This is a genomic window from Streptomyces sp. NPDC005423, from assembly GCF_040606415.1.
Lineage (GTDB): Bacteria > Actinomycetota > Actinomycetes > Streptomycetales > Streptomycetaceae > Streptomyces.
In genome coordinates this window covers 1-82248 of the sequence record NZ_JBEXET010000036.1, presented here as the reverse complement: position 1 = coordinate 82248, position 82248 = coordinate 1, and the positions used below count along the sequence as shown (strand labels likewise).

At 69.2% G+C, this 82248-nt stretch carries 70 protein-coding genes and 10 pseudogenes; 37 read left to right on the top strand and 43 right to left on the bottom strand.

Annotated elements, in window-relative coordinates:
* The 4 genes from ABZT12_RS29635 to ABZT12_RS29620 all read left to right on the top strand — a co-directional run.
* Nucleotides 1-315 (top strand): hypothetical protein (locus ABZT12_RS29635; protein WP_356390149.1); only part of this gene is annotated, 315 nt, incomplete at its 5' end.
* Nucleotides 316-716: 401 nt separating this feature from the next.
* A complete protein-coding gene (locus ABZT12_RS29630; RefSeq protein ID WP_356390147.1) occupies nt 717-1904 on the top strand; it encodes a cytochrome P450 in 1188 nt (395 codons plus the stop codon).
* A gap of 103 nt (nt 1905-2007) precedes the next feature.
* Nucleotides 2008-2154: a hypothetical protein gene (locus ABZT12_RS29625; protein ID WP_356049532.1), complete on the top strand. Its 147-nt coding sequence runs from the start codon at nt 2008-2010 to the stop codon at nt 2152-2154.
* The gene (locus ABZT12_RS29620) at nt 2148-3215 is read left to right on the top strand and encodes a polyprenyl synthetase family protein (protein WP_356390145.1); all 1068 of its coding nucleotides are present in this window, start codon (nt 2148-2150) and stop codon (nt 3213-3215) included. Before ABZT12_RS29625 ends, ABZT12_RS29620 begins: the two co-directional genes overlap by 7 nt.
* Nucleotides 3216-3769: 554 nt before the next feature.
* Here the strand turns inward: ABZT12_RS29620 and ABZT12_RS29615 are convergent.
* Both ABZT12_RS29615 and ABZT12_RS29610 read right to left on the bottom strand, forming a co-directional pair.
* A complete protein-coding gene (locus ABZT12_RS29615) occupies nt 3770-4462 on the bottom strand; it encodes a response regulator transcription factor (protein WP_356390143.1) in 693 nt (230 codons plus the stop codon).
* A 13-nt stretch (nt 4463-4475) separates the two neighbouring features.
* Entirely contained in the window at nt 4476-5708 is a 1233-nt protein-coding gene (locus ABZT12_RS29610) for a histidine kinase (protein ID WP_356390141.1), read from the bottom strand.
* Nucleotides 5709-5827: 119 nt separating this feature from the next.
* Here ABZT12_RS29610 and ABZT12_RS29605 point away from each other — a divergent pair, with 119 nt between their 5' ends.
* From ABZT12_RS29605 to ABZT12_RS29585, 5 genes are all read left to right on the top strand, one after another.
* Nucleotides 5828-6589 (top strand): ABC transporter ATP-binding protein, encoded by a 762-nt coding sequence (locus ABZT12_RS29605; protein ID WP_356390139.1) that lies wholly within the window; start codon nt 5828-5830, stop codon nt 6587-6589.
* Complete coding sequence (locus tag ABZT12_RS29600; RefSeq protein WP_356390137.1) at nt 6586-8589, top strand: ABC transporter permease; 2004 nt, start codon at nt 6586-6588, stop codon at nt 8587-8589. The genes ABZT12_RS29605 and ABZT12_RS29600 overlap by 4 nt, the downstream gene beginning before the upstream one ends.
* Before the next feature lie 87 nt (nt 8590-8676).
* Nucleotides 8677-10125 carry a DMT family transporter gene (locus ABZT12_RS29595; protein WP_356390135.1) on the top strand — a complete coding sequence of 483 codons (1449 nt, stop codon included), beginning with the start codon at nt 8677-8679 and terminating at the stop codon, nt 10123-10125.
* Nucleotides 10126-10411: 286 nt separating this feature from the next.
* Nucleotides 10412-11068: an NlpC/P60 family protein gene (locus ABZT12_RS29590; protein WP_356390133.1), complete on the top strand. Its 657-nt coding sequence runs from the start codon at nt 10412-10414 to the stop codon at nt 11066-11068.
* A complete protein-coding gene (locus ABZT12_RS29585; protein ID WP_356390129.1) occupies nt 10981-11376 on the top strand; it encodes a DUF4913 domain-containing protein in 396 nt (131 codons plus the stop codon). The genes ABZT12_RS29590 and ABZT12_RS29585 overlap by 88 nt, the downstream gene beginning before the upstream one ends.
* Before the next feature lie 335 nt (nt 11377-11711).
* Here the strand turns inward: ABZT12_RS29585 and ABZT12_RS29580 are convergent, their stop codons facing one another.
* The 4 genes from ABZT12_RS29580 to ABZT12_RS29565 form a co-directional block, all read right to left on the bottom strand.
* Nucleotides 11712-13742 (bottom strand): S8 family serine peptidase, encoded by a 2031-nt coding sequence (locus ABZT12_RS29580; protein WP_356390127.1) that lies wholly within the window; start codon nt 13740-13742, stop codon nt 11712-11714.
* Nucleotides 13743-14457: 715 nt separating this feature from the next.
* The gene (locus ABZT12_RS29575; RefSeq protein ID WP_356390125.1) at nt 14458-15471 is read right to left on the bottom strand and encodes an ABC transporter; all 1014 of its coding nucleotides are present in this window, start codon (nt 15469-15471) and stop codon (nt 14458-14460) included.
* Nucleotides 15468-16409 carry an ABC transporter ATP-binding protein gene (locus tag ABZT12_RS29570; protein ID WP_356390123.1) on the bottom strand — a complete coding sequence of 314 codons (942 nt, stop codon included), beginning with the start codon at nt 16407-16409 and terminating at the stop codon, nt 15468-15470. Before ABZT12_RS29570 ends, ABZT12_RS29575 begins: the two co-directional genes overlap by 4 nt.
* A complete protein-coding gene (locus ABZT12_RS29565; protein WP_356390121.1) occupies nt 16409-16822 on the bottom strand; it encodes a GntR family transcriptional regulator in 414 nt (137 codons plus the stop codon). The genes ABZT12_RS29570 and ABZT12_RS29565 overlap by 1 nt, the downstream gene beginning before the upstream one ends.
* A 502-nt stretch (nt 16823-17324) precedes the next feature.
* Between ABZT12_RS29565 and ABZT12_RS29560 the strand changes: the two are divergent.
* Nucleotides 17325-17456 (top strand): annotated as a pseudogene (locus ABZT12_RS29560) (IS256 family transposase); the annotation flags it as partial.
* 60 nt (nt 17457-17516) lie between these two features.
* On the opposite strand, the pseudogene ABZT12_RS29555 reads toward ABZT12_RS29560, so the two are convergent.
* Nucleotides 17517-18329, bottom strand: a pseudogene (locus tag ABZT12_RS29555) (IS701 family transposase); the annotation flags it as partial.
* 798 nt (nt 18330-19127) lie between these two features.
* Here ABZT12_RS29555 and ABZT12_RS29550 point away from each other — a divergent pair.
* The 6 genes and pseudogenes from ABZT12_RS29550 (at nt 19128) to ABZT12_RS29525 (ending at nt 23745) form a co-directional block, all read left to right on the top strand.
* Nucleotides 19128-19700 (top strand): SigE family RNA polymerase sigma factor, encoded by a 573-nt coding sequence (locus tag ABZT12_RS29550; protein WP_356390119.1) that lies wholly within the window; start codon nt 19128-19130, stop codon nt 19698-19700.
* Nucleotides 19701-19704: 4 nt separating this feature from the next.
* A complete protein-coding gene (locus ABZT12_RS29545; RefSeq protein ID WP_356390117.1) occupies nt 19705-20142 on the top strand; it encodes a PASTA domain-containing protein in 438 nt (145 codons plus the stop codon).
* A 126-nt stretch (nt 20143-20268) separates the two neighbouring features.
* Nucleotides 20269-20454, top strand: a complete 186-nt coding sequence (locus ABZT12_RS29540; RefSeq protein WP_356390115.1) for a hypothetical protein — start codon at nt 20269-20271, stop codon at nt 20452-20454.
* Between the two features lie 123 nt (nt 20455-20577).
* Nucleotides 20578-21111 (top strand): annotated as a pseudogene (locus ABZT12_RS29535) (transposase family protein); the annotation flags it as partial.
* A 600-nt stretch (nt 21112-21711) separates the two neighbouring features.
* Nucleotides 21712-22944 carry a low temperature requirement protein A gene (locus ABZT12_RS29530; protein ID WP_356390113.1) on the top strand — a complete coding sequence of 411 codons (1233 nt, stop codon included), beginning with the start codon at nt 21712-21714 and terminating at the stop codon, nt 22942-22944.
* 462 nt (nt 22945-23406) lie between these two features.
* On the top strand, nt 23407-23745 hold the full coding sequence (locus ABZT12_RS29525) for a DUF4333 domain-containing protein (protein WP_356390111.1): 339 nt from the start codon (nt 23407-23409) through the stop codon (nt 23743-23745).
* A gap of 79 nt (nt 23746-23824) precedes the next feature.
* On the opposite strand, the pseudogene ABZT12_RS29520 reads toward ABZT12_RS29525, so the two are convergent.
* Both ABZT12_RS29520 and ABZT12_RS29515 read right to left on the bottom strand, forming a co-directional pair.
* Nucleotides 23825-23989: pseudogene (locus ABZT12_RS29520) on the bottom strand (integrase core domain-containing protein); the annotation flags it as partial.
* Nucleotides 23983-24165, bottom strand: a pseudogene (locus ABZT12_RS29515) (transposase); the annotation flags it as partial. The pseudogenes ABZT12_RS29520 and ABZT12_RS29515, both read right to left, overlap by 7 nt.
* Before the next feature lie 81 nt (nt 24166-24246).
* On the opposite strand from ABZT12_RS29515, the gene ABZT12_RS29510 reads away from it, so the two are divergent.
* The 5 genes and pseudogenes from ABZT12_RS29510 (at nt 24247) to ABZT12_RS29490 (ending at nt 30354) form a co-directional block, all read left to right on the top strand.
* A protein-coding gene (locus ABZT12_RS29510; RefSeq protein ID WP_356390157.1) for an IS5 family transposase occupies nt 24247-25073 on the top strand; the annotation gives its coding sequence in 2 pieces (ribosomal slippage) (nt 24247-24589 and nt 24589-25073; 828 coding nt in all).
* Nucleotides 25070-25624 (top strand): annotated as a pseudogene (locus ABZT12_RS29505) (SDR family oxidoreductase); the annotation flags it as partial. The gene ABZT12_RS29510 and the pseudogene ABZT12_RS29505, both read left to right, overlap by 4 nt.
* Nucleotides 25625-25934: 310 nt before the next feature.
* Nucleotides 25935-27380: a PQQ-binding-like beta-propeller repeat protein gene (locus ABZT12_RS29500; RefSeq protein ID WP_356390155.1), complete on the top strand. Its 1446-nt coding sequence runs from the start codon at nt 25935-25937 to the stop codon at nt 27378-27380.
* 143 nt (nt 27381-27523) lie between these two features.
* Complete coding sequence (locus ABZT12_RS29495; RefSeq protein WP_356390109.1) at nt 27524-28027, top strand: macro domain-containing protein; 504 nt, start codon at nt 27524-27526, stop codon at nt 28025-28027.
* A 167-nt stretch (nt 28028-28194) separates the two neighbouring features.
* The gene (locus ABZT12_RS29490; protein WP_356390107.1) at nt 28195-30354 is read left to right on the top strand and encodes a tetratricopeptide repeat protein; all 2160 of its coding nucleotides are present in this window, start codon (nt 28195-28197) and stop codon (nt 30352-30354) included.
* A 10-nt stretch (nt 30355-30364) separates the two neighbouring features.
* On the opposite strand, the gene ABZT12_RS29485 is transcribed toward ABZT12_RS29490, so the two are convergent.
* From ABZT12_RS29485 to ABZT12_RS29455, 7 genes are all read right to left on the bottom strand, one after another.
* Nucleotides 30365-33460, bottom strand: coding sequence for a TIR domain-containing protein (locus tag ABZT12_RS29485; RefSeq protein WP_356390105.1), 3096 nt, complete (start codon nt 33458-33460; stop codon nt 30365-30367).
* Entirely contained in the window at nt 33457-34005 is a 549-nt protein-coding gene (locus ABZT12_RS29480; RefSeq protein WP_356390103.1) for a hypothetical protein, read from the bottom strand. Before ABZT12_RS29480 ends, ABZT12_RS29485 begins: the two co-directional genes overlap by 4 nt.
* Nucleotides 33998-35680: a hypothetical protein gene (locus tag ABZT12_RS29475; RefSeq protein WP_356390101.1), complete on the bottom strand. Its 1683-nt coding sequence runs from the start codon at nt 35678-35680 to the stop codon at nt 33998-34000. Before ABZT12_RS29475 ends, ABZT12_RS29480 begins: the two co-directional genes overlap by 8 nt.
* Nucleotides 35673-38240: a hypothetical protein gene (locus ABZT12_RS29470; RefSeq protein WP_356390099.1), complete on the bottom strand. Its 2568-nt coding sequence runs from the start codon at nt 38238-38240 to the stop codon at nt 35673-35675. Before ABZT12_RS29470 ends, ABZT12_RS29475 begins: the two co-directional genes overlap by 8 nt.
* Nucleotides 38241-38247: 7 nt before the next feature.
* Nucleotides 38248-39201: a hypothetical protein gene (locus ABZT12_RS29465; protein ID WP_356390097.1), complete on the bottom strand. Its 954-nt coding sequence runs from the start codon at nt 39199-39201 to the stop codon at nt 38248-38250.
* 6 nt (nt 39202-39207) lie between these two features.
* Nucleotides 39208-39753, bottom strand: coding sequence for a hypothetical protein (locus ABZT12_RS29460; protein ID WP_356390095.1), 546 nt, complete (start codon nt 39751-39753; stop codon nt 39208-39210).
* 249 nt (nt 39754-40002) lie between these two features.
* The gene (locus ABZT12_RS29455) at nt 40003-40410 is read right to left on the bottom strand and encodes a hypothetical protein (protein ID WP_356390093.1); all 408 of its coding nucleotides are present in this window, start codon (nt 40408-40410) and stop codon (nt 40003-40005) included.
* A gap of 612 nt (nt 40411-41022) precedes the next feature.
* On the opposite strand from ABZT12_RS29455, the gene ABZT12_RS29450 reads away from it, so the two are divergent.
* Both ABZT12_RS29450 and ABZT12_RS29445 read left to right on the top strand, forming a co-directional pair.
* Nucleotides 41023-42681, top strand: coding sequence for a catalase (locus tag ABZT12_RS29450; RefSeq protein WP_356390091.1), 1659 nt, complete (start codon nt 41023-41025; stop codon nt 42679-42681).
* Between the two features lie 1080 nt (nt 42682-43761).
* On the top strand, nt 43762-44325 hold the full coding sequence (locus tag ABZT12_RS29445; protein ID WP_356390089.1) for a GrpB family protein: 564 nt from the start codon (nt 43762-43764) through the stop codon (nt 44323-44325).
* A 168-nt stretch (nt 44326-44493) separates the two neighbouring features.
* Here the strand turns inward: ABZT12_RS29445 and ABZT12_RS29440 are convergent, their stop codons facing one another.
* Entirely contained in the window at nt 44494-45396 is a 903-nt protein-coding gene (locus ABZT12_RS29440; protein WP_356390087.1) for a helix-turn-helix transcriptional regulator, read from the bottom strand.
* 299 nt (nt 45397-45695) lie between these two features.
* Here ABZT12_RS29440 and ABZT12_RS29435 point away from each other — a divergent pair, with 299 nt between their 5' ends.
* Nucleotides 45696-46067, top strand: coding sequence for a DUF2255 family protein (locus tag ABZT12_RS29435; RefSeq protein WP_356390085.1), 372 nt, complete (start codon nt 45696-45698; stop codon nt 46065-46067).
* A gap of 479 nt (nt 46068-46546) precedes the next feature.
* On the opposite strand, the gene ABZT12_RS29430 is transcribed toward ABZT12_RS29435, so the two are convergent.
* The 5 genes from ABZT12_RS29430 to ABZT12_RS29410 all read right to left on the bottom strand — a co-directional run bounded on the left by ABZT12_RS29430 (nt 46547) and on the right by ABZT12_RS29410 (nt 50666).
* Entirely contained in the window at nt 46547-47167 is a 621-nt protein-coding gene (locus tag ABZT12_RS29430) for a peptidase inhibitor family I36 protein (protein ID WP_356390083.1), read from the bottom strand.
* 253 nt (nt 47168-47420) lie between these two features.
* Complete coding sequence (locus ABZT12_RS29425) at nt 47421-47813, bottom strand: hypothetical protein (RefSeq protein ID WP_356390081.1); 393 nt, start codon at nt 47811-47813, stop codon at nt 47421-47423.
* 149 nt (nt 47814-47962) lie between these two features.
* Nucleotides 47963-48793, bottom strand: a complete 831-nt coding sequence (locus ABZT12_RS29420; RefSeq protein ID WP_356390079.1) for a transposase — start codon at nt 48791-48793, stop codon at nt 47963-47965.
* 390 nt (nt 48794-49183) lie between these two features.
* Nucleotides 49184-50044 carry an SGNH/GDSL hydrolase family protein gene (locus tag ABZT12_RS29415; RefSeq protein ID WP_356390077.1) on the bottom strand — a complete coding sequence of 287 codons (861 nt, stop codon included), beginning with the start codon at nt 50042-50044 and terminating at the stop codon, nt 49184-49186.
* 43 nt (nt 50045-50087) lie between these two features.
* On the bottom strand, nt 50088-50666 hold the full coding sequence (locus ABZT12_RS29410) for a PadR family transcriptional regulator (RefSeq protein WP_356390075.1): 579 nt from the start codon (nt 50664-50666) through the stop codon (nt 50088-50090).
* A 127-nt stretch (nt 50667-50793) separates the two neighbouring features.
* On the opposite strand from ABZT12_RS29410, the gene ABZT12_RS29405 reads away from it, so the two are divergent.
* The gene (locus ABZT12_RS29405) at nt 50794-51186 is read left to right on the top strand and encodes a nuclear transport factor 2 family protein (protein WP_356390073.1); all 393 of its coding nucleotides are present in this window, start codon (nt 50794-50796) and stop codon (nt 51184-51186) included.
* Between the two features lie 330 nt (nt 51187-51516).
* On the opposite strand, the gene ABZT12_RS29400 is transcribed toward ABZT12_RS29405, so the two are convergent.
* The gene (locus tag ABZT12_RS29400; protein ID WP_356390071.1) at nt 51517-51765 is read right to left on the bottom strand and encodes a hypothetical protein; all 249 of its coding nucleotides are present in this window, start codon (nt 51763-51765) and stop codon (nt 51517-51519) included.
* A 759-nt stretch (nt 51766-52524) separates the two neighbouring features.
* Entirely contained in the window at nt 52525-53124 is a 600-nt protein-coding gene (locus ABZT12_RS29395; RefSeq protein WP_356390069.1) for a TetR/AcrR family transcriptional regulator, read from the bottom strand.
* A gap of 423 nt (nt 53125-53547) precedes the next feature.
* Between ABZT12_RS29395 and ABZT12_RS29390 the strand changes: the two genes are divergently transcribed.
* Nucleotides 53548-54993, top strand: a complete 1446-nt coding sequence (locus ABZT12_RS29390; protein WP_356390067.1) for an aminotransferase class V-fold PLP-dependent enzyme — start codon at nt 53548-53550, stop codon at nt 54991-54993.
* 17 nt (nt 54994-55010) lie between these two features.
* On the opposite strand, the pseudogene ABZT12_RS29385 reads toward ABZT12_RS29390, so the two are convergent.
* Nucleotides 55011-55190 (bottom strand): annotated as a pseudogene (locus tag ABZT12_RS29385) (DDE endonuclease); the annotation flags it as partial.
* 7 nt (nt 55191-55197) lie between these two features.
* Nucleotides 55198-55356, bottom strand: a pseudogene (locus ABZT12_RS29380) (ATP-binding protein); the annotation flags it as partial.
* A 280-nt stretch (nt 55357-55636) separates the two neighbouring features.
* Between ABZT12_RS29380 and ABZT12_RS29375 the strand changes: the two are divergent.
* From ABZT12_RS29375 to ABZT12_RS29365, 3 genes are all read left to right on the top strand, one after another.
* The gene (locus tag ABZT12_RS29375) at nt 55637-56566 is read left to right on the top strand and encodes a site-specific integrase (RefSeq protein WP_356390065.1); all 930 of its coding nucleotides are present in this window, start codon (nt 55637-55639) and stop codon (nt 56564-56566) included.
* Entirely contained in the window at nt 56563-56877 is a 315-nt protein-coding gene (locus tag ABZT12_RS29370; RefSeq protein ID WP_356390063.1) for a helix-turn-helix transcriptional regulator, read from the top strand. The genes ABZT12_RS29375 and ABZT12_RS29370 overlap by 4 nt, the downstream gene beginning before the upstream one ends.
* Before the next feature lie 101 nt (nt 56878-56978).
* Nucleotides 56979-58529 carry a site-specific integrase gene (locus ABZT12_RS29365; RefSeq protein WP_356390061.1) on the top strand — a complete coding sequence of 517 codons (1551 nt, stop codon included), beginning with the start codon at nt 56979-56981 and terminating at the stop codon, nt 58527-58529.
* A 467-nt stretch (nt 58530-58996) separates the two neighbouring features.
* On the opposite strand, the pseudogene ABZT12_RS29360 reads toward ABZT12_RS29365, so the two are convergent.
* The 8 genes and pseudogenes from ABZT12_RS29360 to ABZT12_RS29325 form a co-directional block, all read right to left on the bottom strand.
* Nucleotides 58997-59643 (bottom strand): annotated as a pseudogene (locus ABZT12_RS29360) (ATP-binding protein); the annotation flags it as partial.
* On the bottom strand, nt 59640-60287 hold the full coding sequence (locus ABZT12_RS29355) for a hypothetical protein (protein WP_356390059.1): 648 nt from the start codon (nt 60285-60287) through the stop codon (nt 59640-59642). The gene ABZT12_RS29355 and the pseudogene ABZT12_RS29360, both read right to left, overlap by 4 nt.
* Before the next feature lie 42 nt (nt 60288-60329).
* The gene (locus tag ABZT12_RS29350; RefSeq protein ID WP_356390057.1) at nt 60330-60917 is read right to left on the bottom strand and encodes a DUF4240 domain-containing protein; all 588 of its coding nucleotides are present in this window, start codon (nt 60915-60917) and stop codon (nt 60330-60332) included.
* Complete coding sequence (locus tag ABZT12_RS29345) at nt 60914-63358, bottom strand: site-specific integrase (RefSeq protein ID WP_356390055.1); 2445 nt, start codon at nt 63356-63358, stop codon at nt 60914-60916. Before ABZT12_RS29345 ends, ABZT12_RS29350 begins: the two co-directional genes overlap by 4 nt.
* A complete protein-coding gene (locus ABZT12_RS29340) occupies nt 63355-64581 on the bottom strand; it encodes a site-specific integrase (RefSeq protein ID WP_356390053.1) in 1227 nt (408 codons plus the stop codon). Before ABZT12_RS29340 ends, ABZT12_RS29345 begins: the two co-directional genes overlap by 4 nt.
* Nucleotides 64475-65662, bottom strand: a complete 1188-nt coding sequence (istA, locus tag ABZT12_RS29335; RefSeq protein ID WP_356390051.1) for an IS21 family transposase — start codon at nt 65660-65662, stop codon at nt 64475-64477. The genes ABZT12_RS29340 and istA overlap by 107 nt, the downstream gene beginning before the upstream one ends.
* 430 nt (nt 65663-66092) lie before the next feature.
* The gene (locus tag ABZT12_RS29330; RefSeq protein ID WP_356390049.1) at nt 66093-67073 is read right to left on the bottom strand and encodes an NADPH:quinone reductase; all 981 of its coding nucleotides are present in this window, start codon (nt 67071-67073) and stop codon (nt 66093-66095) included.
* Nucleotides 67074-67093: 20 nt separating this feature from the next.
* Nucleotides 67094-67672 carry a PadR family transcriptional regulator gene (locus ABZT12_RS29325; RefSeq protein ID WP_356390047.1) on the bottom strand — a complete coding sequence of 193 codons (579 nt, stop codon included), beginning with the start codon at nt 67670-67672 and terminating at the stop codon, nt 67094-67096.
* Nucleotides 67673-67705: 33 nt separating this feature from the next.
* Between ABZT12_RS29325 and ABZT12_RS29320 the strand changes: the two genes are divergently transcribed.
* A complete protein-coding gene (locus ABZT12_RS29320; RefSeq protein WP_356390045.1) occupies nt 67706-68191 on the top strand; it encodes an ester cyclase in 486 nt (161 codons plus the stop codon).
* Between the two features lie 575 nt (nt 68192-68766).
* Here the strand turns inward: ABZT12_RS29320 and ABZT12_RS29315 are convergent.
* Nucleotides 68767-69063: a DUF6247 family protein gene (locus tag ABZT12_RS29315; RefSeq protein WP_356390043.1), complete on the bottom strand. Its 297-nt coding sequence runs from the start codon at nt 69061-69063 to the stop codon at nt 68767-68769.
* 183 nt (nt 69064-69246) lie between these two features.
* Between ABZT12_RS29315 and ABZT12_RS29310 the strand changes: the two genes are divergently transcribed.
* Nucleotides 69247-69456: a hypothetical protein gene (locus ABZT12_RS29310; RefSeq protein ID WP_356390042.1), complete on the top strand. Its 210-nt coding sequence runs from the start codon at nt 69247-69249 to the stop codon at nt 69454-69456.
* A 127-nt stretch (nt 69457-69583) separates the two neighbouring features.
* Here ABZT12_RS29310 and ABZT12_RS29305 read toward each other — a convergent pair whose 3' ends face one another.
* Together ABZT12_RS29305 and ABZT12_RS29300 are read right to left on the bottom strand one after the other, a co-directional pair.
* Nucleotides 69584-69955, bottom strand: coding sequence for a hypothetical protein (locus tag ABZT12_RS29305; protein WP_356390040.1), 372 nt, complete (start codon nt 69953-69955; stop codon nt 69584-69586).
* A gap of 31 nt (nt 69956-69986) precedes the next feature.
* A complete protein-coding gene (locus tag ABZT12_RS29300; RefSeq protein ID WP_356390038.1) occupies nt 69987-70109 on the bottom strand; it encodes a hypothetical protein in 123 nt (40 codons plus the stop codon).
* A 303-nt stretch (nt 70110-70412) separates the two neighbouring features.
* On the opposite strand from ABZT12_RS29300, the gene ABZT12_RS29295 reads away from it, so the two are divergent.
* Complete coding sequence (locus ABZT12_RS29295) at nt 70413-71303, top strand: replication-relaxation family protein (protein ID WP_356390036.1); 891 nt, start codon at nt 70413-70415, stop codon at nt 71301-71303.
* Nucleotides 71304-71643: 340 nt separating this feature from the next.
* On the opposite strand, the pseudogene ABZT12_RS29290 reads toward ABZT12_RS29295, so the two are convergent.
* Nucleotides 71644-72093: pseudogene (locus ABZT12_RS29290) on the bottom strand (ATP-binding protein); the annotation flags it as partial.
* Between the two features lie 172 nt (nt 72094-72265).
* On the opposite strand from ABZT12_RS29290, the gene ABZT12_RS29285 reads away from it, so the two are divergent.
* Nucleotides 72266-72643, top strand: a complete 378-nt coding sequence (locus ABZT12_RS29285; RefSeq protein ID WP_356390034.1) for an STAS domain-containing protein — start codon at nt 72266-72268, stop codon at nt 72641-72643.
* Between the two features lie 171 nt (nt 72644-72814).
* On the opposite strand, the gene ABZT12_RS29280 is transcribed toward ABZT12_RS29285, so the two are convergent.
* The 4 genes from ABZT12_RS29280 to ABZT12_RS29265 form a co-directional block, all read right to left on the bottom strand.
* Complete coding sequence (locus tag ABZT12_RS29280; RefSeq protein WP_356390032.1) at nt 72815-72988, bottom strand: hypothetical protein; 174 nt, start codon at nt 72986-72988, stop codon at nt 72815-72817.
* Nucleotides 72989-73227: 239 nt separating this feature from the next.
* Nucleotides 73228-73506 carry a hypothetical protein gene (locus ABZT12_RS29275; protein WP_356390031.1) on the bottom strand — a complete coding sequence of 93 codons (279 nt, stop codon included), beginning with the start codon at nt 73504-73506 and terminating at the stop codon, nt 73228-73230.
* Entirely contained in the window at nt 73503-74741 is a 1239-nt protein-coding gene (locus ABZT12_RS29270) for an IS256 family transposase (RefSeq protein WP_356390153.1), read from the bottom strand. Before ABZT12_RS29270 ends, ABZT12_RS29275 begins: the two co-directional genes overlap by 4 nt.
* Nucleotides 74742-75385: 644 nt before the next feature.
* Complete coding sequence (locus ABZT12_RS29265; protein WP_356390029.1) at nt 75386-77050, bottom strand: glycosyltransferase family 39 protein; 1665 nt, start codon at nt 77048-77050, stop codon at nt 75386-75388.
* A gap of 209 nt (nt 77051-77259) precedes the next feature.
* On the opposite strand from ABZT12_RS29265, the gene ABZT12_RS29260 reads away from it, so the two are divergent.
* From ABZT12_RS29260 to ABZT12_RS29245, 4 genes are all read left to right on the top strand, one after another.
* The gene (locus ABZT12_RS29260) at nt 77260-77655 is read left to right on the top strand and encodes a GntR family transcriptional regulator (protein WP_356390027.1); all 396 of its coding nucleotides are present in this window, start codon (nt 77260-77262) and stop codon (nt 77653-77655) included.
* 10 nt (nt 77656-77665) lie between these two features.
* Nucleotides 77666-78718 carry an ABC transporter ATP-binding protein gene (locus ABZT12_RS29255; RefSeq protein WP_356390025.1) on the top strand — a complete coding sequence of 351 codons (1053 nt, stop codon included), beginning with the start codon at nt 77666-77668 and terminating at the stop codon, nt 78716-78718.
* Nucleotides 78715-79746 carry a cell wall protein gene (locus tag ABZT12_RS29250; protein ID WP_356390023.1) on the top strand — a complete coding sequence of 344 codons (1032 nt, stop codon included), beginning with the start codon at nt 78715-78717 and terminating at the stop codon, nt 79744-79746. The genes ABZT12_RS29255 and ABZT12_RS29250 overlap by 4 nt, the downstream gene beginning before the upstream one ends.
* A 340-nt stretch (nt 79747-80086) precedes the next feature.
* Complete coding sequence (locus ABZT12_RS29245) at nt 80087-81271, top strand: IS701 family transposase (protein ID WP_356390151.1); 1185 nt, start codon at nt 80087-80089, stop codon at nt 81269-81271.
* 206 nt (nt 81272-81477) lie between these two features.
* Here ABZT12_RS29245 and ABZT12_RS29240 read toward each other — a convergent pair.
* Nucleotides 81478-82248, bottom strand: a 771-nt coding sequence (locus ABZT12_RS29240) for an IS481 family transposase (RefSeq protein WP_356390021.1), incomplete at its 5' end; no start/stop codon positions are given.

The window sequence follows — 82248 nt, the reverse complement described above, 5'->3', positions numbered from 1 at the left end:
GTGAGACGGAAGCGGGAGAAGAAGAGGCGACCTCCCTTCGGCATGCCGAAGGGCATCGTCCTGCTCGCGACGCCGGAGGGCTGGCGCCACAGTGTTCTCACCGTGGACGGCGGGATCCACTGCGGGCGCCTCACCGACGTTCCGGTCAACGCCGGCCCAGCCGAGGCACGGGCCGCCGCTGCGGCCATGGTGGTGGGAGTCGCGCACGACTTCCACGAAGCGCGCGTCGACGTGACCTGGGATCCGCCCCGGGAGCCCGGGTCCTGGACCGCCCAGGTCGGCGTCGCCGCGTCCCCGCCGAACGCCTTTGGTTAAACGACAAGCTGAGGTGGAAACACAGGCGAGCCCCGCCATCGGGTTCGGAGGAGTGGTAGCCCAAGGCCCCGGCCATCGACGCATGCTTCCAGTTCAGTCGCTGCCGCAGCAGCGGAGCCCCACCCACGGAGTGAGTAGGTGCGGCAGCCGCCGCCCCGATGCCCTCGACAACACCACCCCGTTGCCCGGGTGACGACCGTGCCGACTCGTCCCAGGGTCCACAGGTCGGCCTCGAAACCATGAACCGTGATCATTCACAGCCCAAGATCCACTTTCGACACACGGCCGCCCCAGCGGCTTCTGGTGGGGTCAGTGGCTGGGTTGAAGTGGGATGGGAGGGGGAGCTGGCTTCTCGCCTTCGGTCAGGAGAGAGGAACCTCGTTCGACTAGGGTCTGGTCGTATGTTGATCAGTGAGGCGGCGCGCTTCCTGGCCTCGTCCGAGGGGCGCCGAAATCCGTATCCCGCCTACGCCGCTCTGCGTGCCCACGGGCCGGTGGTGCGGTTGGGTGCAAACTTCTACGCGGCGACTGGTTACGACGCGATCAACGCGTTGTTGCGTGACCCTCGCTTACGGGTCATGGGGTGGCCGGAGGGCCCGGCCAGCCGCCTGATCGCGGATTCGCTGTTGAAGGCGAACGGCGCTGAACACATCCGTGTGCGCAGGCTGACGGCGGTGGCGTTCTCGCCGGGCCGGGTGGAGGCACTGCGCGAGGCGATCACCGTGGAGGCCACCAAACTCGCGGCGTACCTGGCCTGTCTGGGCGGCTCCGGAGAGGTCGTGGACTTCATGGACGAGTTCGCCTACCCGCTGCCGATCCGAGTCATCTGCGCGCTGCTCGGTCTGCCGGCCGCCGAGCAGCAGTGGTTGCGGGAGCGGGCACACGAACTGACGGAAGTTCTGGAGCCCCGGCCGCCCGGCGAGCACACCGCCGCCGCAGACCGGGCTGCCATCGAACTTGAGTCTTACTTCAACGATCTGGTCCGCAGGCGCCGTGGCATGCGCGGTGACGACCTGACCGGCGCGTTGATCGCGACGCACGACGCGGGAGGTGGCCTGTCGACCCGCGAGCTGAGCTCCAACCTGGTCTCCCTGCTGTTGGCCGGTTTCGAGACCACCGCCAACCTCATCGGCAACGGCATGGGCGTCCTGCTGGACCATCGTGGTCTCGCCTCCAGGCTCGCGGCGGATTCCGGCCTCGCCGACGCCTACGTCGAAGAGCTGCTGCGTCTGGAGTCGCCGCTGCAGCTCACCAGCCGTTGGGCTACGGAGGAGGTGGACATCGAGGGGGCTGACCGGATCGAGGCGAACAGCCATGTCATGGTGTTCCTCGGGGCAGGCAACCGCGACCCCGGCCGTTTTCCCGACCCCGACCGCTTCGACCCGTTCCGCCGGTCCGTCCAGCCACTCTCCTTCGGTGCGGGTGCGCACTACTGCCTCGGTGCCGCGCTGGCGAGGCTGGAGGCCCGCGTCGCGTTTCCCCTGTTGCTGGCCCGCTTCCCCGCTATGGTGCGCGGGGGCGAGGCGGTCCGACGGGACCGCAGCACCTTCCGCGGATATGCGAACTTGCCTATTTTTACTGGAAGTTGACATCGGCCTGTCCTTGTCAGCTCCGCTCGCCCACTGCAAGAATCGGCAGGCCCCACCCGTACCACCCGTCACCTGAGTGACGGAGGGATCGAAAGGAAACGACATGCCCGCGACCGCCGAACTCCTCGCCGACATCGAGCGGACCGAGTACCTTCTCGAGGGCCACGAACCCGTTTCGGCCCACGCGCCCGTCGCCCCGTGCGCCACCGTCACCGATGACGAGGCGACCGCGATCTTCTACGTGTGCTGACGCCGCCGGTACCTGTGCTGACGTGGCGGACGGCCGACGGTGACTCCTCGGCGGCCATTCCACCGGCCGTGTGGCTAGAGCGGGTCGAGGCCGAGGCCCGCGCAGGTGTGGAAGCCGCCTGCCAGGAGAACCCGGGCCTGCTCCCCTCCGGGCTGTCTGGTCTGCTCGACCGCTATCCCGGTAGCGTCCCGGCGCGGCTCTTCGGCATCTTGGTGGCAGGTGCCCTCGGCGGGCAGCCCGAGGACGCCATGCCGGTGGTAGCTGTCTCCCGGCTCTGGTGGGCGGGAGCGCAGGCGCTGGATGATCTCGCCGATTCCCCTGGTGTGTCCGCCCCTCTCACCCCCCACCAGCTATCCACCGCCGAGAACGCCCCCTCCCCCGCCCAGGACGCCGCTCGCCTGGTACTACTGGCAATGGCGTGCGGCACCCTCGTGCCGTTCGCGATCATTGACCGGCGGCAACTTCCACCGGAAATCACCGGATTCTGGCGACGCACCCTCCTCCGCACGTCCCTTCGGGCCACCGCGGGGCAGCTCGCCGACCTTGCCTCCTTCGACGGCCCGTTCACTTGGGCGCAGGCGATCAAGACCTACCGGGGGAAGACCGGCGCTCCCTACGGACGCGACGCCGTCATGGCGGCCCGACTATCGACCGCCGACCCGATGTCCCTGCGTGCCTGGCACGCGTTCGGCGAACTCTTCGGCCTCCTGCGCCAAGTCGCCAACGACGCCGCGCACAGGGGTTCCGGCCGCGACGAGGACCTCTCCAACGGGACCGTCACCCTGTTGCTCGCCCACGCCCTGGAGAAGGCCGAACCCGGGGCGCGCCGGCATCTGCTGTGGCTGCACACCCATGCCCGACACGACCCCGAAGCGCGAACCGAACTGTCGGCGGCCCTGCGCCAGCCAGGTATCGAAGCCGACTACGCCGACCGCGTCGGCGTCCTGCGGCAGCAGGCGTGCGCGCTCCTAGACCGGCTGGCTCCGGCTTCCAGCCACCGCGACCTGCTCCACCACCTGATGCACGGATCGGAACGGTCCGCGGTCGGATCCATGACGTAGCCCCGGGCAGAGTATCGAGGACGGTGACTGACACGGCACCGGATACAGCGGCGTACCGTCGGCTTCCGACGCTCGGTGGGCCTGTCCGGTCGGGTGTTTCGGCCCCGGTCCTGTCCCGCCAGCGCGCTTGGTGTACTGAGGTTGTGGACGCGGCTGGCGGGTGGTTGGCCCTTGACGCGTCCCGCTTGAACTCCTCGGTGTACCGCTTCGTGTACTTGCTTCCCACCTGATGCTACTTCCTCTGGAACCTCAAGATCCCAGTCTCCAGGTGTTCACGATCAAGGGGAAGCTCCAGTTCATGGTTCCCGCGCATGGACGGACGGGCCGCCGCCCGGGCCCGCGGGCATACGGGTGGTCAAAAGCCGAGGCTCGACCTGCGGCAGGTGCAGCCAGGGCATGCATGAGGAGAAGGGCCCGGACGGGCGTTGGGCAGATACCGCTGCCCAGATCGCCGCGGAGTTCGGCCCTGATGCTTCATCACGGAGGCTCAAGCTCACCAACAAGTCGCTCAATGAGCGGAGTGCCGCGCGGGACGGCGCTACACGGCGACGGGTTCAGCGGTCACCGACCACGCCGCAGCGCCATGCCCAAGCTGCTATCTCCACGCGGTTGCGCAACCCCAATTTAGCCTGGATGTTGGCCAAATGGGACTTCACCGTTGACAGCGAGACGCAGAGTGCGGCGCAGATCTCCTGGTTGGTCCTCCCGTCGGCGACCAGCCGGGCCACATCCAGCTCTCGTTCCGTCAGCGGACCAGAGGACACCTCGCTGCTGGAAGCGGGCCGCTGTTCACCGATCCGCTTCAGGAGCCGTACGGTCACGGAGGGGGAGATCAGCGCGTCGCCGCGCGCCGCCGCGCGTACCGCCTCCACCAGCAGTCCGGGGCCAGCGTCCTTCAGCAGGAACCCGCAGGCACCGTTACTCAAGGCCCCGTAGACGTAGTCGTCCTGGTCGAAGGTGGTCACGACCACCACGCGCAGCGGATCGACGGCTTTGGGGCCCGCGAGCAGCCGGGTCACTTCCAGCCCGTCGAGTTTCGGCATCCGAATGTCGACCAGGCACACGTCGGGCCGCAGCTTCCTGGCCAACTCCACACACTGCGCGCCGTCGGCCGCCTCGCCCACGACCTCGATACCGGGCTGTGCCTGGAGGATCAACCGGAAACCGGTGCGCACCATTTCCTGGTCGTCGGCGATCAGGACCCGCACCACCGACCAGCTGCCGTTCACTCCACTGGCGTTGGTCATGCGAATGATCCTTTCACAGCCCCCGTACCGGGAACTCCGCCGTCAACCTCCAACCACCGTCCCCAGTCTGGCTCGCGTGGAGCGTGCCTCCGACGGCCTCGGCGCGTTCGGTCAGCCCGATGAGGCCGAGGCTGCCGCGCCCGCCGAGGGGTTCGGCGTTCGGCGCCACCGGCTGAGGCGGTGGTGCGTTGTGCACCTCGACCCGAAGCCGCCGGACGGCCACGCTGTCGGCCTCACCACCGTCGTCGTCCGACAGGGCGACCCGTACGCAGACGGACGGTGACCCCGGCGCGTGGCGGCGTACGTTCGTCAGCGCCTCGCGCACGACGTTCCGAACGGAGGTCTCCACCTCGGGGGCCGGCCGCGCCTGTCGGGCCTCGGCCGCGACCTGGAGGGTGGCGGGGGCGTCGCGTTCGGAGAACGTGGCGACCAGTTCGCCCAGTTCGGCGTACAGCTCCCCCGGGCGCACCGCCCGTGCGGTGTCGTCGCGCAGCACGCGCACCAGCTTGCGCATCGACTGCAGGGTCTCGCCCCCGGCCTGCTCGATACCGCGCAGCAGCGGGTCCACCTGCTCGGGCGCGATCTCACGGATCGCCTGGGCCGCCTGGGCCTGGACGACGATGCCCGTGACGTGGTGGGCGACAAAGTCGTGCAGTTCGCGAGCGAGTTCGAGACGCTCATTGCGGCGTGTGTCGGCGACGGCGCGGCTTCTGCGGTCGTCGAGGCTGCGGAGGTAGGAGCCGATGCCCACGGCGCCGCCCGTGAAGAAGATCAGGAGGAAGGAGAAGTAGACGTTTCCGCTGTTGTGCATCCGCATCGGTGCCGAGATCACGGCGGAGGCGAGTGCGGTGCCCAGCGTGGCGGTCAGCCAGGGCTGCGGTGTGTCCCTCATGGTGCGCACCAGCAGGAGCAGCAGGCACAGCGTCTCCAGCAGGCCCCAGTCGGCGATCAGCCACGGCTTCACGGACGTGAAGAAGGCGAGCGTCACCGTCCAGGAGACGAGCACCGCCCCACCCGCGCCCCAGGCCGGCGCGAGACGTCTGCCGGGCAGCAGCACGACGGCCGCCACGAGGCCCGGGACCAGCCTGAACCATGCGCTGTCGCCTTCGAGTCCGGCGTCGGACGCGACACCGGTCACGTCGACCGCCCACAACAGCGCCATGACCACCCCCAGTGCAGTGAGGGCGGTGCGGTGGGGCGGCGGGGAGTTCCGGGTGTGATCGTCTGTGTCTCTCGCGTCTCGCACATCCCGCAGCGTAGGCGCGGCCCCCGCCGTGCGGCCTCGGCCGAAAGGACGACGCGGCGGCTCCCAACCGGTCGGCCGGCTGAGGCGAAGGGACGTCGCAGAGGCGGATGTTGGAGCACATGACACACAACACCTCCTGGCCGCCAACCGTGTTGAGCGGCATCGGACTGTCCAAGTCCTTCGGATCCACCCACGCGCTCGACGGCGTGGACATCGCCGTGCAGGCGGGCGAGTCGCTGGCCGTCATGGGCCCCTCCGGGTCCGGCAAGTCGACCTTGCTGCACTGCCTCGCGAACATCGAGCGCCCGGACAGCGGCCAGGTGCTGCTGAACGGCGAGCGCATCGACCAGTTGCGCGAGCCGCACCGCAGCGAACTGCGCCGTACCCGCTTCGGGTTCGTCTTCCAGTTCGGGCAGTTGCTGCCCGAACTGCCTGCCGTGGAGAACGTGGCGCTCCCGCTGATGCTCGGCGGTACCTCGCGCCGCGAGGCGGAGCGGCGCGCGCGGCAGTGGTTCGCGCCGCTGGGGCTGGAGGGCAAGGAGGACAGCCGTCCCGGCCAGCTGTCCGGCGGGCAGGCACAACGGGTGGCGCTCGCACGGGCGTTGGTCGCGGGCGCCCAGGTCGTCTTCGCCGACGAGCCGACGGGCGCGCTCGACCAGGCCACCGGGCAGGACGTGATCCGGATGCTGACGGAGATCACCAGGCGGCAGAACACGGCGTTGGTCGTGGTCACCCACGACCGGTCGGTGGCCCGCTGGTGCGACCGTACGGTGCAGGTGCGGGACGGGCGGATCGTACGGGAGCCGGAGCCGGAGCTGGCCTGGACCGGGGCAACCGGAGCAACCGGCGTGACCGGCGTGACCGGCGGAGTTGTGCGATGAGGACTGCGAGGACCCTGGACCGCACCACCTGGACCCTGACCTGGCGACTGCTGCGCGGCGGCGGCAGGCACGGCCGTCTCGGCGCCGGACTATCCGTGGCCGCCGCGGCGATCTGCACCACGCTGCTGCTCCTGTGCGTCGGCGCCAACCTCGGCTTCGGCTCACGCGCCGCGCACGCCGACTGGCGTACCCCCGTCAAGGCCGGGCTCTCGCGCGCGGTGGCAGTCGAGGCGGTGGGCACCACCTTCATCGGCGGTGAGCCAGTGACCGTCGTCGATGTCGCGGCGTTGCCGGGCCGGAGCGGCGAGGCACCCGCGCCTCCCGGTATGCCGCACTTCCCGAAGCCGGGCGAGGTGTGGACGTCGCCCGCGCTCGGCAGGCTGCCCGGCAGCAGGAACACCACCGGCACGCTCGGCCGCGCCGCGCTGGTCAGACCCGGCGAGAAGGTGGCCGTCGTCGGGCACCGCGCCGACGCCCCGGCGATGACGGTCAAGCGAGGCACCGACCCGCGCCGTCCAGGGGACATTGTCACGCCCACGCCCGTCGCGGACTTCGCGGGCAAGCGCACGGCGGACGGCCTCAGCACGCAGTACCAGGCGCTGGTGAAGATCGCCACGGTACTACTGATCGTGCCGCTGCTCATGCTCGGCGCCTCCTCGGCCCGGCTGTCCGTGTCACGTCGCGACACACGACTGGCGAGCCTGCGGCTGCTGGGCGCGGTGCCCGGCCGGATCGCGGGGATCGCGGCGGCCGAGGCGACGCTCACCGGCACGGCGGGCGCCGTCGCAGGTGCGCTGGGCTATGCGCTCCTGCTGCCCCTCGCGGCCAAGGTCCCTCTGGCAGGCGGCAGTTGGTACGTCTCCGACCTCTGGGTCGGTACGGGAGTCCTGCTCGCCGTACTCGCCGGTGTGGTGCTGATGGTGGCGGTCAGCGCGCTGACGGGACTGCGGCAGGTGGTCGTGGGCCCGCTCGGCGTCGTACGCCGCTCGCGCACTCCCCGTCTGAAGGCTGTACGCGCCCTGCTGTTCGTGGCCGTGCTGGTCGGCTACGAACAGCTCTCCAAGGGCAGGCCGATGGACATCGACGCGGTGGTGTACTGCTGCGCCGCCGTCTTCGCTGCGCTGTCCGTCATCGGCCCCTGGGTGGTCGGCGTACTCGGCGCTGTCGTAGCCCGGTCGGCGCGGCGACCGGCGACCCTCCTGGCGGGGCGTCGGCTGCTCGAGGACCCTAAGTCCGTGTGGCGCGCGGTGTCGGCGCTGACGCTGGCGGCCTTCGTGGCCGGTTTCTTTGCGCTGTTCAGCCTGGGCGGCGACGCACCGTGGGGCAGAGCGGATCAACTCGCGCTGTCCGTACGGAAAGAGCGCGTCGCCACCGTACGACGGGAGGCCACCGCGCGCCTGGAACGCGCAGGCATCCACGCCACCGTCGGCGCGAACGACGACTGGGTCGCCACCGGCACCGGCGAAGACGGCGAACGCCAGGTCACCGCGACTGTCGCGGACCCGGGCCGCCTCGACGCGGCACGCGGTGCGCTCACCGGCCTCGTACCCAGCCAGTACCCCCTCACGGGCCCGGACGTCGACTGGCAGTCGCGCCAGTTCAACCGAGACTTCCACCTCGTGACGCTGGCCGTGCTCAGCGCGAGCTTCGCCATCGCCATCGCCGCTACGGGCATCACGGCCGCCTCCTCCGTCCTGGACCGCCGCCGCACCTACGGCCTGCTCCATCTGGCGGGCACCCCGCTGCGGATCCTCGACGCGGCCAGGCGTACGGAGTCGGTCCTGCCCGCCGCCGTGCTCGCGGGCGGCGCGGTGCTCACGGGGCTGTTCTGCGCGGCGCCACTGACACTCGCCGGGGGCGCCCCACACCTGGACGGCAGTAGCGCCCTGCTTCTCGCCGGTTGCCTGGCGCTGGGCTTCGCAGGTCTGACCAGCGCGAGTGCGGCGAGCCGCCCGCTGCTGCGCACGGTCGCGGGAGAAGCGGGCCCGCGCCCGGACTAGCCGGAACTGTGCCGCCGGCCTCGACCTTGCTGACCGGTTTTGACGGTCACCCATGAACTCCTTGTCGCAAGAAAGTTCCCCCACGCCATGCGCACCAAGCTTGATGCCATCTCCATCACCGCCGTGCTGGTGACGGTCGGCGCGTTCTCCGCGACCGCGCCGCTCACCGCGTTCGCCACCGGCTCCGCGCTCGCGCTGGCGCTGGGCCGCAACGCCCTTGGGCTCCTGACCCTCGGACCGATTGTCGCGCTGATCCGCCGGCGCGAGTTCAGGAAGGTCTTCCGCGGCGAGCGCTTCCTCGTACGCAAGGAGCAACGACGAGGCGCTCTCCTGGGCGCCCTCGCCGGTACGGCGCTGGCCGCGCATTTCGCCACCTTCATGTCCAGCACCCGGATGACGAGTGTCGCCATGGCGACCGCCCTGGTCGCCACCCAGCCCGTCTGGCAGGCCCTCATCTCGACGCTGCAGGGCCACCGGCTGCCGCGCGCGACCTGGGCCGGCCTCGGCATCTCGGTGGCGGGCGCGGCGATCGCCAGCGGCATGGACGGGCGGGCGGGCACCGAAGCGGTCGTCGGTGACGCGCTCGCCCTCGTGGGCGCGATCGCCCTCGCCGGCTACACGGCGATCAGCGAACAGGCCCGCCCCGATGTCAGCACGATGGTGTACTCGGTGCTGTGCTCCTCGGTGTGCACGGTGGAGCTGCTGATCCTCTGCCTCGTCACCGGAACGCCTCTGTTCGCCTTCAACGGCGGCACCTGGCTCGCCCTGCTGGGTCTGCTGATCTTCCCCCAGCTGCTCGGCCTGTTCTCCCTCAACTTCGTCCTCGGCCGGGCGCCGGCCACGGCGGTGAGCATATTGCTGCTGCTGGAAGCGCCCGTGGCCGCGCTCATCGCGTGGCTGTGGCTCGGCCAGCTGCCCGCCGCGACAGCGTGGCCCGGACTGCTCATGATCACGCTGGGGGTGAGCGCTGTGGTGGTCGCGGACGCGCGCCGCGCGAATCCGGCGACGGAAACGGACACCGTCACGGACATGGACACCGCAGGCGAGGTACGTGGTCTCGTCGCTTTCCCGCAGCATCCGCTCCTCGCCCTGAACCACATACCCGGTGGCGACATCCACGCCTTCCTGTGGAGCGAAGCGCGCAGGGGACGCTTCAGGGCGGTCGAGGCCACCATAAGAAAGCTGGAGAACGAGGCCGTCCGCATGCACGGCGCCAAGTCCGCCGAGGCCACGCACTGGATCGAGGTACGCGCCGTCGTCGCCCGTATCACCGCGGATCACGCTCTGTCCGCCCGACTCTGGCTGACCGCCGCCCGGTTCCACGCCTCTTCGGCGCGCGGGGATCTCCCCAGCACGCGCACCTGCCTCGACCACGCCTACCAGGAGTGGTGCGGCGTGACGGACGAAGATGTCATCGACGAACTCGCCTCGGCTTTACGGGAAATGTTCCGGCAGGACCCGTACTACAGCACGGAAATGCTTGCCGCTTTGGACAAACGCCTGCTGCACAAGCCCGTTCACTCCCCTCAGGAGTGAGCGTCATGGCGCCGCACGAAGCTGTGAGGTCCTCTCTGGCCCGTCAGGCTCAGCAGGCGACGCCGGGAGTGCTGACCGTCACTCGTAAGGACCTGGGCACTGGGACCGACAAAGCCATCGACAGCCTGAAGAATTTGCGGGCGAGCCGCCGCGCCAAGGACTCCGAGCGCCAGTCGGTCGAAATGCACATCGACGACGCCAAAGAGATCGAGTCGCGACTGGAGAAGAAGGAGGTGGAGCGGCTTGCCTCGCTGGACAAGAAGGAGGCCGGCGTGGCCCCGGCGAAATGGGTGGAGACCGGCATCCTCAAGGCCATCGCCTTCGCCACCCGCCAGCTCGGCAAGCCCTACGGCAGGGCGCCGAGGGCCCCGACTCCTTCGACTGCTCCGGCCTCACCTCGCAGGCCTGGCTCGGGGCCGGCCACATCATCCCCCGCACCTCGGAGGAACAGTGGCGCCGCCTGAAGCACGTCCCCGTCGCGGACATGCGCCCCGGCGACCTCATCATCTACTTCGCCGACGCCAGCCACGTCGTCCTCTACATCGGCGACGGCATGATCATCCAGGCCCCGCTCCAGCCGCTGGGTGTACGTCTCTCCGGCCGCCTCGATGGACATCCTCGGGGTGGTACGACCGGACGAGTAAACCCGGCGGGGCGGGTGCCCGTTGTGCTCCGGCTCCACGTGCCGAGCCACCCCGGCCCGCATCCGAACTGCCGAGAACCCCCAGGAGGGCCATGTCGACCATGCCAGCAGAAAAGCCCGCGGCCGCCGCTTCCGGGCAGCGGCACGGAGCCGCGCCAAAAGAGCCTGCCGCCGAGGAGGAGCATTCGTCGGCACCGTTGTTCATCCTCTGTATGGAGGGCCCCGCATACGCGAGCACGTTGCGCCAGCTCACCCTGTGGGCGCACCACGTACTGCTGCCCGTCTACGGCCGGGAAGTGACGTCCGGCGCCCCCTGGTGTCCCCGTTGGTGGGAGCACCGTGAGGCGGTCGCCCAGCTCCACGGCCTGTGGCTCGCCTGGGGCGACCTGACGGGCCCGGGCTCCAGGATGACCGGTCCCGCCAGTTGGCATCGCGACTACCTGTCGTCGGTCATGGACGGCCTGCGGGACGCGCAAGGCCCCTTCGCCGGCTGCAAGACCGACAAGCACCGCCCGAAGCAGACGCCCACGATCGCCGCCATAGACCCGTTCGCCCCGCCTCCCGCGTCCGCGCCCCCGCCACCGGGCCCTCCGCCCGCCCTGGCCTGACGGCAGCCGCACGCCTCCGCCGTCACCGCGTCGCATCCGGTGCGGGCACACAGGACTCGTTCATAACCTCCAACTAGAGTCCCTTGGGTCCCTGAAGGGCATCACCCAACGCCTTGACCTGCACTTTTGTGAGGGACCGAACGGCAGGGACTGAACGTGCACAGGCCCGCCTCGCTAGGTGGGGGGCGAGGCGGGCAGAGCTGCGGGACGGCACCGCTCTGCCCGTTCTTTGAGAGCCCCGGCGATCGCAGGCTTCACCGCCGCCAGGTCAACGCGACCGTCGAGGGCGCTGGCCGGCTGGACGCGGCGCGCGGTAGGTGCAGGGTGTGCGCGCCCTACCTGGTGGTGCGGTAGGCGTCGTAGAAGGTCTGGGTGAGGGTGTTGCCGTCGGCGTCGGTGAGCGTGGCGCGCAGTGAGATCGAGCCGGGCTTGGTGGGGCTGTGCAACTTGAGCCGGTCGCCGTCCAGGGCCCTATTCTTCTTCCAGGTCCTGCCGCCGTCGTAGGAGACGGCGAAGGCGAGTTTTCGCAGCGTGTCGGCCTTGGTGACCGCGCCCTGGAGGCTGAAGGGCACCGTGAGGGGCGTCCTGGCCTTGGCGGTACTGGCCGTTGACAGCTTCGGGGAGAAGCGGACGACCGTCAGCGGAAGCCTCTCGGCGGTGTCACCGGGGATGTGCGCCGAGGCGAAGGTCCAGGTGGCGGTAGTACGGGTGCCGACCGCGAACTGCGCCGGGGAGCGGGAGACATCGACGTTGAGCCGGTAGGTGCGCTTGCCGGCGGGGACAGGGTGAGAGTCGCCGTTCAGCGGTTCGTCGACGGTGAAGATCGTCTCGCCGTCGGCGTGGAGCGAGCTCCGGGCCCTGGTGTGGGTAGAGGTGTCCAGGTTGCCGGCGCCGTCGGAGAACAGCGGCAGGTACGCCGAGAAGGTGTCGCCGCGACGGACGGCGCCGGGCCGGTCGACGCCGTGCGCGAGAGCACCTGATGGGAGGGACGGGCCGAAGACGCCGATGTTGAAGCGCTGCGTGTACTGCCTGCCCGCTTTGTACGCCCTGGGCGCGCTGACCAGGGTCTTCTCCCAGGTCGGGGTGCCCTCCTCGTCGGGGGCGCCGAGCTGGCTCACGTGGTAGAACCACTTGATGCCGTTGGGGAGAACGTAGTCGGTGCCGGTCAGCGGCAGACGGCCCTCCGTCTGGAACGGGTTGTAGTAGCCGCCGGGCATGAGGGGTGCGGCCCAGACGGTCGTGGTTTTGCCCTTGGTGGGTGCCCCGACGACCACATCGACCTTGGTCAGCTGCGAGGGCTTGACGCGCTGCGTGAAGCCGGACAGGTCACCGGTGCGGTTCCAGGCCAGTCGGTAGTTGACGGCCTTGTGGGTCCAGATGCCGTGGTACATGGCGGACGCCTCGGCGGTCGGCACCGGGGTGCCGAGCTGTCCGATGCGCATGGTCCGAAACGAGGGGGCGTTGTAAAGAGAGGTGCACGGCCTGTTGTTGACCTCGACGTGGAAGAAGAACATGGCCCCCGTGGGCCTGGCCGCGCCGTCCGGCACGATGATCTTGACGGGCTTGGTCTTCCGGGCGTCCATGACCAGGGTTGTGTCCTTGGTCAGTGCGAACTTGGGGTGCAGCAGCAGGGACCAGTTGTTGGTGTCGGTGGGGATCACGCCTTCCAGCGTGTAACGCCCCTTTGGCAGGCGGAGGGTGAATACGCCATCGGTCTCGGCGGCGGCGTCCTTCCAGATGCGGTTGTCCAGGCCGTAGATGCTTGTGAAGGCGTCCTTGGCGTTCTGTCCATCGAGACCGAGGTGCTTGATGGACAGGTCGTACGACTCGACCTCGCGGGTGACGCCTATGGAGGTGTGGACGGTGGTGGTGTTGTTGTCGGCGCTGGTGGCGGTCACCGAGCCGCCGAAGCTGCCGTCGGCCGTTCCCATGCGGGTGTTGGCGGTCACGGTGGCGGTCGCCTCGCTGCCCGCTGGGACGGTGAGCTGCTTCGGTGAGACGGTGAACAGGCCCTCGGCGGCGGGCTTTCCGTCGTTGCGGTAGGCCTCGGTGGCCAGGTCGAGGGTGACCGGCGCGGTACCTGTGTTGCGGTACGTGACGTTCTTGGTGACGGGACGGTCGTCGGTGTGGGGGTATGACCGTGTGCCGAAGCCCAGGGAGGCCCGGCTGCTGGTGAGCTGCTGGGTGATCGCCGCGGCGACGTCGACCCGGCCGGTGCCCTGGGTGTACGCGGAGGTGGCAGCGGCCGGTTTCGCGGAGGCGGTGAGGGCGGCCTTGATCTGCTGGCCGGTCCAGTCCGGGTGCTCCTGGGCCAGGATTGCGGCTGCCCCCGCCACATGCGGGGTTGCCATCGAGGTACCGCTCATGGAGACGTAGCCTTCGGCGTCGGGGTCGCCCTGCGCACCCGACGTCGCCGTTGATGCTCGGCAGTTCCCGGCGGACCGTGGCCCCCGAGCTCCGGAACGTGCGCGCCGATACGGACCTACCCTTGTCGTAGGTGACGATCAGCGGTAGGTCGGAGCGGCGGCCGTCGTCGTAGTGCGAGGCGACCAGCCGCGTCACGTCGAACAGCCGTCGGTCGGCCGTCCCGTTCGCGATCAGCGGCTCGGCGTCACGCGGCACGACGTATGCGTGTCCCGCGGCCTGCTGGACGCGGAAGGCCATTCCCTTGCGGCCCTCACCGGCCACCACGCCGGTGACCTTGCCGTCGGTGTTCAAGGTCACCCTGTCGCCGGTCACGAGCGTGACGGTCCTCGCGGGAGCGGGAGCGGGGTTTTCGGCGAGAGCTGCCTGCGCGCCGCCGGACGTGCCCGCCAGCGGCCCTGCGCCGAGCGCCACCGCCAGGGCGGCCGCCGACGAGGCGGTGGTGAATCCTCGTCTCCTGCGTCGGCGGGACTGCCGGTGACGCTGTGTGTGCGCCTGCTTGTACGGCTCAACTCAAGCCTTTCATTATGGTTTGGCTGGTCTGTCCGCTGTTTCGGGGCAGCATCAGGGCGCGGCTGAGCGACGGTTGGCCGCTCGGCCGCGTACCGATGGGAAAAAGGGCGGGTCCGGGTGAGGGTCCGCGGGCCCAGGGGCGGCCTACACGAGGCGCTTACGGCCCCAGAGGATGACGAACGCCGCAATGCCGGCGGTCAGGGCCAGCAGGATCGCGGCGCCGAGCCACTGCATGGAGGACATCTGCGAGATCGGGATGTACTTGATCGCCCAGCCGACGACATGTGCCTTGTCCAGGCACGCGGTGGTGGCTTTCGCCGTCGCCTCGGTGCAGCTGCCCGTGCCGATGAGGTCGCCGGAAGCGGTGAGATAGGACTCGTCCGCGACGTAGGCACCGCTGGGCACGGACGGGAAGGTGCCGTCCCCGACGCCCTTCTCGCTGGTGAGGGTCACGATGTTGCCGAGGGACATCCGGAAGTGCGACCACACCAGCTGCACGATGACGGCGAAGCCCAGGGTGACGACCATGGACAGCAGGGTCCGGCGCAGCAGCATGCCGATCGCCACGCCACCGACGATGGTGAGCAGGGTGAGTGCCACGGGCACGGGTCCGCTGTTGTCGAAACCGTCCGGGCCGGCCCAATCTATGGCGTATAGCGATGACTTGACTGAGGACCACCACCACGTGAACGCGACGGAGACCGCCGTGGTGCACACCACGACCACGAGTGCGGTCACACCGAGCTTGGTGGTGAGCCAGCGGACGCGGCTGGCGGACTGCGCGTTGACGAGCTTGGCGGTGCCGCTCTCCAGGTCGCCGGCGAGCAGGGGCGCGCCGAGGAAGACACCGATCAGGACGGGCAGGAACCCGAGCAGCCGACCAGCCGAGCTGAGCGGACTCCCGTCGAACTTGTCTTCCCAGCCGGACTTCAGGTGGGGATAGCCGTACCCGTCGAGGTAGGTAATCATTTGCTGGCGCTGGTAGACGATCATCGCGACGGTGATGGCGGCGGCGACCAGGAGGGTCCAGTAGGCGGCCCGGTGCTGACGCCAGACCAGCCAGTTCATGCCGGTGAGCCGGAGGCCACGGCCGGCTTCGGTGCGGACGGAGTGGGAGGAGGAGCTGTTCGTACTGCCGGTGCTGGTCATCGTACTCATGCCGCCACCGCCGAGGGGGCGACGTAGGAGCTGGGACCGATCAGCGGCGGGGCTTCGGGTGAGCGCAGATAGGCGAGCAGGAGTTCCTCCAGGGTCGGGGTGCTCGCCTGCCAGGGGCCGGTGACCGGCCCGTCGGGGCGCACCAGCGAGATGAACTGCCGTCCGCTGGTGCGGGTTTCGACCACGGTGTGGTACGCCAGCTCTGGGGGCGTGCGCCCGTCGGAGTAGACCCCGGTCAGCACGGCGTGGGCGGTGCGGAGTTCGTCCACCTCACCGGCCAGGCGCAGCCCGCCGCCTGCGATGACCAGCAGGTAGTCGCAGGTGTTCTCCAGTTCGGCGAGCATGTGGGTGGACATCAGCACGGTGGTGCCGCGCTCGGCGGCCTCGGACAGCAGGGTGCCCATCAGCTCGTGGCGCACCAGCGGGTCGAGGTCCGACATCGGCTCGTCGAGGAGCAGCAGGTCGGGACGCTTGCCGAAGGCGAGGGCGAACGCCACCCGGGTGCGCTGGCCGCCGGAGAGCGTGCCGATCTTCGCCTCGAAGGGCACATTCCCCGACCGGACGATGTCCTCGGCGGCCCGCTGGTCCCAGCCCGGGTTCAGTTCGCGGCCCATGCGCAGGGTCTCGGCGACGGTGAAGCGCCGGAACAGCGGCTTCTCCTGGGCGAGGAACGCCGTACGCCGAGTGGCCTCCGCGGACTCCGGGGCCGCCCCGAACACGCGCAGGGTGCCGGCGGTCGGCTCCAGTAGGTTGGCGGCGATGGCCATCAACGTGGTCTTGCCGGCCCCGTTGGGGCCCACCAGACCGCAGATCCGCCCGGCCGGCAGCCGGAAGGAGCAGTCCCGCAGCGCCCAGCCCCGGCGGTACTTCCTGCCGACGCCGCGGGCTTCTATCGCGGACTCCCCGGCCAAGTAGCCGTGGCCCGCCCCGTGGTTCATCATCCGTGCCCCTTGTTCTCGGCGGCCGCCCCGGTCTCGGCGTACCGCTCCTCCATCACAGACGTGACCAGCGCCGTCACGTCCTCCTGCTCCAGGCCCGCCTCGTGGGCCCGGTCCATCCACGCCTCCAGCTCGCCGCGCAGCGGTGAGTTCGCCCCCGTCTGGGGACGGGCCAGCGACAGGCGGACGAACGTGCCCTGGCCCTGCCGGAGTTCCACCAGGCCCTCACGGTCCAGCTCGCGGTACGCCTTGAGCGTCGTGTTCGGATTGACCGAGGAGGTCGCCGCGACCTCCTTGGCCGTCGGCAACTGGTCCCCGGGCACGAGTACGCCGAGACGCAGTGCCTGCTTGGTCTGCTGAACGATCTGCTGGTAGGCGGCAACCGCACTGCGCCTGTCGATCCGGAATTCCAACGTCCACCACCACCCTTTAGCTAGTGAACTAGTGGACTGATGATGGAGTACGGAGTGCGTACCTGTCAAAGACCTCTGGTCAGCGCGGGTCAAGACCTCTGCGCGCCGAACTCCCAAGGCCCTCCCGTCAGTTCTTGAGTTCCAGTAGGGCTTGGTCAGGTTCGTAGTGGTGTGGGTATGTCGCGGTGGCAGGTGGGGCAGGCGCCGGCCCAGGTGGCGAGGAGTGTCTGCAGTTCGCGGACGATTCGGTAGAGGCTCAGGCCGACGCGGTGTCTTTTGGGTGTCGTGCCAGTCGTTGCAGGGTGCAGAAGGCGTGGGCGGCGGAGACAAGGGTGACGTGGTGGGATCGCGTCCCCTGAAGTGGTGTAGCCGGGCTGCAGTCCGGAATGCGCGGGTCTCTGCCCGGGGCGTGCATCCGCTGACTGCGCATGCCCCCTGAACAAGGGCAGGCCACCGCGCAAGTCTCCCTGGTGAACGGCCAGTTCAACCGGAGGAGCACGCGATGGCCTTGTCCCAGTCTGAGCTGATGCGGCTGCTTGAGTCACTACGCCGGGCGGATGGAGTTGAAGCAATCAGGGTGGTGTGCGAGCGCATCCTGCAGGAGCTCATCGAGGCCGAGGCCACCGAGACGATCGGTGCCGCCCCAGGCGAGCACTCCCAGACGCGCACCACCTGGCGCAACGGACACCGCGAACCGCCCTGCCGCGATGACCAGGTCTTTCACCCTCTGCGCAGGCTCGGGATACTGCATTCTCGGCGGCCGGCCCGTGCCTGCATAAGCGGGCTGGACGGGCCGGGCGTCGGCCGGATGAGCGGTGTGGCGGGAGGAAATGCCCACCGCGTAGGGCAGGTTGCGTTCTTCCAGGCCGTGGCGGAAGGCGGCGGCATCGCCGTAGCCGGCGTCCGCGACGACCAGGGGAATGTCGATGCCCCACGACCGGGTCTCGTCGATCATGTCCAGGGCCAGCTGCCACTTCTCCACATGCCCCACCTGGTCGGGGATGCCGCAGCGGCTGCGGCGGGCGATCTTGTCCGGGTCCGCCTCCGTGGAGGCGGGATCCCAGGACGCGGGCAGGAACAGCCGCCAGTTCACCGCGGCGGAGGCATGATCGCGGGCCAGGTGCAGCGACACCCCGACCTGGCATTTGGTGACCTTGCCCGCGGTGCCGGTGTACTGCCGCGACACACATGCCGAGGCATCCCCGTCCTTCAAAAAGCCGGTGTCATCGACAATCAATGCCTCCGGGCCGATCGCCTCGTGCATCCGCCAGGCCAGCCGGGCCCGCACATGCGCCGGATCCCACGGACTGGAGGTGATGAAGTGCGCCAGCGCCTGACGATTTCCGTCCTCACCGAGACGGGCAGCCATCGGCTCCACCGACTTACGCCGGCCCTCCAGCAGCAGCCCCCGCACATACGCCTGCCCCCACCGCCGCTGATCCGCACGGAAGAATCGGTCGAACAACCCCGCCGCGAACGCCTCCAGGTCATCCCGGACCGAGGCCATCTCCTCAGGTGTCACACCATTCCAACGACGTTCGCAGAGCAGTAGACACGCATGCACAAGTGAAGATGACCAAGCCCTACTAGCGATCGACGGAAGGGCCCTCTGGGCTTCTGGGGTGTGTCAGTGGCGGGGCGGGGTGGCGGCTCCCGACGGCCGGTTACCCTTGTGGTCTCCTCGGAGGGCTACCTCCTGCTGGTCGCCGCCCTGTTTGAGGAGTGCGGCTACCCGGTGTGTGGGTTGAGCTCCCCATCGCGCTGGGGCCCCTGCCCGTCCCGACGGTCACCGCGACCGCCCTGTGACACGCTCGCGCCCGGCTCGGCGTGCGCCCGATGCGGGCCCTGTTCGATCCACTGTACGGGCCGACATCCGCGATCCTCGCCGAACGCCACCATGCTGTCCGACGCCCACTCCCGATGCGTACGTGGCTCCCGGCCCAGTACCTGCCGTGCTGCCTCCGCGACAACGGCAGTGAGGCCGCTTCGTTTGTGCGCGCTGCCGGCCGCAACGCCCTCCGCGTACGGCGCGTCCATGCTCCACTCAGCCAGGCCGCCTCGTGTGGCCCACTGGCCGTACCGCTCGGCACGTCCCGCCAGGCCGTTCCAGTGCGGAATTTTCACAAGATCCCGTTGAGTACTTTGCGGTCGTCCAGCCGTCTCGGACCCCGCAACGACACTGGCAGCAGTGGTCGTTGACGCTGGGCGGTATCGACACTGTGGCCCAGGTCTCAGTGCGGCCGTGCAGCAGATGAGGCGGTGCTCACGTCGAGGAGGGGTGACAGGAAGGGAGGAGCGTATGGAGATGGGCTTTGAGGCTTTCGTCGCTGCGAGGTCGGCCGCGTTGTTCCGCGCCGCCTTCGTCCTGACCGGCAACCGTGAGGCGGCGGAGTACCTGGTCCGGGAGACCCAGGAGCGGGCCTGCCGCAAGTGGCGCACCATCGCCGGGAAGGACGCGCCGGAGGCCTATGCGCGGCGGATCATGGTGAACCTGGCCAACGACCGCTGGCGCGGGTTCCGCTGCCTGGTCACGACCTCCGAAGCCGAAAGCGGTGACAAAGCCGCTCCGGGAGACGAGTTCGGACAGGTGGACACCCGGGACCAGTTGGTGCGCGCTCTGCAGCAACTGCCCATGCGGATGCGCACGATCGTGGTGCTGCGGTACTTCCACGACCTCTCCGACATCGAGATCGCAGCCGACCTGGGCATATCGCCCAGCACGGTGCGCTCTCAGCTCGCTCGCGGGATCGAGAAGCTCAGAGATCAGAGCTCGTACTCTCCACCCCTTCACCACAGCGGCACCAGGAAGGAATCCGATGACCTCGTACGACGACGCGCGGCCTTCCGGCTGCCCATCTTTCGAAGAGGAACTGATTAACGCCATGAACCGATTCGCGAACTCCGCCGAGGCCCCCGACTACGACGCGCCCCAGATCCTGCTCCGCACCCGGCGCAGGCGCACCATCGGCATCGCTGCCGTCGCCGCCGCCCTCATTGCCGCGGGCGGGGGCACGGCCCTGGCCACCTCGTCCGCGGGCAGCGGCAGCTCGACCCCGGCGGCCACCAGCACGTCCGCCAACAGCGACGCCACCACCGTGCTGTACGTCACGCCCGACGGCACGACCATTCCGATCAACTTCGCGAACCTGGACCTGACGTTCGCCAAGCAGACGCTCCTCAAGGCGGAGCTGAAGACCGGTGCCATCACCAAGGCAGTCGTCAAGGGCTGCAAGCCGGGCTCGGTGGTTGGCGTGTCCCCGCACGCCCCGAAGACCGTCAAGAGCGGCGCTACGGTCAACCTGACCCTCTGCGCCGGCTGACCGGGACACTGACACGACGCCCGCCCCTGCGCCAAGCAGGGGCGGGCGTCGTGTCAGCGCCGTCGGCTCAACCGCGGCGGAGGCAGGCAGGCCAACGCCACTCTGCACCGCATCGTGGTCACCCGCATGCGACACGACGAGCGCACTCGCCTCCACCTGGAACGACGCACCGCTGAAGGAAAGGGAAAGCGCGAGGTCATGCGCTGCCTGAAACGCTACGCAGCCCGCGAGGTGTACCAACTGATCCGCGACGACATGATCACGCGCCACCAGCAGCCTGATACTCCAGCGACTCTGATGACCGCAGCTTGACGAGCAGTGAGCTTCTTCGAGCGGGCCACCGATCGGGTGACGGTCCGTGAAGCGCAACGAGCGAGGCCCCCGGGCAGTTGATCGAGATGTCCGACGTCTCAACCACGCTGCTCAGGGGCCTCGTTGGTCATCTATCCTGCCGCACTCGACCTGCCACATGCGCTCGTGGAGTGGGTCACCATGCTCATCGTCACCCGTGAGGGTGACCGCCGCTGCAAGCTCCGTCCGTCCCAGCGCGCGATAGTGGCACTGGTGTACCTGCGCGAGCACACCACCCTGGCGAAGATCGCTGCCGGGTTCGAGATCAGCGAGTCCACCGCCCACGCCTACACCAGCGCAGTCATCGACCTCCTCGCCGACCGTGCACCGGGCCTGCTGAAGGTCCTACGCGAGCAGGACCCGGGCTTCGTCCTGCTGGACGGCACCCTCGCCGAGTGCGACCGGGTCGGCGACGGACGGGCCGACTACTCCCACAAGCACCGCCGGCACGGGGTGAACGTGCACGTAGTCACCCATCCGGACGGCCGGCTGCTGTGGCTCCCGCCCGCGCTGCCGGGCCGCTCCCACGATCTGACCGCCGCCCGCACCCACCGGATCATCCGCATCTGCGCGCGCCAGCGCGTCCCCATCCTGGCCGATCTCGCCTACCAGGGCGCGAGTACTGCGTTTCGAACAGCGGCGCCCGGTCGGCGACTCGCGGATAACTTGAGGGTTCATGGCGGGATCGAGGTGGTCGGCCCTGCCGCCGAGGCGGTATCCGGGCTCCTGGAGGTGTCAGCTCGGCGGCCTGCACGCCGTCGCAGGAACGGCTCGCGAGTAACTGGGTGCTCCTGGAGGTGCCGGCGGATCGGGTGGCGAGGCGGGTGCAGCGGGACTCTGGCGCGGTCAGTGACCTCCAGGTAGGTCACTGACCCTGCGATACGGCCGTCGGTCTTGGCAGGAGGCCCACGTCGAGGTCCACCGTCGCCAGCCCGAGGAGCATCTCATAGTGGTCGGAATGGAAGGCGATGTCCTGCTCGAACCCTATTGAGCGGCAGAGGACTTCGGACCGGTTCTCCGCACGCTACTGCTGGTCAGGTCGCCTCGAAGCTCGTGAGTGCACCCCTGCGGGGCGAAGTATCCCGAAAGCTACCTGCGTCAAGGGTGACAATACGGGAAAGCATGTCGCAAAGCCCGTCGCGAAGCAACATCAACGCCCACTCAGAAACCGCCCCCGGGCCAGACGGTGAAGGTTGTTGCAGAACTATGCTGCGGTCCGTGACTGACCTGAATATTGCGAATGAACCTGTAGATACAAAAGTCGAACGGCATGCGAGCTGGGCCGAGCTGTTCTTCGACCTTGTGGCGGCGGCGGGTGTGGCAGCCCTGACGCATGCGCTCGGATCTGAACTGAACGGTGCGGGGCTTGGTATCTACGCGCTGTTGTACCTTACGTTTTGGTTGTCGTGGACGACGTTTATGCTGTACAGCAACGTCTCAGCAGCGCAAACCCGCGTGGTAAGGCTGATGGTTGGGATGTTTGGCCTCGGGGTGATGGCTGCGTCGGTGCCGGGGGTGGCGCACGCCGTGCTCGGGCACGGGCACGACCTTCGCCCGCTGTCTGTCTTTGCGATCGCGTACCTCGCGACGCGGATCTACGGCGCTCACTCGTGGCGCCGGGGCGAGGTCTTGCTGGACTTCCCAGTGGTGCAGTACTCGGTAGGGCTGCTTCCATGGTTCATATCGATATGGGTCGAGGAGCGGTGGAAGCTCACGCTTTGGGCGGTTGGGGTAGGCATGGATCTGCTGCTGATCCTGATCGTCTCCGGTAACAAGCTTTTCGAGCAGGCCCAAGCGCGATTCGCCGCGCAAGCCACTTCGCGGCGCCGGTTCGGTGGCCCCGGCGGAACGGGACCGGTCATTCAAGGGGTGTCGGTTGATTCGACTCACCTCTCCGAGCGGCTCGGACTCTTCGTGATCATTGTGCTCGGCGAATCGGTGGTGCAGGTCGTGAACTCTGCGTCCGATGCCCATTACGCCATCGGCCTCTTGGCCACCGCACTCGCGTCGTTCGTGTTGCTGGCCGGCCTGTTCGGCCTTTCCGTCGTGTTCGGATACGCCGGCTTGCCGCACCTGCGCGCCGGCCGCATCTCCACTCGCGCCGCCCTGGGGCTGCACTGCCTGGTCACGGGGGTCGTTGCCACCCTGGGCGTGTCGCTCTCATCGGTGGTGAGCCACGGCGCCGATCCACTGTCTGGTCCCCATCGTTGGCTTCTGTGTGGTGCGGTGGCGGCCTATTTCACCCTCGGTGTGGTCACAGGCGTCGCCAGCAACAGTTCGGATGCGCAAAGGACGATCTCGCGGGTCATCACCGGTGTCGCAGTCCCCCTCCTGCTCGGCCTGCTCGCCTCCGCCGTCAGTAGCCGGACCCTGGTGGTTTGCCTGGCCCTGGTCGTCCTCGCCCACCTGTGGTTCGAACGGCAATCAGCACCTGCCGAGGGCCAGGTCTGATCAGGAGGATGTTCGACCGCGGCCCTGCACCCCGGATCACCCTGGATTCACGAACGAGGCACGGGAAGATTTCGCCCGCCTCGGTATGGACAGGGCCGCGTCGCCCCGCACCCGGTCGGGCGATGCGGCGCGTGACAGCGCTGGCGTCGGTTGCGCCATGGCGCTCTGGTGTCCCACGCAGAGCAGGTCGCCCAGGTGGTGTTCATGCAGGGTGAGTGTTGAACGGGAACGCGTATCCACGGAGGGCCTCCGTTGTGGTCATGACGGTTTCGTATTCGATGGGGGTCAGCCGGCCGAGGGATGCTTGTCGGCGGCGTCGGTGGTAGGTCCCCCTGATCCCGGTCGCGATCGCGATCCGGAGTCTCCGGCCGTTGTGCCGAGGCATTCCTGCAGGCGGCGCAGGAAACTTTGACGGGAACAGCCGGGAAGGGCCGGCCGTCACGGGAAATCAAGGAGCACCCAATGAAGCGCATCGCCATAGCCCTGGCCGTGGCCGTCGTGCTGGCTGCAGGCGTGGTGACGGCTTGGAACGTCTTCGATAACTCATCGGTCGCCACTGCGGGGGGAGCCGATCACACGGTTTCACGCGCGGACGTCGAGAAACTGGCCAAGGAGAACTACGGCATCCCGTTCGTGCAGGACGGCCCGCAGTCCGTGAGTTGCCCGGGCGGGCTGCAGGCGAAGGTGGACTACACCGTCACGTGCACCGCCGTCTTCAAGGGCCAGACGAAGACGATGCTGATCTCCGTTACTGGTGTGGACGGCGACAGGGTGAGCTTCGACTATGGCCTCTCAGAGTAGGGGGAGAGGCCATAGTCGGTATTTTGGACACGGGCTGTGCGGCTTGGGCCAGGGTAGTTGATGTTGTGTCGAGTGCTGTCTCGTAGGCCATGGGACTGCGTTGTCCGAGGCGGGAGTGGCGGCGTCGGGTGGTGTAGCGGTTGAGCCAGCGGAACGCGTCGAGACGGGCCTCGCGTTCGCTGGACCAGTGTTTTCGGCCCTGGAGCGTCTCGCGTTTGAACGTCGCGTTGAAGGACTCGGCGGCAACTGCCGCCAGGAGCACCCAGACGTGGCCACGAACACGATCGCGGTCAGGCACTCGCGGTCCCCGGCCCGCCGACGGCCTCCGCCCTGCGGACGCACCACCACCGTCTCCGGCACCACCCGCCGAAACAACTCCCACAACTCATCCGAGACCAGACGCTCAGCAAGACTCGTCATACCAACACAACGACATCACCCGCCAAAGGAAACGTCGTCTAAGACCGTGTCCTACATGGTCAGTTGACAGTTGTCCTGGTCATGGGGAGTGGACGGTGGGGATGGATCGTTCCGGACGGACTGTGGGAGATAGCGAGGCCGTTGTTGCCGCCGGCCCGTGTGCGTCCGCAAGGGGGCGGGGTCGCCAACATCGATGATGAGGCGGTCTTCGCCGCGATCATCTATGTGCTGGTCAGCGGTTGCGCTGGGCGGGCGTTGCCGCCGTGCTTCGGGGCGTCGAAGTCGACGGTCCATCGCCGGTTCGTCATCTGGTCGCGAGCCGGGGTGTGGGGGCGGCTGCATCAGAAGATTCTCCAGCTTCTGGACGAGCGGGACTTGGTCGACCTCTCCCGCGCGGTCCTTGACTCTGCCCATGTGAGGGCTAAAAAGGGGGCGAACTTGCAGGTCCGAGCCCCGTGGACCGGGGTAAGCCCGGTTCCAAGATGCATGTCCTGTCCGACGCGAACGGACTGCCTCTACGCATCGGAGTCTCCGCCGCCAACACCCACGACAGCCAGGCCCTGAAGCCGATGCTGTCCCATTTCCACATGGGACACGAATCCCACGCGACCGATTCCAAACCTCAACGCCTTCATGCTGACAAGGCGTACGACGTGCCTCACCTGCGGCGATGGCTATGGGGCAAACACATCGGCGTCCGCATCGCCCGCAAGGGCATCGAGTCCAGCGAGCGACTCGGCCGGCGCAGGTGGGTCATCGAACGCACCATGTCCTGGCTGACCGGCTACCACCGACTCAACCACCGCTACGAGCGACAACCAGGCAACTACCTGGCCTTTCTCGGACTAGCCGCAGCCCTCTGCTGCTACAAACGGCTCCGCAAACTGACCATGCAGGACACGGTCTAAGGGAGTCGTACGGCCAGGTGCACGGCCTGGTCAACAACGCGGGCATCACCTGGCGCGCCCGCGTGGGCGACGTACGCCCCGAGGACTTCGACCGTGTCCACGCGGTCAACGTCACGGGCCCACTGCTGGGCATCCAACATCTCACCCCGCTGATGCCGCCCGGCTCGTCCGTCGTGAACGTCGGTTCGTCGGCCGCGCTCACCGGTCATTACCCGGTGGCGTACACAGCCAGCAAGTGGGCGTTGCGCGGCCTGTCGAAGGCGGCGGCCACGGAGTTGGGGCCGCGCGGCATCCGCGTGAACACCGTCCACCCCGGCTTCATCGAGACCGAGATGACCGCCTCCGCCACGCCCGCCTTCCGCGAGGCCAACCTCCGCGAGACCCCGCTCGGCCGCACCGGTACCGTGAACGAGGTCGCCCCGCTCGTGGTGTTCCTGCTCTCCGACGACGCGTCCTTCATCACCGGCGCCGAGATCCCCGTCGACGGTGGGCTGACCGCGCACGGCGGCGCCAAGTCCATCTCGGACGCCCTGCGTGAGGCGGCGTCATAGAACGCCCCGACGGCGGCCTCGGTGCGCCGTCGTCGTCCGGCGCTCGCTCGCGGCGTGTCTGCTGGAACCGCCAGGAGCGACGCCCACTCTGCCGGACGCGCACGTCCGTGCACGCACCGGGGCACGCGTACAGCGCAGTCGTCGGACTCACGATGCCGGCGCGCTCCGGAGCGGCCGTACGAAGGTTAAGATCGATCGCCGCATCTCCGGTGGGGGACATGGCAGTTGGCGCCTGGGGGGCGACGTGGTAGAGGACAGCAGGCCTGCGCGCAGGACACGGGGAGCCATAGCCGGGAGGGCATTGCTTGTCGTGCCGGCCGGGCTGGTCGTCGGACTCGCGGTGGCCTTCCACTGGTTCGGCTGGACCTCGGTACCGGGCAACGAGTGCGGCGACGGTTTCACCCCCTGCCCCGACGGCACCGTCCCCACCATCCTGCTGGCGTTCCTGTGCACCTTCGCGGGGATGGCCCTCGTCAGCTGGCGAGTCGCCGAACTGATCAAGGTCAGGCCCGGCAAGGCGCTGCCCGTCGTGCTCGTCGTGACGGGCATGCTCCTCGCCCTCTGGCCAGGGTGGCTGGCGTACGCGTGGATGCGCGGCCCCGTCCTCGACCGGGCCTGGGACACGCCGGTCGACCGGCCGAGCAACGTCAGGGGCGTGGGCAACTGGACCCTCGACGGCGCCGTCGTCCGTGCCCGCACCGACGGTCTGACCAGCTACGACCTCGCCGACGGGCACGAGCACTGGAACCTGGACGCGCCCACGCGCGGATCGGCGTGCGCGATGAGCGACACCGTGGTCGACGGCACCGGAGTGATCGCCTTCGGCCGCGAGGGCCAGCCGTGCGACACAGTGTGGGGGGTGGACACCAGGAGCGGCCGCAAGCTCTGGGAGCGGAAAATCACGGGCGGCGCGGCGTTCGGGGCCGCCACCGACGGCAGAGTGGTCGCGGACAGCGGCGTCGCCGTCGCCCTGGAGGACACCGCCGTACGGGGCTTCGTCCTGCGCACTGGCGTTCCGCGCTGGAAGCTGACCCTCGGCGAGGGCTGCTCGCCGGTCGTCGCCTCAGCGGCGGCTGGGCGTACCCGGGTGGTCGTCCAGTGCGTGAGCGGCGACTCCGCGTTCCGCTCGCTGAAACTGGTTTCGCTCGACACCTCGACCGGCACACACGTACGCCGTACCGCGCTGCCGGCGGAGAGCCGCTGGGAGGCGCTCATGGTCGTGTCCGCCCGGCCGTTCGTGCTCTGGCTCAAGGAGAAGGACGACCGCGGTACCGACGCCCTGCTCGCCTTCGACGACCAGGACCGCCCGCGCGGTTCCGTGAAGGTCTCGAGCGGCGAGGAGGACCTGCGCATGACCGTGGACGCCGGACAGGGTTTCGACGCCCGGCCCGCGCTCCGCGCCGCCGTCGTCGGAGACGTTCTGGTGACCGCGGTGACGAAGCCGGGCGAGTCCGTCCCCGGTGCCGTGTCCGGATACGAGCTCGGCAGCGGACGACGCCTGTGGCACGCCGGTGCGGGCGGGCAGGTCACGGCCCTCACGCGGCTACCCGGGAACCGGCTCGCCGTCCTCGCGGGCGGGCGGATCGACTCCCTCGACGTGCGCACCGGACACCTCGCCGAAGGACCGCTGATCCGTGAGGGCCTCGACGACGTCGCCGAGGCCGCTCAACTCGTGCCCGGCCACGACGGCGGCTGGCTCCTCGTGAACCCCGACGGAACCGGAGTCACACCACCCCTCCTCAGGGTAAGCCGCTGACCCTCGCTCGCGGCAGCCGCACTGTCCCGTATGACGGAGGTGGTCTGCTGCCCCTTGAAAAGAGTCCATCCTGGTTTCTGGCTGCCGTGGCGAGAGCGGGGCGACTGTCGCTGTTCGTTGTGCGCTGGTGGCATCATCACGGCATGGCTGTGATCGAGGTCGTTCAGGGTGACATCACACTCCAGGAGACGGACGTGATCGTCACCGCGGCGAACGAGTCGCTCATGGGCGGTGGCGGTGTGGACGGCGCTGTTCACCGAGCGGCGGGGCGACGCCTGGCAGACGCGGGTGCGGCAATCGGTCCCTGCGAGCCGGGAGACGCGATGGCGACGCCGGCCTTCGACCTCGATCCGCCGGTGCAGTACGTGATCCATACCGTTGGTCCGGTCTGGGAGGGCGGCGACCACGCCGAGGCCGAGGTGCTGGCCTCTTGCTACCGCCGTTGCCTTGAGATCGCGGACGAACTGGGCGCCAGGAGCATCGCGTTCCCCGCGATCGCCACCGGCGTCTACGGGTTCCCGGCTGAGAAGGCATCGCAGATCGCTGTCGCCACCCTTATGTCCTCATCGACCCGCGTCGAGCAGATCAAGCTCGTGGCCTATGACCAGCGGGCGTACGACCTGCTGGTCGCCGCACTCGCTCTCTAGGACCAGTTGCCGGCCTGCGCGGCAATGTTCGTCGGCCGACGGGACCGTCGGACTGGCGATCCCGGTCCCGGGGTATGTCTGGGTAGGCCCGTCCATGCCCGTCCGGAGCCGCTGGAGCGAGGTTCCCGGGAGTGGACCGAGCCGCCGGCACCGTGGGAGGGGAACCAATGGCGCGCGACGACAGGGCGGGTCCGTATCTGCCCGGTGTGGAGAACCGGCTCGACGGACGGGCAGGCACCGTCGTACAGACGGGTGTGATCCGTGGCGACGTGCACATCCATGCCACCGAGCGCACCGCCGCTCCGGTACCCCGTCAACTCCCCATGGGGACACGGTGGTTCACGGGCCGGACGGTGGAGTCGGCATGGCTCGACGCCGTCGTGGCGGACGCTTCCCCACTGCCGTCCCTGGCCGTGGTGTCGGGCACCGCGGGCGTGGGCAAGACGGCGCTCATCGTCGCCTGGGCCCACCGGGTGGTCGACGCGTTCCCCGACGGCCAGTTGTACGTCGATCTGCGCGGATACGGTCCTGAACAACCGGTGCCGGCCCACGCGGCGTTGGCCGGGTTCCTCCGGGCGCTGGACGCGACGGGGTCCGAGAGCGACACGACGGTCGAGGACCGTGCGGCGCGCTACCGGACCGCGGTCAGCGGTCGCCGGCTGCTGATCGTGCTGGACAACGCGGCGTCCGAGGAGCAGGTGCGCCCCCTGCTGCCGGGGGCGTCCTCCTCGGTCGTGGTCGTCACCAGCCGCCAGCCACTGACGGGTCTGGCGGTGCAGTACGCGGCGAAACTCCTCTCCGTGGGCAGGCTGCCGGCCCACGACGCGGTCGAGTTGCTGGAGAGGAGCCTGGGCGAGCGGGTCTCCCGGGAGCGCGAGGCCGCGGCGTCGTTGGCGCGCCGGTGCATGGGCCTTCCCCTGGCCCTGCGGATCGCGGCGGAGCACGCCGCCGACCGGCCGACGCTCCCACTGACCGCGCTCGCCGCGGAACTCGACGACGAACGGACCCGACTGGACGTGCTCGACTCCGGTGACGACCCACGCTCCGCCGTGCGGACGGTCTTCTCCTGGTCCTATCACCGGCTGGGGGACGCGGCCGGTGGGCTCTTCCGCGCGCTGGGACTCCATCCCGGGTACGGCGTCGACGCGTACGCCGCGGCGGCCCTCATGGGCATCGGCGCGGACACCGGCCACGGCGCGGGCACCGGCCACCGGACCGCCGTAGCCCTGCTAAGACGGCTGGCGCGGGCCCAGCTGATCACGGAGTCCGCTCCCGGCCGTTTCGACATCCATGACCTGCTGCGCGTCTACGCCCGCGAACTCGGCGAGGCCCTCGACGACGACACCGCCCGGCAGGCCTCGCTGTGCCGTCTGTTCGACTACTACCTGCACACCGCCGACCGGGCCGACCGCGTCCTCAACAGGCATCGGTACCGGATGCCACTCGACGGCGCGCCCTCACCGGGACCCCGGATCGACGACTACGGCGCCGCGTTGAGCTGGCTCGACGAGGAGCGGCGCAACCTGGTGGCCCTGTGCCGCCTGGACCGACCGGAGTTGGACGGACGGCGCTGGCAGCTGGCCTATGTTCTGCGCGGCTACTTCTTCCTGACGAAGCGCTGGGACGACTGGATCGAGACGCACTCGCTCGCCCTGGCCGCCTGCCGGCGTTCCGGGGACCGGGGCGCGGAGGCCACCACCCACACCAACCTCGGACGAGCGATGCTGGAGAGAGGTCGGCACGACGAGGCGGCCGAGCACTACGCGTGCGCCCTACGACTCTATGAGGAAGTGGGAGACCGGCACGGGCTCAACGACATGCTGGCCAACCGGGCCGTCATGCTGCGGGGGCAGGGGAAGTACGCGGAAGCCCTGCGGGACAACCACCGGGCGCTGAACTTCTACCGGCGGCAGGCGGCCGCCCGGAAGGTCGCCATCACCTTACGGGCCATCGCACTCAACGAGTTGGGACTGGGCCGCTTCGCCGACGCCGTGCGCCATGTCGAGGAGGCACTGGACGGCTTCCTCGCTCTGGACCTCCACCAGGAGGCGGCCAAGGGTTTCAGCACTCTGGGTCTTGTCCTGCACCGGGTGGGCGAGGACGACCGGGCTCAGGAGGCATATCTACGGGCACTCGACGTCGCCCGACGCTGCGGCAGCACTTACGAGGAGGCCCGGGCGCTGCACCGGCTCGGTGCCGTGGCCGCCGCCCACCACGACACCGAGGCGGCACGCTGTCACTGGACGCAGGCCCTGGCCCTGTACGAAGGGCTCGGGACCGCGAAGGCCGACCGGGTCGTGGCGGACCTGGCGACGTTGGACCGGTAAGGGGGACCGTTCACTCAGTGGACTCCTCGGGCTGGTCGGACTCGTCGTCGGCGTCCTCGATCCGGCCGTGGATCCACTGGTGCAGCGCCTCGGAGATCCGCACGGCGTCGGGGTCGACGGCTCCGGGGGACATCGCGTGTTCGACCAGTCCGTCATGGGCGTCGTCGATCAGCACCTGTGCCACATCCAGCTGTCCGTCCAACTGATTCGCGGCGGCGAGCGCGTGCGCGAGCAGACAGGTCGCCAGCAGCGCCCGCGGATGATCGGGCCCGTGGCTCGCCGTCTCCGCCTCCTGCAGCGCTACGGCCCGTTCGAGCGCCTCCGCCAGCAGGTCGACGTGATCCCCCTCCAGCCTGACCCCCTCGGGGCCGGTTCCTGGCGGTGGTTGGCTCGGCATCGGTCGGTCCGCGGCTGTCGCGTCGTGGCCGGCGCAGCGGGACAGCCCATGTCCCAAAACGTTCAGCAGGGTCGCCACAGTGCCGGGATGCCCGGCGCCCTGCACATCGAGCCGTTGCGCGTAGACGGCCACATACGGGTTCCCGCTCCCGGCGACGCCGCTCTGTTCCGACGCGATGATCGTGTTCTCCCGGGCGTCGAGGGTGTCCGGGTGGTGTTCCCCCAGCACCGCTCGCCGCCCCTCCCACACCGTGCGGAAGGCGTCGCGTGCCTCGTCCTCCTCCCCCACCGCGAGAAGGTTCTTCCCGAGGGTGTTGATGATGTCGAGCGCGCCCAGTGTCTCCCAGGACTTCGGCCCCTTGGCCTTCGCGGCGCGCCGCCACAGGACGTGGGCCCCACGGGCGAGCCGGACGGCGGTCAGCCGCATCCGGCGGCGTGTCGCGTCGGTGTCGCCGCACCTTCCGACGGCGATGACCAGGTTCCCCAGTACGCGCAGTGTGTCGGCGTCCGTCGGTCCTGTCCCGTCGCGCAGCGCCCGGTAGACCTCGGTGTGCAGCAGCCGCGACGCCTCGTGCTCGCCGAGGGCGCCGAGGGTGTTCGCCAGGTTGTCCTGAGCGGTGAGGGTCTCGCGCGCCGCGGGCCCGAGCAGGGCCCGCATCCGGGGTACGACGTCCTCCTGGAGACTCCGCGCTGCCGAGAACTGCCCGTACCGGAAGTGGGCCGTGGCGAGATGGAGTTCGACGACGAGCCGGGTGTACTCGTCGCACTCCGGTGCTTCCTCGCAGGCCTCGGCCAGCGGGGCGTAGAGCCGCAACGAGGCTTCTCCGTCGCCCAGTTGCTCATACGCCCGACCGGCCTCGTCGAGCAGATACCTCTCGTCGGCGCCGATACTCCACTGGTCCGTGCCCGCCAGCAGTCCCGTCACCGCTCGTACGTGCGGCAGACTGCGCGCGACCGCGCGGTGGGTGAACGAGTGCCGTGTGGCACTGAGGGCCTCCGTCAGGGCGACCACGGCCGCGTCGCGGAGCTTTCGCCGTGTCGGCGGTGGATTCAGTACACGGGTCGCGCGGGCGACCAGCGGGTGCACCGCGCAGGCACGGGAGTTGGGTGTGTCGTCCGGACCGTCCGTCAGTTGCGTCAGATCCGTCGATGGCGTCGATTCCGTCGACGCCGTCGACGCCGTCGATGCCGTCGATGCCGTCAGTTCCGTCAGTTCCGTCAGTTCTGCCAGTCCGTGGCGCACCGCGTGTGCGAGGCCGTCCGCCACGCGCGCCGGTCCGCCGGGAGCGCCGGACCCGGCGATGATCTCGTCGAGCAGCGTGAGCGGCACCGGTTCGGCCGCCAGGACACCGGCGGCGGACAGCACGTCGCGGCCCGCGTCGGTGAGCCCCCGGAAACTGCGCAGCATGGTCGCCGCGAACGGCCGCGCGTACCCGGCGGGGAGTTCCGCCCTCAGGTACTGGACGAGCTCCAGCAGGTCGTCCGCCGGATCCGGCGTCGCGAGCTGTCGGTACAGCTCGGCGTATCCCTCGAAGTCGTCCTGGGTCGTCAGCCCCGCCGCCAGGGTCAGGCCGAGTGGGTGGCCGTGCAGGAGTTCGGTCAGGAGCCTCGCGGCCCTCGTCTCCGTACGTGCCGTCGGCGGACGGTGACCGGTCAGCAGGGACAGTCCGTCGTACGGATCGAGGCCGCCGAGCACGATCTCCGCCGACACCCCCTTCGTGAACCGTCCGCGGGTGGTCAGCAGGGTCCTGCCGTTCCCGGTCGGCGCGCACAACTCGGGAAGCAGTTCCGCGTCGAAGCCGGAGGGGATGTCGTCCACGATCCACAGGTACGGCTGTGCGAGGTTCTTCAACCTGGTGCGCAGCGCCTCGGGGAGACGGTCCGACTTCCGTTCGTCGGCGGTCAGCCCGAGCCTGAGCCCGATGGCACGTAGCCCTTCCGCGAACTGGGCGCGCACCGCGTCCGGCGAGGCCCGGACGCGCCGGTCGCTGCCGGAGAGCCGGACGAGGAACACACCGCCAGGGTGGTCCAGGCCGAACAGCCGGGCGTACTGGGCGCACAGCGCGGTCTTGCCCTGGCCGCCCACACCGCTCACCGACACCACGGGATGTCCCATGTTCCGGGCCTTGTCCATGGCCCGCAGCCCCTCATGGATCTCCCACAGTTCGGCATGCCGGCCGTGGAAGTGGCGACCTCCCGGCAAATGTCCGGGGAGCCACTCGGGGGACGACGGCAGGGGGGCGTCACCGAAGGTGCGGTCGTCCTCGGCCGCCAGCGCGCGCACCCGTTCGGCGATGCCGACGGCCAGTTCCCGGGCGCTCCTGCCCTGGAGCGGGATGCGGTACCGGCTGAGCTCGCTGGGCCGGATGTCGTCCGGCCGCACCCCGGACGTCACGGCCATGACCCGGTCCGTGCGCCCCAGTTGGAAGGCGCGGTCCAGCGCGAGGTGCACTTCCTGCCGGCAGTGCGGGCTGCGCGGAAAGCCCGGGCTGACCAACGGGAGCAGCGTGCGCGACGAGAGGAGCGCTGCCCGGATCGCGGGGGCCATCTCGTCCCAGTCGTTCATGCTCGGTTCGTCCTGGAAGACGTGCAGACCGGCCTCGGTCAGCGCCTGGTGGAGCTCGTCGGCCAACTGCTTGGAGTCGTCCCAGGCGTAACAGATGAAGACGTCGTACGGCGGTTCGCCGACGTCCGGCGACGAGAGGGTCATGGCGCGGGGCGGGGCGGGCCGGTGAACCGGATCGAGCCGCCGACGGACAGGGACAGCACCTCGGCGGCGGTCGCGACCGCGGTGGCGAACTCGGCGTAGTCGCCGGGGTGGACGTCATGGGCCAGGTGGTCCGGCAGCGGGCTCGCGTCGTGCCGTTCGAGGACGAAGCACAGGCCGGTCGACGCGCTGCCGCTGATCGATCGGACGGTGAGCACGCCGGCGAGGACGCGGGCCACCCAGGCGGTGCTGCGGGGAAGTCCGATGGCGTCCACCAGCGCGGCCGCCGTCACCGCGAGGAGCAGTCGGCGCCGGTTCTCGCTCCCGGACGTGTCGATCCACCAGTTCTGGCCGTGGATCTCGAAGTAGCCCGGGGGCCCGGTGCGTTCGTCGTCCCAGGACAGGGCGCAGACCTGGGTGGCGGCGTCGATGAACTCGTCCGGGTCGAGGCCGCTGACGGTTCGCCCGACCGCTTCCAGCTCGGCGCGCCGCAGCAGTTGCGCGTCGACGTCCGCACCCTTGAGGACCGGGTCGAGCGGATCAGACATGGAGGCTCCCCAGCGCGTCGAAGCTCACGAACGATTCAGTGGCGAGCAGGTGGCCGATCACCGCCGTTGCGGCGTCACGAACCGGCTCGAACGGTGCGAGGTCGCTGCTCAGCCGGGGGCCGAGCCACCTGCCCAGGTACTCGACCATGAGCGCCACGGTGACGTCCTCGGCCAGCACCAGCCACCAGGCGGTGCCCGCGGTGAACAGAAGTGCGGCGCGGCGGCGGCCCGTCTCCTCCACGGTGATCGTGAGGGCGTTGACCTGTCTGTCGTCTCTCACCCAGGCCGGGACGAACCGGTCGGGCTCCACGTCGGCCAGCACGAACAGCGGCCCGAGGGCGCCGAGCGGCTCCAGCCAGCGCCGCGTCCAAGCGGTGCCGACCAGACAGCTCGCGCTCACACAGGCGGCGAGCGGGCCGCGGTCACCCCAGCGCGCGACCAGTGCGGGCAGCGCGTCCGGCTCCGGCACGACCGCGTGTCCGACGACCTTGTCCGGATGTGCGGCGTCGTCTGTGTCGCCTTCCGTGTCGTGTTCTGTGTGGTCGTCTGTGTGGTCGACGACAGCGCGTACGGCGACCAGGGGCTCCCCCGAGGGATCCGGCATGGTGTCGGCCGGCCACCGGTAGAGAGCCGCGAGCCGCCGGACCGGTCGGGCGTCCACGATCAGCGCCGGCCGGTCGCCGGGCACGGGCCGCCGCGCGAGTACGTCCACCAGGTCGGCCGGAGTCCGGTCCAGCAGCCGCGCCCGGTGCCGGTCTCCCGCGGCGAGGTCGTGCCGTACCTGTTGGAGCACCGAACTGGCCACGGCGGCGTCGTCCTGCCGTTGTTCGTCGCTCATCGGAACGCGCAGCCCGATGTCGCCGTGGACCGCCTCGACCGAGCTGATCAGTGCCTGGGAGCTCTCCCGATGGCCGTTCAGGTCCAGCGTGCGGGCCCCCGTCGAGCCGATCAGGGACCGCAGATGTTCGTACGCCGCTTCTTCCCAGGCGTCCCACGCCGCATCGTGGACGCTTGCCGTCGACTCGTACAGGTCGCCGTCGGGCCCGTCGGCGGCGAGCGCGGCGGGGCCGAAGCGCTCGGCAAGCATGCGGTCGGCGGCCCCGGCCGCGGCGGCGAGGGCGGCCGGGCCCTGGCGGACGAACCATCTCCAGCGGCTGTCGGGCCGGTCCGCGTCGGGCACGTCGGCGAGGCGGAACGCTTCGAGACCGACCTCGTCGACGGTGTCGAGGACCGGGGTCTGCATGCACAGCCGTGCCAGGGCGCTCACCGCCAGTTGCTTGCGACCGGGCCCCGGAATCTCCCGGACCAGCCGCGCGGCCGTGTCGTACAGCCCCACGTAGTCGGGATAGGCGGCGAGCACGCCGTCCAGGACGCCGTGCCGGGCGGCGGCGAGCCGCACGCTCGCGAACGTGGCCAGCGATTCGTGGGTGGTGCGGCAGGCGTCCAGCAGGTGGCCGAAGGCCTGGCCCGCGGCGACGGGGAGGCGTGCGTAGACGTGTAACGCGCTGCCCCAGGCGGTGACGTCGTTCAGCGTCGCGTGATGCACCTCGTGCAGGTAGACCACGTGGTCGGTGGACTGCTCGACGCCCTGGAGCCGCAGGGTGTACGCGTGCGGGGTGTAGCGGCCGGTGCTGCCCAGCCCCTCGAAGCACAGCCGGGCCAGATGGTCAGTCATCGTCGTCCGCCTTCCGACGGTCGAGGTGGGCGCGGACACGGTCAAGCGGCTCGTCGTAGTGCCCCGGCCGACGCACGGACAGAGCATCGTAGATCGAGAGCGACTCGTCCCACAGTTGTCTCGCCTGCGCCCCTTTTGGCTCGTTCTCGGTGAGGAGTAGACCGAGATTGAACAGCGTGCCCGCCAACTGTGATCGGTAGGCGTCCGGTCGGGCGGCGGCCAACGCGCGGCGCAGGGCGACGGTTTGGCGACCGAGCCGTTCGGCCTCTTCGGGGTTGCCCGTCAGATGGGTGACGATCGACAGGTTGTCCAGGACGTCCGCGTACAGCGACCGGAAGCGCGTCGGCCGCTCCGTGTGCAGGGGCTCGACGAGCCGGCGGGCCTCGGTCGCGGCCGTGCGGGCCGCCTGCATCGCGCGGACCCGGCGGAGCCGGATCGACTGGTTGTGCAGGGCCGTTGCCAGCGCCGCGTCGTGCCGGTCCCCGCCCGGCAGAGCGCGGTACCGGGCGACGGCCGTCTCACCGACTGCGACAGCCTCGTCCCTGGACGACTGATCGAGGTCGAGCGCCAGCGCCAACGCGGCGTGCGCCTCGGCGAGTTCGGCGTCGACCGAGCCCGGGGTCGAGCCCACGGCCAGGGACTCCACCTGTGCCGACTCCTTGACCGTCAGCGCGGTCAGGGCTCTTACGGCCGAACGAGCCGCTTCCACGGCGTCCGAGGGACGCTGCCCGAGGTAGGTCAGCCGCACCGAGAGCCGACGGGCCAGCCGGGCCGTGGTGATGTCACTCGCATCGGCGTCTCGTACGCCGAGGGCGCGTTCGGTCGCGTCCACGGCGAACCGGGCCAGGGCGTCGCTGCGCAGGGGCAACGCCTCGACCACGGCGGGGAGTTCGCCCTGAGCGGTGCGGCTCAGGGCGCCGGACATGGCCGAGACCAGGAGTTGGGGTTGCGGTACGGAGGGCAGCACCGTCAGCGCCAGGGGCAGCAGTCGGCCCGGAGCCGCGGCGAGGAAGTCCTCGACGGGATCACCGAGTTGAGGATGACGCTCCAGACACCGGCCCAGGTTCCGCAGGGCCCGCCGCGCCTGCTCGTCGGAGACACCGTCCAGGACGTCCGCGAGCCGGTAGCCGGAGTTCAGGAACTCTGCCACGAACTCCTGCGCCAACTGCTCCGGTTGCAGCGGATTCAGCGGAGCCGGCCCAGGCAGCACGGTGCGCAGGAGGTCGCGGCAGGAGTCGATGGCATGCAGCGGTCCGCCCCGGAACGCCCGCAGGGAGGTCAGCAGGCCATCCGCCTCCGGCTCGGAGTCCGCACCGAACAGGGTCACCGTCGCCATGACCTCCGTCAGGACGCGATCGCTCGACACCGGCAGCCCGAACGCCGTTCCCGCCTTGCGCCAGTAGGCCCGCTCCGACCCCAGAATCCGTCGCAGGGGCCGGTCCAACGGCGCGTCAGGGGACAGGACATGAGTGAGGGCGGCGGCCTGCAGTTCGAGCAGGGTGGGTGTCTCCGGCCGATCGGAGGGGAGGGACGGGAGGGGCAGTCCGAGATGCCGGGCGAACGCGCCGCACGCCGTGGCGAAGTCCTCCTCGGCCGGCCGCAGCGGTGCCAGCGACAGCGGCACGATGCTGTCCACGAGGTCCGCGACCGCGTCGTCGGCGTCGTCGCGCAGGTCGTTCAGCCAGTCGCCGCCGGTGCGCGCCAACAGCAGCAGCCGGGCCGGGGCTTCGGGCGCGGCGGCGAGCGAGCGCAGCGCTGCGCGGACCTGTACCGGACGCGCCTCGGCGTCGTCGAGGACGACCAGGCAGGGACTGCCGATCTCTCCCAGCCGATCGAGGCACTCCGCCGGAGCGGTCACCGACAGCAGCCCGCCGGGCCGGCCCGACCCGCGCACCTGTGCGGCCAGCCGGAGCCCGAGCCGGGTCTTGCCCGCGCCCAGGCCACCCACGACCAGCTGGACCGGTGGCCCGGCCGGCGCCGAGCACCACTCGGCCAGGAGGTCGAGCTCGCCGCGGTGCCGGAACGGGAGGACCTGGTGCTCGGCGCGGAGCAGAGCGGGGCCGCCGACGTTCTTGGCCGGGGCCGGGTCCATGAGCGTCACCAGGACGAGTTCGGGTACCAGCCGCTCCACCTCACCGATCAGCCGCAGCAGATCGGTGTCGACGGTACGTGGACGCATCCGAAGGGCGATCTTCCGCGTCAGGTGCGCGATGTCGGCGGGCAGCTCGGCCGTCCTGGGCATCTCCGCCCCGTCCAGCAGCACGGGCAGCACCCGCTTGCCCTGCCCCAGCGCGCGGGCGATCTCCCACCGGACCCAGTCGCCGGGCTTCCGCAGCAGACGCAGGTCCTCGCCCACCCAGGGCCGGTCGATGAGGGCGATGAGCAGGTCGCACTCGTCGACCCGCCGGTCGATCTCGGTCGGGAAGTGGACGGCAGGCAGATTGGACCGACCGGCCTGGAACACGTTCTCCGGGCCGAACCGGCGGGAGAGTTCACGATCGACGAGCATCGGCGCGTACGACCGCTCGATGTTGCGGTAACTGAGGAAGATTCCCGGCATGATCCCGTCAGTTCCCGTGGTCCGCCAGGGCGCGCAGATCGACGTACGACTCGGTGCGCAGCAGGTCGAGCAGGACCCGCCGGAGGGCGGGCACCGCGTCCGTCCAGTCGGCGCCCGTCATCCGCAGATCGATGCCCGGCAGGTCCGCCAACTGCCCGGTCAGCAACTGGATGCCGACGTCGTCGGCCACCGCGAGCCACGCCCCCGTCTGCCCGGACACCTTGAAGGCCACCGCCCGTCGCGCACCGGTCGGGTTGGCCCCGAGATCCAGGTAGATGCCGTGCACGGTCCGGCCCCCGGTGAACTCACCGGCCAGCGACGCCAAGGAGACGTCGATCAGCCAGATCACGGGTGCAGCGTCCTGGAGGACGGGCAGCCACCGGGTGCGCCACCGCTCGTCGGAGAGGCAGCTCGCGGCCACACAGCACGTCACGTCCGCGCCGCCGTCCCAGGCGGCGGTGAGCATCGCGACGTCCGCCGGATCGCTGAGCCGGACGTGCCAGACGGCGTCGGTGTCGCCTTCGGTGCCGTCGTCGGCGAGAGTCCGGATCGCGAGTACCGGCCCGTCGAGACCGGCGAGTCGCGCGCGGTCGCTCTCCGGGAAGGCGTAGCCGGCCAGCAGCCGGGCCGGCAGGCGCGCCCCGAGCACGACGTTCGGACGCCCGGCCACCCGGGTGGTCGCGTCCACGACGCGCACCACCTCTACCGGATCGACGTCCTGCCCCACCGTGATCAGGCGCGCGGGCCGCGGCTCCGTCGTCAGCCACAGGCGGGCCTGGCGCAGCACTTGGGCGACCATGCGCCTGTCCGGCGGGTCCGGATCGAGGTCGACGGTCAGCCGCAGTCCGGGCACGGTCTCGGCGACCCGTGCCGCCAACTCGGCTGTGACGGGCAGGTGTTCGTGACTGCCGAGTACCGTCGCTCCCGCCTCGGTCAGCCGGGCCGCGAGCCCTGCGAACACGGTGTCCTACCACCGGGCCCAGGCCTCGTCGAAGCGGTCATCGAGCGCGGCCGTCCCGGCACCGGGCAGGTCGGCGGACAGTGGCTGCGGCCCGAACTCGGCAAGCACCGCTTCGTCGGCCGCCGTCACCACCTCGGCGGGCAGCCCGGCCGGGTCCCGGTACAGAGCGCGAAGTCGCCCGTCCGGTACGTCGATCTCGCGCAGGCCGCCGGGTGTCAACGCCTGCGGCCAGGCCGCGGCCAGCTGTCCGATCACCGGCGTCTGCATACAGGCCCGTGCCAGGGCCGTCGCCGCGAGGGAGCGCCGGTGTTCTCCCGGAATCGCGGCGAGATGGCGGTCGAGCCGATCCACCAGACCCACGTAGTCCGGATACGAGGCGAGCGCCGCCTCGGGCGAACCGGTGCTCGCCGCGACCACGCTGCAACTCATGTACGTCGCGAACGACTCGTGCGTGGTGCGACACAGCTCAAGCAACTGGTTGAACAAGCGCGCCCATTGAGGCACCTGCGACGCGAGGACGAGAGCGGCACCCCACGCGGTGGTGTCGGTCAACAGGACGTGCTGCGCTTCGTGATGATGGACGAGTCGTTCTGCGTCGTCGCCCCGGCCGCGTAGATAGAGGTCGAAGCCACCCGGCAGGTACGCCCCACGACTGCCCCCGTGGGTCGGACCGAGGAACAACCTCGCCAGGTGACCCGCTGCCTGACCGTCCGCTGCCGGATGCTCTCGGCGCTGCTCCACGACCCGCCCCCTCGTGCCCGTGTTCCCCTTAACAGCGTTTGCTGCGTGCCCCGTTGACGATCAGCCGAAGTGCAGGTCACCGGTGATGGTGTGGGCCTGGATCACCGGGCCTCGCACCTTGGCGCCGGTGATGACGTTGTGCACGGAGCCCGGCTGATCGGTCGCTTGCGCCACCAGTGCCCGCAACTCTTCGGCCAGCGCCGGTTCTTGTCTCAGCAGCACGAGCAACCGCTCCCGCCAGTCGGAGGTGAGCGCGACCAGGCGCGGATCGTCGTCCCGCCCGCCGCTCGACGCGACGATGATCCGCGTCTCGTCGAGCGCGGCCCTGACCGCCTCCGTCCGGTCCCCCGCCCCACGGCCGAAGAGCGCCAACACCCGCTCCCTGACGGTCGTCCAGGCGTCCTGAGCCATCAACTGCACGACCGTGGTGGCCCCCGACGCGGCCAGCGCGGCCAACTCCGCATCCATACGGCCCCCTTCGCCATTCACACGCTCCGTGACCAACAGAGTACGTGGCATTGCGGAGCATGGAGAGGAGGACGTCGGATCGGCGTCGGCCGAGGCAGAGGATGGCCTGGGTACGGTGTTTTCCAGGCGGTGAACCCGGCGCCTCCTCTTGACCGCTGCGAGTCCCCGAGGTCGGGAAAGCCCGCAGCCGGGTGGGGTGACCACCACGAATGAGTGGCACGACCACACGGACACACGGGCACACGGGCACACGGGCACACGGGCCAGAACGTGTCTCCCTGCGGCCGTCGATCCGTGCCCGCGACCATGGGTGCACCTCGGAACAGGGATGTCGGGCGGGCGCGTGCACCCGACTGGCCGAATGCTGGTTGGTCGGTCCGCCTCGGGGAACGCATCACGTGCGCAAATCGGACGAAACATCGCGTAAAGAGCGGCGCCCCGGGCTTCCCACGGAGGCCGGAACGGACGTCACCGGTGACCGGTTTCCGTCCGCCGGTCGGCGTGCGGTCGTCGTACGGCTGGGTACCCGGGGCGCCCGGCCGCGACCGGCCGGGGGCCGTCGTGCCGCCAGCCACAGGTCGCCCGCCGCCACGAGTCGAAGGAGTGCAGGACATGACGGACGTATCCAGCAAGGGCCCGGCGCCGGACGACGACCGGAAGGTGCTCACCAACCGGCAGGGCCATCCGGTCTACGACAACCAGAACCAGCGGACGGTCGGCGCCCGCGGCCCGGCGACCCTGGAGAACTACCAGTTCCTGGAGAAGATCAGCCACTTCGACCGGGAACGCATCCCGGAGCGGGTCGTGCACGCCCGGGGCGTGACGGCCTTCGGTTACTTCGAGGCATACGGCGCCTGGGGCAACGAGCCGATCAGCCGCTTCACCCGCGCCAAGCTGTTCCAGGAACGGGGCAAGCGCACCGACCTCGCGGTCCGCTTCTCCACCGTCATCGGCGGCCACGACTCCTCCGAAGCCACCCGCGACCCGCGCGGGTTCGCGGTGAAGTTCTACACGGAGGACGGCAACTGGGACTTGGTCGGCAACAACCTCGGCGTCTTCTTCATCCGGGACGCGATCAAGTTCCCTGACGTCATCCACGCCCTCAAGCCGGACCCGATGACCTTCGAGCAGCAGCCGCGGCGCATCTTCGACTTCATGTCACAGACGCCGGAGTCCATGCACATGCTGGTCAACCTGTTCAGCCCGCGCGGCATCCCGTCCGACTACCGCCATATGCAGGGCTTCGGCGTCAACACGTACAGGTGGGTCAACGCCGACGGTGACACCGTGCTGGTGAAGTACCACTGGATGCCCAAGCAGGGCGTGCGCAGCATGACCGAGGAGGACGCGGCGAACGTCCAGGCGCAGGGGCTGGGACACGCGACCAAGGACCTGTACGAGGCGGTGGGACGCGGCGAGTACCCGGAGTGGGAACTCGTGGTGCAGATGATGGACGACCACGACCATCCGGAGCTGGACTTCGATCCGCTCGACGACACCAAGACCTGGCCGGAGCAGGAGTTCCCCCCGAAGCCGGTCGGCCGGATGGTGCTGAACCGGATGCCGGAGAACTTCTTCGCCGAGAACGAGCAGATTTCGTTCGGCACGGGTGTCCTCGTCGACGGGCTGGACTTCTCCGACGACAAGATGCTCGTCGGCCGCACCTTCTCCTACAGCGACACCCAGCGCTACCGCGTCGGCCCCAACTACCTGCAACTGCCGGTCAACCAGGCCAAGAACGCCACCGTACGCACCAACCAGCGCGACGGTCAGATGACGTACCACGTCGACGGTGAGGGCGAGAACCCCGACGTCAACTACGAACCGTCGATCCGCGGCGGCCTCCGTGAGGCCCAGTACCCCACCCACGACGAACAGGGCCCCGAGATCAGGGGCCGGATCACTCGTAAGCGCGTCCCACGCACCAACGACTACATGCAGGCGGGGCAGCGCTACCTGCTCATGGAGGAGTGGGAGCGCGAGGACCTGGTGCGCAACTTCGTCGATCTGATCTCGCAGTGCGACCGGCCGGTGCAGGAGCGCATGGTGTGGCACTTCCTCCTGGTCGAGAACGACCTCGGCCTGAAGGTCGGCGAAGGAGTGGGCATCGGCCCGCAGGATGTCAAGGATCTCGAACCCCTGGCTTCCCAGGACCTGACGGACGAGGACCGTGAACGCCTGGCGAACCTCGGGAAGAACCCGCCCCGCGACGTCGAGGGCCTGACCATGACCCACTGCGTGCCCGACGAACGGCATGTCGTGACCCGCTGACCCCGCCGGGCCACCCGCCGGCCTGACGAGCCGGTGCATGGTCATCCCCGAAGTCTCCCAGCAGCGCACCCTGCGCGGCGGCGTCTTGTCCCGGGCCGTCGCGCAGCGTGCCGGGACGGACGTTTCCCCCTGCCGCACTGGGCGGTATGCCCCACGTAGCCAACCCGGTCCAGGGAAGACGTGGCGCGGCCACAAAGCAGCTTGTTCACCGTCGGGAACTTCCAGGAACCGTTCGTGCAGTCCCTGCTTGTGGATCACCCTGCACACTGCGTAGTAGGGCACCCCCGTTTGCCGGTCATGTCGAAAGGCGCGAGATCTCCGGGCAGCCCTATCGGCGCAGCGTCAACTCGCCACAAACGTCGGTCCATCCCCGCTGAGGAGGGTACGCAGCCGGCGAACCACGTCGGCGGTACTGTGCCCGTCCCACACGGGCGCCGTCTCGACCTCGGGCACGTCACCGAAGAGCGACCAGCTATCGGCTCGGTAGTCATTGCTGACCTGACCCGTGGGGAGCTGGGCCACGACGATGAACCAGCCGCCTCCGAAGCACGGTTCACCGTCGTGGTGCTTCCATGAGCGGACGACGGGATACCTGGCGGCCAGCCACGCCCGGACCGCGTGCGCGTGGTAGAGCCGCCTGAACTCGTACAGCTCGTCGAAGGTGTGGAACCGTCGGAGATGCTGCCGGTATCGGTCATCGCTGGCTCCAGGTCGCGTAGAGCCCGCGGTGCGGGCTTCGCCGCCAGCGCGCAGCGGGTCTTGCCCACCTCGCCGGGCACCTCGACACAGCCCGGCCGGGCTGATGCCGTGGGTGCAGTGAACAGGAACCCGATCTGCGAGCGGTCGTCGGGTCTGCCGCCGCTACCCCGGGTCCTCACTCAAGTGGCTCTCGGCAGACAACACTTGCGCTGAAGTCTGCCCCGAGTTACCTTGTCCGGCTGGCCATCTCATCTGAGGTGGCTACAGCAGACGTTCTGACGGTGGGAGCCCATCTCGTTCCGTTCGCAGCCGAGGCATTCCAGCGAACCATCCGCCGTCAGGACACCAGGTGAACGGGCGCAAGTCGGAGAGGATGTGCTGGTGACGAACAGCGGCAAGCCTCGTCGGCCGGACGCCACGACGGTCGAGATCATCGGTGGTCCGGAAGCGCTCACGATCGGCCTCCACGGCTACGACGCCCGGTGGGCGGAGGACTACCTGCATCACCGGCGTCGGATCCTTGACGCGTTGGCGGCAGTGGACGTCGATGTCGAGCACATTGGCTCCACTTCGGTTCCAGGCCTTGCCGCGAAGCCGATTGTTGACATCGTCGTCGCGGTCGCCGACATCACAGCGGAGGAGGACTACCTCAACGGCCTGTTGGCCGCCGGGTACGAGCTGCGGGTTCGCGAGCCAGGGCATCGGCTCGTACGCACGCCGACTCGCGACGTTCACGTGCACGTGTACCAACGAGGGGACACAGCGGTGCACGAGTACCTCCTCCTCCGTGACCACTTGCGCACCAACGCAGACGATCGCGCCCTGTACGAGAGCGTCAAACGAGCCCTGCTCAGCCAGCGGTGGAACGACATGAACGACTACGCCGACGCCAAGACCGACGTCATCCTCGCGATCAAGACTCGAGCCAGGGCAGCTCGCCAATGACGCGGGGTGGTGTCACGGGTCCGTGATCTGTGAATCCGCTCGACCGGCGACGCCTACGTCACCTCGATGTGTCCCGCTCGGCGCCTGCAGGGGGCGGCAGGAGAACACGGAGCCGCTGTAACTGCCGGCCCGTGGACTTTCACGGCCCTGGGCTGGATGGCCCCGGGGTCACCGATCGCCGTGGTGCTGTCTGGGTTCGGATGGCGTCGGCTCGATGCGGGGAGCGGTCATGTCGAGCAGCAGCATGGCGTCGCGGTCGGGGGTCGCGGGCTCGGCCGTGTAGACGCCCATGCGGTGGCCGGCGGTGCCTTCGAGTGCCATGCCCTGGAAGCCGAGGGCGACAGTGCCTACCTGGGGGTGCTGAAAGATCTTGGTGAGGTTCTTGCGGCCGGTGACTTCGTAGCGTTCCCACAGGCCGGCGAAGTCGGGGCTCTTGAGGAGTAGTTCGCCGACGAGCTGGGTGAGGTCGGGGGCGTCGGGGTCGGTGCCTGCCAGGGCGCGCAGGCGGGCGACACAGCTGCGGATCTGGTTGGTCCAGTCGGGGAAGAGCGTGCGGGCGTACGGGTGGAGGAAGAGGTAGCGGGCGAGGTTGCGCTGTTTCGCGGGCCAGTCGGCGATGCCCGCGTAGAGGGCCAGGCCACCCGGATTTTGAGCGAGGAGGTCCATGCTGCGGCTCACGATGTAGGCCGGATTGGGCCGCACGGTCTCCAGTAGCAGCATCAGATGCGGGCGCACGACACGGGTGGGGGCAGGGACGGACTGAGGCGCGAAAAGGGCGGCACGGACCGCGAGGTCACGCAAGTGCTGATGCTCGGCGTCGTCCAGTTGCAGGGCGCGGGCGAGGGCGTCGACCACGGCGGGGCTGGGGCGGGTTTCCTTGCCGCGCTCCAGGCGGATGTAGTAGTCGATGCTGACGCCGGCGAGGGTGGCCGGCTCCTCCCAGCGCAGGCCGGGGGTGCGGCGGACCCCGGGGCCCGGGGTGAGGCCGGCGGACCGGGGGCTGTTCTGGGTGCGGTGGGCGCGCAGGAAGCGTCCCAGTTCGTCGCCGCCGCTGTGCTGCTCGGGTGCCATGTCGCCAGTGTCGCTCCGCCGCCGGTGCGTCAAGCCTGACGAGGGGGGCCCTGTCACACCCCCGTTGGCTACCCCCCGCCACACCTCGGCCTGCCTGGAGTGGGCGAAAAGACGCAGGGTTGAGCTTGTCGCCTCGTGTTCAAGGGTGCACGTGCGTGGCACCCGTACCGGGGCCACCCCCGGCCGGAGGCGGAGGCGGAGGCGGAGGCGGAGGCGGAGGCGGAGGCGAAAGGGTCGTCACAGCCGGGCGGAGCCTGGCTCCGGGCCCGTGCCTAGCGGAACAGCGGAAGGAAAAGACGATGGCGGAGTGGAACGACGCGGATCTGGAGAAGATCGCCGCGGCTGAGGAGCTGGATCTCGCCTCCGAACGGGACAATGGCACCCTGCGTGACCCGGTGACCATGTGGGTGGTCCGCTCGGGCGACAGTCTGTACGTCCACTCGGTCAAAGGCACCGACGGGCCCTGGTACCGGGGCACGCGCTCCCGTCGCCAGGGCCGCGTCGAAGCAGGCGGCGTCCGCCGAGACGTCACCTTCCGCCCGGCCGACCCTGGCGAGTACGCCGGAGTGGACGCCGCCTACCGCGAGAAGTACGGGCGCCATACGAGCATCGTCGAGCACGTCCTGACCGAAGCGGCCCGAGTCTCCACCCTGCGCCTCGAACCGCGCTGACCATGCCGGCCACCCACACCGGCGGGGCCCTCATCCCCCTCGTAGAGCTACCGCAAGCCACACGTGAGCTGCTCACCTCCGCGATGCTCGCAGCGCTCGGCGGAGCGGACGCGCAGGTGAGGGGACATGTCGCGGCCAGCCTCAGGCCCGGCCGCCACGGTCGCGGTTACGGACGGCCTGGGGATCGTGTTCTGGCAGTTCACACTGCCCTTCGAGCAGGCCCCCGTTATCGGTGCCCTGCCGGTTGCCGGAGCGTATGGGCCGGGCGAGGCGCTCGTCGTGGCGATCGAGGACGTGAGCCGGGAATGGGTGAGCGTCCAGGTCTCCCTCGGGCCGGCCCCACGGCTACCGCGCGGCCGGCCCGAGGGTACAGGTGCACCTCACCGCTTCGCGGGAAGCCCCCGTGCCTCTCCTGTGACTGGCCCCGGAAGGCACCGCCGGGAGAAGGCGCCTACAGGGCCCCTCCCGGCGACCTGAACCTACGGCGTGATCGCGTAGACCGCGTCGTTGAAGCCACTCCATTGCCCGCTTGGCAGGACGTAGTTGGGGCCGCCGCAGAAGCCCTGGGTGGTCCAGAGCTTCATGCTCCGGTAGTCCCGGTTGTAGGCGGCGTGCGGCGCCTGGGCGTTGGTGGCGGTGGCGTTGTAGCAGAGGGTGCCCGTCATGCCCGAGACGGCCCACGTTTTCCCGGAGAAGTCAGCATTCTCGTAGAAGCAGAGCTGGTTCTGATCGCAGGCCGGGACGAGCCGGATGGTCTGCAGGCTGGCCCCGATCGACCCGGCGGTCGTATTGGGCTTCAGTACCGAGGACGCCTGGCCGGAGCACTGGCCGTTGTCGAAGCCCTCGATCTGGAATTGGGTCCTGTTGCTGATTGCGCCGATGCGGGTGTTCGTGCCGTTGGGCCAGGTGGTCTGTGGGGAGAAGCACTTGCCGAGGGGTGCCTGTGCAACCTTGAACTGGCCGTTGAAGTTGGCCTCGGACCAGACGCAGAACTGGCCGGCCGAGCACTGCGACTCGGTGGCCTGGGCCGGGGCCGCGGCGGGGAGCGCGACGGCAGCGACGGTGGCGATGGCACTCGCGAAGGAGAAGAACTTGCGCACGGGTGGGTTTTCCTAGGGTCGCGGTGGGTGCAAAACGATCACAGTCTGTGGTCGTCGTACCGTGCGGGGCAGGAGAACCGCCGGTGATCATCCGATGGGATGGGCCAGTCGTGCGTCGTTGACGTGCTGGGCCGTTGTGCAACTGCGGGCTGGCTTTCGCGGTGCCCTGCGCTGAGGGCGCCGCTGGTTCTGGGCCGGGCTCGCTACGCACCTATGAGGTGGGTCCCTTGGCCGCAGTTTGTGTATGCGACACCTACTTCGTCACGGACGATGACGGGCTGCTGTGCCTTACCCCGGCAGCCAGGGCCTCCGCCAGCGCCTCATCTTCTCGGTGGCGGGCAGCTTTCAGTTCAGCAAGGCCTCGTACCCGTGGCCGGCGCGCATCGACGTGCAGGTGCAGGCCGGTGGTGGCGGGTCGGCCGGTGCGGACGCGGCCGCCGGCGAGTGCATCGCCCGCGCGGGCGGCGGCGGAGGCGGGTACGCGCGATCCGTGATCGAGGCCTCCGCGCTCGCGGCCGTGGAGGCCGTGGTCGTCGGCGCGGGAGGTGTTGCCGGCGTCGGGAACCTCGGCGGCGGGAGGGAACTCCAGCTTCGGCGGCACTGTCCTGGCCACCGGCGGCAGCGGCAGCGACGCCACGATGCTCACCGGCAACGCCCCCACCTCCGTCAACGGCGAGACGGGAGCAGCGGGCAACAGCGGCGACTTTGCGTCCGGCGGTGGCGGCTCCGGCGTCGCGGTCCGTGCGGCCCCGGGCACCCGGTCGGGCGGCGCTTCGCAGGTGGAGGGCGTATCAATCAGGTGGCAGGAACCCGGCGATGGTCAAGATCGGCTGGCAAACCGTCAAGATCGCCTGTCAGAGAACAGTTCGGAAGGGCGTCCGCAGGCCCTGGCTCACAGCTGACAGCCTCATCGCGCACCGCCTCCACCTGCGGAAACGGCGTGCGAGGCTCATAGGTGGCGGGCCGAGTTGCCGAGAGACCGCCCATCGGCCGTGTCCGGTGACATCGAACCTGGACCGTTTGCCATCGATGTTGGACCGCTGCGGCTAAACCAGCCGGGTCCGGCCCACGGCGGCAGATCCGTGACTGAGTGCGTTGTGGCAAAGGGAGTCCCTGTTCGATGAGCAGGGGCTTCTTCGCGTGCGGGGCGTGATTGCGTCGGCCGGGGCGCCTCTCCGGCCAGTGCGGAGCGTCCCCGGCGAGGCGCCGGGACAGCCTGATCACGGGGGCCCACCACACCATCTGCTGGTGGTGATCGGGGCGGCGTTCGTGGTCGCGGTTGAGGCGGCGTGAGCGGGAGAGCCAGCTCAGCGTGCGCTCCACCACCCACCTGCGGGCCAGTACGACAAATCCGCGCCGCCCGTCGGAGCGGCGCACAACCTCGACGCGCACGCCGTGGCGGGCGAACGCCTTCGCCAAGGCCGGCCCCTGGTAGGCGCTGTCGACCCATACCAGCTTCAGCAGCCGGCCCGGCTGGTCCATGAACGTCTCCAGTAGCGCGGGGGCGGCCTTGGAGTCGTGCACGTCGGCCGTGGTCACGGTCACCTCCAGGTGGACGTAGCAGTCACACGCAGGGGTGACCGCGGTGGACGCGAGCACAGCAGGGATGGTCAACTCGTCAGACAACGGGTCTCCTTGCTCGTGACCGGCCTCAACAACCACGTCACTACCAAGGGGCCCGTTTCTTCATGCCCACGACCACATCGGCATCCCTGTCCGAATGATCACCCGCACCGCAGGCTTCGAACGAGATCCGGTTTGCCACAACGCACTCAGCCCTGCTCACCCTGGACGCCGCTCCCCCGTAGGGAGGGCGGCCCGACCAGCTCGCCATCGCGGCTCAGGTCCACAAGGTGACGCAGGTGCGAAAACAGGCCGAACAGCGTCTGCGGGCCGCCGACGTGAGCGCCGTGGTCGGCGTGGACGACGACTTCGAAGGACGTAGTGGGGCATCGTTCGTCGTTCCCGACTCGGGCAAGCACCGACCGCTACTCATGCTCGGGCAAGCGGATCTCGCTACTCCGAGGCGTCTGCCAGGTCGACGGAGGGCTCTTGTCCACGCTGGAAGGCACGACCGAAGTGTTGGCCGGATCTGCCGATGGACAGGAGGTCCGGGCGTTTGGCCACGCGACCGTCTCCGGAGGAACGCCCGCGCGCGCGCCTGCCGATCCACGGACCTAGGAATCCGGCGACCCAGCGCACCTCGGCTGACGCGTCACGCAAGAATCGTGCCCGACCAACAGGCAGGACGGGCAACGGGTGCGTCCAGGAGTCGTCAGTGTCCGGCACGTTGAGCGAGTGAGCGAGCGCCGCCGCGATCCGCTCGTGGCCGAGTGGGCTCGAGTGGAGGCGGTCCTGACTCCACAGGCGTGGATCCGTGGCCACCGGATACAGGGTGACGTCGGCGACGGCGACACCATGCCGGTGCGCCGCCGCGCGAACACGGTGGTTCAGCGCCTCAAGACGCGGCCGGAGCGGACGGGCCAGTGGAGTGACGCGCGCGATGTCGGGAAAGGTGAGCGTCGCCACGCGCGCCCCCTGGCCGGTGAGCGCGGCGAACATCGCCTCCAGATGCGCGGCCACCTCATCCGGATCGAAGCGGGGGCGCAGCATGTCGTTGACTCCGGCCACGACCGTCGCGAAGTCCGGCCGCAGCGCAAGCGCCGGGGGCAACTGCTCCGCGTGGACCTGCCCGGCCAGACGGCCCCGTACTGCGAGATTGGCGTACCGAAGCTGCGGGCTGTGCCGAGCCAGGTGCTCGGCGAGCCGGTCGGCCCACCCGCGCAGGCCTGTCACATCGTCGCCGTCGCCGACCCCTTCGGTGTGACTGTCACCCAGGGCCACGAAGCGCAGATAGCGGGTCTCAGTGCCTGACATGAGCGGCTGGCTCCTTATTGCGATCACCGGAAGAGCCTCCACTCTAGTCAATTTTTTGAGTAATAGTCTTGGCGCGCTGGTCGAGCCTGCGCAACGCCATGTCGCCCCACTGGAGGTTCTCCCGCTCGAACGACATCCCGCGCAGCAGAGTGAGGTACGGGCCGATACGCTCGGCCTCGGCGAAGTACGCCTCCTCTGAGCGGCCACCCAGCAGTCGTTGCCGGATTCTCTCGTAGCGGGCCAGCTTGGCCGTGGCCCATTCCATGCGTTCGAGGACGGCGGCGCGCACCGCCTCGACGTCGCCGGCGTCCGCGCACTGCACCTTGACCAGCAGCTCGTCCCTGATGACCGCGGGTCGACCCGGCGGCTCGGCCGTGTATGCGCGCACCGCCTCCCGCCCAGCCTCCGTCAGGGAAAACAGCCGTTTGTTGGGACGACTCCGCTGCTCGACGAGGCGAGCCGTGACCAGCCCCTCGGCCTCCATACGCTCCAGCTCCCGATAGAGCTGCTGAGGCGTCGCCGTCCAGAAGTTCGCGACCGTCGCGTCGAAGCCTTTTGCGAGGTCGTAACCGGACGCCTCGCCCTCCAGCAGCGCGGCCATCACCGCGTTCCGCAATGCCATGGGAGCAAGGTACGGCCCAGCGAGTGTTCAATGATGAGCACTCCCGAAGCGCCGCACCATCGACAAGCACCGGAGTCACCTCTACCCTCCTCTATCAATATGCAACTTGTTGAGTATGGAGTCGATCATGCATCCCTTCCGTAAGGCCGTCGAGAACGGTGACCTGGACGCCGTGGCCGCCCTTCTGGCCGACGACGTCGTCTTCACCAGCCCGGTCGCCTTCAAGCCGTACCCGGGCAAGGCGATCACCACCGCGATCCTGCGCGCTGTGACACAGGTCTTCGAGAACTTCACCTACGTCCGGGAGATCGCGAACCCCGATGGCCGCGACCACGCGTTCGTCTTCACCGCGAGCGTCGCCGGAAAGAAGCTCCAAGGCTGCGACTTCCTGCACTTCGACGAGGACGGCAAGATCGACGACTTCACGGTGATGGTGCGCCCGCTGTCGGCCGCCCACGCGCTGTCCGAGGCCATGGGCGCCCAGTTCGAGACGATCGCCCGAGAGGCCGCCGATCAGTGAGCCCGACGACCGACGCCGTGGTCATCGGCGCGGGAACGCCTGACTGACCGCCGCCACCCTCAAGCATGCGGGACGACGCACCTCCTGGTGAGGCGTCACAACATCCCCGGCGGCTGTGCCACGTCCTTCGGCGCGGGCGCTTCGAGTTCGAGACGGCGCTGCACCAGTTGTCCGTGATCGAGCCGTCCTGCACACGCTCACGGCATCGGGGTAGGCCGAAGACCTAGGGTGCGGCGCGGCTCCCGTCGCGGAGGCCGTGCGGCAAGGATGACGGGTCATGACGATCGTGTTCCGGGTCCCTGCCGACGGTTCGGAGCGGGTGGGGTTCGTCTACTCGCCGACAGCTCGGAGGGCCTCGTTGCGCAGGGCGGCTAGCAGGGACAACGCGTCCTGATTGTCCGCGTCAGTGAAGGCGTGGATCGCGAGCAGGATGGATCCGCCGATCCGTTTGGCGGTGACGAGGTCGTCGCCAGCGAGGACGGCTTGATGGTGCAGGGAGTCGGTCAGAAGGAAGACGATGCGTGCCATGGGATCGCCGTTGAGCTCCGCGACGCGCTGGCCGGTCTCATCGAGAATCATGGTGGCCTCGATGCCGAACGCGGCGAGCAGGACGGGGTGAAGCGTGTACTGCCCGTATGCGGCGAGTAGGGCCGCCAGCGGGCGCTCGTGCGCGTCGCCCGCCAGGACCTCCAGGGGCGCCGTCGTTGTTCTGGACGACGGCCTACAGCGCGGCCAGGGCTCGGAGATGGTCGTCGTTGCTCAGCTCGTCATCCATGGCACCGCAGAGTAGGTCGATGCCCGGAGTGCGCGGTGGCTTCGCAGGTGACGGTCGACGCCACTTGTAGGTCAGTTCTGACTCCACCCGGTGCCTGGGAGACCCGATTTTATAGGTGAGAAATGACTCCACCTGGCGGGCGCCGCTGCGACCGATTGAGAACCCGTATTTGAACCCCTTTCACGGGGCTGCTGAAGCTGGATGAGGCTAGCGGTCGCCCTGAACCGTGCGACTAGGGTGCGGCCGACGTGCAGACAGAGCTGCACATCTGGCGAGGCGGTTGCCACGGCACCTGCCTACGCCGCCGCTGCCGAGAAGCCCGGCGCGTCGATTCTCGTCCCTTCGTATGTCTGCAGGGCGGAAGACGGCGCGAAGCCGGGCCGGCGGTGGTGCACGCCACCCGGACTACGGCACGAACGAATTGCTGAGGCGTTCCCGGCTGCCGTAGTTTTCCGCTGTGGACGGTGGTGTCGCGGGTCCATGGGCACCGGCGGTTGTGACACAAGGGGCGGATCAGATGCAACTGATCCACAGGTGAGTACTTCTGCGCCTGCGTGCTCAAATCATGAGGTGCCGGTCTGCAACCCCGCGATGAGTCCGTCGAGTATCCGCAACTGGCGGGAGGGTGTGGTCAGGCGAGCCGCGAAGATCGCGTTGATCTGGAGTCCCATCAGCGTGGCCATCGCAAGGTCCAAGAACGCATCGAGATCACAGGATGCGTTGATCTCTCCCGCTTCAGCCGCAGTGTGCAGATACGAGAGCATCTGATCGCGCCAGCGCGATATCGCCTGGTCGTAGACGCCGATCAGTTCCTGATCGGCTACCGCGTAATTCCAGAAGCCGATGACCACGCGGGCCTCATTGAGACGCTCGTCGTCCAGGGGCATGATCTCGACGCAGAACTTGCGGAACGCGTTCAGGCCGTTGGCGCCGGCGATGGTGCGGGCGGCCCGCTGTTCGGTGGCTGCATTGGCGCGCTCCAGCGCGGCCCGCAGAATGGCTGCTTTGGTGGGAAAGTATCGTGCGAGCGCACCGTTGGTGAATCCAGCTTCGGCGGCGAGATCCCGCATGTTCAGCGCCGCGAATCCTCGCCGCGCGACAAGGCGCCATACGGCTTCGATGATCTCTTCACGCCGCGCGTCGTGGTCCACGATCTTGGGCACGGTGACACCTTACCAACGGGTAGACGCCTGAATGCTGAGGGCTGTGGTCGCACTCGCGGGCCTCACGGCGGATGAGTCCGAGGGGTCGTGTGACCCGCAGACCCAGCCCTGTGACCTGGTGAACCTCTTACGCCACGTGCTCGCGGCAGGGGCGCACGGGGCGAGGGCGAAGAGCTGTCATTCCCGGTGGCCGTGAGAGGGGTCCCCATGGCGCCCCCTTCCCAGCGACCCCATAAGGGATTACATTGGAGCTATTAATCTACAACTGTAGACGATAGGCTCTGGTGCGGCACCAGTCGGTACGCGGCATCGAGGCCCTCTGAATCCGGTAGCGGCCAGTTCGCCCCGGGCACCTGATCATCCCCAGCGCTCAGGTAGGCGCTCAGCCCTCGTCATGACCAACACCACCTCTTAGGACAGAGCATGCCTGATCTTGAGCCAGATGAATTCCGCCGCCAGGGCCACCAGTTGGTTGACTGGGTCGCCCAATACCGCACCTCGCTCCCTTCCCTGCACGTCCGGCCGAAGGTCTCACCGGGCTCCGTGAAGGCGCAGCTTCCTCGTGAACTGCCTGAGCAGCCGTCCCAGGCGCTGGGCGATGATCTCATCGCCTTGCTCAACGACGTGGTCGTCCCCTCGTCGCTCCACTGGCAGCACCCGGGCTTCTTCGGCTACTTCCCAGCGAACGCGTCCCTGCTGTCGCTCCTCGGTGACATCGCATCGGGCGGGATCGGAGCGCAGGGAATGCTCTGGTCGACATCGCCGGCCGGGACGGAGATCGAGCAGGTCCTGCTCGACGGCCTGGCGGATGCCCTGGGCCTTGGTCGCGAGTTCACTTTCGCCGGAGGCGGAGGCGGTTCGCTGCAGGATTCGGCTTCGTCGGCATCGTTGGCTGCCCTGCTGGCTGCGCTGCAGCGCAGCAACCCGGACTGGCGTGAACACGGCGTGGACGGCACCGAGACGGTGTACGTCACTGCCGAGACCCACTCGTCACTGGCCAAGGCCGTGCGTGTGGCCGGGCTCGGCGCGCGAGCATTGCGGATCGTCCCCTTTACCCAGGGCACGCTGTCCATGTCGGCGGATGCCCTGGCAGACCTGCTGGCCAAGGACGCGGCCGCCGGAAAGAGGCCGGTCATGGTCTGTCCGACCGTGGGAACAACCGGCACAGGTGCCATCGACCCCGTGAGAGACGTAGCGCTGGCAGCGCGTACGTACGAGGCGTGGGTGCACGTCGACGCCGCGTGGGCAGGAGTCGCGGCGTTGTGTCCCGAGTTCCGCTGGCTCCTGGACGGCGTGAACCTTGTCGACTCGTTCTGCACCGACGCACACAAGTGGTTCTACACCGCCTTCGACGCCTCGTTCATGTGGGTGAGGGATGCCCGAGCGCTGCCCACAGCGCTGTCCATCACGCCGGAGTACCTGCGTAACGCTGCGACCGAATCGGGCGAAGTCATCGATTACCGCGACTGGCAGGTCCCGCTGGGCCGTCGTATGCGTGCGTTGAAGATCTGGTCGGTGGTGCACGGCGCCGGACTGGAAGGCCTGCGCGAAAACATCCGCGGCCACGTCGCTATGGCCAACTCCCTGGCCGACCGGATTGAGAGCGAGTCGGGCTTCGCCCTGGCCACCCCGCCATCACTGGCACTCGTATGTCTGTACCTCGTCGACCAGGAAGGGCGCCCCGACGACGCCGCCACCAAGGCAGCAATGGAGGCGGTCAACGCCGAAGGGCATTCCTTCCTCACGCACACATCGGTCAACGGTCACTTCGCGATTCGCGTCGCCATCGGCGCGACGACGACGCTGCCCGACCACATCGACACCCTGTGGGACTCGCTTCGCAAAGCCGCTCGCCAGAGCGCTGGATGACTACTGACCTTGGCGGATTAGCTTCGGGTGCCAGGGCTGAGGGGCAGGCCGGTTTCGGTGAGGCAGCCGTCGATGAGTCCCAGGTGGCGCTGGACGTGGGCGAGGCCTCGGCGGAGGGTGCGGGTGAGGTGGTCAGGGTCGGTGAATGCGGTGTTGGCCATCGGGTCTCTTCGTAACAGGGACCAAACCCCTTCCACCTCTTCTTCAGCCCGCGGCGAGCGCGGCGGCCTGCTGTGCGGCGCGGGCGCGGGTGGCGGCCAGCCGGTAGGAGTCTGTGCCGGTCTCGATGATGTTCCCGCCGAACGTCAGCCGGTCCACTATGGCCGCGCAAAGCCTTGGATCCGTGAAGGTTTTGGTCCAGCCATCTGGGGCTGGCACTTGTTCCCTCACAAGGGTTGCAGCTGCCACCTGCCCGTATCCCGTTCCCGCGGTCCTCGTTGGTTCTCGCGGTGGCACCCCGGTTTCCCAGGTGCTGCCTTGACCGTTCAGGTGCGAGGAAGGTGTGCCGGTGGCCGAGGCGAGATTCCAGGTCATCGCGGGCGGGGCCGTACCGCGAGAGCCCCTGGCGACGGACCCGTGGCAGTTTCAGACCGGGTGCGTTGATGCGTTCGTTGCCTCGTGGCGGGCCCGCGGGTTCAGCCCGGTGACCATCGACAACGACATTGGCCTGCTGGAGCGGACGCTGACGGCTTTGGGGCGGCCGGCGTGGGAGGTGACACCGGAGGACATTGACCGGGTGGTGGGCGACCTGGCAGTGAAGGGCCGGGCGACGTCGACCCGGCGCGAGTACGTGCAGATCTTCAAGGGGTTCCACCGGTTCCTGCAGGCCCGCAAGGCGGCCGAGATCGAGGCCGCGTTCGGCGTTCGGCTGGTCTGCCCGGTCGACGAGTTCAATGCTTCCCGGCATGTCGGCGATGACTCCCCGGCCCTGGTGCCGCCGCCGACGCCCGAGAGGGTGGCGGAGTTTTTCGACTTCATGAAGCAGCGGATCGCCACGGCCCGGAAGTACGGGCCGGCTGCAAGGGACTATGCGATGTTCCGAACCCTGTATCACGCCGGGCTCCGTTCGGAGGAGGCATCGCTGTTGGACAAGCCGGATGTGCACTTCAGCCGTGGCCCGTTCGGCAAGCTGCACGTCCGCTTCGGCAAGGGCGCCCACACCTCCGGGCCGCGGCCGCGCTGGGTGCCCATGCTCGACGGCCTGGACCTGGTGCTGCGGTGGTTCCTGGAGGATGTGCGGTCCAAATTCCCTGATTCTCCTGTTCTGTTCGCCGACGAGTCCGGCGGAGCCCTGCATCGCGGAACGATCCGCAACCGGCTTCGCTATCTCATGGAGCTCGAAGGGCGCCCGGCCTCGCAGCGGTTCAGCCCGCATGCCCTGCGCAGGGCATGCGCGACTCACAACTACGAACGCGGCGTCGACCTCGTGGCGATCCAGCAAATGCTCGGTCACTGGACGGTCAGCTCGACCATGCGTTACGTCCGGCCCTCCGCAACGTTCATCGAGGATGCCTATCAGCGGGCCGTCGCCGGCACCCTGGCCGAGCTGACCGGGAAGGACACCACGGCATGAAGATCCAATGGCGGCTGCGGATGGCGGCCGCCCAGCGTGAGGTGTGGACCGGTACCGAGCTGCGGCGGCTGCTGGCCGAGAAGGCCGGCCTGAAGCTTTCCTCCGCCTCGGTGTCCGCGCTGTTCACCAAGGAGCCCTCGCAGGTGAAGATGACCACGCTGGCCGCGTTGTGCACGGCGCTGGAGTGCACCCCCAACGACCTGATCGAGGTCGACACCACACCCGTTGAACGGCCCATCACACCGCCCCGGCCCGTCGCGGAGGTGCCGCAGGCCGCCTCCGTCCGGGGCCGGTCGATGCCTCCCCTGTGACCGGCGGCGACCACCGTGGGCAAAAGCAACGTGACTGCACCACCTGCGGCGGACCGGTCGGCTATCGCGACCGCCAGCACTGCTGCCGATGCCGGCGCCGTATGCAGGAGCAGGCCGCGAAGGCGGCATGTCCGTCCTGCGGCAAAGACCGGGTCCTCCAGGAGGACACTGGCTGGTGCATCAGATGCTCACGCATCTGCGACCAGTGCGGCCATCCCGTCCGCTCGGCCGGTAACCGGCTCTGCCGGGACTGCCGCAGTAAAGCCGAGCGGCTCGCCGCCCAGCAGCCCTGCCCCCGCTGCGGCAAGCCACGCTATCTGCGGGAGGACACTGGCTGGTGCGGGTCCTGCTCGCGTCCGGGTCCGGTGAAGCAGCCGCCCCGGATCTGCCGCGAGTGCGGTCAGCTGCGGCGGCATGCCGGACTGGGCCTGTGCTCGGCCTGCTGGCAACGGCACCCCGGCCGGCCCTTCATCCGCGGCGAACACCTCCGCGACCAACTCGCCGATCCGCCCGCCTGGCTCGAAGACTTCGTCGCGTATGTCGCGGCCCGCTTCTGCGTTGCCCGGGCCTGCGGCCTCGTCACCGACTTGGGCCGGCTCCTGAACGACGAGCACTCCAACTCGCCCCAGGCCTTGCTGGAGCGATCCCGCAGACCCGGACGCTCGATGGGCTCCTTCGCCCGCGCGCTGGAGGACTTCTTCACCCTGAGCGGCCTGGCCCTGCCCACCGACCAGGCCGAACGGCTCGCTGCCGGGCGGCGCAAGCGCCGCATCGACGCCGTCCCTGAACCACTCCGGCCAGCCGTGGCCGCCTTCGACGCCTCCCGCATGAGGGCCCAGGACCGGGCCCGCCGGGCTGGCACCCGCCCCCGCAGCAACCACACGCTGGAAACCGCCCTGAGCATCCTGCGGGACCTGGCCCGCTTCCTCACCGAGCACTGCGGCAAGGATGACTGGGCCCTGGTCGATGTGCACGACGTCGAAGCCTTCCTCGCCACCTTGCCCAAGGCCCGGAAGCGCCGGCTGGTGGTACTGCGGCAGTTTTTCCGCTTTTCCCGCTCCAAGCACATCGTGCTCATCGACCCGACCCGCACTCTGATCGTGAAGGAACGGAACGGTTTCCGCGGCCGAACTCTCACACTCGACCAGCAGCGCGAGCTCTTCCGCCGCTGGACCACCAGCGACCATGTCCACCCGCACGAGGCCCTGCTCGGCATGCTCGCTCTGCTGCATGGTGCCTCCAGCGCCGAGGTCCGGATGTTGCAGATCACCGACATCGACGCGGCCGCCCAGACGATCCGGCTCGGCAAGCGACCTCACCCCGTCCCACTGGACCCCGCCTCCTGGACCGTGCTGCAACGCTGCCTGGCTCACCGCGAGGCATGGCCGACGGCCAACCCGCACGTGGTGGTCACCAAAGGAACGAAGGCCGGGCGAAGCCCGGCCTCAACTGCCTATCTTTCCCACGTCCTTGACGACTGTGGCTACCCGCCCCGGACGATCCGCAGCACCCGCCTTCTCGACCTCGTGAACACCATGGACCCCAAGCTCGTCGCCGCAGCCTTCGGTATGGACCCGCAAGCCACCTTGATTTACCTCACGGACCGCGTCGACGAGGGTCGCCTCACGGCCGCGGAGCCGAGCCGGAAATGATGGGAGCTGACAGCAGAAGCTCACGCAGAATTGCGGCCATGACGGTCTTCTCCTGCGTTACCTGTCAGCAGCGAATCAGCCCCGACCTTCGGGAAGTGCCGATGCCGCCGCCAGTCACAGAGGAGTCCCCAGGCCACAGATTTCTACCACCCCTCATGCCGCGCGGGTCGTACGCGATCAGCCCTCACACCGGCGTGTTCATCCTCAATCCCGACGACGTCTCGGGAGTGGTCAGGCACCCTGACCGCGGACGCCGCAACGGATGCTGCGGTCTCGATGGCCTGGATGGCCCCAACCTTGTCTGTTCCGCGTGTGCAGCCGAGGTCGCCACCCAGCAGTCGGACTGCTGGTCTCAACAGCTGATCGCGTTGATTCCCGGCGCCGTGACCGTGACGGTGGCGCCCGCCGGTTGAACCCGTGAAGTTTCGGCAGCAACTCGCACGGGTTCGCCGGAACATGTGCGCTTTTCCAAAGGATTCGTTGGAGGCGATCGCCACAGAATTCTTTTCCTCACGCTCCGTCAATACCTGGAACAGCAGCTCCGCCCCGCGACGATCCAGCTCCATATACCCCAATTCATCAATACAGAGAAGGTCGACGCGGCCGTAGCGGGCGATGGTCTTGGCCAGCAGCTTCTCGTCGGCCGCCTCCACCAGCTCGTTGACGAGCTTGGTGGCCAGCACGTACTTCACCCGGTACTCGTGCATCGCCGCCTCGGTGCCCAGCGCGATGAGCAGGTGCGACTTGCCGGTGCCGCTGTCGCCGATCAAGCACAGCGGCAGGCTCTTCCTGACCCAGCCGCACTTGGCGAGGGTATGGATGGCTGCCGGATCGATGACGGGGTTGGCATCGAAGTCGAACTGCCGGATCGACTTCTCGCGCGGAAAGCCGGCCGCCTTGATCCGGCGCTCGGAGCGCCGGCGGGCCCGGTCGTCGCATTCGGACAGCAGCAGTTCGGCCAGGAATCCGCGGTAGGCATCTGGTCGCGGCCTGCGGCTTCGGCGAGTTCGGGGTACTGGGAGCGGATGGTGGGCAGCCGGAGCATCCGGCATGCCTGGTCCACGGCGGTGTCGGCGGCCTGTTCGGTCAGTCCGCGGTTGCGCTTGGCGGTCACGGTGCCTCTTCCTGGTATGCCTGGCCGTCGGCGGGACGCCGGCGGAATCGCAGCAGCTGGTCGTAGGCAGCCACCGACGGCAGCGGCCTGGGGTCGGGCGGCAGCGCGGCCAGGCGCCGCTCGGTCAGCGAGGTCACCGTCGCCCCGCCGTCCACCCGGCGGCGCGGGATGTCCTGGTCGGCCGGCTGTTCGGCGCCCTGGTCGGCCTCGCCCCACTTGCGGGCCTCCAGGGCGACCGCGTCGGCGGTCAGCGCGCCGGCCCGCAGCGCGGTCGCGATCCCGGCGACCACGTGCTCGTGGACCATGTGCCGGTGCAGCAGCAGGACGGAGATGAGCGCCCGGGTGCCCTCCGCGTCGCCGTGGGCTTTGCAGGCCGCCTGCCACCAGGCGTCGTGGACCGGGGTGAACTTGCCCGCCGAGCGGGGCTGGTCCAGCGCGGTCGCCCCGGGCAGCGCGCCGGGCTTGCGGACCAGGGCCTCCAGGTAGTGGTCCAGTTCCAGGCGGGCACCGCCCTTGGCGATCAGCCGCTCGTGGCGGGCGACTTCCGTGTGCGCGTCGTAGACAACGAGCTCGGAGGCGTGCAGCACGACCCGCACCATCCGGCCGATCAACCTGACCGGCACCGAGTAGTGGTTGGTGCGCACGCTGACCTGTTCTCTGAACTTGGTGGTGAGGGGTCAGCGAACTCAGTCGTCACCATGATCAAGGAAGAGGCGGGCCAGTCTGGGAAGGCGGGCGTGCATCTCTGAGGCGTCGTCGAAATCGAAGCTCTCGCCCATATCAGCTGGTTCATGGTCGGTTCGGGGGCCGCGGAACTGGTCGTAGTCGTCGTAGAAGGTGCAGTCGTCCTCGTCGCCGTTGATGCGCTCGTATGCGTGGGAAGCTGCGTAGTTGACGGTTTCGTTGAACAGCGCCTCGTCGCTGCATTCGGCTGCCGCAGCGATGACGTCCGGATGCTGGGCGAGAACATCGGGTGCGGTGGCGGCCCGGTCGTACCACTCTCCGCCCTGGGCGATGAGGCCGGCGCGGAAGTCCATGAAGGCGTCGTCGGAGCAGCCTCCGCCGATCAGATAGCCGGCAGCCCACACGTCCCAGCGGTGGATCGACCCGTGGAGCTGATCGAAGCACTGCTGGTATTCAAGGATCGTCTGCTTCGAGGTCGCCGCGAGCCGCTCGACCAGGGCCGATGCGAACGCTTCGCCCGGATCTCCGGAGGCCGAAGCGGCGTCGGTGCGTGCCGTTTCGATGACGGTCCAGAATTCGTCGATGTTCATGGCCGCACCCTCTCACCCGGCCCTGACAGCCGACTCCGGTGGCCGGTCGTGGTAGTGGGCATGGGGAGGTCAACGGTTCGCGGAACCCGCCGGTCGATCTGCGCGAGCTTGTCGTCCGCTCCCGCGAGGGTGATCTGGAGCCCTTGGACCTCGCCAAGCCAGCCCTCTCGCTCAGCTTCCGCGATGCGGGCGATGATGTTGTCGCGGATGTCGACGATCCGGGCCCGTTGAGCCGGGTCGGGCCAGTGCATCGAGCATCGCAGGCAGGCGTTCTCATGAATGCAAGGGGTTGAGAAGGCCCGTCCGCAGAGGCCAGTGGCGACCTTGCGCCGTTCGAAGTGGCCGAGGAACTCCTCCCATTCAGCGTCGGTCGGGGTGCGGTATTCCTCGCTGGGCCGCAGTGCCCGGCGGCGGGTCAGGAAGGCCAGGTGGGACTTGATGGTCTCCTCCGGATAGACGGCCTTGTAGCCGATGGTGACGCTGATGTCCTGGTGGCCGGCGATGACCTGGGCGATGTGCGGTGGCAGCCCGTTCATGATGGCGTCGGTGATGAAGATCCTTCTGAAGTCGTGCGGCGTGCAGTGCAGTGGTGTGCCGTCGGCATCGACGAGCCCGGTCCGCGTCAGGGCTTGGTCGAGCAGAGTGGAGATGCGTTCGCGGCCAATCCGGTGAGGTTCGGCGCCGACACGGTGCTGGAACAGCAACGGGGCCGGGTCCATCCAGACCAGCTCGTGGTAGTCACGGGCGCGGATCAGCGGCACTGTGCCGTCGGCGCTGCGGATTCGGCAGATGATCGTCGACAGCACGTCGGCCAGTTCCGGGCCGACGACCAGGAGTCGTTCGGCGTCGGTCTTGGACGGGGCGATCTGCAGCAGCGGCACGATCTCGCCGGTGGTGGGGAGCCGGTATTGGACCAGGCTGTGGTGGCTGAGCTCCAGCATCTCCTCGATGCGGATTCCGGTCAGCCGCAACACTTCAATGATCGCCCAGGCCCAGAAGGCGTGATTCTCCTCGCGGTTGAGGAGCCGCTGTCGGCCTGTGACCGGATCCGTGGCCCAGATGTTTTCCGGTGTGGCATGGGGGCGATGTGTGCGGATCAGGGTCTGGCCGACGGCGTTGAACTCCTTGCCGGGTTGAGCCTTGCGGCCGACGGCCAGGAGCGTCTCGGCTTCTTTGCGATGCTGGTAGGTGGAGCGCACGAGGGCTGGCAGGATCGGCAGCCGCTCGCGGGTCCGGGCGTCCATCCGGGCCTTGCGGCGTCGGGTGGCTTTCCGTCGGTCGAGGTCGTGCTGGCTCACCGGGCTGGGCGCGACCCACGGTCCCCAGCGGGCGGGATCCTCCAGTGCCCACTGCGCGAGATCCAGATAGAAGGCGCGGACCGTTGCCAGGGTGTCGTGGTAGTTGAGGCGTTCGACCGTCACCTCGATCCGCTGCCCGTCCCCGGCTGTGATCCTCTTGGTTCTGGTCTGCAGGCGCTGCTTCCAGGCCGTCGCCGTAGCCGGGTCCAGGCGCAGTGAGGCGATGCCCGGGTGGTGCTGTTCCAGGTCCGTCCAGAAGCTCTTGGCCAGGTGATAGACCTCGCCGCGTAGCGTGGAGTAGTCGAGGGCGGGCTGCCGCTCCTTGAGGTAGTCCACCAGCAGGTCGCGGATCGGGCGGCAGGCGATCGGGTAGCGATCGACGAGTTCCTCGACAGCAAGCTGGCCGTTGCTCGTGATCTCCCGCAGCGTCGGGACGCCGGGGCCGAAGACCCTCAGCTCTCGCAGGACCCGGAACGCGGCTGAGCCCAGGCGCCGTTCTCCGCGCAGGGAGTACTCGACGTCCAGGGACTCCAGCAGGTCGCCGACGGTGATGTCGGCCATCGCCCCGCCTTTGGCCGCGATGATCACTGCGAGGCGGAACACGATGTGTTCACGCGCGTCGTCGGTGATCCCGGGGTCCTGGCGGCAGAACTGGTCGACGCGGTCGAAGCCCGCGGTGTCGCGGGACCAGATCATGTTCCGGGCGACCTTGCGCTTCTTTCCGCCGGTGAAGAGCCAGGCCAGCGAGGGGCGTATCACGTCGGCCCCGACCAAGATGATCAGCGCGCTGGTCATGGTCTCAAGCCGGGTCCGCGAGTATTTGCCCTGCCGCTGCAGCCAGCAGGCCGGTCCGTCGGCCCAACGCTCGCCGGCTGCGTCCGCGCCGCTGGCCAGCCATCGCTGCTGCCAGTTGTCTCCGGCCTGCTCTTGCAGCCACGCCAGCAGCAGCATGAGCCCGTGGCGGCGGAAATTGTGGCTGCGCGGCGTCTCCGTGCGGGGAGACGCCGCCGCCCACAGCTTCAGCACCTGCTCAGTCGGCTGTCTGGTGGCCGGCCAGTCATCAGGCACCGGACGAGCCGGGTAGCGGTCACCGATCGCTGCCGCCGAGGTCGACACGTTGACGGTCCTGGTCGCCGTGCTCACCGGGCCTCCCTGGCGAAGAGCACGTCCAGCGTCCGCTGGTCGTAGCCGGGAGCCGGCGTCGGCTCTTGCCGCGCCGCAGCCTGCCGCGTCTGCTCGGCATGGTGAGCCAGCACTCTCCTGATCACGTCCTCTTTCCGGGGCGTCAGGTAGATCTGCGTCGTGGTCAGCAGCGCGTGGCCGAGGACCAGCTGCACGTCGGTCAGCGGAAGCATCGGATCCTCCGCCATCCGGTAGGCCGCGGTGTGCCGCAGAGCGTGCAGCGTGGCCGACGTACCAGCCGCGGCGTTCACCCGCTCGAACATCCGGTGTGCGGCGTGGTAAGTCAGCGGACGCATCGGCCGCCGCAATGTCCACCACAGGGGAAGCCTGCGCCCCTTCGGGATCAGCCCCTCCATCTCGACCTGATAGAGCCGCAACCACACGAATGCGTCCATGGACGCCGGGAGCGCGGCGACCTCGCCGGTGCCCTTGCGGACCACCGAGACCAGCTGCCGCCCCGGATCAACCCCGCCCTGCGTCGTCGACAGCAGCTCCGAGGCCCTGGCGCCGGTGGACACGTAGAACGCGACCAGCGCCCGGTCCCGGTGAGATGGCAGCCGCGCGAAGATCTCGTTGAACTCCTCGTCAGGAATAGACCGGGGAACACGTTTGGGCACCCGTGGCCGATAGAGCCCGGTCCGCTCCTTGCGGAACGGCTCCATCGGGTTGTGATGCGCGTTGAGCCGGCTGCCGCGACGGGATCGGTCGAGCGGGAACGGGTTGATCAGGATCGGGCCGCTGCTGATCCCGAGGTGGAAGTCGTAGAAGCAGCGCAGCACTGTCTCGTTATGTGCTCGCACCGAGGCCGCGAACGGAACCCCGGACGGCTTCATCACCGCAGCGTCCTCGCCGTGGCGCCAATGCGGGCGGACCGGCTTGCCAGCGATCAGCAGCCATCTGCAGAAGTCCCTTGCCTCCACGCGCGTCGCGCGGTCCCATGAGATGCCAATCGCCCACAGGAACCGGAACCACCGCAGTAGGTCCATCCCGTAGGAGCGAACTGTTGCCGCGCTGCGGCTGGCTGCTTGCAGATCACGGAAGTACGCGCTCACCGCCTCGACTGGAACCCCGTCGCAGTCAAGCAGGCGATACGGCTCCCACGGATCGCCGGTCGCTGCGAGCGAGCCCACCAGCGGAACCGCCAGGGACGCGAGATCCCGCTGCGACACCTCGTCTGTCGTCACGGGCAGCGACCCTAGAGCAACGAGCCCCGACACGTCCTCTGAACTGCGAAAACAGCTGCCTTAGTTCAGTCAACATGAGGCTGTAGCGGTTCACCCGCAGCGAGGACACCAGCCCGGTCTCGAACTCCTCCTCCGGCAGCGCCACCAGCAGCGGGCGCTCGACGGCGAACATCTCACCGATGGTCATCGCCCGCTGCATGATCCGGCGGGCGTCGGCCTCCTTGTCCCAGCGCTCCACCATCGCATTCAGCTCCGCCAGCGAGGCGACCTTCGGGACGGGGACCAGGTGGTTCCTGCGGAACCAGCCAATCTGTCCCTCGACGCCACCCTTCTCATGGGCGCCCTCGATGCCGGGATTGCAGTAGAAACTGTTGATCGAGAAATGCGACCGGAACGCCGTCCAGCGGTCGCTTTCCACCCGACCCCGGGTACGGCCCAAAACCTGGCTGACCGCGGCCCGCAGATTGTCGTAGCGGACCTTCCCGCGCGGCACGCCGCCCAGCACCTGAAGCGCGTGGACGTGGCCTTCCAGGAACGCTTCCTGCCCGCACGAAGCGAAGATCTTGTGCACGGCCTTCCCACTGAACGAAAGGCGCAGCGAGAACAGGAACACCTTGGTGGACACGCCGTCCAGGTGGATCCACACGTCCCCGAAGTCGACCTCCGCCTCGTCACCGGGGCGGTGGGTCTGCGGCACGAACGCCTGCGGCGGCCCCCGGCCCTCCTCCACCCGGATCTCCGGACGGCGTCCGGCGATGTAGGCTCGGACCATCGAATACGTCACGCTCTGGGCGTCGTGCTCGTCGATCAGCCGATCGAAGACCCGCTTGACGGTGTGCCGCTGCTTGCGCGGCGCGTCCAGGTCCTCCCGCAGGATCTCATCGATCGTCGCCTTGAACGGATCCAGGCGCGAGATCCGGGGTGGATTCTGCTTGCGAGGCGCCAGCCACACCGACTCCACCGCCATCGCGACCGTCCTGCGGCCCACCCCGTACTTGGCCGACAAAGCCCTGCTGGACAGCCCTTCGACCCGAGCGTCATGGCGGATCGCCGCGTACAACTCGACCTTCGAAAGGGGCACTTGAGCCACCCAGGGCTAGCTGATGCACTCCGATACTCCCACCGCAAGGCCCCCAGTGGAGTCAGAACTCACCGACATCAACTGTCCGCCGACACCACTGGAGTCAGAACCCACCCACCACTGGCCTCAGAACTGACCTACAAAGCCAGCGCGGAGACGCTCAGCGTGAAACCACCCGCCAGTGTCTTAGCGGTGGGCTGCCGCCAGTCGAAGTTCGGTGGCAAGCGGTCAAGATTCAGTGGCACAGGACAGAGGTCCGCAAAACGACTGGCGGAGCCTCGATGTCCCTTGTCGTCCGATCGAGTCGTTTGACAGCGAACCCAGTCGTTTCGGCTTCTTTGACAGTGAACTTAGTCGTGTGAGGTGAGCGATCCAGTAGCTGTCAATGAGACGGGGGTTGCTGGTGACGGGCCGGTGTTCCGAGTCTGCGCTATCGGGGGATGGTGACCAGGATGCGGCCGTGGACACCGCCGGTGTCGACGTGGTCGTGGGCCTTGGTGATGTGGTCCAGCGGGTAGCGGTCGCGGACGTCGACGGTGAGGGCGCCGACGGCGGCGGCGGCGGTGAGGTCGCGGGCGGCCTGGCGCTTGGCCTCGGCGGGGAAGTCGTCGCTGCCGAGCAGCCGGAGGGTGACGTTGTTGAACAGCAGCGGCCAGAAAGGGATTTCGGTGCGGTCTGAGCGGGTGGCATAGGCGGCGATGACGGCATTGTTGGCGGCGACGGCGTTGTCGAGATCGGCGTTGTCGGACAGCGCGACCTCGATGATCCGGTCGACGCCGCGCGGGGCGTACGAGCGGATGGCAGCGGCGGGGTCGCTGGTGTCCAGGGCGATGGCGTGGGCGATGGCCGGGTCGACGCGGTCGAGGTCCGCGGTGCGGCGGACGGTGGCGATCACGGTGGCGCCGGCCCACTGGGCGAGCTGGGCGGCCAGGGAGCCGACGCCGCCAAGGACTCCGTGGACCAGGACCAGTTGGCCGTCGACCGGGCCGTCGGCGAAGACGGTGCGGTGGGCGGTGATGCCGGGGATGCCGAGGCTCGCGCCCAGTTCGTCACTGAGGTGGTCGGGCAGGGGTGGGGCTTGGTGGTCGGGTACGACGGTGTACTGGGCGGCGGTGCCGAAGGGGCGGTAGGACTGGGCGCCGTGTACCCAGACCCGTTGTCCGACGCGGTGGACGTCGACTCCGGCGCCCACGGCGTCGATGACTCCGGCGGCGTCGCTGTGCGGGATCACCCGCGGGAAGGGCATGGACGAGCCGAGCCAGCCGCGCCGTTTCTTGGTGTCGCCGGGGTTGACGCCCGAGACGGTGACGCGGACGCGGACCTCGCCGGGGCCGGGGAGGGGATCAGGGAGTTCACCGACGTGCAGGACATCGGCGGCGGGGCCCTGGGCGTCGTACCAGGAAGCAAGCATGGGGGTACCTCCGGGGGCGGTCAGTTCGCGGGAGCAGCGGGTGCATGCGGATCGCTGTCGGTGCATCCGGTGTCGAATACGGGCGGTTCCTCCCCGAGGGTCTCGCGCAGCCAGGTCCGTTCGGTGCGGCTGGTGGCGCGGGCGGTGAGCAGCATGCCCCGCCGGTAGGGGTCGGCGATCTCCTCGGCACGCAGGGGCCGCTCGTTGTCGTAGAAGAAACTCGCCGGTTCTTCCAGGAACTCCAGCCGTCTGCGCAGCACCGCGTGTTGTTCGGCCACGTCGGGCAGGTGGGAGAGGAAGGCCAGGACGACGTAGAACCGGGTGAAGTCGGTGATCTCGTGGTCGGCGGGCTTGCGTAGACGCTGAAGCATTTCGGCCCGCCCGGCCGCGGTCAGGCTGAGCACGTACCGGGCCGCCCCCGCGGCCGGGTCGGCGCGCCGCTCGATCAAGCCCGCCCTGGTCAGGCGATTGATAGCCGGATACAGGCTGCCGTCGCTGACTGGCCGTGTGTAACCGGTCAGTTGTGAGACGCGGCGGCGCAGCTCGTGTCCAGGCAGGGGTCCCTCGGCGAGGAAGCCGAGTATCGCGAGTTCCAGCATGAGTCCATCTTCGCACGCGAACATCGATTCGATGTGAACATCGAATCGATGTTACGCTCCCAGGTACCCGCCCAAACGTCTTTGGAGAGGCACAGCAAGATGCCATCGCAGTCCGCCGAGTCAGTGATGAACCGTTTCGTCGAGTTCATCAACACGAGTAACGAGGATCTCGCCCGCGAGGTCATTTCTCCGGACGCGGTGTTCCACGCGCCAAGCCACCCGGAACCACTGCGGGGGCCCCATGGGTACATGGAAGTCCTCGGGATGATGCGCAGCGCCTTCCCCGACGTCCAGTGGACGCTGGAGGAGACGGTCACCGAAGGCGACACCGTGGCCGCGCGGTTCACCATGCGGGGAACCCACGACGGTGAATTCTTCGGGATCCCGGCGAGCGGCCACAAGATCTCGGTGCAGGCCATGAACTTCTACTACCTGGCCGACGGCCGGATCGTCGGCGAACGGGGCCAGCCCGATCTCCTCGGGGTGATGCAGCAGATCGGTGCCCTGCCGGCGCCGTGAACCTCGGAGCGCCGCGTGAGCCCGCTATCGCGCGGAACTGCCGCTGCCCGGAGGTACGTCGCCCCGGCAAAAGGGGAAGGCCCACACCGGCCCGCGGGCGGCCGACGCAGGTTCACTGCAAGAGGTTGGCCTTCCACTTGACGCTCCTTGCCATCCAACCCAGTCGGCGCAGGCGGCCAGGGGGCCCGGCCGAAGGAAGCGTAGTCCGCTGACGGAGCCGCACGACAGGGAGATCTGGGGAGTCATAGAAACACCCTTGGGAGTCACACGAAGAACTGCTTCGCCTTCGCACGAAGCGTGGTCGTCAGCCGATCCAGATGATGTCGATGACGCGATGACGTACAGGCGTGAAGCGAGGCGGTTGATCCAGTAGACGGTGGTGAGCTGCCCGACCGCGGCGGAGCGGACGTCTTCGCCTTCGGGGTCGCAGGCGTCGAAGGGCGGGAAGGACCAGGGGTCGCGGGCGGCGATGTCCAGGACGTCCCGGAGCATCTCGTGGGCGTGGTCGGGCAACTCGCGCGCGGTGGCGGCGGCTTGGGGAGACAGGCGGGCGGGCCAGGAGGGGTGCGCGCCTCTCACGTACGGGCGTCCAGGACCTGGTCCAGGTCGAGGCCGTCGGAGTCGTCGCAGCCGCCCGCGAGGAAGGCGTCCACGGCCGGGGCGGCGGCGAGGCGGGCGGTCCAGGTACGCACTACGTCGTTCAGGGGGGCGAGGCTGTAGCTGTGGCGGGCGTCGTCGAGAGCGCGGGCCCAGTCCTGCTCGAAGGCGGGCACCCAGGTGCCGGCGCGCCGGTCGGCCCGCAGATCGGCGAGCAGCTGCGCGGCGGCGGCCGGGGCCGGGGTGGCAGGGGTGTGGTCGGGCTGCACGCTCATCGGCACCTCCAGGCGGGTCTCCCCGCCACGCTACGCGCAACCCCCGGCCAGGGTGCAGGGGTTGACGCACCTCCCCGTACTGCGGGTCCCGCGGGGAAGGGCGCGGCTCGAACAGGCGTGCCGGGGTGGCCGATATTGTGCAGGTGAGGTGGCCGGTAAGCGCCATCTCGGTAGGATCCGCCGTTGAACGCCCCGCCCTCCCCGCCGCCGCCGATCAGGGAGCCCGATCCGTCCGCGCTGACCTGCCCCGGGGACCAGATCGGGGGGTGCGCCAACTGCCAGCGCAAGACCCACAAGTACGGCAGCGGGGGCGTGCCGCTGTGCCGGTGGTGCATGGCGGCCGTGCAGGAGCGGTGGGGTCCCACCGTGCGCCAGATCAGCACCCGCCGCTGAACCTGCCCCGCGGCGGCCGGGGTGGGAGTGTCGCCACCACTTCACGTCATCGTCCCCCGCGAAGACGCGAAACTGAGCCCCGGGCCTGCCGCCCGGGGCTCAGCGCATTCCCGGAGCCGGGGTGCGGTCAGCGCTGGATGTGGGCGCAGGGGGTGCCGTCGGCGTGGTTGAACTCGATGCACAGCCAGGTGCCCGCGCCGAAGCGGCGGTTGAGTTTCCAGTCGACTGTGGACATGCGTGCCAGGCCGTAGGTGAGGGGGGTGGCGTCCTTCCAGCGGGTGAGGACGTGGCGCCGGCCGCCCGGGCCTGTCGTGTAGAGGCGGGCGCGCACGCCGGTGCCGAGGTGGTCGATCCATCCTCCGGCGTGCCGGGCCATCAGGCCCTTGCCCATGACGCTCAGGTTGACCTGGCTGTCCCTCACGGTCGCATCCGCGTGCGCAGGTGCGGCGGTCGCGACCAGGGCGAGGACGGCGAGCGCGGCGGTGATCATTCGCTTCATGCCCGGCCAACTCCCCTGCTCTGTCCGTCGGTCACGGCCGGGCGGTGAGGATCACCCGCACCGGGATGCTGGGGTGTCCGTCGGCGGCGCGCGGTCGTCGGCCGCGCGCGAGCAGCATCCCGCCGGCCCCGATCCCCTCGCCCGCCGCCCTCATCCTGATCCGCCCCGCCCCATTCCTCTTTCTTCCTGCGGTGGGGCGTTGGTGAGGGGGAGTAGAGGGGATGTCGGCCTCCCGACCACACCCGAATCAGCATGGTGACCTGCGGGAATGCGGCGGGGCGGTGCGGGAGCGGGGACGGGTTGTCGGCGGGGTTGTCGGCCCGGTCTGGGGCGGGGTTGTCGGATCGTGACCGTGGTCGGGCCCTGGTGGTCGGCGAGCTGGTTGGGGCCGGCTGGTGGCCTGTCCCGCAGACGGCGCCGTGCGAGGGCGGGGCCGTCTGCGGGAGGGCGAGAAGCGATGGCCGGTGTGGATGCGGGCGGCGGGGACCGGCTGGCGCTGGCGGTGCTGGCGCAGTACCGGCTGGTGACCACGGAGCAGATGCATCTGCTGATCGCGCCGGGGGTGCGGATCGAGCAGACCCGCCGGCGTCTGGCGAAGCTGCGCGGCGAGGGCTTGGTCGAGCGGGTCACGCTGGCGCAGGCCGGACGCACGCGGGTGTGGTTTCCCACCCGCTACGGAGTACAGGTCGCCTGCGAGTGGCCGGAGCTGCGGGGGCGCCGGGCGCCGCGGGCGGTGTCCGATCCGACCGCGGTCCGGCTCAAGACCGGGCACGGGCTGACGGTGTCACAGACGGGGCTCGCCTTCGTCCAGGACGCCCGCCGGCTCGGGGACGTGTGCCCGCCACTGGACTTCATTCCCGAGGTCCACCACCGGCTGGGGGGCGGGGAGGCGGTCATCCCCGACGCACTCCTCTTCTACCGCCGCGGCACTGCCGGCGGCGGGGCGATGCTGCGGGCGTTCATCGAAGTCGACCGCGCCACCATGGGACCCGAACGCCTGTCCGCCAAACTCGCCGCCTACGCCCGGCTGCACGCGTACGTACCCCAATCGGCCGGACGGCGCCCGGCCTATCACCAGGTGCCGGTGGAGGACTGGCGGCGGCACTACCCGCTCTTCCCGCGGCTGCTGTTCGTCCTGGACGGCACGGGCCCCGTCGGCATCGACAACCGGATCGGGGCACTGCGCGCAGCCGCGGAAGAGGGTGCTCTCGCCGGCTTCCTGCGGGAGGTGCCCGTCCTGGCCGCGCCCCTGACCGACCTCCTCCACCACGGCCCGGCCGCACCGGTCTGGCATCGCATCCATCCCGGCCGGGACGGGGAGCGGGTCAGCTGGCACCACCCCGTCTGACGCGTCAGCGGCGTCTCGGGGCCTGCCGCAAGCCAGGATGTGACCCGACTCGGCGCGGCGGCTGGTCGTTTGGCCCGGTATGACGACGCATGCCTGGCCGACGGCTGCCGACCAGAGGTCGGCAGCCCGGACACCTGCTGCTCCATGTAGTCGTCGGCGAGCGGGTAGAGCACCGGGACGGCGGGCACGGCCCCTTCGAAGTAGGCGACCTGGCTTAAGGTCCGCTCCGCTGCGGACCGTGAGGTCCTCCGGGAACTTGCCCGCACCGGGCGCCGCGTGCAGCAGCCCGGGCCGCTCGGGCCGTTTCGCCGGAGATCCGTTCGGCGGGGCTGGTGATCGGAGTGTCCGCCAGGGCGATGCGAACGGTGATGCGTTTGCCGCCCGGTTCCTTGCGGGCTTCGAAGCCCACGGCGACGGCCATCACGATCTCCAGGCCGTGCTGGCCCACCCGGCCGGTGTCCGCGGCTCGGACCGCGGGCAGCACCGGATCGGAATCCCGCACCGCCACCTCGACCGTGTCGCCGTCGATCCGCAGATCCATCAGAACCGGACCCGGAGCGTATTTGAGGGCGTTGGTGACCAGTTCGCTGACCACCAGCCGTGTGAGATCCATGCCGCGCTGGGAGACCAGCAGGCCGTGCTCGGTCTGGCCCCGGGTGAGGAAGGCGGCGGCCAGGTGGCGAGCGTGGGCGATGTCGGGGCCGCTTCCTTCCAGCGCCACCGAGGTCTGCCAGGAGCTGCTGGCGGCCGAGTCCGTGCCGCTGCCGCACCGTGGTTCTGGTTCGCCCATCTACTGCCTTCGCTTCCCGCTCGCGGCCCGCGTCCCCACGCTGTCTGCCGCGTACCCCCGCGGGCAGGGCAGACACTGCTCGCCCGACTGTTGGCTTCACCACCCAAAGGGAACGCCCGTAAGATACTGGGCGGTTCCCGGAGTGAAGATCCGGTGTGCAAAGATCACCGGCATGGCTGAGGGAGAGCTCGTGGGCACCGAACAGGCTGAGCAGCCGGGCCAGCTGTCGGTCGTTTCCACCGCCAGCGAAGGCATCCGCGTGGTGACTCCCACCGGCGAGATCGACCACCACACAGGCCCGACGCTGCGGCAGGCCCTGGACGTCACCGGTGCCACCGGCCCCCGCGTCGTGGTCGACATGCACGGCGTGAGTTTCATGGACTCCACCGGCATCAACATCCTCATCGCCGCCCACCGGGACCTCACCGCGGCCGGCGGATGGCTACGCCTGGCCGCACCCGTCCACGCCGTGCTGCGTACCATCCAGATCGTCGGCGTCGACACCGTCATCGACTGCCACGACACCCTCGCGCAGGCCCTCAACGCCTGATCGATCACCCCGCACGACACCGCAGTGAGCTGCCGGTGACGGTGCTCTCTCAGGCGGCACTCCACTGGTGAGCACGGCCGCCCCGCCACTCGATCCACCGGTCATCGGCGTCAAACGTGACGGATAGCCGTCACGCGGTGACGCGTCCCGCAACGTTGCGGTGCGACCCCTTCAGGTCACGTTGGGGCCGTCTTGGTGGCGTGCCCGCCAGGCGCGGGTGCGGCACTTCGGCGAGCAGTAGACGGAATCCGTGCGCTTGCGCAGGGAGACGGGCAGCGCGCACACCGGGCACCGGGTCTGGCCCCACACGATCCCGCCCCGGATCAGTTCACGGCTGCTCGTCACGGCCCGCTGATAGATGGCGTTGTGGCGCTGGACGCGCCGCCAGTGACGGCTGCGACACGTCGGACCGCAGTAGCGGCGGCGGGGGCCGGCATCACGGGGCAGCGGTGAACGGCACTGCGCGCACCGGCGCAGGGGCGGCTTTCTGGGCACATCCGCCAGCGTCCTCCCGGGATGTGGAACGTCGCGTAATTCCCCACCCGCGGCGCCAACTTCCCCGCCCTATCGTTCGAACGCGCGGATCACGGCTCGGGGATCCATTCCGCGGGTGGGGGTGTGCGGCTGTAGTGGGCTCCTCTGGTGCCGTAGCGGGCGAGGTGGAGGGTTTCGCCGTCGAGCTGGATCTCGGCCGGTGGGGGGTTGGGGACGGAGATCCGCGGGTGGGCGTAGGGGTGGCCTTCGATGAAGAGGGGCTCCCGGTGCCGGTTCCAGCTGTCCGCCCAGCTCTGGGCCTGCTCGCGGGTCCACGGATTCTGCAGGGTCCGTGGGGTCGTGTCCCTCGTCGTGGTGTTGGGGATCAACTGGTGGGCTTGTTCGGGGTGTTGGGTAGCGCCGGGGCGCTTTCGGGGAGTTCGCGGTAGATCTCGTTCATGCTGCCTTCGGGGAGGTAGCGGCGGGGGAAGGCGATCCATTCGTCGTGCATCTCGAAGAGCACGGCGGTGACCAGCCGGATGAGCGCGTCGTCGTTGGGGAAGACCTGGACGACGTCGATCCTGCGCTTGATCTCGCGGTTCACCCGTTCCAGCGGGTTCGTGGACTGGATCTTCCTCCAGTGCCGGGGCGGGAAGTCCACGAACGCGGTCAGGTCTTCCTTCGCCTCCAGCAGCATCGCTTTGACCTTGGGGAACTGGGCGCCGAGCATGTCGGCGACGGTATCCAGCTGAGTGCGCACGAGGCCGGCGGTGGGCTGGGTGAAGATCGTGCGGATCGTCGCGGAGACCATTTCACCGGAGTCCCGGTCGATCACGCTGAAGGCATTGCGCAGGAAATGAACCCTGCACCGCTGCCAGGCGGCGCCGAGCATCACCTTGCGGACCGCAGCGACCAGTCCGGCATGCTGGTCGGTGACGACCAGGCGGACCCCGGACAGGCCGCGCTCTCGCAGCGAGCGCAGGAACTCCTTCCAGAACGCCTCGCTCTCGCTGTCGCCGACCATCAGGCCCAGGACCTCGCGGCCCCCGTCCTCGGTGATGCCGGTGGCGACGACCACGGCCCGGGAGACGATCTGGTGGTTCACCCGTGCTTTGCAGTAGGTCGCGTCCAGGTAGACGTAGGGGAAGCGGACGTGATCCAGAGGACGGGTGCGGAACGCGGTCAGCGGTTCGTCCAGCGCCGCGCAGATCCGGGAGACCTCGGACTTGGAGATGCCGCTGTCCCCGCCGAGGGCTTTGACCAGGTCATCGACGCTGCGGGTGGAGACGCCGTGCACGTATGCCTCCATGATGACGGCGTAGAGGGCCTGGTCAATCCGGCGCCGTCGCTCCAACAGGCTGGGGAAGAAGCTGCCGGTGCGGACCTTGGGAATCTCCAGGTCCAGATCGCCGACCAGCGTGGTGAGCACCCTGTCGCGGTGCCCGTTGCGGATGTTGGTCCGCGTCGGCGTGTGCTCGTTCCACTCCGCGCCGACATGCGCGGTCGCCTCAGCCTCGATCAGCTCCTGCACCATCCGCTCGGCGATGGCGCGGATCAGCTCGATTCCGTCCGTCGAGCGTAGTGACTCAAGGAGCCATATCAGGTCAGACTGGGACAGGGCCATCGTGCACTCCTCGTGGTTGAACTGGGCGTTCACCAAGGAGAGTTACGCGATGGCCCGCCTCCTGTTCAGGGAGCAGTACCCACCCGTGGAAGTGCGCCCCGGGCAGACGCCCGCGCACTCCCGGCCACTGATCCCGTACACCACGACAAGGGACACCATCCGAACGACGGCCCGTTCATCCTCGTCACGCCCCGGTCGTGCCCGTGAAACCATCGTCCAGAACCCGCCTACGAGCACCGTCGACTACCCCACCCCCAGGACAAATGCCCAGCGAAAGAGGAACCGAGCCCTGCCTGCGGACAACTCCCGTTCGACCTGCGGGAGTTCCCTGCCGACGATCCCGGGAGCGGGCTCTGCACCCGAACACAGGGTTCTGCCGATCGGTACGGCGAGCCGTACCCGTTCGACTCAACCGCGGAGGCGTGCGCCGGCTGTCGGTGCGGCCTCGGACGCCGTGTCCGCCAGGCTGAGGGCGTCGTTCGCGAGCTTCGGGTTGGCCGTTTGAGGCACCATGGCTCGAAGCGTCCGGCAGTACGTCACCTGGTCCCGGCTCTGGACAGGCCGAGGGCCTGGCGGCAGTAACCCTGTTCGAGCCCGTGGGCCCCTTTCGTACATGGCCATGCACCCCAGCGACAGGACACCGTTCAGCACACGTCCCTGCGATACACACGCGCGCCCTCGATCTCGGCCACCTGCCGGTAGCCGTCGGCCAACAGGGTGCGCAGTTCCGGGTAGTTGGTGAGGGGATAAGGCGTGTCGAACGAGTCGTCCACGAAGATGCACGGCGGGGTGTGGGCCAGTTCTCGGCGGAAGACGGGCCAGGTGCCGGGGACCGCGTAGGAGGGGCCGACACGACGGATATCGCCGCCACCGCTGAAGTTCGTCAGCAGTCCCGCCGTGAGGTAGCGGCTCGACGGAAGCCGGTCGGACAGCCAGTAGATCTCCGGGTGCATACTCCATACGAAGACCGGCTGCCCCGGTGCAGTGTGGTCGCGCACAAAGGACGCCACCGCTACCGACTTGTCCATCTGCGGGGGCCGGGCCTGCCACGCCCCGGCCGTCCACCACGCGGCGGCCAGCAGGGAGCACACCGCTACGCCCAGAGCGGTCGCCGGCCGTCCGGCACGGCCGACCCGACGACGCAGCAGGGCAGGCCCGGCGAGCGGGGTGCCACAGGCCGCGTCCACCACCCGCAACGCCAACAGCACCAAGGGCGGTGCGAGTTGGAGGAAGTAGTGACCGTAGAAGTGCCAGCCCACCGCGACCGCCATCACGGACGCGAGCAGCCATTCGGCGAGTAGGAGATCGAGGCTGCGGGAGAGCCTGGCGTCGGGCCCCGTTTCGCCTCGGGGCCACACCGTCCGATGCCGCCGGAGCGGTGCCGAGCGAAGGCGCGAATGGCGACGCCATGGCAGCAGGGGTAGCAGGACCGCCACGGCGGCGAACGCTGTCAGCAGGTTGCCGAAGCCGGCTGCGGCGCGGCCTGCCACGTGCAGCGCGCCGAGCGGTGACGTCGCGTACGAGCCCGAGGAGAGGAACACCCAGAAAGCGAAGCGGTGCGCCCCGAGGCTGAGGGCGCAGATCACCACGGGAGCCGCCGCGCCCACGGCCAGAGCGACCGCGTCCCGACGTCGTCGACTCCCGCCGAGGGCGAGCGGTATCAGCGGCAACAGGGGGGCGAAGCCGACCTGTTTGGTCAGAGCGGCGAGGGCGACGGCCAGTCCCGCAGCCAGGAAGCGTCCCTTGATCCCGGAGTAGAGCGCTGCCACGGTCGCGGGGAGCAAGAAGATCTCAAAAGTGGCGGCCATCGCATCCGGTGCGGGCAGTGCCGCGGAGGCCGTCACCGTCATCACTCCGGCGGGCAGCGCCGCCCAGGTGCCCAGCAGCCGGCTCGCCGTGCGCGCGGTGAGGATCGCGGTGACACCGAGCGAAACGACCGCTGCCACTCGTACCACCGCGAGTCCGTTGTTCCCCGCCACGGCGAAGCACGCCTCGTACAGCCAGGGCATCAGTGGCGGCTTGCGGTCCACGACGTCGTCGTACAGGTGACCTCCGTTGTGCAGCATCGCCGCCTGGGTGGCGAGGTAGCCCTCGTCCGGGCTCCAGAACGGGCGGCGGAAGGACGGCAGTCTCACCACCAGGGTCAGGAGGCAGAGCAGGACCGACTCGGTGACTGAGGACTGGGCGATGCGACTCCGGACCCGCGGACGGACGGAGGGCAGCCCCGAGACGACGTCGGCGGTGTTCGCCCGGGCATTCGCGGAGACGGGAGGACTGAGCGTCCGGGGCCGGTCCATGTCCGTGGGCATGGCGAAACTCCCTCGATATGTCCACTACCTACTTAGTGGACTGAGTCTCAGGTGAGGGCCCCGCTCGTGTCAAACACCTCTCGCGCCGCAGGGGCACGCACGCCCGGATGGGCAGTGAGCTGCGAGGCAAGTGGCGGAGGGAAGGGGGCGCCGATATGCGGCAGCCCAAAGCAGGTCCACTACTCAGCTAGTGGTGACATAGTGGGCCTGTGGATTTTCGAATCGAGCGGCACAACGGCGTGGCTCCGTATCAGCAGATCATTCAGCAGACCAAGCAGGCGTTGCGGCTCGGCCAGCTCGTGCCCGGTGACATGCTGCCGTCGGCCTCGGCGGTGGTCGCGGCGACGGCGGTCAATCCGAACACCGTCCTCAAGGCATACCGGGAACTGGAGCGGGAAGGACTGGTCGACACCCGCCAGGGCCGGGGGACGTTCGTACGGGCATCACTCGCGCAGCCGGCCACACAGGCGGGCTCGCCCCTGCGTGACGAGCTGCGCGTCTGGATGGCCACGGCCCGCGCCGGCGGACTGGAACGCGAGGACGTGGCCGCGCTGCTGGCCGCCGAACTCGACGTCTTCTTCCCCCGGCCGGTCGGCTCACGGTGATCGAGGAGCGATGAACCACCCCCTCGACCCGTCCGCCGCACACCAGGACGACGGCCCTTACGCCAGCGGCCCCTACCGCAACGGCTCTCACGACAGTGGCTCCTACGGCGGCGACGCTCCGGACGCTTCTCCCGCACTTGAAGCTGTCGGCCTCGGCCTCCGCGGTGGGGACGAATGGGCTCTGCGCGCCGGGGACTTCACTGTTCCCCGTGGACGCGTCGTCGGTCTCGTCGGACCCAACGGCTCAGGCAAGACCGCCCTGCTCACCGTGGCGGCCGGGCTGCGGCCCGTCGACGCGGGAGCCCTGCGTGTCCTCGGCCGCGCTCCGGGCACCCCCGCCGTCCTGCCCCGCGTCGGCGTGCTACTCCAGGACCGCCCGCTGGAAAGGGGGTTCACCGTCGCGGAGACGCTGCGCTTGGGACGGGCCCTCAACCCCGGCTGGAATGAAGCGGCGGCCCGCGCGATCATCGACGACTGCGGCATACCCCTGCGGGCCCGTGTCGGTCGCCTCTCCACCGGTCAGCGCACGTGTGTCGGGCTCGCCCTGGCGCTGAGCAAAGAACCGGAGCTGCTGCTGCTCGACGAGCCGATGGCCGACCTCGATCCCCAGCGTCGCCTCGCCTTGACCGGCGTCCTCATGAAGCGCGCCGCGGAGCACGGCACCACCATCGTCATGTCGACCCACGCCCTCTCGGAGCTGCACCTGGTCTGTGACCACGTCCTGCTGATGGCCCGGGGACGCGTGCTCCTGGCCGACGACACGGAGTTCGTGGAGGCGGCGCACAGCCTGATGACCTTCACCTGCCCCGACGCCGCCACGCCGGCGATACCCCCGCGGATGGGCACGGTGATCGAGACGCGCCGCAGCGGACGTGTCCTCAGCGTGCTGGTCCGTTTCCCGCTCACCACCGACGGCGCCGTGAGCACCGCCGCACCGTCCCTTGAAGAAATCCTGTTGGCCTATCTGCGCAATCCGCAGGCCGCACCGCTGATCGCCGGACGCTTCACGGCCAAGGCCCCGGCACCCGGCTCTCCGGACACGCAGGACCGGCGGGCGCGGTGAACGTACGCATCGTCATTCGCCGCCTGGCCGTCGGTCCTGCGGCGGGACTCGCCTGGCTGGCCTGGCGGCAGCACCGCGTGGCCCACTGGACGGCACTCGCCCTCGCCGCCCTGGCTGCGGTCTGGGGAGTGTGGCAGCACGCCCAGCTCGTCAGCGCGGTGGAGAGCTGGGCCACGAACTGCCCCCACGGTCGCGCCCTCGGCGCCGAGGGACCGTCAGTGTGCGACGGCACGCCCCGCGCCGTCAGCACCATCATGACGGCGGCCCGCGCGCCTCTGCGTTTCCTTCCTGTCGCGGTCGGCGCACTGCTCGGCGCCCCGCTGTTCGCGCAGACCCTCAAGGACGGCACCCACCGGCTCGCCTGGACCCAGTCCGTCAGCCGTCGGCAATGGGCCGCCGCCAAATTGTGCGTGACCGGGGGCGTCACCGTCGTCGCCGCGCTCCTGATCACCACGCCGGTCACCTGGTGGTGGTCCACCATCCGGCATGGACGTACCGCCACCGGCCCGCTCGGCACGGCATGGCGCGACACCACCCCCCAGAGCGACTGGTCCTATCTGCCCTACACCGGCCCCGCTGGCGTCGCACATCTCCTTCTCGCCCTCGCCACCGGTGCCGCCGTCGGTCTGCTGCTGCGCCGTGTCCTCGCCGCGGTCGCCGTCTCGGCCGCCGTCACCCTCGCCGTCCAGACCGGACTGGAGAAACTGAGGCCCCATCTGCTCACCCCGTCCGTCAGGCGAACCTACAGCGACGCGTTCCCCGACCGCATTCTCAATGCCTGGCACCTCGATCAGGGCTACACCCACGCGGACGGCTCACTCACCGCCACGTCCCCCTGCCCGCCCAGCACTTGGGAGGCCCTGCAGCAGTGCGAGCACACGCGGCACATCACGGGTACCTACAGCCGCGACCTCGACCCGCAGCAGTTCCTTCCCCTGCAATGGATCGAGACGTGGATCTGCCTCACGGCGACCGCCCTCCTCGCCGCCTCCTGCCTTGTTCACGTCCGACGAATGAGAGCCCGGTGACTGCGAATCGCCGGGCGCCGCGCTTGTCATCACTGTGCCGGTGCTGGTCGAGGAGGTACAGCTTGCGGAGCAGCGCCGGGAAGGCCCGCACTGCTATCCACCACGTGCTCCGGTGTTTCCACGGCTGCTGCGAGCCTGCGGGATCTAGTACTCCAGCAGGATTTTGCTGTCTGACCTGGTCTTTCGCCGGGCGGCCGGAGTATAGCGCGGCTTCGATCGTGTGGGGGCGGTCTCACGGGGACCGCCCCTCGATCGTGCGACAACGTCGCAGGTAGTGACAGCGGCGGGGCAGCCTCCGAGGGTGATCACCGAGTATGCCGCCGCGCAGTGGGACCTCGAACTGGATGATCTCTTCCTGACCATCGGGCACCGCTTCGGCCGAGTCGAGCTCCGCCGACGCATGCGTGACTACGTACGCGGGCTGCTCGCTCCGGTGGCCCGCAAGAACAGCTGGCAGCTGGCCGAACAGGCCGGCTACCGCACGCCTGACGGGCTGCAGCACCTCCTCGCCGGATCGAAGTGGGAGCCCGATGACATCCGCGACGACCTGCAGGAATACGTTGCCGACAAGCTCGGCGAGACCGACGGCGTCCTGATCATCGACGACACCGGGTTCATCAAGAAGGGCACCACCTCAGCCGGGGTCCAGCGCCAGTACTCCGGAACCGCCGGCCGGACCGAGAACTGCCAGATCGGCGTCTTCGCCGCCTACGCCTCCGCCCGCGGCCGGGTTCTGGTCGACCGCGAGCTCTACCTCCCGAAGTCCTGGACCGAGGACCGGGAACGCTGCCGCACCGCGAGGGTCCCCGACGAGCGGGAGTTCGCCACCAAGGGCGAACTGGCCCGGCACATCGTGTTGCGGGCCCTCGCCTCGCCACTGCCTATCGCCTGGGTCACCGCGGACTCCGCCTACGGCCAGGACAACCGCTTCCGCCGGCTGCTGGAACAGTCAGGTGTCGGCTACGTACTGGCCGTCCCCAAGTCCCAGTTCAGCGTGGGCTGTTCACGGATCGAGGGCCTGTTCACGCAGGCTCCGGACGAAGCGTGGGAGAAGATCTCCTGCGGCGACGGCGCGAAGGGGCCCCGTGTTTACCACTGGGCAGCAGTGCGGCTGCCGGCCGTCGCCGAGTTCGACTACCAGGGCGAGGTCCCCCACCGGATGCGGTGGGCACTGGCCCGGCGCAGCATCAGCAAGCCCGACGAGATCGCCTACTACCTCGCCTACGCGCCCCTTCAGACCACGGTCCAGGAACTGGTGCGGGTCGCCGGGGCGCGCTGGGCGATCGAGGAGTGCTTCCAGGCGGCGAAGAACGAGTGCGGCCTGGACCAGTACGAGGTCCGCCGCTACGTGGGCTGGTATCGGCACATCACTCTGGCCATGCTCGCGCACGCCTTCCTGGCCGCTACGGCACACCAGGTCCGGGAAAAGGGGGTGGAACAGGTGGGACGGCCGGGGTCATCGGGCTCACAGTGGCGGAGGTTCGGCGACTCCTGGCAGCTTGTCGTGCCCGGCCCCCGCACCTGAGTGGACACCGCGGACGACGTCACGCGCTGAGCTGGTCGAACTGGCGCCGCCGGCGCCAAGCAGTCGCCCGCCGCTGTCACTACCTGCGACGTTGTCGCACGATCGAGGGGCGGTCCCCGTGAGACCGCCCCCACACGATCGAAGCCGCGCTATACTCCGGCCGCCCGGCGAAAGACCAGGTCAGACAGCAAAATCCTGCTGGAGTACTAGGTGTATTGACCCGTGAGGTTGGGGACGCGGCTGGCGGGTGGTTGGCCCTTGAGCGCGGTGTGTCCGCGGTGGTGATTGTAGGTGTGCAGCCATTGCGGGAACGCTTCGCGGCGCTCGGCTTCTGACTGGTAGGGGCGGGCGTAGGCCCACTCGTCGAGCAGGGTGCGGTTGAAGCGTTCGACCTTGCCGTTGGTCTGGGGCCGGTAGGGGCGGGTGCGTTTGTGGGTGATCCCGGCCGCCGCCAGAGCATCGCGCCAGTCGCGGGAGCGGTAGCAGGAGCCGTTGTCGGTCAGCACGCGCTCGACGGTGATCCCGGCCTGGGTGAAGAACGCCTGGGCGCGGGACCAGAAGCCGGTGGCGGTCTCCTTCTTCTCGTCTACGTGGATCTCGCTGTAGGCGAGGCGGGAGTGGTCGTCGACGGCGGTGTGCAGGTAGCTGTAGCCGCCGGCGGCGCGGTTCTTGCGGCCTGCCTGCCGGCCCAGAGTCCTGTGTCCGCCGCCGTCGGGGATGTTGCCGAGTTTCTTGATGTCGACGTGGACCAGGTCGCCCGGGCGGTCGCGTTCGTAGCGGCGTATGACATGGCCGGTGGCCCGGTCCAGATGGGTGAGGCGGGCCAGGCCGTAGCGGGTCAGCACGCGGTGCACGGTCGAGGGCACCAGGTGCAGCAGGTGCGCGATGCGGGCCGGTCCCCAGCGGCGCAGGAGGCGGACCTTGATGATCCGGCGCTCGGTGCGGGTCGGGGTGCGGCGCGGGCTGGTGCGTGGGCG

Excerpts from the sequence above, each read along its gene's own strand:
- ABZT12_RS29630 (WP_356390147.1), top strand. The coding sequence starts at position 717 with ATGTTGATCAGTGAGGCGGCGCGCTTCCTGGCCTCGTCCGAGGGGCGC.
- ABZT12_RS29625 (WP_356049532.1), top strand. The coding sequence starts at position 2,008 with ATGCCCGCGACCGCCGAACTCCTCGCCGACATCGAGCGGACCGAGTAC.
- ABZT12_RS29615 (WP_356390143.1), bottom strand. The coding sequence starts at position 4,462 with ATGACCAACGCCAGTGGAGTGAACGGCAGCTGGTCGGTGGTGCGGGTC.
- ABZT12_RS29605 (WP_356390139.1), top strand. The coding sequence starts at position 5,828 with ATGACACACAACACCTCCTGGCCGCCAACCGTGTTGAGCGGCATCGGA.
- ABZT12_RS29600 (WP_356390137.1), top strand. The coding sequence starts at position 6,586 with ATGAGGACTGCGAGGACCCTGGACCGCACCACCTGGACCCTGACCTGG.
- ABZT12_RS29595 (WP_356390135.1), top strand. The coding sequence starts at position 8,677 with ATGCGCACCAAGCTTGATGCCATCTCCATCACCGCCGTGCTGGTGACG.
- ABZT12_RS29590 (WP_356390133.1), top strand. The coding sequence starts at position 10,412 with ATGGGTGGAGACCGGCATCCTCAAGGCCATCGCCTTCGCCACCCGCCA.
- ABZT12_RS29585 (WP_356390129.1), top strand. The coding sequence starts at position 10,981 with ATGGAGGGCCCCGCATACGCGAGCACGTTGCGCCAGCTCACCCTGTGG.
- ABZT12_RS29580 (WP_356390127.1), bottom strand. The coding sequence starts at position 13,742 with ATGAGCGGTACCTCGATGGCAACCCCGCATGTGGCGGGGGCAGCCGCA.
- ABZT12_RS29575 (WP_356390125.1), bottom strand. The coding sequence starts at position 15,471 with ATGAGTACGATGACCAGCACCGGCAGTACGAACAGCTCCTCCTCCCAC.
- ABZT12_RS29570 (WP_356390123.1), bottom strand. The coding sequence starts at position 16,409 with ATGAACCACGGGGCGGGCCACGGCTACTTGGCCGGGGAGTCCGCGATA.
- ABZT12_RS29550 (WP_356390119.1), top strand. The coding sequence starts at position 19,128 with ATGGGCTTTGAGGCTTTCGTCGCTGCGAGGTCGGCCGCGTTGTTCCGC.
- ABZT12_RS29545 (WP_356390117.1), top strand. The coding sequence starts at position 19,705 with ATGAACCGATTCGCGAACTCCGCCGAGGCCCCCGACTACGACGCGCCC.
- ABZT12_RS29540 (WP_356390115.1), top strand. The coding sequence starts at position 20,269 with ATGCGACACGACGAGCGCACTCGCCTCCACCTGGAACGACGCACCGCT.
- ABZT12_RS29525 (WP_356390111.1), top strand. The coding sequence starts at position 23,407 with ATGAAGCGCATCGCCATAGCCCTGGCCGTGGCCGTCGTGCTGGCTGCA.
- ABZT12_RS29495 (WP_356390109.1), top strand. The coding sequence starts at position 27,524 with ATGGCTGTGATCGAGGTCGTTCAGGGTGACATCACACTCCAGGAGACG.
- ABZT12_RS29490 (WP_356390107.1), top strand. The coding sequence starts at position 28,195 with ATGGCGCGCGACGACAGGGCGGGTCCGTATCTGCCCGGTGTGGAGAAC.
- ABZT12_RS29485 (WP_356390105.1), bottom strand. The coding sequence starts at position 33,460 with ATGACCCTCTCGTCGCCGGACGTCGGCGAACCGCCGTACGACGTCTTC.
- ABZT12_RS29480 (WP_356390103.1), bottom strand. The coding sequence starts at position 34,005 with ATGTCTGATCCGCTCGACCCGGTCCTCAAGGGTGCGGACGTCGACGCG.
- ABZT12_RS29475 (WP_356390101.1), bottom strand. The coding sequence starts at position 35,680 with ATGACTGACCATCTGGCCCGGCTGTGCTTCGAGGGGCTGGGCAGCACC.
- ABZT12_RS29470 (WP_356390099.1), bottom strand. The coding sequence starts at position 38,240 with ATGCCGGGAATCTTCCTCAGTTACCGCAACATCGAGCGGTCGTACGCG.
- ABZT12_RS29455 (WP_356390093.1), bottom strand. The coding sequence starts at position 40,410 with ATGGATGCGGAGTTGGCCGCGCTGGCCGCGTCGGGGGCCACCACGGTC.
- ABZT12_RS29450 (WP_356390091.1), top strand. The coding sequence starts at position 41,023 with ATGACGGACGTATCCAGCAAGGGCCCGGCGCCGGACGACGACCGGAAG.
- ABZT12_RS29440 (WP_356390087.1), bottom strand. The coding sequence starts at position 45,396 with ATGGCACCCGAGCAGCACAGCGGCGGCGACGAACTGGGACGCTTCCTG.
- ABZT12_RS29435 (WP_356390085.1), top strand. The coding sequence starts at position 45,696 with ATGGCGGAGTGGAACGACGCGGATCTGGAGAAGATCGCCGCGGCTGAG.
- ABZT12_RS29415 (WP_356390077.1), bottom strand. The coding sequence starts at position 50,044 with ATGTCAGGCACTGAGACCCGCTATCTGCGCTTCGTGGCCCTGGGTGAC.
- ABZT12_RS29410 (WP_356390075.1), bottom strand. The coding sequence starts at position 50,666 with ATGGCATTGCGGAACGCGGTGATGGCCGCGCTGCTGGAGGGCGAGGCG.
- ABZT12_RS29405 (WP_356390073.1), top strand. The coding sequence starts at position 50,794 with ATGCATCCCTTCCGTAAGGCCGTCGAGAACGGTGACCTGGACGCCGTG.
- ABZT12_RS29400 (WP_356390071.1), bottom strand. The coding sequence starts at position 51,765 with ATGATTCTCGATGAGACCGGCCAGCGCGTCGCGGAGCTCAACGGCGAT.
- ABZT12_RS29390 (WP_356390067.1), top strand. The coding sequence starts at position 53,548 with ATGCCTGATCTTGAGCCAGATGAATTCCGCCGCCAGGGCCACCAGTTG.
- ABZT12_RS29370 (WP_356390063.1), top strand. The coding sequence starts at position 56,563 with ATGAAGATCCAATGGCGGCTGCGGATGGCGGCCGCCCAGCGTGAGGTG.
- ABZT12_RS29365 (WP_356390061.1), top strand. The coding sequence starts at position 56,979 with ATGCAGGAGCAGGCCGCGAAGGCGGCATGTCCGTCCTGCGGCAAAGAC.
- ABZT12_RS29350 (WP_356390057.1), bottom strand. The coding sequence starts at position 60,917 with ATGAACATCGACGAATTCTGGACCGTCATCGAAACGGCACGCACCGAC.
- ABZT12_RS29330 (WP_356390049.1), bottom strand. The coding sequence starts at position 67,073 with ATGCTTGCTTCCTGGTACGACGCCCAGGGCCCCGCCGCCGATGTCCTG.
- ABZT12_RS29325 (WP_356390047.1), bottom strand. The coding sequence starts at position 67,672 with ATGCTGGAACTCGCGATACTCGGCTTCCTCGCCGAGGGACCCCTGCCT.
- ABZT12_RS29315 (WP_356390043.1), bottom strand. The coding sequence starts at position 69,063 with ATGAGCGTGCAGCCCGACCACACCCCTGCCACCCCGGCCCCGGCCGCC.
- ABZT12_RS29305 (WP_356390040.1), bottom strand. The coding sequence starts at position 69,955 with ATGAAGCGAATGATCACCGCCGCGCTCGCCGTCCTCGCCCTGGTCGCG.
- ABZT12_RS29300 (WP_356390038.1), bottom strand. The coding sequence starts at position 70,109 with ATGAGGGCGGCGGGCGAGGGGATCGGGGCCGGCGGGATGCTGCTCGCG.
- ABZT12_RS29295 (WP_356390036.1), top strand. The coding sequence starts at position 70,413 with ATGGCCGGTGTGGATGCGGGCGGCGGGGACCGGCTGGCGCTGGCGGTG.
- ABZT12_RS29285 (WP_356390034.1), top strand. The coding sequence starts at position 72,266 with ATGGCTGAGGGAGAGCTCGTGGGCACCGAACAGGCTGAGCAGCCGGGC.
- ABZT12_RS29270 (WP_356390153.1), bottom strand. The coding sequence starts at position 74,741 with ATGGCCCTGTCCCAGTCTGACCTGATATGGCTCCTTGAGTCACTACGC.
- ABZT12_RS29265 (WP_356390029.1), bottom strand. The coding sequence starts at position 77,050 with ATGCCCACGGACATGGACCGGCCCCGGACGCTCAGTCCTCCCGTCTCC.
- ABZT12_RS29255 (WP_356390025.1), top strand. The coding sequence starts at position 77,666 with ATGAACCACCCCCTCGACCCGTCCGCCGCACACCAGGACGACGGCCCT.